This window comes from Streptomyces sp. NPDC058650 (assembly GCF_042717315.1).
Taxonomy (GTDB): domain Bacteria; phylum Actinomycetota; class Actinomycetes; order Streptomycetales; family Streptomycetaceae; genus Streptomyces.
This window is the reverse complement of sequence record NZ_JBHXRL010000001.1, coordinates 503,858-618,165: the sequence shown is the minus strand read 5'-3', so window position 1 is coordinate 618,165 and position 114,308 is coordinate 503,858. Positions and strand designations below refer to the sequence as shown.

Sequence of the window (114,308 nt, the reverse complement as noted above, 5' to 3'; positions counted from 1 at the left end):
AGACCTAGCCCCACCCCAACGCAAGAGGCCCCGGACTCTCGTCCGGGGCCTCTCACTCATGTGCACTCGGCAGGATTCGAACCTGCAACCTTCTGATCCGTTGTACAGCGGCCGGGCCGGAAGCCGGCTCCGCCAGCTTCTTCATTGACCGCGAGTAGCCGCACCTTCTGGCACGTCTGTGGCACGCCGGGCGGTCACCAGGTAGCCCGCAAAGCAATCGTCCGGCCGAGCCTTCGCCCACTCCTCCGCCTTCTTGAAGCGGAAAATCCAGAGCCGCTGAAGAACAGGCATTCAGTCATGGGTCTCGATATCGCAAGGGAAACATGAAGGAAGCGTCGAGCTGTGATTTTAACGGCGGATGGGTCCCGTCCATCGTTTCTGCGGGTGGACAGGACCCATCGAAGTGTCGCTGTCAGGAAGGAATGGAGATGATCTGCCAAGCGACCATCCCTGTGGCTCCAGCCGCCGCGCTGATGTCGATCGACAACTGTGCTGGGGCATTCTCGACGCGCTGCCCTGCCGGCACTCCGTCACACGGCACGGACTGGGGCGGCTTGTCCGCAATGACGACCTTCACGGTCCCTGTGCCGACGCAAGCCACGGAGAGCTTGTAGGCCTTGCCCTTCCTGAGCGGGGAGAGACTGTGCACGCCGTCCCGAACCCGCTCCAGCCCGGATTCCACGAATTCCGGCTCATCCGGCGAGACAACCTCCAGTGCGGCCTTGGCGCGCTTGCCCTGGTCTTCCTCGCTTTCCCCTTGGGGCGACGGCGTCACAGTGGGCTTCCCCGTCGCCGATGCCGACGGGGAACCCGAGGGTGTTGCACCGTCGGTGCAGCCGGCCGCCAGGAGGGTGACGAGAGCGAGGGTCGCCCCCGCGGTTAGTGGCTTGCGCAGTGTCGTCACGAGCTCGTCTCCCAGTAGCGCCACCCGACCTCCGAGGAGGGCAGCTTCGCGGTTCCGCTCTTGATGAGCTTCTTGCCGCATCGATCCGCGCTGGTCTCGTACTTGGCCCACTTTACGGAGTATCCCCAGGAGCCGTACTGAAGATGACCGTACTTGTTGTTGGTCACGTTCCTGCGGTACTCGTGTCCCAGAGTGATCCCAACCTCAGCGCCAATTGTGACCGACACCGAGGTCTTGGCCTTGGCGATGACGGCGCCGACTTCTGCCTCCGCGGCCCCGGTGACCTCCGCCTTGAGCGTCCCCGATTTCTCGACCTTGACCACCATGATGCCTCCGGGCCCGTCCTTGAAGGACGTCCCTGCCCACTTGGTCGGCATGTGGACGGGGGTCTTTGAGGTGATCTCGATCCAGTTGCGACGGGGGTTGTCACACGCCTGCGAGCCGGTCTCCCCATTGGTCGATGTCTCCGGCAACTGCGCCAACGTGCCGTCCGCGGGCGCGGCCTCCTCCACCGCCTCTACCGGAGTTGATATGGGCTCAGGCTCCTCGTTTGCAGCGTTGGCCGGATACGCCAAGCTGTTAAGCAGAGCCAGAGCGAACACCGGGAGGACAGTCCCTCGTGCTGTAAAACGCATGGTTCCCCCACGTTAAGGCTGATCGTGAGACCACCTGTTAGGTCAGTGAGGTGGCCGCGTGGAAGGAACGTAACCGTGTTCACGGGGGATGAGGGAGAAAAGAGCGTTCTTCTGAGCAAGAATTGAGGAAGATGATTTTCGGCCGCCTGCGACCTCAACTGGCCATCCACAAAGTTCCGTTGGTGCGCTGTCGCAGCACGTCAGCGATGTGGAGGTACGGTCACCAAGCCGGACGGCAAGCGGGCCCGGAAGTACGCCTACGGCAAGACCCGGGAGGAAGTCCACGACAAGTGGCTCAAGCTCCACACCGAGGCGAAGAAGGGGCCCGTCGCCACCCGGCACCGCACCCTCTCCGCGTTCCTCGCCTACTGGCTCGACTCGATCGTGAAGCCCAACCTCGCCCCGCTCTCCTACGTCTCGTACGAGGGGTACGTCCGGATTTACATCGCCCCGCGCCTCGGTACGAAGCGGCTCGACAAGCTGACTGTGCGGGACGTCCGGGAGTGGCTGACCAAGCTCGCGACCATCTGCCAGTGCTGCGCGCAGGGGAAGGACGCCAAGCGGGAGTCGGGCCGACGGAAGTGCTGTGCTGCCGGGGAGTGCTGCGAGGCGTACCCGTCTCGCCGAGTCGTCCAGGGTGCCCGGGATGCCCTGCGCGCCGCGCTCACGCACGCCGTGACCGAGGAGGAGATCGGGAAGAACGTCGCCTCCCTCGTGAAGGTCCCCAAGCCGCGCCGGCGCCGGATCAAGCCGTGGTCGGTCGCTGAGGCAGGTCAGTTCCTCGCGGACGGGGTCGCTCGGGACGATCATCTCTTCGCGGCCTGGATGCTCGTGCTGTGCCTCGGGCTCCGCCGGGGTGAGGTGAGGTGCTCGGGCTGACGTGGAAGTCCGTCGACTTCGATGCCGGTGAGCTGTACGTGGATCACCAGATCCAGCGGGCCGGACGGCGGGTCCTCCACCGCGAGAGCAAGACGGAGGAGTCGGACGACTTCCTGCCGCTGCCGGCCGTCTGCCTGAAGGCGCTCCGGATGCGCCGTGCTCAGCAGATCGGGGACCGGAAAGCCGCCGGGGAACTGTGGCAGGACGCCCACGGGCTCGTCTTCACCACGAAGTACGGCACCCCGATCGAGCCGGGGAACCTGACTCGAATGTTCGCCTTGCGGGCCCGCCGCGCCGGTGTGCGCGTGATCCCGCTTCGGAACACCCGGCACACGTGCAGCTCGCTCCTGGTCGCGCTCAAGGTCCACCCGAAGGTGGCACAGCGGATCCTGCGGCACTCTCAGATCGCGATGACGATGGAGGTGTACGCCGAGGCGAGCGAGGAACAGGTGCGCGCCGCGATCGGCAAGCTGGCCGACGCCATGGGCGGTGACGGCTGACGCGGTTGCTGTACTTCGCTGCTGTACGGACCTAACGCTGAGAGGCCCCCGGATCTCTCCGGGGGCCTCTCACCTGTGTGCACTCGGCAGGATTCGAACCTGCAACCTTCTGATCCGTAGTCAGATGCTCTATCCGTTAAGCTACGAGTGCTTGTTTTGTTTTCTGTCTTCGCTCCCCGGTCTTTCGACCCGCTCGCGGCGACAGGAAGAACATTACATGACTGCCGCCGTCATGTGAAATCCATTCACCCCACCCCTTGTGACCTGCGAAAACGCTGCTCGGGGGAGGTTCGGGGAGTCGGTGGCCGGGGGTCGGCTGCGGGGGTACTCGGGGCGGAAACGCGCCGAAAGAGACCGGGGTCACACGGCCGGGGAAAGCCCGAAGCCCCGGCCCCGGGAACGGCCGAAGCCCCGGCCGTGGGGCCGGGGCTTCGGTAAGGGGCGGAGGCGGAGGGATTTGAACCCTCGATGGGCTTTAAGACCCAAACCGCATTAGCAGTGCGGCGCCATAGACCGGACTAGGCGACGCCTCCATGCACCCCGCGCATACGCGAGTGGTGCGTGCAGATGATGACACAGGCGAACCGGCTGTCACCAATCGATTCTCACCGTACTAGGCCTCCGGGGTCCAGGGCAAAGCCCCGCGAGCCCTGCCGCGCCCCGTGCCGCCCACCCGGCGCACCCCGCTTGCGCAACGCCCCGGCGCCCGGAGCGTTAGAGGGGTGGGGCACCACGGGACACCACGGGCACCGTGGACCGCACCCGCACCCCCGTACCCGTACTCGCACCCCGCCCCCCGTACCCGCATCCGCATCCGTCGCCGTATCCCGCCGCTCCTGGAGATCCGTATGTTGCGCCGCCTCCTCCTCGCGACCCTCGCCACCGCCGCCGCCGGGACCGCCGGACTCGGCCCCCTGCCGCCGCTGCCTCTGCTCTCCCCGCCCGACACGCTGACCGTGACGGTCGCCGAGAGCGGCCGTCCCGGCGCCGACGGCACGTTCGAGCTGACCTGCGACGACCCGGCGGGCGGGACGCACCCGGACGCCGAGGACGCCTGCGCGCGACTGGAGGAGCACGCGAAGGCGGGCACGAACCCGTTCAAGGCCGTTCCGCAGGACGCGTTCTGCACCCAGGTGTACGGCGGGGACGCCGTCGCGCACGTCACCGGCACCTGGCAGGGCCGCGAGATCGACGCCCGTTTCTCCCGCGTCAACGGCTGCGAGATCGACCGCTGGACCGACCTCCAGCCGGTCCTTCCGGCCCTCGGACAATGAACGGCGGGCGGCGGCTCCCTTAGACTCCCTCCGTGACAGGCTGCGGCCCGAGGGGCAAGATGGGGCCCGCCTGCCGACAGGCAAGCACGTGCAGTGGGTCAGGGAGGAACCGTCGTCGTGAGCAGCAGGCCATCCCGAGGCGCTGCTCGCCTCGCAGCCATACTCGACGCCCTCCCTGACGGCCTCGTGCTCGTCAACTGCAATGGCACGGTCGTCAACGCCAACACGATCGCCCTCGGCATGTTCGAGACGCCCGGCACCGCGCTCGTCGGCCGTGGCCTGCTCGATCTGCTGCCCGGCTTCGACTCGCGCCTCATCCCCGGCTCCATGCGCCGCCCCGAGGGCACCGACGAGCGCGGCCGCACCAAGCCGACCCGGATGATCGCGCGCCGCACGGACGGCGGCGAGTTCCCCGTCGAGGTGACCAGCGCCAGCCTGGAGGACGGCCGCGAGGCCTACGACTCGTACAGCGGATACACCGGCGACGAACTGCTCATGCTCGTCGTCCGGGACCTCACCGGCACCCTCGACACCGAGGCCGAACTCGCCCGCTCGCAGCGCCAGACCGAGATGATCCTGCGCGCCGCGTCCGAGGGCGTCGTCGGCACGGACACCGACGGCCGGGTCGTCCTCGTCAACCCCGCCGCCGCGCAGATCCTCGGCTACCGCGCCGGTGAACTCGGCGGCCAGGAGCTGCACCCGCTGATCCTCGCCACGCGTGCCGACGGCGAGCCCTTCCCGTACGAGGAGTCGGCGCTCGCCGACACCCTCAAGTCCGGGCGGAAGCACCGGGTCCGCGGTCAGGTGCTGTGGGCGAAGAAGGGCCACCGGGTGCCGGTCGACCTGACGACCGCCCCGGTACGGGACGGGGACCAGCTCGTCGGCGCGGTGATGACCTTCACCGATCGCAGGCCGTACGAGCAGCTCGAGGAGCAGCACGCCGCCGAACTCGCCGACCGCGCCGAACGGCACGCGGTGGAGCGGGAGACGCAGCAGGAGCGGTACGCCTCGCTGGCCGCCCGGCACGAGCAGCTGACCGCCGTCCTCGCCGAGTCGCTGCGCGGTCCCCTGGAGGAGCTGCGCAGCCGGCTGGGCGCGCTCGCCGCCGACGATGCCGGGCAGCTGTGGCCCGAGGCCAACCAGGTGCTGCACCACCTGACCGCCGGCTACGCCCGGATGACCGCGCTCGTGGACAACGTCCTGGGCTACCAGCGCCTGGACGCGGGCGTGGAGGAGCTCGACCGGCGGGTCGCGCTCCTCGACGGGGTCGTGACGGCCGGCATCGACGGGGCCGTCGAGCTGATCGGGCCCGGCCGCGCGCAGTTCGCCGTACACGCGCCGCCGATCGAGGCCGAGGTGGACGCGGACCGGCTCGCGACCGCGCTCGCGCACCTCGTCGCGGACGTCGCCGGCGTCGACGCGACCGGCAAGAACCGGGCGGCCACGCAGGGCGCCGGGCCGACCGACTCCACGATCGTCGTCGCGGCAGCCCAGCGCGGAGACGTCGTACGCATCGAGGTCCGCGGCCCGTACGCGGGCGGCGACCCGGTCCACGGGCCGGTCGTGCGCGGGATCGTGGCGGCGCACGGCGGTGTCGTGCAGACCCACGAGGTGCCCGGGACGAGCGGCGGCGCGTACGTCCTGGAGGTCCCGCTCGGGGCCGGGCGGGGCACGGTCCCCGCGCCTGCGCCCGCGGCCGTGGCCGGCCCCGTCCCCTCTGCTTCTCCCGCGCCTGAGTCGCCGGGCTCCGGCGTACGGGACGTCCCGGCCCTTCCCGCACAGGCCACGGGCGCGGAGGGCGAGACCTCCGGCGGCGGACGTCGCCGGGGCCGGCGCGCCTCCACGGACGCCTTCCTGGAGAGCCCGGTCGCCCCTGCGGGCGCCGAGTCGGGCGGTCGCCGTCGTGCCCGTACGGGAGAGTCGTCCGGCCCCGCCGAGCTGATCCCCGCCCAGCAGAACGCCGCCGCCGACAGCTCCGCCGTGGCCGCGCTCCCGGCTCCCGTGCCCGCCTCCCTTCCGTCGGCCGGGCCCGCCGTCGAGCCCACCGGGCGCCGCCGCGGCCGTCCCGCCGAGGGGTCCGTGGTGACCGCCGCCGAGGGCGCGCAGGGGCGGGCCGCGCTGGGCGCCGCCGTGCCTCCGCAGGGTGTCGCCGTCGCCGAGCACGTGAACGCGCACGCGGTCGCGGCCGCACCCGGTCCTGCCCTGGCCCTGCCCGCCGTCGCCTCCGGTGGTGACGTACCGGCCGGCCAGCCGAGCGGGCGCCGCCGGCGGGCGCTGGCCGCCGCGCAGGAGCGGGCCGCAGCGGCCGAGGCCGGCCCCCGGACGCCGTTCGCGCTCCCGCCGGCCGACGTGGACCGCCCTGAGACCACATCCGCCTCCCTGCCGTCGGCCGGGCTCGCGCCCGCGCCGGTTCCGGTTCAGGGCGCCGGCGCGCTGCCCGTCTCCGACGAGGGGCAGCACGAGGCCGTACGCGGTGTCCCGGGCTCCGACCACACGCCCCCGCAGCCCCATCCGCACCTCGCGCAGCAGCCGCAGCCGCTGCCCGAGCCGAGCGGTCGCCGCCGGGCCATGGCACCGCCGGCGCCCGTGCCGCCGTCGGCGACCCCGCTGCCCGCGCCGCAGAGCGGTACCGGCTCCGGGACGGGCACCGGCTCCGTACCGCTGCCGCCCGAGCTGCCCATGCCGGTGACGACGCCGACGACGGTGCCGAAGGACTCGACCCAGGGGCGGGCGTTCAGCGTGCGCACCCTCGGGCAGGGCGTTCCCTTCGTCCCGCCGACGGCCGCCTCCGCCACCCCGGCTGCTCCCGCCGCTCCGGCCGTCGCGACCCCTGCGGCTGCCCCTGTGACCCCAGCTGGCCCTGTGACCCCAGCTGCCCCTGTGACGCCAGTGGCCCCTCCGGCTGCCCCCGTGGCCCCCGTAGCCCCTGCCGTCCCGGCGGCCCCCGCGGCCTCCAACGGCTCCGGGCGGCGGCGCAAGCTCGCCACCCCGCCGGAGATCGACCCGCCGGCGCCCGCGGCGCTCCCCGTACCGGCCGCCGCCGCCGAGAACGCGGCCAAGCCGCACCCGCAGTCCTCCCCCGAGGCCGCGCGCGGGCTCGCCCCGGCCTCTTCCGAGGGCCGCGCCTACGCCATAGGGGCGCCCGCCGAGGGCTCCGCCGAAGGTCCCGAGCCGCTCGACGGCCCCGGTGGCGCGGTCGAGGTCGCCAACCGTCCCGCGCCGCGGCCCGTCGACGACGAGCTGCCCCCCGAGCCGCTCGACAACCCGCGCCGGCTGCTCGTCTGGCCCGCGCCCGACGTCTCCACCCAGCAGGCGCTCAGCGACCGCGGCTACCGCCCGGTGATCGTGCACTCCCGCGAGGAGGTCGACGCCCAGATCGCCGCCTTCCCGGCCGCGCTCTTCGTCGACCCGCTGACCGGGCCCATCACCCGTACCGCGCTCCAGTCGCTGCGCCAGGCCGCCGTCGCCGCCGAGGTGCCGGTGCTGCTCGCGGCAGGGCTCGGGCAGGCGACCCGGGAGGCCGCGTACGGTGCCGATCCGGCCGTACTCCTCAAGGCGCTCGCGCCCCGCGACAGCGAGCAGCACCCGTCCCGGGTCCTGCTGATCGAGGAGCACGACGACATCGCGGAGGCGCTCGCCGCCACCCTGGAGCGGCGCGGGATGCAGGTCGCCCGGGCGGCCACGGACACCGAAGCGGTCACGCTGGCCACGCAGACCCGGCCGAACCTCGTCGTGATGGACCTGATGCAGGTGCGCCGCCGACGGGCCGGCATCATCGACTGGCTTCGCGCGAACGGGCAGTTGAACCGCACGCCGCTCGTCGTCTACACGTCGGCCGACCTCGACGAGGACGAGCTGCCGAAGCTGTCCTCCGGCGAGACGGTCCTCTTCCTCGCCGAGCGGTCGAACAGCACCGAGGTCCAGGCCCGGATCGTCGACCTGCTCGCGAAGATCGGCACCAACTAGGCGCGAGGCACCCGGCATGAGGCACGCGGCATGAGCGCGGGGGCGGGAAGGGCTTCAGCCCCTCCCGCCCCCGTCGCCGTCACCAGAGCTGGGTCCGATCAGAAGTGGGTCACATCAGAACCGGGTCGCATCAGAGCTGGGTCACGTCCAGCTCGCCCTCCGCGTACTGCTTGCGGATGACCTTCTTGTCGAACTTGCCGACGCTCGTCTTCGGCACCGCCGGCACGATCGCCCAGCGCTCCGGCAGCTGCCACTTGGCGATGCCGCCCTCGGCGGCGAGGAAGGACCGCAGCGTCTCGTAGTCCGCCGTGGCGCCCTCCTTGAGGACGACCGTCGCGAGCGGCCGCTCGCCCCACTTCTCGTCCGGCACGGCGACGACGGCGGCCTCGGCGACCTCCGGGTGCGCCATGAGGGCGTTCTCCAGATCGACGCTCGATATCCACTCGCCACCGGACTTGATGACGTCCTTCGCCCGGTCGGTGAGGGTGAGGTAGCCGTCGGGGCTGATCACGCCGACGTCGCCCGTCTTGAGCCAGCCGTCCTCGCTGAACTTGTCGGCCGGGCGGATCTCCTCGCCGTCGGCACCGCCGAAGTACGAGCCCGCGATCCAGGTGCCGCGGACCTCCAGCTCACCCGCCGACTCGCCGTCCCAGGGCAGGTGGTCGCCGCCGGGGCCGACGAGCCGCGCCTCGACACCGGCGGGGAAGCGTCCCTGCGTGACGCGGTACGGCCACTCCTCCTCGGCGCTCAGCCCGGCCGGCGGGTGGGCCATCGTGCCCAGCGGGGAGGTCTCGGTCATGCCCCACGCGTGGCAGAGGCGGACACCGAGCCGGTCGTACGCCTCCATGAGCGACGGCGGGCAGGCCGCGCCGCCGATGGTGACCTGGGCCATGGAGGAGAGGTCGCGGGGGTTCGCGGTGACCTCGGCGAGCAGGCCCTGCCAGATGGTGGGGACGGCCGCCGCGTGGCTCGGCCGCTCGCGCTCGATCATCTCGGCGAGCGGGGCGGGCTGGAGGAAACGGTCCGGCATCAGCATGTTGATGCCGGTCATGAAGGTGGCGTGCGGGAGGCCCCAGGCGTTGACGTGGAACTGCGGAACGACGACGAGGGTCGTGTCCTTGTCGGTCAGGGCCATCGACTCGGCCATGTTCACCTGCATGGAGTGCAGGTAGATCGAACGGTGGGAGTAGACGACGCCCTTGGGGTCGCCGGTGGTGCCGGAGGTGTAACACATGGCGGCGGCGGAGCGCTCGTCGAGCTCGGGCCAGTCGTACGTGGTCGGGCGGCCGGCGATCAGCTCCTCGTAGTCGTGCACGCGCGGCGCGACGCCCTCAAGGCCGGAACGGTCCCCGGGGCCCGCGACGACCACGTGCTCGACCGTCGGAAGGTGCGGGAGCAGCGGGACGAGGAGCGGCAGCAGGGAGCCGTTGACGAGCACGACCCGGTCGGCGGCGTGGTTGACGATCCACACCAGCTGCTCGGGGGGAAGGCGGAGGTTGAGGGTGTGGAGGACCGCGCCCATGGAAGGGATCGCGAAGTACGCCTCGACATGCTCGGAGTTGTTCCACATCAGGGTCGCGACGCGCTGGTCGCCGGTCACCCCGAGTTCGTCGCGCAGGGCGTTGGCCAGCTGGTGCGCGCGGGCACCGGCCTCCGCGAACGTGCGGCGCTGCGGCTCGGGCTCGCCCGTCCAGGTGGTGATCGTGGACTTCCCGTGAATCGTCATCCCGTGCTTGAGGATGCGGCTCACGGTCAGCTGTACGTCCTGCATGGTGCTGTACACGGGGCGTCCTCCCGGTGGGCGCTACGTGGCAGAAAGGGTGTGGAGATTCTGCGCACGTACCGCGCGGTATGTCACTACCCGGGAGTACGTAAATTGCCAGTGACCACTGGCGGAAGTTGCTCTTCCCTCTGACTTTCCTACCGTACGGGGGTCAGCTCCGGGTCCTCGCGGAGCTTGCCGAGAGCCCGGGACACCGCGCTCTTGACCGTGCCGACCGAGACCCCGAGCACCTCGGCGGTCTGGGCCTCGCTGAGGTCCTCGTAGTACCGCAGGACCACCATCTGGCGCTGGCGCTCCGGCAGCTTCATCACCGCGCGCCACATCGCGTCGTGCAGCACCTGACGGTCGGCCGGGTCGGGCTCCGGGAGGCCGGTCGGCTCCGGCAGCTCCTCGCAGGCGAACTCGTCGACCTTGCGCTTGCGCCACTGCGACGTACGCGTGTTCAGCAGCGCGCGGCGGACGTAGCCGTCCAGGGCGCGGTGGTCCTCGATGCGCTCCCAGGCGACGAAGGTCTTCGTGAGCGCGGTCTGGAGGAGGTCCTCGGCGTCGCAGGGATTGGCGGTCAGGGAGCGCGCCGTACGCAGCAACACGGGACCACGCGCCCGTACGTACGAGGAGAACGACGGGTACGGCACGTGGCCGAGGGCGGCCTTCGAGGCGCCGGTGCAGACGGGGCCAGAGGGTGGCGGAGTCATGACTCCACGCTAGAAGCGGACCGTGCCCGGCGGATCGGCCCCAGGTCCCGAACCGGGGTCCGCCTCAGGTTGGAGGAACGGCGACGCCCGGACCTCCTCTGGGTGGAGTCGCCCCTCCACCGGAGTCAGGGTCGATACCGGGTCGAACCGGGGTCGAGAAGGGGTTGGGGAAGGGTTGGGGAAGGGCCGGGGCGGGAGGGCGACGTGGTGCCGCGGGGTGGTGCCGCGGGGTCAGGTGCCGGTCGCCGTGACACGGGCGACGGGCGCGTCCACCGCGTTGCGGTCGATCAGCATCCGGCGCCCTCCGTACGACTCGGCGACGTTGCCCGCGTACTGATGGATCCGGGCGTGCGGCATCCAGGCCTCCGGGTGCAGCGACGCCTCCGCGTACAGCGCGGGGACACCCCGCCAGCGCGCGAACCACAGAACGGACGGCAGGTCCTCCGTGCCCGCCTTCCGCTCCCCCTCGATGTGCCGGATCCCGGTATCGACGCTGCTGTAGTAGCCGGGCACATAGCCGAGGCGCCGCACCTCGCGGTTCCAGGCGCGGACGAAGGACAGCGTGGTGGCCGCACAGCGCGTGTCCTCCACCCGGTAGGACTCGATGTCCAGGTACAGCGGGCTGCTCGTGCCGATCCCCAGGGCCCGCGCCGCCCGCGCCGCCTCGCCCGCCTCCCGGACGCCCTGGCTCCAGGGGTTCGCGCCGATGGCGTACGGCCGCTTCGCGGCGGAGTGGACGCACGGCGCCTGGGAGCCGACGAAGAGCGGCAGCAGCCGCCAGCCCATGGCGTGGGCGGAGGCGACCCAGGCGGGGTTCAGCTCCTTCTGGGTGGGACAGCCCCGGCCCCGGCCCCCGAAGTAGATCCCGACGGCCCGGTACGGGGACGTGAGCCAAGCCTTCATCACCGCGAGGGACGGCGCCTCACAGGTGTCGAAGGCCTTGCCCGCGAAGCGCGGCGCGGACAGGGACGCACCGGCCGCGGGCGCGGCGGCCGCGGGCACACCGGCCGCGGGTGTGGCAGAGACGGGAGCGGCCGGAGCGGGAGCACCGGCCGCGGGTGCGCCAGACGCGGGAGCGGCCGGGACGGGCGCGGCAGAGGCGGGTGCGGCCTGGACGGGCGCACCGACGGCGGGAGCAGCGGGGACAGGAGCGGCGGAGGCGGGTGCCGAGGCCCGGGCCTCGGTCGAGGGCGGGCCCGTGACGAGTGCCGCGCCGGCCATCGCCGCCACCACGAGGGCGGTGACCACGGCCCGCGCCCCGGGAGGCGGCGCGGACCGTGCGCGCGGCGTACGGACGGGGGTGAGCGGGGCGGGCGGCGGGGGTGGTGCGTTTGTGCTCATGCCGCGAGTGAAGAGCCGCCCGCCCCGCCCGGCCACCGCTGCGGCCGTCGTGTCAGCCGTCCGCGCCCAGGATCAACCCGGACGTGGGAACCCCCGTGCCCGCCGTGACCAGGGTCCGGGCCGCGCCGGGTATCTGGTTCACGGACGTGCCGCGCAGTTGCCGTACCGCTTCCGCGATGCCGTTCATGCCGTGCAGATAGGCCTCGCCGAGCTGACCGCCGTGGGTGTTCAGCGGGAGGGCGTCGGCCGCGACGAAGTCCGCCGCCTCTCCCGGACCGCAGAAGCCGAACTCCTCCAACTGCATCAGCACGAACGGGGTGAAGTGGTCGTAGAGGATGGCCACGTCGATGTCGTCCGGGGTGAGGCCGGCGGTCCGCCAGAGCTGCCGGGCGACCACGCCCATCTCCGGCAGCCCGGTCAGCTCGTCCCGGTAGAAGCTGGTCATGGCTTCCTGCTTCCGTCCGGCGCCCTGCGCCGCTGCCAGGATCACGGCAGGGGGCCGGGGCAGGTCGCGGGCGCGCTCGACGGAGGTGACGACGATCGCCTGGCCGCCGTCCGTCTCCTGGCAGCAGTCGAGGAGCCGCAGCGGCTCGACGATCCAGCGCGAGGCGGCGTGGTCGGCGAGGGTGATCGGCTTCCCGTGGAAGTACGCGGCGGGGTTGCGGGCCGCGTGCCGCCGGTCGGTGACGGCGACGTGCCCGAAGGCGTCCGGGGTCAGCCCGTAGGTGTGGAGGTACCGCTGGGCGGCCATCGCGACCCAGGAGGCCGGGGTGAGGAGCCCGAAGGGCAGCTGCCAGCCGAGCGCGGCGCCCTCGGCGGAGGGCTCGCGCTGCTGGACGCCGGAGCCGAAGCGGCGCCCGGAGCGTTCGTTGAACGCCCGGTAGCAGACGACGACTTCGGCGACGCCGCTCGCGACGGCGAGCGCGGCCTGCTGGACGGTGGCGCAGGCGGCCCCGCCGCCGTAGTGCACGCGGGAGAAGAAGGACAGTTCGCCGATGCCGGCGGCCTGGGCGACGGTGATCTCGGGGTTGGTGTCCATGGTGAAGGTGACCAGGCCGTCGACATCGCCGGGGGCCAGCCCGGCGTCGTCGAGGGCGGCCCGTACCGCCTCGGTGGCGAGGGAGAGTTCGCTGCGGCCCGAGTCCTTGGAGAACTCCGTCGCCCCGATGCCGACGACGGCCGCCCGCCCGCCGAGGCTGTCCCTGGTACGGACGCTCATCGCGCCACCTCCACGGTGACGGTGACCGTCCCGGTGACATGGTGTCCCAGGTCGTTGGCCCCGACGACCCGGACCGTGGCCGTGTCCCCGGCCACCTCGGTGACCGTCCCGGTCAGGGTCATCGTGTCCCCGGGGTGGTTGGGGGCGCCGAGCCGGATGGCGACCCTGCGGAGGACCGCGTGGGGGCCGAAGTGGTCGGTGATGTACCGGCCCACGAGTCCGTTGGTCGTGAGGATGTTCATGAAGATGTCCGGGGAGCCCTTCTCCCGGGCCAGTTCGGCGTCGTGGTGGACGTCCTGGTAGTCGCGGGAGGCCACGGCCCCGGCGACGATCAGGGTGCGGGTGATCGGGATCGTCAGCGGCGGCAGCTCGTCCCCGGGCTTCATGACAGGTCTCCCTTGGCGAGCAGGTCGCCGAGTTCGGCGAGGAGTTCGGTGCCGCAGCCCAGGTAGGCGTCGAGCTGCCGGCCCCACAGGAAGTGCCGGTGGACGGGGTGGTCGAGGTCGGCGCCCATGCCGCCGTGGAGGTGCTGCCCGGTGTGCACGACCCGTTTGCCCGCCTCGGACGCCCACCAGGCGGCGGTCAGGGCGGCCTCGGTGGCGTCCAGGCCCTCGTCGTGGCGCCAGGCCGCCTCGTAGGCCGTGACCCGGATGGCCTCGGTGTCCATGTGGGCGTCCGCGGCGCGCAGCTGGACCGCCTGGTGGGTGGAGAGGGGGCGCCCGAACTGCTCGCGTACGGAGGTGTACTCCACGGCTCTGGCGAGGGAACCCGCGCACACCCCCGCCTGGAGCCCGGCGAAGGCGACCCGGGCGGCGGCCAGCACGTCCGCGTAGGCGCCGGGGCCGGTCCCCAGCCGCTCCCCCGTCGCCCCGTCGAGCACGAGCCGCCCCGCGGACCAGGGCGCGGTGAGCTCGACGGTCTCCATCCGGGTCGCGTCCTCGGTGCGGACGAGCCACAGTCCGCGCTCCGCGTCCGGTACGAGGACGTGGGTCGCGTCCCTGAGCCACGGCACCCACGCGACGGCCCCGCTGAGCCGCCCCTCGCGCGCCGCGACGCCGCCGGTGGCGGGGAACGCCCCCGTCACCACCGTCGTACCGTCGCGGAGGCCCGGCAGGAGCCGGGCGCGCTGCTCCTCGGTGCCGTGCCGGGCGACGGCGAGGATCCCGTACACACCACTGGTGGCCAGCGGTACCTGCGCGGTCGTGCGGCCCTGCTCCTCCAGGAGGAGGACGAGGCCGAGCAGCCCGGTCTCCTCGACGGCGCCGGGAAGGCCTGCCGCGCAGAGGGCCTTCCACAGCTCGGCGTCGCTGCCGGTGCCGGCGGCCGCGAGCCGCTCGTGGGTGGCGAGGTCGCCGAAGATCCGCGCGGCCAGGTCCCGGGCGGCTTCCTGCTCCTCGGTGGGGGTGAAGTCCATGTCAGCCCTCCCCTCCCGCACGGAAGACGGGGAGCTCCAGCTCCTCGTCGACCCGCAGGAACTCCAGCCGCACCGGCATCCCGATCCGGACCTTGTCGTACGGCACTCCCACCACGTTGCTGATCATCCGTACGCCCTCGGCCAGTTCGATCAGCCCGACCGCGTAGGGAGGGTCGAAGGCCGGGAAGGGCGGGTGGTGCATCACCACGTACGAGTAGACGGTCCCCTCGCCGCTCGCCTCGACCGTGTCCCACTCCGGCGAGCCGCACTCGGCGCATCCCGGCAGCCAGGGGAGGCGCAGGCTCGCGCACTCGCCGCAGCGCTGGATGAGCAGCCGGTGCGCGGCCACGCCCTCCCAGAATCCGGCGTTGTCCCGGTTGACGACCGGGCGCGGCCGCCGGGGCGCCGCGGCGGCGGGCTCCGGGACCCGCAGGTCGGGCTTCGGAGGGCGCCCGGCGGGCGCGTACCTGAGGATCCGGAAGCGGTGGGTGCCGGCGAGCTCGCCGGCGGCCCGGACGTCCATCCGGGTCGTGACGAAGTGCCCGGTCCCGAGCTTGGTCGTCTTGCGCGGCGACACGGACTCGATGACGGCGTCGAAGGTGATCGCGTCCCCCGGCCGCAGGGGCCGGAGGTACTCCTGCTCGCAGTCGGTCGCGACGACCGAGGTGTACCCGGCGGCGTCGAGGAGCGCGGACAGCTCGTCGTACGCCCCGGAGCGCTCGCCGTGCCCGGAGAGGCCTCCCATGGTCCACGCCTGGAGCATGGTCGGTGGCGCGACCGCCCCGGGCCCTTCGTACGCCGGGTGGGCATCGCCCATGGCCTCGCACCAGTGCCGGATCATGGGCAGGTTGACGGGGTCCTTGCCGACGCCGGCGGTGACGGCGGACCGCCCCTCGTAGGGGAGGAGCCGCTCGTACAGCGCGTCCGCCGCGCGCTCCCCGTCGCTCGCCGCCGCCCGCTCCGCACCACTCATCGCCGCCCCCTCCCCTTCATGCCGAGCCGCATCCTCGCGACGATCTCGCGCTGCACCTCGCTCACCCCTCCCCCGAAGGTGTTGATCTGCGCGGCCCGGTTCATGCGCTCCAGCTCGCCGCCGTCGAACTCCCCCGGCGATCCCGCTCGCACCGTCCCCGCCCCGCCCGCGATCTCCTGACATATTCGATACACCTCGACCGCCGATTCGGTTCCCGCGAACTTCACGCCGCTCGCGTCCCCCGGGGCCAGTCGGCCGGCCCCCACGTCCCCCACCAAACGCCAGTTGAGCAGGCGCGTCGCCGCCAGTCGGGCATGCGCTTCGGCGGCCCGAATCCGTATCCACGGCTCGTCAATGCGGCGCCTGCCCGTCACCGGATCGGGGGTACGTGCCCGGTCGAGCGCCGCCGCGAAGAAGTCCTCGGCCTGCATCCCGATCGCGGCGAGCGCGACCCGCTCGTGGTTGAGCTGCTCGGTGATCAGTCCCCAGCCGCAGTGCTCCGGCCCGACGAGGTTCCCGGTGGGGACCCGTATCCCGTCGTAGTAGGTGGCGGTCGTCGTCAGCCCGCCGACGGTCGCGATCGGGGTCCAGGAGAAACCGGGCGCGTCGGTGGGGACGAGGACGATGGAGATGCCCCGGTGCGGCGGCGCGGCGGGGTCGGTGCGGCAGGCGAGCCAGATCCAGTCGGCGTTCTGGGCGTTGGACGTGAAGATCTTCTGCCCGTCGATCAGCCAGTCCTCGCCGTCGCCTTCCCCGTCCCGTACCGCCCGGGTCCGCAGGGAGGCGAGGTCCGTACCGGCCTCGGGCTCGCTGTAGCCGATGGCGAAGACGGTCTCGCCGCGCAGGATCCGGGGCAGGAAGTAGGCCTTCTGCTCGTCGGTCCCGTACTTCATGAGGGTGGGTCCGACGGTGTTGAGGGTGACCATGGAGACCGGCGCGCCCGCCCGGTAGGCCTCGTCGAAGAAGACGAACTGCTCGTCGGGGCCGCGGCCCTGCCCGCCGTACTCCTCGGGCCAGCCGAGGCCGAGCAGCCCGTCGGCGCCGATCCGGCGGAGCAGCCGGCGCTGGGCGGCGGCGTCGCCGGGGGGAGGCGGCCCTTCGGGCATCACCTCGCGGAAGTACGCGCGGAGTTCGGCGCGCAGCCGCAGCTGCCGGTCGGTCGGGGCGAGGTGCACGGCGACGGCCTCCCGTGGGACGACTGAGGTTTCTGACTGTCCGTCAGATTCAAGACCTCTGTCAAGGTGTCGGCGACCGCACACAGGCGACCGCAGACCCCCGGCGCGCGGACCCGGAAACGCGGAACGGCCCGCACGCCGGTACCGAAGTACCGGCGCACAGGCCGTTGTTCACACCGCGGTCACGCCCCCCATCGGGCCGGCTCCCGTGCTGCTGCCGACTACCACCACGGGTAGAAGTTCACCACCGCGTTCGACTGGTCGATGTGGGTGAACGCGGAGCCGTTCACGCTCGCCGTGTTGTTCTGGTTGGAGGCACCGGAACCGGTCGCCACCTGCTGCGTGGTGGTCGAGTTTCCGTTGTTGTCCCCGCCCACACCACTGCCGATGATCGTGGCGACGCTCGTGTTCGATCCGTCGTCCGCGAATCCACCGTTGTCGGCCTGGGCCACCCCGGTGAAGAGCGCGGCGGCGAGGGGCAGGGCGGCGGCAGCGGCGAGAACGCGGGCGGTACGGATGCTTGCCATGTCTGTTCCTCCGGGAACTGAAACTGATGCTTTGCACGGAACTGCTTCGAGAACTTCTCTGAACTACGGCCATTACCCAGGCAGTTGGCCGACCGCCTCGGTCGTTGTGCTTGACGTCGCGAATCCAGAGTTGCCCACCGAATCCCCGTCGAACCACCCCGGAGCGACTTATTCCCCCGCAAGCGTGAGGACAGGCTGATAAACCCCGGCGAAGCGAGAACAGCGCAGCTCAGCCGGTCGGCGGGGGTGTGCGGCCGAAAGAATCCGGGCGCGGCAAGAGAGGAAGCGTTCCGGCAGATTTTCCGCCAATCCTTCTCTCGGAAAGACGGCCCGGCGATTCCTGGGCGCGCGGAATGCGAACGCGACAACGACGCCCGGAGAAACGTTCTACGAATTGCCTTACGGAAGGTCCTGGCTGCCGACCGCCGCCTCGAAGGCCGCGTACGCCTCCGCGTCGAACAGCACGAACCGCACTTCCTCCACCTCGGTACGGGCCGCCCGTACGGTCTCCAGCGCGATCCTGGCCCCGTCCTCCATCGGCCAGCCGTAGATCCCGGTGGAGATGGCCGGGAACGCGACCGTGCGGTCCCCCAACTCGTCCGCGACCCGCAGGGATTCGCGATAGCAGGAGGCCAGCAGAGCCGACCGGTCCTCGTCCCGCGACCAGACCGGACCCACGGTGTGGATCACGTGCCAGGCCGGCAACCGCCCCGCGGTCGTCGCCACGGCCCGGCCGGTCGGCAGCCCCTTGCCGTAGTGGGAGCGCCGCAGATCCTGGCAGGCGGCGAGGATCTCCGGCCCGCCCTTCCGGTGGATGGCCCCGTCGACGCCGCCGCCCCCGAGCAGCGACGAGTTCGCGGCATTGACCACCGCGTCCGCCGGCTCGGCCGTGATGTCCCCCTGAACGAGCACGATTCGCACCATGCCGAGAACTGTCCCACTCCGGAACCAACGGGAACAACGGCGCCCGGCAACCACGGACGACAGAACGGCCCCTGACTGTCGTGCCTGGTCAGGGGCCGTTCACGTGCGGTGGGTGTGGGATTTGAACCCACGGTGACATCGCTGCCACGACGGTTTTCAAGACCGTTCCCTTAGGCCGCTCGGGCAACCCACCCTCGCCCCGGACCACCTGGGGTGGAGCGGGCTACAGCGTACCCGGCCGGGGAGCGGGGTGGGGCTGGGTCGGCCGGGGAAGGGGCCGGGCCGGAGTCCCCGATCTCGTACGACACGTCCCTGACGTTCCTCAGCCTCCTCGTGGCCGTGGTCGTCGTGGGCGTCGGCGTCTTCATCGTGGGCTACCTCGGCACCCGGCCGGTCCCGCCGCTCATCGCGGGCCTGCTCACCGGGCTCGGCGTCGCCGGCATGCTTGCCCCCCCCTTCCCTGCGGCCGTTCCGTACGGTCAGCTGTCGCCCGTGCGTTCGCCGAGGGTGACGGTTGCCGTGGACGTCTTGCCGTCGCGCTCGTAGGTGATCTTGACCGAGTCGCCCGGCTTGTGGGTCCAGATCTCGCTGATGAGCGCGGGGCCGCTGTCGATCGCGTGGCCCCCGAAGCCCGTGATCACGTCACCGGCCTTGAGGCCCGCCTTCGCCGCCGGGCCGTTCGGGGTGACCGAGGCGGTGCCGCCGGAGCCCTGGGACGCGATCGTCGCGCCCGCGCCCTGCTCGGTCATGTTCACGGTCGCGCCGATCACCGGGTAGACCGGCTTGCCCGTCTTGATCAGCTGCTGGGCGACGTTCTTCGCCTGGTTGACCGGGATCGCGAAGCCGAGTCCGATCGAGCCCGCCTGGGACTGGCCGAAGCCGTTTCCGGTGGACTGGATGGCCGAGTTGATGCCGATCACCGCGCCGCTCGCGTCGAGCAGCGGGCCGCCGGAGTTGCCCGGGTTGATCGAGGCGTCGGTCTGCAGGGCGCTCATGTACGAGTTGCCGCCGCCCGAGCCGTCGCCCGAGGCGACCGGGCGGTTCTTGGCGCTGATGATGCCCGTCGTCACCGTGTTCGACAGACCGAAGGGCGCGCCGATCGCGATCGTCGCGTCGCCGACCGCCACCTGGTCGGAGTTGCCGAGCGGCAGCGGCTTCAGCCCCTTCGGGGCGTTCGTGAGCTTCAGGACGGCCACGTCGTAGCCCTGGGCCCGGCCGACGACCTCCGCGTCGTACGACTTGCCGTCGGAGAAGGTCACGGAGAGCGTGCCGCCCTCCGCCGCCGACGCCACCACGTGGTTGTTGGTGACGATGTGGCCTTCCTGGTCGTACACGAATCCGGTGCCCGTGCCGCCCTCGCTCTCGCCCTGCGCCTCGCCGGACTTCGCCTGGATCGTGACCACGCTCGGCAGCGCCTTCGCCGCGACCGCTGCGACCGTCCCCGGGTCGCGCTTGAACGAGGCCGGTGCCTCGCCCGAGGAGACCGTCGTCGAGCCGGTGCCCTCGTCGCCGCGCTGGGCCGCCCAGTAGCCGATGCCGCCGCCGACACCGCCCGCGACGAGCGCCGCGACCAGGACGGCCGCCACGATGCCGCCGGTCCGCTTGCGGGGTGCCTGGGGAGCGACGGGTACGGGCGGGACGGGCACGCCCCAGGCCGGTACGGCCGGCGGAGGCGGGGGCCAGCCACCGGCCGCGCCTGCCGCCACGGGGGCGGGGGCAGGGGCTGGGGCGGGGGCAGGGCCCGGCGCCTGGGCAGGGGCTGGCGCCTGGGCGGGTGCCTGTCCCGTCGTCACCGCCTCCGGCGTCACCGGCTCGGCCGCCGCCGCCGGCGGAGCCGACGGTACGGGAGGTGTCGGAGGGGCGGGCGGCGTCGGAGGGGCGGACGGGGCGGTCGGGTCCGCCGGAACCGCCGTGCCCTCGTTCTCGGTGCTCACAGCTCGCTCTCCTCGTTGGCTGCTCGATCACTGCGCGGAATGGTCGTGGGTGGTCATGGGTGGTCGTGCCTGGCGCAGGGTGTCGTCACCAGCTTTTCCCACCGGGCGTCAGGCCACCGTAAGGCGGAGCTGTGCATCCGCGCCCCATCCTTTATATACGGGCAGAACGGACAGCTTCCGGTGTGCTCGTCCCACCCCGCCAATGGCACCATGACGCCGTGACTCACGCACGGCAGCACCCGAACAGCGCACCCGTCCAGGTCGTCGCCCACCGCGGAGCCTCCGAGGACGCCCCGGAACACACCCTGGCCGCCTATGTGAAGGCCATCGAGGACGGCGCCGACGCCCTGGAGTGCGACGTCCGGCTCACCGCCGACGGCCACCTCGTCTGCGTCCACGACCGACGCGTCAACCGTACGTCGAACGGTCGCGGTGCCGTCTCCGCCCTCGAGCTCGCCGACCTCGCCGCGCTCGACTTCGGCGTCTGGAAGGAACGCGAGGAACGCGGCGAGGCCTCCGAGAGCCCCGACTGGGGAGACCCCGAGTACACCTCCGTCCTCACCCTGGAGCGCCTCCTGGAGCTCGTCTCCGACGCCGGGCGCCGGGTCGAGCTGGCCATCGAGACCAAGCACCCCACCCGCTGGGCGGGCCAGGTCGAGGAACGGCTCCTCCAGCTCCTGAAGCGGTTCGGACTCGACGCCCCGGCGTCCAGGGACGACTCTCCCGTACGGGTCATGAGCTTCTCGGCCCGTTCCCTGAACCGGATCGCCGCCGCCTCGCCGACCCTGCCGACCGTCTCCCTCACCCAGTTCGTCACCCCGCGGCTGCGCGACGGACGCCTCCCCGCGGGCGCGCGCGTGGCGGGCCCCTCGATCCGGATCGTCCGCCACCACCCCGCCGTGATCCTGCGGCTCCAGAAGGCCGGGCACCAGGTCCACGTCTGGACGGTGGACGAGCCCGAGGACGTCGAGCTCTGCGTACGCCTGGGCGTGGACGCGATCATCACCAACCGTCCCAAGCAGGTGCTCTCCCAGCTGGGCCGCGACTGAACTCCTGCCCCTTTCGTCACACCTTCCCCAGGGCTTACGGGGAGTGCACCGGCGCGTTCAGCGCGTACTCGATCGTCACGAGTGCGACACACCACGTGCGTTGGCCGGTTTCCGGTCCAGTCCAGTGGGGCATCCACACGGTGGCGTGGGGCAAAGGAGGTCTCGGGGGTGGCGTTGGTGGTGGCACAGGAGGTGCCCACGTCGTCGAGCATGGCCGTACCCCATGGCCCTGCGGGCGTGGGTGAGGCGCGACACCGGATGCGGGACGAGCTGTACCGCAGCGGGGTGTCCGAATCGGTCGTCGACGACGCGGTACTGATCCTTTCGGAGCTGCTCAGCAATGCCTGCCGCTACGGCAGGCCGCTGGGACGGGCGGAGCGGGGCGAGGGCGATGTCCTGGCGGCCTGGCGGGTCGACCCCGCGGGTGGCCTGCGGGTCGAGGTGACGGATGGCGGTGGTCCCACGAGACCCGTGCCGTCCACGCCCTCGGTCACCGCACGCGGCGGACGCGGGCTGAACATCATCAGCGCGCTGGCCCAGGACTGGGGCGTACGGGACAGCGCGACCGGTGAGGTCACGGTCTGGGTCGTGGTCACCGAGGGGCACCGCCGCGAGGACTTCGCGGCGCGCGTCGGCGGCGGCTCGTGCTTCGACTTCCTCGATGCGTACGACGATCTGGACTGACGCCGGGACACCCAGGCCCCGGTCCGACACGACCCGGACCGACGCTCATCGGACCGGCGCGCCTCGGGCGGGGCCGCGCCCCGCCTGAGGAGCGGCGGTGCCCTGTGCGGCTAGGCTCGCGCCCGATACAGCACGCACACAGCACCGCCGCGATCGGGAGAAAGCCACACCATGGCCAAGAAGCGCCCCCAGACGAAGGCCGGCAAGGCCGGCCAGGCACAGGTCACGAGCGGGGAGATCCCGGTCGTCGGCGCGCGCGAGCCCTGCCCGTGCGGCTCGGGCCGCCGTTACAAGGCCTGTCACGGCCGGTCCGCCGCGCACGCCGTGACCGAGCTCGTCCAGCGCCCCTTCGAGGGCCTGCCGGGCGAGTGCGACTGGGTCGCGCTCCGCGAGCTCGTGCCCGCCGCCACCGTGCCGCTCACCCTGAAGGGCGGGCTGCCCGAGGGCGTGCCGTCCGTGACGCTCGCGACCGTGCTGCCGATGGCGTGGCCGGCGCTGCGCCGCGACGACGGCTCCGTCCTCCTCGCCCTGCAGAACGACTCGTCCTCCGGCGACCTCGCGCGCGACCTCGCCGACACCCTCCAGCGCGCCCTGGAGACCGAGCCGGGCACCCCGGTTCCCCCGCGCCGCGTGCCCTCCGAGGGCCCGCGCCTGCAGGAGCTGCTCGACGCGGACGCCCCGTTCGCGCCGGAGGTCCACACGGGCTTCGAGTTCTGGATCCCGGCGTCCGCGGACGGTGCCGACCCCGAGGTCGCCGCCTCCCTGGAGCGGGCCAACGCCGCCGCGATCCCGACGGTCAAGCTGACCGGTGTCGACTCCGCGTACTGGTGCGAGACCCCGGACAAGAACCACCTGCGCTGGGTCATGCCGCACCCGGAGGAGAAGCTCCTCGACGCGCTCGCCCGGCTCCAGGCCGGCGAGGGCACGTCCCTCGGCGCGGACACCCGGCTCGTCGGCTCCTTCCGCGCCCACGGTCTGATGGTGCCGGTGTGGGACCTGCCGACCTCCATGACCGCCGAGGAGTGCGAGAAGCCGGCCGCCGAGTTCGCCGAGCGGCTCGCCGGGGCGCTCGCCTCGGACGCCCCCCTCACGGCCGAGGAGCGCCGGGCGCGCGGCGGCCTCACGAACCGTCAGGTGACTCTCAGCTGATACCCCAGGTGGTATCGGTGACTGACAGACCGACCAGTCGGTGACTTCTGCCACAACCCGGTCTGCGGGCGGGTAAATCCCTGTCCGAATAACCGAGATCGAATTTGCGAACAGCAGATCTCTTGTTACCGTTCTGGAAGCCCGGTCGCTGGTGCATCCCCCGTCGCCAGCGACCGGGCGTTTCCATGCCCGCCCCAGGCCGTGCCGGGGCGTCGGCGCTCAACTTCCTTCGGTGTCCGCCGTGTTGCTGCCCGATCGCAGCAGCAGTGGGGTACTTCCCCCTTCGCCGGTGCCCGCGAATTCCGCGACCGCCGTATAGGCCGTGGCCTTGCCCTGACCGCGTTCCCTGGGCGTTTCACAGGTTCCCGGTTCGTCCTGCGCCGCGACCGGACAACGCACTTGCACGGTCCGCCCGCCGGGCGCCATCAGGGTCAGAAACGCGTCGAGTTCCTGCCCTGTCGCGTTCCGGTAGTACGTACGCGCCCATGTGTCGGGACCCTCGGCGAGGACGCAGGTCTGTGCCTCGATCCCCTCGGGAGAGGCGAGTTCCGGCCCACACTTCGTGATCCGCTCGGGAGCCGCGGCCACGGCGGAAGGGGCGGAGGGGCCGGATGGGGCGGAAGGGGTCGAGAGGGCGTCGGAGGCAGGGGCCGGAGCGGGACCGGTGGCGGGAGATTCCGCCGTACGGGGGCCACGGCCGAGCCCCAGACCCGACAGCAGGTCACCGCCCCCGGCTCCCTCCCCGTGCCCGTGCCCGCCCCCGGCTCCCTCCCCGTGCCCGTCCCCGGACTTCGCGTCACCCGCTCCGGTCGGCCGTACGGGATCACTCGCTCCGGTCGGCCGTACGGGATCACCCGTCGGACCCGTCAGAGCCGTCAGCTGCGTCGGGCCGGCGACCGCGACGATCGGCAGGAGGACGGCGACCGCCACGGCCGCCCCGAGTCCGATCATGCGGAGTTTCGCCGGGCTCATCACGGGACTCATGCGACCCACCTGCTCTTTCGCCCGGGATCTTCGACGGGTGGGGCGAACATATCGGCGGGCGGCCGGTCGGCCGCCGCCCGTTTCCCCTGCAAGTCGGGCCAGGACACACCCGTTCGGGTGAACGGGCGCCTCGCGCCCGTAAGCGGCCGGCCGTCAGTACGTGAGCCGGCTCCCGCCGCCCGGCGTGCTCGTGCTCGCCTCGACCAGGGCGTCCACCACGGCCTCCACGTCCGGCAGCCACGGCCGCGCCGAGCCCGCGAGCGGCGCGCGCTCCCACCGCACCTGCCCGCTCCCGGCGACCGAGGGCGGCAGCAGCAGGTAGCCGCCCTCGCCGTGGAACCGCAGCGAACTGGGCACGCTGTCCTTCGCGTACAGCAGCTCGCCCAGCCGTTCGAGGCCGTACGGGGCGACGAGGATCGACCACCGCGTGGGCGTCGCCACCACCGGGCCGAGCCGCATGCCCATCGCGTCGAGCGCGGTCAGCGCCCGCGCTCCGGCCACCGCGGGCAGGCTCACCGCACAGGGCGCGCCGCCGCCCGTGGCGAGGACCACCGGGGCCTCCGGGCGCCTGGTCCACCACCAGCGGATCATCCGCTCGTCGGTGGTGGCCGCGAGGAGCCCGGGTTCGTACGGGTGCGCGCCGGGCACCGCGCACTCGGGGTCCGGGCAGGCGCAGGCCGGCCCCGCGGCCGTACGGGTCTTCGTCTTCAGGCCCACGCCGGGCAGGACGGGCCAGTCCCACTCGACCGCGAAGGTCACCGCCGCGTCGAGCCGGGCGGTCGGCGCCTCGCGCCGGAGCCGGAGCCTGCGTCGCCTTCCGAGGGTTCCCAGGATTCCGAGGATCTCGCGCATGAGCGCTCGTTCCTTTCCGTTGAACGCCGAATCCACATCACACCATGTGCAGATCTCTTCACCGTGCGTATCAGCGCGTACAAGGTCGGTGGTGCGCCGCCCCGCGCCGAAGCGGGGCCGACGGGCCAGGTATGAACCGGTTGAGCCAGGTCGAGCCGGGGAGGAACCGGTGGAGCAGGTCAGAACCAGGTGAAGCCAGGTCGGAACCAGGTCGAGCCAGGTCGATCCGTATCGGTGCCAGATCCAAGCCGGGTCAGAACACGTTCCCCGCCACTGGGGGACGGGCCGAGGCCTGCGGCACGTAAGACGCCGGGGTTCCACGGCACGTTCCGGGGCAGCTCCAACTGCCCCTGCCTGTCATCGAGTACGTACCCAGCAAGCTCGGAATGACGCGCTTTCAAACGACGCCAGTCGACCGCAAAAGGTGCACGCTGGGGGCTATTTTCGGCCAACTTCCCGTGTACTTCAACCCCTGCGTCCAAGCTCACGGACACCACAAGTCCCATGGGGACAATGCTGGACATCGCTCCTCCAGTGCGTGTACATGTGGATGCATCGAGCGGCGCAGAATGACATGGGGGTTTGCGATGCTATGGCGTCAAACGCACCGGTCGGAAAGCCGACTGACATGAGCGCCCCACACATGCCGAATGTGGCTGGAATCGATTCCACGGTTCCCTCTCCCCCGCACACTACGGCGCCCCTTTCCGGGGTCCCGGCGGCGGCGACGCCCGTCGACGCGGCTCTCCCGCCCGGCGTGCTGATTCAGGACCGGCTGGCCGGCTGGGTCTCCGACCTCACGACCCTCCACGAACTCACCGAGCGCCTCATCAGGACCTCGTCCCTCGACGAGGCCCTCCCCGAGGTGCTCGGCGCCGGCGCGGCCCTCGTCGGCGCTCGCCGGGGCATGGCCGTCCTCGAACCCGCCGACGGCCTCGGCCCCGCCACCACCATCGGCCTCGGACTCGCCCACGCCGAGCTCGGCACGATCGAGACCATCCCGCGCGGCGCGACCAGCTACGGCCGCCTCCTCGACGGCCTCCCCGATCCCGCCGCCCCGGCCCGCGTCCCCGATCCGATCGCCATCCCCGACGTCCGTACGGAGGAGGGGCTCGACCCGCGCCACCGCGAGGTCGCCGCCCGCCTCGGCTACGCCGCCAGCTACGCCCTCCCCCTCGCGACCGAGGAGGCCGGCCGGCTGGGCGCGGCCGTCTGGCTCTACGACGAGCCCGCCGAGCCCTCCGAACGCCAGCGCCACCTCATCGGGCTCTACGGCCGCTTCGCCACCGAACACGTCGCCCGTCTCCTCCAGGTCGAACGGGCCCGCGCCCAGGTCGCCACCGTCGCCGAGGAGCTGCTCCCCAGCCGCCTCCCCCGCGTCCCCGGCGTCCAGCTCGCCGCCCGCCACCGCACCGGACCCCGGGGCGGCGGCGACTGGTACGACGCGCTGCCGCTGCCCGAGGGCGCCCTCGGCCTCGCCGTCGGCTCCGTCTCCGGGACCGGCCCGAGCGCGCTGGCCGCCATGGGCCGGCTGCGCGCCTCCCTCCGGGCGTACGCGGTGATGGAGGGCGAGGACCCTGTCGCCGTCCTCTCCGACCTGGAGCTCCTGCTCCGGCTCACCGAGCCCGCGCGCTCGGCGACCGCGCTCTTCGCGTACGCCGAGCCCGCGCGGCGCCGGATCGTCCTGGCCGGGGCCGGCCACGCGCCGCCGCTGATCATCGGCGACCACCGGACCGAGTTCGTCGAGACCTCGCTCTCGGCTCCGCTCGGGATGCTCTCCTGCTGGGAGGCGCCGAGCGTCGAGCTGTCTCCCGCCCCGGGAGAAACGGTGCTTCTCTACACGGACGGGCTGCTTCGCCGTACCGGCGACGCCATGGACCGGGCCTTCGCGCGGCTCCACGCGGCCGCGTCGAGCGTGCCGAAGGCGGACCGGGGCGACCCGGGCGCGATCGCCGACCACGTCCTGCGGACCCTGCTGCCGGATGGCCTCACCGCGGCGGGCGCCGAGGAGGAGGACGTGGTCCTGCTCGCGGCCCGGTTCGAGTGAGCGCTTCCCGGCTCCGGGCGCCCAGGCATCCGGGCATCGAGGCGTGAGCGGAACGTGACGCTCCGGTAATAGGTCTTCCGGCCCTGGGCCCCCTTCCGTACGACCGTACGATGGTGGGGGTTCAGTGTCGTACCAAGAGGAGGCAGACCCGTGGCCGAGGAGCTCACGCCGGAGACCCCGGAAGAGACGACCGAAGAGCAGGCGATCAAGCAGCGGAAGAACGGCCTGTACCCGGGCGTGTCCGACGAGCTCGCCGAGAACATGAAGTCCGGCTGGGCCGACACCGAGCTGCGCGACCTCGCGCCCATCGCGCAGGCCGACAAGACCGCCGCGCGCCGCGCCGCGCTGTCCGCCCGCTTCCCGGGCGAGCGCCTGGTGATCCCCGCCGGGAACCTGAAGACCCGGTCGAACGACACCGAGTACAGCTTCCGCGCCTCGACCGAGTACGCGTACCTCACCGGCGACCAGACGCAGGACGGCGTCCTCGTCCTGGAGCCGGTGAAGAGCGGCCACGAGGCCACGATCTACCTGCTGCCGCGCTCCGACCGCGAGAACGGCGAGTTCTGGCTCGACGGCCAGGGCGAGCTGTGGGTCGGCCGCCGTCACTCCCTCACCGAGGCCGAGCAGCTCCTCGGCGTCCCCGCGAAGGACGTACGCGAGCTGACCGCCCACCTGAAGGAGGCCACCGGCCCCGTCCGCGCCGTCCGCGGCCACGACGCCGGCATCGAGGCGGCGCTGACCGACAAGGTCACCGCCGAGCGCGACGAGGAGCTGCGCGTCTACCTCTCCGAGGCCCGTCTCATCAAGGACGACTTCGAGGTCGCCGAGCTCAGGAAGGCCTGCGAGGCCACCGCCCGCGGCTTCGAGGACGTCGTCAAGGTGCTCGACAAGGCCGAGGCGACCAGCGAGCGCTACATCGAGGGCACGTTCTTCCTGCGCGCCCGCGTCGAGGGCAACGACATCGGCTACGGCTCCATCTGCGCCGCCGGCCCGCACGCCACCACCCTCCACTGGGTGCGCAACGACGGCGACGTCCGCTCCGGCGACCTGCTGCTGCTCGACGCCGGCGTGGAGACCAACGAGCTCTACACCGCGGACATCACCCGCACCCTGCCCATCAACGGCCGGTACACCGAGCTCCAGCGCAAGATCTACGACGCCGTGTACGAGGCGCAGGAGGCCGGCATCGCCGCGGTGAAGCCCGGCGCCGCCTACCGCGACTTCCACGACGCCGCCCAGCGCGTCCTCACCGAGAAGCTCGTCGAGTGGGGCCTCGTCGAGGGCCCGGTCGAGCGCGTCCTGGAGCTCGGCCTCCAGCGCCGCTGGACCCTGCACGGCACCGGTCACATGCTCGGCATGGACGTCCACGACTGCGCCGCCGCGCGCACCGAGGCCTACGTCGACACGACCCTCGCGCCGGGCATGTGCCTGACCGTCGAGCCGGGTCTGTACTTCCAGGCCGACGACCTGACCGTGCCGGAGGAGTACCGCGGCATCGGCGTCCGGATCGAGGACGACATCCTCGTCACCGAGGACGGCCACGTGAACCTCTCGGACGGGCTGCCGCGCCGCTCCGAAGAGGTCGAGGCGTGGATGGCCGGCCTGAAGGGCTGATCTCCGCGATCACGCGTACGTTGGAAACGAAGGGCCCCCGCCGACCGACCGGCGGGGGCCCTTCCCCGTATCCGTACGCCTCGCTCAGGGGTTCAGGCCATCAGCAGGGACGGGCCGTCCTTCCACTTCAGGATCTTGTCGAAGCTGACCACCGCGCCGCCCCGGCCTGAGCGATTGCCGAACTGCACATGGTCGGCGAGCTCCTCGATCAGGCGCAGCCCCCGGCCGTGCTCGGCGTCGTCCGAGGGGGCCGTCGGCGCCGTCTGAGCACCCGGGAAGCCCGGGCCCGAGTCCGCCACCTCGATACGGCAGGTCTCGCCGTCCAGGTACGCCGTCACCCGGTACGCCGCCCTGGCCGCCCCGCCGGCCTCGCCGTCGCCGCCGTGCTCGACCGCGTTCGCACAGGCCTCGGTCAGCGCCACCGACAGCTCGTACGACACGTCGGGATCGACCCCCGCCGTCTCCATCGTGCCCAGCAGAAGCCGACGGGCCAGGGGCACGCTCGCAGCCTCGCGCCGCAGATGCAATGACCACCAGATGCTCATGCTCCAGCCTCCCGGCAGCGGCTCGACATACCGATACCTATTGCCGGACGGAACCCTTCGTAAGCCCCCGAAGGCGACAAGAGCGCTCGTTCGGCGGATGCACCACGCCGATACGCCGGTGTATGTCACCCCGAAGGCGCCCAAGAACGACCTTCCGGACCTGCCTCATGCCGGGCGTACCGCTGGTGCGATGATGGGCCCGCCATGACTGCCCCCGCGCTCGCTCCACGGCTGCTGAGGGCCGCGGTGTTCACCGCGGTCTGCGTCGTGCTGTCCGCGCTGGGACACGCCCTCGCCGCCTGCGCGGGCATCGCCCTGTGGACCCTCGTCGCCGGCTTCCTCGGCGTCTTCGGGACCACCCTCCTCTTCACCGGACGCGAACGCTCCCTCGCCTTCGTCGTCGGCGCCCTCGCGGCCGGGCAGCTCGGCCTGCACACCCTCTTCAGCCTGGGGCAGCGCCCTCTCGCGCTGAGTCCCACGGCCGACGACGTGCTCGTGCGGATGGCCGCCAAGCTGGTCTGCGGAGCGGGCACCGCGGCCATCAACCCGGCCGACGCCGCCCGGATCGTCGGCGACGCCGGGCTCGACCCGGCCACCGCCCACGCCCACCTGGGGCATGCGACGGCCCCGGCCGCGGGGCTCCTGCCCGGACTGCCCATGCTCCTCGGCCATCTGCTCGCGGCACTGGCCGCGGGCTGGCTGCTGCGCCGCGGCGACCGGGCCCTGGTCCGGCTCGTCCAGCTCTCCGAGCAGGGCGCGACGGAGCTCGCCGAGTGCGCCCTGGTGCGCTCGCTGCGGACCAGCCTCCGCCTCGTACGGAGCCTGCTCGCCGGGCTGCCCGCCGCCCCGCACACGGGATCGCGGCCGCCTGCCCGCACGGCCTTCGACTGCTCGCCGCCGCCCGTGTTCGAGGCGCTCGAGAACACGGTGATCAGGCGCGGCCCTCCGGCCGCCGACTGCGTCCTCGCAGCCTGACGCGGACCGCTCACCAGGAGCGGCGCCGCGTACGCCCGCACGCCTCGACAGGGGTACCGCCCCTCGGCGCGCCGGATCCCGCCGTCCTCCTCCGAGCTGGAGTGTCTTCTGCCATGAACGTTTCCCGTCCTGCCTCCTCGCGTCTCTCCGCCGCCACGCGTGTCGCCGTCGCCGGTGGCATCGCGCTCTCCTCCGTCGTGCTGCTGTCCGGCACGGCCTTCGCGCACGTCAGCGTGCAGCCGCAGGGCGAGGCCGCCCAGGGCGGCTACGCGACCGTCAACGTCAAGGTCCCGAACGAGCGCGACAACGCCTCCACCGTGAAGGTGGAGGTCAACTTCCCGCTCGACCACCCGCTGGCGTCCGTCATGCCGCAGCCCGTCCCCGGCTGGAAGGCCGAGGTGACGAGGAGCAAGCTCAGCAAGCCGCTGGAGCTGCACGGCAAGACGATCAACGAGGCCGTCTCCAAGGTCACCTGGACCGCCGACGGTTCGAAGATCGGCCCCGGCCAGTTCCAGCAGTTCCCGCTCTCCCTCGGCCAGCTGCCCGAGGACACGGACCAGCTCGTGCTCAAGGCCATCCAGACGTACGACAACAAGGAGGTCGTGCGCTGGATCGAGGAGGCGAAGGAGGGCGCGGACGAGCCGCAGAACCCGGCTCCCGTCCTGAAGCTCTCCGCCGCGAGCGGTGACCACCACGGCGCCGGCGCTCCGTCGGCCTCGGCCTCGGCTTCCGCCTCCGCCTCCGCTGACGCGAAGGGCGGGCACGACGACAAGGCCGCCCACGAGGAGAAGACGGCCGCCGCCTCCTCTTCCTCCTCCGACACCACGGCCCGGATCCTCGGCGTCATCGGCATCCTCGTCGGCATCGCCGGCGTCGCCTTCGGCGTCCTCGCCGGCCGCCGCCGCTCGGCCTGACGCTCCTCCCTTCCTCCTCCCTCCACCCGACCCGTTCGGAAAGAACCACCATGTCCGCAGAGAAGACACCCACCTCGCAGCCCGGGGACGGCACCGCCCGCCCCGGGCGGCGCACCCCGCTGATCGTCGCGGCGGTCGCGATCGTCGCCGCGCTCGGCATCACCGCGGCCGTCGGCCTCGGTGGCAACGACGACAAGGCCACCGGCACGGGCTCGAGCTCGGTCGCCGAGGTCTCCGGCGTCGACGACTCCACCAAGGCCGCCACCGTCCTCGACCGGCCGTTCACCAAGCCCGCGCTCGTCCTCACGGACACCAAGGGCCAGAAGTACGACCTGCGGGAGCGGACCAAGGGCAAGGCGACCCTCGTCTACTTCGGCTACACGCACTGCCCCGACGTCTGCCCCATGACGATGAGCAATATCGCCATCGCCAAGAAGCAGCTCCCGAAGGCCGACCAGGACAAGCTGGAGGTCGTCTTCGTCACCACCGACCCGAAGCGGGACACCTCGGCCGAGCTCGCGAAGTGGCTGCCCGCCGCGGGCGACCCCTCCTTCACCGGTCTCACCGGTGACTTCTCCGCCATCCAGGCGGGCGCCCGCTCGATGGGCATCGGCATCGACCCGCCGAAGGAGGAGGGCGGCAAGGTCGTCTCCATGCACGGCGCCCAGGTGATCGCCTTCTCGCCCACCACCGACCAGGGCTACGTCCTGTACGGCGAGGACACGACCGTCGAGGACTACGCCGAGGACCTGCCGAAGCTCATCAAGGGGGAGAACCCGTGAACCGCCGCACCACCGCCCTGTCCGCCGCCGTGGCCCTCGCCGCCGCACTCGCGCTGACCGGGTGTTCGTCCGACGGTGACAAGCCCGAGCTGAAGGTCAGCGGCGCGTTCATGCCGCAGCCGGTGATGGACATGGCCGGCGGCTTCCTCACCATCACCAACGACGGCGGTACGGCGGACAAGCTCACCTCCGTCACCAGCTCCCTCTCGGACGACGTCACGATCCACGAGGCGAAGGACCAGAAGATGGTGGAGGTGAAGTCCTTCGACATCCCCGCGAACGGGGAGCTGAAGCTCGAACGCGGCGGCAACCACATCATGTTCATGGAGCTGAAGAAGAAGCCCAAGCAGGGCGAGAAGGTCAGCCTCGAGCTGCACTTCGAGAAGTCGGACCCCATCAAGGTCGACGTTCCCGTCGAAGCCGCCAACCACAACCCGCAGCAGCACTGAGCTCGTTGACGGAGTGACACAGAGATGACAACCACCGCCCCGCGCCTCGGCACCGCCGTCGCCCGGCTGCTGATCCTCGCGGCCGCGCTGCTCGGCACGCTGCTCGCCGGCGCCGCCCCCGCCTCCGCGCACGCGGCGCTCACCGGAAGCGACCCGAGGGACGGGGCGGTGGTCGCCACCGCTCCCAAGGAGGTCAACCTGACCTTCTCCGAGCAGGTCGCGATGAGCGCCGACTCGATCCGGGTCCTCGACCCGGCGGGCCGGCGCGCCGACACCGGCGAGATACGCGACCTGTGCAGCGGTTCCATCGTCCGGTACGGAGTCGGGCTCCGCGCCGGACTGCCGGACGGTACGTACACCGTGGCCTGGCAGACCGTCTCCGCCGACAGCCACCCGATCGCCGGCGCCTTCACCTTCTCCATCGGTGCCCCCTCCACGACGTCCGTCACCTTGCCCGAGCAGAACGCCGGCGGCGGACTCGTCGGCACCCTCTACGGCATCGCGCGCTACCTCTCGTACGCCGCCTTCGCCGTCCTCGTCGGCGGCGGCGCCTTCGTCCTGGCCTGCTGGCCGCGCGGGGCGGGCGTCCGCCCGGTCCAGCGGACCGTGGTCCGGGGCTGGCTGACCCTCACCGTCGCCACGCTGGCGATGCTCCTCCTCCGCAACCCGTACACCGGCTCCGGCGAGCTCTCCGACGCCTTCGACCTGGCGGGCCTGAAGTCCGTCCTGGAGACCAAGACCGGGGCCGCGCTCACCTCCCGTCTGCTGCTGCTCGGCGCCGCGGCGCTGTTCGTCGCGGTCCTCTTCGGCTCCTACGCCCGCCGTACCGACCCGAAGGAGAGGAAGGACCTCGCCTTCGGCCTCGGCCTCGGCGGCACCGTCGTCGCCGCCGGGATCGCCGGTACCTGGGCGCTGGCGGAGCACGCGTCGACCGGCATCCAGCCCGGCATCGCCATGCCCGTCGACATCCTGCACCTGCTGGCCGTCGCCGCCTGGCTCGGCGGACTCACGGTGCTGCTCGTCGCCCTCTACCGGACGCCCTCCGTCGAGCGCTCGGCGGTGGACCGCTTCTCGAAGGTCGCCTTCGGCTCCGTGGTCGTCCTCGCGGCCACCGGCCTCTACCAATCCTGGCGCCAGGTCGGCTCCTGGTCCGCGCTGACCGGCACCCGCTACGGGCAGCTGCTGCTGGTAAAGATCGGCCTGATGGTCGTCCTCCTCGGCATCGCCTGGATCTCGCGCCGCTGGACCCAGCGCCTCGCCGACCCGACGCCCACCGAGGAGCCTGCCGAGAAGTCGGCTGAGGACCCGGTCGAGAACCCGGCTGCGGACTCGGTCGAGAACTCGGCTGAGGACCCGGCTGCGGACTCGGTCGAGGAACCGCTCGGGGAGGCCGAGGCAGAGGAGGAGGCCGAGGCAGCCGAGGTCCTCGTCGGCACCGCCTCCGCGCCCGAGCCCCAGCCCGGGTCCGGCCCCGAGCCCGACCCCGAGCGGGCCGCCCAGCTCGCCCGGCAGCGCGCCGCCGTGGCCACCGCCCGCCGCAAGCGGGAGCGGGACGCCGACCCCGAGCGGGCCGGTCTGCGCCGCTCGGTGCTGACCGAGGCCGCCGTCGCCGTCGTCCTCCTCGCCGTGACCACCGTCCTCACCTCCACCGAGCCCGGCCGAACCGAGGAGGAGGCCGGCCGGACCGGCTCCGCCGCCGGCTCGGCCGCCGTGCCCGACCGCCCCGTCGACATCCGGCTGCCCTTCGACACCGGCGGCGTCGACGGCAAGGGCGTCGTCCGTCTCAGCCTCGACCCCGGCCGCACCGGCGCCAACGCGCTCCACGTCTTCGTCGAGCGCCCCAACGGCAAGCCTCTGGACGTCCCCGAGATCAAGGTCGCCTTCACCCTGGAGGCCAAGGACGTCGGCCCGCTACCCGTCGCCCCCGACCGCATCCAAACCGGACACTGGAGCGCGAACGGCGTCCAGATCCCGATGCCGGGCGAGTGGAAGATCCAAGTGACCGTCCGCACCTCCGACATCGACCAGACCACCATCGACAAGAACGTGAAGATCGGCTGACCCTCGTGATCGAGAGCGACAACAGCGCCAACAGCGACAGCAGCGGCGACACCCCTGCGGACATCTCCCGGCGGCGCCTGCTCGGCACCGTCGGCGCGGCGGGTGCGGCCGGACTCGTCATCGGCGCGGCCGGCGGCGTCGGGATCTCCTCGGCGGTGTCGGGCGAATCCACCACCGCCGGCGCCGGCGGGCCGCAGGCCCTCACCTCCGTCGGCGCGACCGAGGTGATGTTTCACGGGAAACATCAGGCCGGGATCACCAACCCCCTCCAGTCCCGCGGCCATCTCATCGCCTTCGACCTCGCCCCGGGTGCCGGGCGCAAGGAGGCTGCCGCCCTGCTGCGCCGCTGGTCGGCCACGGCGAAGGCGCTGATGGCGGGGAAGGCCCCGGCCGAGGACACGGGCATCGCGCTCGACGCCGGGCCCTCCTCCCTCACGGTCACCTTCGGCTTCGGCCGCACCTTCTTCGACCGCACCGGACTGGCCGCGCGCCGCCCCACCCAGCTCGACCCGCTGCCCGCCTTCTCCTCCGACGCCCTCGACGCCCGGCGCTCCGAGGGCGACCTGTGGGTGCAGATCGGAGCCGACGACGCCCTCGTCGCCTTCCACGCGCTGCGGGCCGTCCAGAAGGACGCGGGCGACGCGGCCCGGGTGCGCTGGCAGATGAACGGCTTCAACCGCTCGGCCGGTGCCACGGCGCAGCCGATGACCGCGCGCAACCTCATGGGTCAGGTCGACGGCACGGGCAATCCGAAGCCCACCGAGCCCGACTTCGACCAGCGGATCTTCGTCCCGGCCGGTGCCACGGGCGCCCAGGAGTGGATGGCCGGAGGTTCGTACGCGGTCGTGCGGCGGATCCGGATGCTGCTCGACGACTGGGAGAAGCTGCCGCTGGACCGGCAGGAGCAAGTGATCGGCCGCCGGAAGTCCGACGGTGCCCCGCTCACCGGCGGCACCGAGACCACCGAGCTCGATCTGAACAAGCTCGGTACGGACGGGAAGTCGGTGATCCCGGACAACGCTCACTCCCGGATCTCCGCCCCCGAACAGAACGGCGGGGCGGCGATGCTCCGCCGGCCCTTCTCCTTCCACGACGGGATCGGCCCGGACGGGACGCCGGACGCCGGACTCCTCTTCGTCTGCTGGCAGGCCGATCCGCTCCGGGGATTCGTCCCGGTGCAGCGCAAGCTCGACCGGGGCGACGCGCTGTCCGCGTTCATCCGGCACGAGTCGAGCGGCCTCTTCGCGGCCCCGGGCGGCCCCGCCGAAGGCGAGTACGTGGGCCAGCGGCTGCTGGAGGCGTAACCGATCGAGATGTCGTTCAAGCGGGCGGCCCCCGCGCCCGGAGACCATTAGGGTGACGGTATGTCCGCCACCCGGTTCACGTATCTCGGTCCCGAAGGCACCTTCACGGAGGCCGCGCTGCGTACGCTGCCCGAGGCCGCGACCCGGGAGCTCGTCCCGATGGTCTCGGTCCCGGCCGCGCTCGACGCCGTACGGAACGGGGAGGCCGCCGCCGCGCTCGTACCGATCGAGAACTCGGTCGAGGGCGGCGTGACCGCGACGCTGGACGAGCTGGCCTCCGGCGAGCCGCTGATGATCTACCGCGAGGTGCTGCTGCCGATCGCCTTCGCGCTGCTCGTGCGGCCCGGGACCAAGCTCTCGGAGATCAAGACGGTCACCGGCCATCCCGTGGCCCAGCCGCAGGTCAGGAACTGGCTGCGGGCGCACCTTCCCGACGCCCTGTGGGAGTCGGCCGCCTCGAACGCGGACGGGGCCCGGCTGGTCCAAGAGGGCAGGTTCGACGCCGCCTTCGCGGGCGAGTTCGCGGCGGTGACCTACGGTCTGGAGCCGCTGGTCAAGGAGATCCACGACGCGGAGAACGCCGAGACCCGGTTCGTGCTCGTGGGCAGGCCGGCCCGACCGGCCGCTCCGACCGGCGCGGACAAGACCTCGGTGGTGCTGTGGCTGGGTGACGATCATCCGGGTGCCCTCCTCGAACTGCTCCAGGAATTCGCGGTGCGCGGGGTGAACCTGATGCTGATCCAGTCCCGGCCCACGGGAGCGGGGATCGGGAACTACTGCTTCGCCGTGGACGCCGAGGGCCATATCTCGGACCGCCGGGTGGGCGAGGCGCTGATGGGGCTCAAGCGGATCTGTCCCAAGGTGCGCTTCCTCGGCTCGTACCCGCGGGCGGGCGTCGCGGCCGGGGACGTGTCGGCGCTGCGGCGCGGGACTTCGGACGTGGAGTTCATGGCGGCCTCCGACTGGCTGGCGAGGGCCCAGGACGGTCGGGCCTGACCCGATACTGACCGACCGCTCCCGCCGCCGCGGGCGGTCGTCCACAGGTACGAACAACTAGTCCTACCTGCATACTTTTCAGTTACCCACAGAGGTTATCCACAGGGCTCGGCTCGACCTGGGGACAAGTCGACATCGCAATCCGACATGGTCGACAAATCACCCCAGCGCCCCTCGGCTACGCCCGATCCATCCACAGTGCGCCGATGGCTCATCCGTCACCGCGCTTCCGCAGATCAACTCTTTGGAGCGAGTAATTCCCACCCGAATGAGTGGGCAAAGGGCGTTTGATCACGGAATTACCAGGCCCGCAGAGCGGAATCCCCGCGATCTCCCCCGTAGTCCACAGAACTTCCGCACAGCCTGTGGATAAGTGAATGCGGTGGACCTCGATCCACTTTTCCCTGAGCGGCAATTCGGGCAAAACAACACGCGCGACCTTATGCGGTGGGGGCGCGCAAGCGGGCACCGGTAGCCTGGTGGGGTGATTGACCTTCGCCTGCTCCGTGAGGACCCCGACCGTGTTCGCGCCTCCCAGCGCGCCCGTGGAGAGGACGTCGCGCTCGTCGACGCCCTGCTCTCCGCCGATGAGCGGCGCAGGTCGTCCGGCGTCCGCTTCGACGAGCTCCGATCCGAGCAGAAGGCGCTCGGAAAGCTGATCCCCAGGGCCACGCCCGAGGAGCGCGCCGAGCTCCTGCAGAAGGCGGAGCAGCTCAAGACCGACGTCAAGGCCGCCGAGGCCGAACAGAACGAGGCCGACGAGACGGCCAAGCGGCTCCTGCTCCAGCTCGGGAACATCGTCCACACGGACGTCCCGGTCGGCGGCGAGGAGGACTTCGTCGTCCTGGAGACGCACGGCACCATCCGCGACTTCGCGGCCGAGGGCTTCGAGCCCAAGGACCACCTGGAGCTCGGCGAGGCGCTCGGCGCCATCGACGTCGAGCGTGGCGCCAAGGTCTCCGGCTCGCGGTTCTACTACCTGACCGGCGTGGGCGCCCTCCTGGAGCTCGCCCTGGTCAATGCGGCGATCGCCCAGGCCACCGAGGCCGGCTTCATCCCGATGCTGACCCCGGCGCTGGTCCGCCCGCGCGCCATGGAGGGCACCGGCTTCCTCGGCCAGGCCTCGGAGAACGTGTACCACCTGGAGAAGGACGACTACTACCTCGTCGGTACGTCCGAGGTCCCGCTCGCGGCGTACCACATGGACGAGATCATCGACGCCGACAAGCTGCCCCTGCGGTACGCGGGCTTCTCGCCCTGCTTCCGCCGCGAGGCCGGCACGTACGGCAAGGACACCCGCGGCATCTTCCGCGTCCACCAGTTCGACAAGGTCGAGATGTTCTCGTACGTCGCGCCCGAGGACGCGGAGAACGAGCACAAGCGGCTCCTGGACTGGGAGAAGCAGTGGCTGACCGCCCTGGAGCTGCCGTTCCAGGTCATCGACGTCGCCACCGGTGACCTCGGTGCCTCCGCCTCCCGCAAGTTCGACTGCGAGGCGTGGATCCCGACCCAGGGCAAGTACCGCGAGCTGACCTCCGCCTCGAACTGCAACAGCTTCCAGGCCCGCCGCCTCTCCGTCCGCATGCGCGACGAGCAGGGCGGCAAGAAGACCGTGCAGCCGCTGGCCACCCTGAACGGCACGCTGTGCGCCGTACCGCGCACGATCGTGGCGATCCTGGAGAACCACCAGCTGCCCGACGGCTCGGTGCGCGTGCCCGAGATCCTGCGGCCGTACCTGGGCGGGCGCGAGGTCCTGGAGCCGATCGCCAAGTGAGCCCCTTCCCCTACCGCCTGGTGGCGACGGACCTCGACGGCACGCTGCTGCGCGCCGACGAGTCCGTCTCCGGCCGCACGCGGGACGCGCTCGCCGCCGTGACCGAGGCGGGCGCCGCGCACATCGTCGTCACCGGCCGGGCGGTGCCCTGGACGCGGCACATCCTCGACGACCTCGGCTACGAGGGGATCGCGGTGTGCGGGCAGGGCGCGCAGGTCTACCACGCCGGAGAGCACCGGCTGCTGACCTCGCTGACCCTGGACCGGCAGCTCGCCGGGCTCGCCCTCTCCAAGATCGAGGCGGAGATCGGCCCGCTGGCGCTGGCCGCCAGTCGCGACGGCCTGGAGGGCGAGGTCCTGATGGGCCCCGGCTACCGGGTCCAGGAGGGTCCCCTGCCGTACGTCCCGTACGAGGACCCGGCGGAGCTGTGGGCGGCGCCGCTGACCAAGCTCTACATCCAGCACCCGGAACTGAGCGACGACGAGCTGACGCGGATCGCCCGCGAGACGGTCGGCGGGCTCGTGGACGTCGTCATGGCCGGGCCGGGGATCGTGGAGATCCTCCCGCTCGGCCTGAGCAAGGCGACGGGGCTCTCCCTGGCCGCACGCCGACTGGGCGTGAAGGCCGCGGAGACGATCGCCTTCGGCGACATGCCGAACGACATCCCGATGTTCGCCTGGGCGGCACACGGTGTGGCGATGGGCAACGCGCACGAGGAACTGCGAGCGGTGGCGGACGAGGTGACCTCGTCGAACGAGGAGGACGGCATCGCCGTCGTCCTGGAGCGTCTGCTGAGCGCCTGAGCCTCCTGGACACCGAAGAAGGCCCGCTCCCCTCAAGGGAGCGGGCCTTCGACGTTCACGGCCTCGCGCGGACGTACACGTACGCGCGCTCGAAGCGGCCGCTTCCGGGAGATCCCCCGTTCCTCCCGCACGACTAGTGTGCGCCGGACCGCAGTTCGGGAGCGACTGGTTTTCCGCGGGTCAGCGGGTAGCAGGCGAGGCCGATCGCCAGGGAGATCGCGTGCCCGAGGTCGGTGTACGTGCGGCCGGTCACCAGCGGTACGAGGAAGAAGGCGACGGCTCCCACGAGGTAGAACCAGCGCCAGGGGCGGGGCAGCCGGTAGGTCAGGATGCCCACGGAGGCGGCGAGCCCGTAGCTGACCCCGATGTCGACGACGTGCGCCATGCTGCGCGGCACGTCGTGGTCGCGGATGGCGTCCAGGACGACCTGCTGGCTGACGAGGGTCGCCGCGATGTGCGCCGTGGCCACGGTCAAGAGCCACTTCGGTGTGGAGAGCCACCGCTCCACCGGGGCGTGGAAGAGCTCGAAGAGGACCGCGTAGAGCAGCAGGTCCGCCGGGTCCTCGATCCAGAACGCGCTGCCGAGCAGAGCCCGCACCGGGTGGTGCGCGAGCTGGTGGAGGTTGCTGCTGTTGCGGTGGAGGAGATAGCTCTCCAGGCCGTCAGGGGAGAGCGCGATGACGAGGCTCGTGATCGCGATGACCAGCAGCCAGACATGCGTACCGGGTGACGAACGCACCCACGACCTGATCGGTCGGGATGGTTCGCCACCCGGCGAGGTGTCGCTGTCCGGGGATTCCGTGTTCGGCACCTTTCAGTGCCTATCACCCGGAACCATGAGAAACCTCAGAAATTGATCATGTGTCCGGCAATGCCGTGGATCGCTTCCTTCACGGCCTCGCCCAGCGTCGGGTGCGCGTGGACGTTCCGCGCGACCTCGTGGACCGTGAGGTCCCACTGCTGGGCCAGCGTCAGCTCGGGGAGCAGCTCGGTGACGTCGGGGCCGATCAGGTGGGCGCCGATGATCTCGCCGTGCGTACCGTCGGCGATGATCTTGACGAAGCCCGTGGCGTCGCCGAGACCGTGCGCCTTGCCGTTCGCGACGAACGGGAACTTGGCGACCTTGACGTCGAAGCCCTTCTCGCGGGCCTGCGCCTCGGTCCAGCCGAAGCTGGCGATCTGCGGCTGGCAGTAGGTCGCGCGCGGGATCATCGGGTAGTCGAGCTCCATCGTCTCGGCGTCCCCGATGGTCTCGGCCGCGATGACGCCCATGGCCTCGGCGGTGTGCGCGAGCATCAGCTTCGCGGTCACGTCACCGATGGCGTAGATGTGCGGCACGGAGGTGCGGCAGCGGCCGTCGACGTCGATCGCGCCGCGCTCGGTCAGCGCGACACCGGTGGCCTCCAGGCCGTAGCCGGTGATGTTCGGGGCGAAGCCGATGGCCTGGAGGACCTTGTCGGCCTCCAGGACCTTCTGGACCCCGTCCTTGCCGGTGACGGTGACGCGGACCTGCGGGCCGGACTCGTCGATGGTCTCGACACGGGTGGAGGTCAGGACGTCGATGCCGAGCTTGCGGTACTGCTTCGCCAGCTCCTTGGAGACCTCCTCGTCCTCCAGCGGGGCGATGCGGTCGAGGAACTCGACGATCGTGACCTTGGTGCCGTAGTTGTTCAGCACGTACGCGAACTCGATGCCGATCGCGCCTGCGCCGGCGATGACGATCGACTTCGGGGCGTCCTCGGCGAGGATCTGCTCCTCGTACGACACGACGCGCTCGCTGCGGGCGGTGCCCGGCAGCAGGCGCGGGGTGGCGCCGGTGGCAATGATGCAGTTGTCGAAGGTGATCGTCTCCGAGGTGCCGTCGGCCTTGGCCACCTGGAGGGTGTTCGCGTCGAGGAAGGTGCCCCGGCCGTTGAACTCGGTGATCCCGTTCTTCTTCATGAGGAAGTGGACGCCCTTGACCCGGCCGTCCGCGACCGAGCGGCTGCGGCGGAAGGCGTCGCCGTAGTCGAAGGTGACCGAGCCGTCGACCTTGATGCCGAAGGTCTTGGCCTCGTGGTTGAAGATGTGGGCGAGTTCGGCGTTGCGCAGCAGCGCCTTGGTGGGGATGCAGCCGACGTTCAGGCAGACACCGCCCCAGTACTTCTCCTCGACGACCGCGACCCGCTTGCCCAGCTGGGCGGCGCGGATGGCGGCGACGTAGCCGCCGGGGCCAGCTCCGAGTACGACGACGTCGAAGCGGTCTGACATGACTGACTCCCGAGGGTGGTGAGGGTGTTCGGTCCGCGTACGGGCCCACAGTAGTCCGGTGTCCCCCACATGGTCAGTTGTAGGATGACTGGGCAACCGGGCGAATAGAGGGGTCGGAACGGCATGGCACTCAAGGCGGCGGGGCGGACCTCGCTGGTGGACTCCGTCGTGGAACAGCTGCGGGCGCAGCTCACGGACGGGGAGTGGGCGGTGGGCGACCGCATCCCCACCGAGCACGAGCTCGCCCAGCAGCTCGGCGTGGGCCGCAACACCGTCCGCGAGGCGGTCCGGGTCCTCGTCCACGCCGGTCTCCTGGAGTCCCGGCAGGGCAACGGCACCTTCGTCAGGTCGACCGCCGATCCCGCCGCCGTCCTGTCCGGGATGCGCCACGCGGGCGCGGCGGACGTGATCGAGCTGCGGATCGCCCTGGAAGCGGAGGCGGCCCGGCTCGCGGCGGTGCGCCGGGACACCCACGACCTGTTGCGGCTGCGGGCGGCCCTCACCACCCTGCGGGAGGAGGGCGACCGGGACGCGGACGCGGACCTCGCCTTCCACCTGGCGGTCGTGGGCGCGACGCACAACGCGACCTTCGTCGAGGTGTACCGCTTCTTCTCGGCGCAGGTGCACGAGGTGCTGGTGGAGGCGCTCGGCGACCGGGAGATGCCGCCGGTCGACATGGAGGCCCACGAGGCCCTGGCGGCGGCGATCGAGGCGGGCGACCCGGAGGAGGCGGAGCGTCAGGCACGGGAGCTGCTGCGGGTGCCGATGGAGGCGGTCGTGGCGCTGACGGACGAACAGGAGCGGCTGGGGCGCACGAGGAAGGCGGGGAACGCGGGGAAGCCGGGGGACACGAGGAACGCCGGGAAGCCGGGGGACACAGGGAACGCGGGGAGCGCCGGGAAGCCAGGGGACACGGGGAACGCGGGGAACGCGGGGGAGAGCCGGTGAGCGGGGAGATACGGACGCCGGACGAGACCCGCTCCGCGGGAGGCCCGGCGCAGCGGCCGGTGGGCGTGCTGGTCGGCGCCGGGGCCGGGGTAGTCGCCCCGGCCGAGGGAGTGGCGGCCCGGCGCGCACGGCTCGCCCACCCGGCGGTGCTCCTCATCGGCATCGTGCTGGCCTCGCTGAACATGCGGGCCTCGCTGGCGAGCGTGGCGCCCCTGGTGGGCGAGATCTCCACCGCCCTCGGTCTCTCCTCGACGGCGAGCTCGCTCGTCACCTCGGTCCCGGTGCTCTTCCTGGGCTTGGGCGCGCTGGTCGCGCCGTGGCTGGGGCGCCGCTTCGGCGCCGAGCGGGTGCTGTTCGCCGCGCTCCTCCTGCTCGCCGTCGGCATCCTCGCGCGCGTGCTGCCGTCCGTGTACGCGCTGTACGGCGGCGGGATCCTCGTCGGCACCGCGATCGCCCTGCTCAACGTCCTGATGCCCGGCCTGATCAAGCGGGACTTCCCGGACCGGGCCGCGGCGATGACCTCCGTCTACACGGGCGCGATGATCGCCGGCGCGACGGTGGCCGCGGCGGCCGCCGTGCCTCTGGAGGAAGCCCTCGGCGGCGGCTGGAAGGCCTCGCTCGGCGTCTGGTCGCTGCTCGCCATGGTCGCGGCGGCGGCCTGGCTGCCGCAGGTGGTGATCGCCAGGGACCGTACGGGCCACGCTGTACGGGCCGTCCCGGCCGGCGACGCCCGCCCGGTGAGCCTCTGGCGCTCGCCGCTGGCCTGGCAGGTGACCCTGTTCATGGGCATGCAATCGGTCTGGACGTACGTGCTGATCGCCTGGATGCCGACGATCTTCACCGACCACGGGATGAGCCGCTCCACGGCCGGGGTGGTCTTCGCCTTCAACACCCTCACCCAGATCGTGGGCGCCTTCGCGGTGCCGCTGCTCGCCGGCCGGACGCGGAGTCAGCGGCCGCTGATCGTCCTGGTCACGGCGCTGGTCGCGGCCGGTTACGTCGGTCTGCTCGTCGCGCCGGTCGAGGGCGCCTGGCTCTGGTCGGGTGTCCTCGGCGTCGGTCAGGGCGGTGCGCTGGGCCTCGCCCTGACCCTGATCGTGCTGCGCTCGGGGGACGCGGCGACCGCGTCCCGGCTGTCCGGGATGGCTCAGGCGGTCGGCTATCTGCTCGGCGCGGCGGGGCCGCTGGCCGCCGGCGCCCTGCACCAGGCCACCGGCTCATGGACCCTGCCAATCGCCCTGGTCCTGGGCGTCTGCGCGGTGGCCCTCGCCGTGGGTCTCCTCGCGGCCCGGGACCGGGTGGTCTGAGGGGGTGGCGGTACGGCTCCGGGAGGGCCTCCCGGAGCCGTGCGACGACCTTCGGAGCCGTACCGACTCCGCGTGGGCCTGGGCCTACTCCTCGCCCGCCAGGGTCAGCGTCCGCAGCTTGTGGCCGGCGAACCAGGTCGCCACGACCGTGACCGCCACGAGGAGGACGGTCGCCGTGGTGAGACCGACCTCGGAGTCGATCAGACCGTCACCGGTGACCTTCTCCGCGAGGGCGAGCGACCACTGCTGGACGCTCAGGGTCTTGGCACCGGAGATCAGGGAGCCGAAGAGGGTCTCCCAGACCAGCGCGTAGACGAGGCCGATGACCACCGCGTGCCGGCTGACCGTGCCGAGCAGCAGGAACAGCGCGCTGTAGGCGATGGAGGCCACCAGGGCCGCCACCGTGTACGCGACCGCCACCTGCTGGCCGTTGCCGTTGAGGACGAATCCGGCGATGAACGTCGGCACCGCCGAGAAGACCATGGTCACGGCGATCGCCACGATGAGCTTCGTGAAGATGATCGAGGACCGCTTCACCGGCTTGGACAGCAGGTAGACGATCGAGCCGTCGTCGATCTCGGGCCCGATCGCGCCGGTCCCGGCGATCACGCCGATCAGCGGCACCATCGTGGCCAGCGCGAAGCCGCCCAGGACGTCGGCGGCGACCTGGTCGTCCGCGCCGTTGAAGGCGCGGACCGCCGCCGCGATGAGCACCAGCAGGGCGGGCAGCAGGAAGAGGATCATCGCCCGCCGGCGGCCGAGGAGGGCCCGGTAGGTGAGCCGGGCGACTGTGGGGTTGTACATCGGTCAGGCTCCTTTCAGGCCGCGACGAGGTACGAGAAGACCGATTCGAGGGACTCGTCCGAGGGCGAGACCGTCAGGAGGCGGATGCCCTGGTCCTTCGCGACCCTGGGCAGCAGCTCCGTGAACCGCCGGAAGTCCACCGCCTGGACGCGCAGTCCGCCTTCCACCAGGTCGACCTCGATCCCGGCCGTGGACGGGTCGGCGATCAGCGCGGCGGCCAGCGCCCGGTCGTCGCTGGAGCGGACGAGATAGCGGTGCGGCCGGTCCGTCATGAGCCGGCGGATCTTGCGGAAGTCGCCGGAGGCCGCGTGCCGCCCGGCCACGATCACCTCGATGTGGGAGGCGAGCTGCTCGACCTCCTCCAGGATGTGCGAGGAGAAGAGGACCGTGCGGCCCTCCGCGCCCATCCGCCGCAGCAGGTCCATCAACTGCATCCGCTGGCGCGGGTCCATGCCGTTGAACGGCTCGTCCAGGAGGAGCACGGACGGCTCGTGCACGAGGGCCGAGGCCATCTTCACGCGCTGGCGCATGCCCTTGCTGTACGTGGAGATCTTGCGGTCCTGGGCGTACTCCATCTCGACCGTGGCGAGGGCCGCCTGGGCCTCCTTGTCGCCGAGGCCCTGGAGCTCCGCGTTGGCCACGACGAACTCGCGACCGGTCAGGAAGTCGTACATCGCCTCCCGCTCAGGGACGACGCCGATCTGGCGGTAGACGGACTCGTTCCCCCAGATCTTCTGCCCGTCGAGCGTGACGCTGCCGGTGGAGGGGTCGAGGAAGCCGCCCATCATGTTGATCAGGGTGGACTTCCCTGCGCCGTTCGGGCCGAGGAGGCCGGTGACGCCCGGGCCCACCGACATCGTGACGTCGTTCACGGCCACGACGTTTCCGAACCAGCGGGAGACGTGGTCGATGGAGAGGGTGCTCATGGGCGCAGCCCCTTCCTTTGAGCGGTGGCGGCGGGCGACGGGAGGGCGGTCACAGCCCGACCTTTCGGTAGCGGCGCATCAGGATGCCGTACGAGCCGGCGATGAGCGCGAGGACGACCAGCACGTAGACCACACCGGCACCGGTGCTCGGACCCCCGAGCTCGGGGAAGCCCGGAGGGGCGCCCAGGAAGGCGCTCTGCACGCCGTCGATGAGCGTCATCGGCGAGAAGAGGCCGAGCCACTGGATGGCCCCGCCGTTGTCGGTGGCGAAGGCGATGCCCATGAGGGTGGAGACCGCCCCGTACGAGACGGTCAGGACGGCGATCACGGCGGCGACTCCGAAGCCGCGGCGCGGGGTGAGGGCCGCCATGACGAGTCCGATGCCGCCGAAGAGCACCGAGAGCAGCGCCACGGAGACGAGCCCTTGGCCGAACATCTTGGTCTGCTCGGCGAAGTCCATCTTGGCGAGCAGCGAGCCGATCCAGAGGATCAGCAGCGGCGAGGCGGTCAGAATGAAGAGCGCCGAGGCCATCGCGCCGAGCTTGGCGAGGACGTAGTCCGCGCGCTCGATCGGGCGGGAGAAGTACAGCGGCACCGTCCGGAACCGGAGGTCCCGGGAGACGGACTGCGGTGCCTGCGAGGCCAGGTAGATGCTGATGACGACCTGGAGGTAGATCGCGTACTGCGTGTACTCGATCGAGAGCTTGGACTGCTTCCCGACCACGGCGACCGCGACGAGGATCAGCGCGGGGACGCACATCACGGCGAAGAGGAGCATCGGCAGCACCTTCGACTTGGCGCTGCGGCCGAGGCCGTAGGCACCGCGCAGGGACTGCGAGAAGAGCGACCGGCGCGCGTAGGCCCGGCCGAGGCGCGGTCCGTCGTAGGACCGGTAGCCGATGTTGTGGATCTGCGTCGTGTCGGGAGCGGCCTGGGAGGGGTGGGGCAGCTGGGTGCTCATCGGGCCGGCACCTCCTCGTGCCGCGGGGGCGTCTCGGGCCGGAAGACCTCGGCGATGTGGTGGCGGCGCTGTTCCATGCGGACGAGCCCGAGGCCGAGACCGGCGACGGTGTCCCGCACGAGGTCGTACGTCTCCTCGCCGGCCGCCTCCAGGAGCAGGATGTGACCGGCGCCGGGCAGGCCGTCCTCCACACCCGCGTGGAGGGTGACGCCGGCGCCGGCGAGGGCCGCGCGGAGCGCCCCCGTGCCGTCGGGGTGGGCGTCGGAGTCGGTGACCTCGACCGCGAGCGTGGTGGTGGTCCGGGTGAAGTCGCTGGTGGAGCTGGAGCGGAGCAGCTGCCCGCCGTCGATGACGACGACGTGGTCGCAGGTGCGCTCCAGCTCGCCGAGGAGATGCGAGGTCACGAGGACGGAGATGCCGAAGTCGGTCCAGACGCGGCGGATCAGTCCGAGCATCTCGTCGCGGCCGACCGGGTCGAGGCCGTTGGTCGGCTCGTCGAGGAGGACCAGCTTCGGGTCGTGGACGAGGGCCTGCGCGAGCTTCACCCGCTGTTTCATGCCCGTCGAGTAGCCGCCGATGGGGCGGTAGCGCTCCTCGTACAGGCCGACGTGGCGGAGGGTGTCGGCGGTCCGCTCCCGGGCGGCGGTCGCGGGCAGGCCCGACATCCGCGCCATGTGGACGACGAACTCGGTGGCCGAGACGTCCGGGGGCAGGCAGTCGTGCTCCGGCATGTAGCCGACCTGCTCGCGGATCTGCGCGCCGGAGGTGCTGACGTCGAGGCCGAGCACCTCGGCGCGGCCCTCCGTGGCGGGGGAGAGTCCGAGCAGAATCTTGATCATGGTGGACTTGCCGGCTCCGTTGGCACCCACGAGTCCGGTCACACCGGGCCCGATGTCCAGGGAGAGCCGGTCAAGAGCGGTCACCCGGGGGAACCGCTTGCTGAGGCTTTCGGTCGCGATCACAGTCACAGTGACGACGGTAGTGGTGCGCGCCACAGCGGTCGTCAGCCCAACGGCTCGATCCTTCTCCGACCAGAGGAGTACAAGCCCGTAGGGGGCTCGCGACGAAAGTCTTTTTCACGGCCTTTCCCACGACCTTTTCCACAGGCCATGGCCCGACCTTTTCCACAGGCTGGTGTCCGACCTCTTGACTCAGCCGTCGGGCATTGTCACATTCATCGGTGTCAAGTTACGGACGCGTAGTGCGATCGGGCGCTCACACGGGACGGCGGATGGCATGGGCTCAGCAGTGACAGGCGAACTCTCCGCGGAGTTGCGGGGGTTCAGGGAAGTGCAGCGGCTCTCCTACGAGTGCGCGGAAGCCGTCGCGGCGCAGCTCAAGCCGGGCGTGACCGAGCGCGAGGCCGCCCGGATGCAGCGGGAATGGCTGTACGAGCGCGGGGTGCGGGACTGGTTCCACCGGCCGTTCGCCTGGTTCGGGGACCGCACGGCCTTCGTGGACTTCAAGATCCCCCTGCAGTTCTTCCCGACGAACCGCCGCCTGGAGGCGGGGATGCCGTTCATCCTCGACATGGCGCCGGTCTACAAGGGCCACACCGCCGACGTCGGCTACAGCGGCTGCCTGGGCCTCAACCCCCTGCACGACAAGCTGCTCGCCGACCTCCGCGACCACCGCGAGCTGATACTCCGCGAGGTCCGCGAGCGCCGTACGCTGCGCGAGATATACGAGGACGTGGACCGGCTCATGGTCCGCCAGGGGTACGCGAACCGGCACCGGGCCTACCCCTTCGGCGTCATCGCCCACAAGATCGACCGGGTGAAGGAGCGCCGCTGGTCGCCGACGCTCTTCGGCTTCGGCACGCAGGCGATCAAGGGCCTGGCGAGCGACGCGATCCACGGCCACCGGGACGGCTGGTCGCCGCTCTGGTCGCCGTACACGTTCTCCGACCACCCGCCCGTACCCGGGCTGTGGGCGGTCGAGCCGCACCTCGGATTCCGGGGGACGGGCGCGAAGTTCGAGGAGATCCTGGTCGTCACCGACTCGAAGGATCCCGAGCAGAGCGCGTTCTGGCTGGACGACGATCTGCCGCACGTGCGGCGCTGGAACGAGGGGGCGGTCTGATGGCGGGAATCGCTGGGCTCAACGACGCGGGGTCCACGCGGGCAGGGCTCAAGGGCGCGCGGGAGCGCTGGGTCCGTACGGGCGGGGTCGAGCTGTGTGTCGCCGAGCTCGGTGACACGGACCGGCCGACCGTGGTGCTCGTGCACGGCTACCCGGACTCCAAGGAGGTCTGGTCGCAGGTCGCGGCCCGGCTGGCCGAGGAGTTCCACGTGGTGCTGTACGACGTCCGGGGCCACGGCCGGTCGACGGCGCCGGCCCCGCTGCGCGGCGGCTTCACCCTGGAGAAGCTGACGGACGACTTCCTCGCGGTCGCCGACGCCGTCAGCCCGGACCGGCCGGTCCATCTCGTCGGCCACGACTGGGGCTCGGTGCAGTCCTGGGAGTTCGTCACCGTCCCCCGCACCGAGGGACGGATCGCCTCCTTCACCTCGATGTCGGGGCCGAGCCTCGACCACTTCGGGCACTGGATCAAGCAGCGCATGACCCGGCCCACCCCCCGTCGCGTCGGGCAGCTCCTCGGCCAGGGCGCCAAGTCCTGGTACGTGTACCTGCTGCACACGCCGGTGCTGCCGGAGCTCGCCTGGCGCGGGCCGCTCGGCAAGCGCTGGCCGAAGATCCTGGAGCGCGTCGAGAAGGTCCCGACCGGCGACTACCCGACGCCCTCGCTGCCGAGCGACGCGGCGCACGGCGCCTGGCTCTACCGGGACAACGTCCGCGCCCGTCTCGGCAGGCCGCGCCCCGACGCGTACGCGCACGTGCCCGTGCAACTGATCACGCCGACCGGTGACGCCTTCCTCTCCGAGCGGCTCTACGACGACCTGGGCACCTGGGTGCCGGACCTGACCCGGCGCACCCTGCCCGCCAAGCACTGGGTGCCGCGCACCCGGCCGGACCAGCTGTCGGCCTGGATCGCCGAGTTCGTCCGGGCCAACGAGGACCCGGCGACCGGGGCTTCGGGTGCTCGCCGGACCGTCGCGGCGACGGCGGCGAGGAGTGGGTTGAAGCCCGAGTACGCGGAGCGGTTCGGCGGGCAGCTGGTCCTGGTGACCGGGGCCGCCAGCGGCATCGGTCGGGCCACCGCCTTCGCGTTCGCGGAGGCCGGTGCCCGGGTCGTGGCCGTGGACCGGGACGCCGAGGGCGCGGGCCGTACGGCCGAGATGGCCCGGCTCATCGGCGCTCCCGAGGCCTGGAGCGAGACCGTCGACGTCGCCGACGAGCAGGCGATGGAGAAGCTGGCCGCGAAGGTGGCGAGCGAGTACGGGATCGTCGACGTCCTGGTCAACAACGCGGGCATAGGGCTCACCGGCTCCTTCTTCGAGACGACGAGCGAGGAGTGGAAGCGGGTCCTGGACGTCAACCTGTGGGGCGTGATCCACGGGTGCCGGATCTTCGGCGCGCAGATGACCGCGCGCGGCCAGGGCGGTCACATCGTCAACACCGCCTCGGCGGCCGCCTTCCAGCCCTCCCGGGCCCTGCCCGCGTACAGCACCTCGAAGGCGGCCGTGCTGATGCTCAGCGAGTGCCTGCGCGCCGAGCTGGCCGACCAGGGCATCGGGGTGTCCGCGATCTGCCCCGGCATCGTCAACACCAACATCACCGCGACCACGCGGTTCGCGGGGGTCACGGACGAGGCGGAGGAGACACGGCGCCAGAAGAAGGCGTCCCGGCTCTACGGCCTGCGGAACTACCCGCCGGAGAAGGTCGCGGACGCGATCCTGGGGGCGGTCCTGCACGACCGGGCCGTCGTCCCGGTGACCCCCGAGGCGCGGGGCATCCACGCCCTGTCCCGGCTGAGCCCGGGCGTGCTGCGGGCGTTCGCCCGCTGGCAGCCGCCCGCGTAGGCGGATCGGGGAAGGGACGCGCGGTCGTACGATCCCTCCCAGGAGGGGCCCCGCGGCGACGGGGTGCGGAAAGCGGGCGGTGGGGAGCGGGTTTGTCCGAGCAGTCAGCACAGCCGGAGTACCGGATCGAGGACCTCGCGCATCACAGCGGGGCCACGGTCCGGACGATCCGTGCCTACCAGGACCGCGGTCTGCTGCCCCGCCCCGAGCGGCGCGGCAGGTCCAACGTGTACGGGGACGCGCACCTCGCCAGGTTGCGCCAGATCGCCGACCTCCTCGACCGTGGCTACACCCTGGCCTCGATCAAGGAGCTCCTGGAGGCCTGGGACACCGGCCGGGGCCTCGGCGGGGTACTCGGCCTGGTCGCGGAGGTCCACGGGCCGTGGACGGACGAGGAGGCCGCCCGGATATCCCGCGCGGAGCTGGACGCCCGCTTCGGCGGTAAGCCCGACGACGACGCCATCCGGGAGGCCGTCGAGCTCGGCGTACTGGAGCGGCTTCCTGACCGGGAAGCGGAGGAGTACCTCGTACCGAGCCCGCAGGAGCTCGCCGTGGCCGTCGAGTTGTACGCGGCCGGGGTGCCGCTCCCGGCAATCACCGGGCATCTGCGGGAGCTTCGCGACCAGGTCGAGCACATCGCCTCCCGCTTCCTGGAGTTCACGACCGAGCACGTCTTCGCCCGCTACCTGGAGCATCGGCCCCCGACGGACGCGGACGCGGCCGAGGCGGCGACGATGGTGCGACGGCTCCGGCCGCTCGCCCAGCAGACGGTCGATGCCGAACTGGCGCGGGCCATGCGCCTGTTGGCGACCCGGCACCTCCAGCTCCACCTCTCGCCTGACACAGCGCCGCCGAGGGACGATGAACCTCGCTCGGTAGGGTTGCCCGCCGACACGATTCGGGCCGTGCAGAATCTGGTGGGCGCGGAGGGTGTCGCGGCCTTCGTCACGGCCGCCACTGAACGCGAAGTCCATAAAAGGACATTGGATACCCTTGCCTCAACTCGGCAGATATCCAGCTAACTTGCCCAATAGGCCTTAAATAACAGCCGCGTTGTCCACAGAAACGCCAACTAGCCTGTGGATAACCTACTTTGGCTGTGGATCAAACATGTCCGCTTCAATTCATCGGAGAACAATGGACGAACGACGCACGGTGAAGGTGTCGAAGTACCTCTCCAAGCATCTGCGTCACCAGCCCGAGCGCATCGGCCTCGTCCTCGACACGCAGGGCTGGACCGACATCGACACGCTCCTGCGGGCAACGGCCGCGCACGGCTTCCCGATCACCCGCGAGGAACTCGACCACGTCGTCGCGACCAACGACAAGAAGCGCTTCGCGATCGAGGGGACCCGCATCCGCGCCAGCCAGGGCCACACCGTCGAGGTGGACCTGGACCTGCCGGTCGCCGAACCGCCCGCGTACCTCTACCACGGTACGGTCGCGGACCGGATTACCGCGATCCGGGCGGAAGGGCTGCGCCCCATGGCCCGCCACCACGTGCACCTCTCCCCCGACCGGGAGACCGCGACCCGGGTCGGCGCCCGGCGCGGACGGCCGATCGTGCTGAGCGTCGACGCCGGCGCCATGCACCGCGCGGGACACGTCTTCCACGTCAGCGCCAACGGGGTCTGGCTGACCGACGCCGTGCCGCCGGAGTTCCTCCGCCTGCCCTCCTGAGCCCCGACCGCCCCCTGAACCCAACGGTTGAGGCATGATCGCCCCCATGGCACACCCGCACCTGCCCACCACCGAAGCGGCCGTCACCGCGATCCGCGAGATCGCCCAGGAGTTCCACCTGGAGATGACGGTGACCGACGACATCGGCGCGGACCAGACCTCCCGGCGCACCTCCGCCGGCGCGTTCGCCGTCCTCGACCCGGACGGCTCCCTGCCTCACGAGGCCTACGTCGAACTGGGCGGCGCCCCCTCGCTCACCGTCCAGCTCTTCCCCGAGGACGACGCCAGGATCACCGTGGACGGCATCGAGTTCGCCGACGTGCCCCGAGACGCGGTCCCCGCCTTCCTCCGCTCCGTCCTCGGCGGCCTCGCCCACGTGAAGGGCCGGTTCTTCCCGCCCGGCTGGTGGCTCGTCGTCCCGCTCCCCGGCGACACCACGCACAAGGAGCTCATCCCGGACAGCTCGCTCACCCCCTGGATGAACCGCAGCGTCCGCTGATCCTCCGCGGACCGCCGTAGGCTCGGGACCATGAGCCTGCGTCTGAGCACCGTCATCCTGCCCATCGACCGTTGGCACGAGGGAGGCCGCGAGAAGTGGCGGCGCGCCGAGGAGCTGGGGTTCCACACGGCGTACACCTACGACCACCTCTCCTGGCGCACCTTCCGCGACGGCCCGTGGTTCGGCGCGCTGCCCACCCTCACCGCCGCGGCCACGGCGACCGAGCGGCTCCGTCTGGGCACGCTCGTGACCTCCCCCAACTTCCGTCACCCCGTGACCCTCGCCAAGGACCTGATGTCGCTCGACGACATCTCCGGGGGCCGGATCACGCTCGGCATCGGGGCCGGCGGCAACGGCTTCGACGCCACCGCCCTCGGGCAGGAGGCGTGGACGCCGAAGGAGCGGGCCGACCGGTTCGGCGAGTTCGTGCCGCTGCTCGACCGTCTTCTCACCGAGGAATCGGTGACGGACCGGGGCACGTTCTACTCCGCGGAGGAGGCCCGGAACATCCCCGGCTGCGTCCAGCGCCCGCGACTGCCGTTCGCGGTGGCGGCGACCGGGCCGCGCGGGCTGAGGCTGGCCGCCCGGTACGGGCAGGCGTGGGTGACGACCGGCGACCCGAAGATCTTCGAAGAGGGCACCCCTGAGCAGTCGGTGGAAGCGCTGCGCGGCCAGATCGAGAAGCTCGGCAAGGCGTGTGCCGAGACCGGCCGGAACGTGGCCGAGCTCGACAAGGTCCTGCTCACCGGCTTCACCCCGGACCGCGGTCGCCCGCTGGAGTCGCTGAACGCCTTCGTCGACTTCGCCGGCACCCACCGCGACCTCGGCTTCACCGAGATCGTGATCCACTGGCCGATCGCGGACTCCGACTTCGCCGCCGACCAGGCCGTCTTCGAGAAGATCGCCACCGAGGCCCTCTCCCAGCTGGGCTGAGCCGCCCACCTCGGTCGACCCCGCCGGGGCCTGAGGTCAGGTCGCGCGCCGGGCGTGCCCGCGCCACAGGGCGAGCAGCACCGGTGAGCCGGTCGGCGCGGGCCGTCCGGGACAGACGTCGAAGTGGCTGACCCGGCAGGTGTCGGACGGTACGGCGGGGCCGAGGTTGACCGCCGTACCGTCGCCCGCCACGCGCCAGCGCCGGCCCGCCGGAACCACCCGGGCGGGCAGCTCCCCCGGCTCGATCATGACCCAGCGCCCCCGCACCGTCCGGTGCCAGGCGGCGCCGGCTCCGCACGCACCGCAGGTCGCGGGCGACGAGCTCCGCGCGTCCGGCACGGCCTTCCCGGTGCGGGCCGCGTGCGTCACGGCCTCGGTCATCCCCGCCAGGACGTCGCCCACCAGCACCGGCTCACGCGCCGGATGATCCGATCCGGCCTGCTCACAGCTCCCGCAGAGCGCCATCCCGAGACTCGCGATCCATATGCCGTACGGCGCACCGCAGGCCTCGCACTCGTCACACCGCCGGCCCGAGACCATGCCCCACCCCCTGGAGATGCCGTCAGCTCTCCTGGGATCCTCCCCATGCCCGCCAGGAACCGAACGAGCGTTTTACGGCCAGATCAGGACGCTCCGGGACGCGTCGCGGCACCGAATTCGCCTACTCATATGTGCACCTCCTCGCACGCCCGTGCGTCCGGTGCGGAACAATGGTCCGGTGACCTCTCCCCCCTCTCCGCGTTCCTCCGCACCGGCGACCCCGGCGACCCGGCTGATCGCCACCGACCTCGACGGCACGCTCCTGCGCGACGACAAGTCCGTCTCCGAGCGCACGATCGCCGCCCTCGCCTCGGCGGAGCGGGCCGGCATCGAGGTCTTCTTCGTCACCGGCCGGCCGGCCCGCTGGATGGACGTCGTCAGCGACCACGTCCACGGCCACGGCCTGGCCATCTGCGCCAACGGTGCCGCCGTCGTCGACCTCCACGCGGGAGGCACCTTCCTGGAGGTCCGCCCGCTGGAGCGGCCGGTCGCCCTCGACGTCGTGCGGGCCCTGCGCGCCGCCGCGCCCGGGACCTCCTTCGCGGTCGAGCTCACCACCGGCATCCACTACGAGCCGGACTACCCGCCGTTCTTCCTCGACCCCGGCGCCACCGTCGCCACCGCCGAGAAGCTCCTCTTCGAGGAGGCTCCGGGCGCCGCCGCCCCGGTACTCAAGCTGCTCGCCCAACATCCCGAGCTCGACCCCGACGCGTTCCTGGCCCTGGCCAGGGAGTCCGCCGGCGAACTGGCCTCCTTCACCCGGTCCAGCCCCACGGCTCTCCTGGAGGTCAGCGCCCTCGACGTCTCCAAGGCCTCCACCCTGGCCCGGTGCTGCGCCGAGCGCGGCATCACGGCCGAGGAGGTCGCCGCCTTCGGCGACATGCCCAACGACATCGAGATGCTCAGCTGGGCCGGCCGGTCGTACGCGATGGGCAACGCCCACCCCGCTGTGATCGCCGCCGCCTCCGGCCGTACGGTCGGCAACAACGAGGACGGCGTGGCCGTCGTCATCGAGCGGCTCGTGGCGGAGGCACTGGACGCGCGGCGGGACACCCCGTAGTCACCCGCCCGTCGTCAGAGCGGGGCCTCCCACACCACTGTCGTACCGCCGCCGTCCTCTCCGAGGCCCGGCCCGCACCAGCTCGCACCGCCCAGCGACTCGGCCCGCCGTGCCAGGTTGCGCAGACCGCTGCGCCGCCCGCCCTCCGGCATGCCGACGCCGTCGTCCGCGACCGAGAGCCGCACCCCGGCCGAGCCGTCGGGCAGCGTGACCGTGGCGTCGACGACCACCTCGATGCGGCTCGCCTCGGCGTGCCGGAAGGCGTTCGAGAGGGCCTCGCGCAGGGCGGCGATGAGGTTCTTGCCGGTGAGCTCGCCGACCGCCGAATCGATCACGCCGAGGAAGCGGTGCGCGGGCTTGAAGCCGAGCGGCACGGCCGCCATGTTGATCTCCCGCAGAACACGGGTGCGCAGCCCCGACGGGGCTTCGGCGGGACCCTGCTGGAGCGCGAAGATCGCCGTACGGATCTCCTGAATGGTCACGTCCAGCTCGTCCACGGCCTTGCCGACGCCCTCGCGCACGGCCGGCACGATCGACTTGCGCTGGGCGCTCTCCAGCATCATGCCGGTGGCGAAGAGCCGTTGGATGACCAGGTCGTGCAGGTCACGGGCGATCCGGTCACGGTCCTCGAACACGGCGAGACGCTCCCGGTCCCGCTGCGCGTCCGCCATCATCAGCGCGAGCGCCGCCTGTGAGGCGAACTGCGTGGCGAGCGTCCGCTCCGTCTCCGTGAACGGGCGCGCGCCTCGCACCCGGGGGGTGGCGAGCGCGCCGAGGACCCGCCCGCCACTCTGCAGCGGCAGCATCATGCTCGGGCCGTACGCGGAGGTCAGCCGACTGGTCATGCGCGGGTCCGTCGAGACGTCCGCCACGAAGACCGCCTCGCCTTCCAGGAGCCGTTCGACCACGGCGCTCTCGGGCGGGATCACGACGCCCAGCGACTTGGTGGCGCGGGGCGAGGAGACGGCGACGATCTCCAGGCCCCCCTCCTCGGCGGGCAGCAGCACGATGCCGGCGTCCGCGTCGGCAAGCCGGCGCGCCTGTTCGGCGACGACCGCGAGCGCGTCGTCCGCGTCGCCGCCGGAGAGCAGGGCCGTGGTGACGGCGACCGAGCCGTCGATCCACCGTTCGCGCTGCCGGGCGGCCTCGTAGAGGCGGGCGTTGCCGATGGCGATGCCCGCCTCCGTGGCGAGCACCCTGACCATGTGGACGTCGTAGTCGTTGAACTCGCCGCCGTCGTGCTTCTCGGCGAGGTAGAGGTTGCCGAAGATCTCGCCCTGGACCCGGATGGGTACGCCGAGGAAGGTCCGCATCGGCGGATGCCCCGGCGGGAAGCCGGCCGCGCGCGGGTCGCTGGACAGGTCGGCGAGGCGGATGGTCTGCGGGTCGCGGATCAGCGCGCCGAGCAGCCCGGCGTGGCCGTCGGGGAGACGTCCGATCCGGCGGGCCACGTCCTCCCCGACGCCGAAGGTGACGAAGTCGGACAGTCCCTTGCCCTCTTCGTCGACGACCCCGATCGCGGCGTAGCGGGCGGCGGCGAGTTCGGCGGCGGTCTCGCAGATCCGGTCGAGGGTGGAGTGGAGTTCGAGCCCCGTCCCGACCGACCGCATGGCCTCCAGGAGCTGCGGTACGCGGGCGGTGAGCTCCGTGGACAGCCCCTGGAGGCTGCGCGTGGCCCGAGTGGCGGCTTCCAGGGGGTCCGAGGCGTCGGACGCGGCGGCGGTCATGAGCCTGAGCCTAGTTAGTCCTATTTGGCGAGAAAAGTCGGCCGATGGCCTACGGCCCCGCTCATGCCCCGGACGCGGCCCCGCTCGACCCGGCGCCGACGACGAGCAGGTCGGTCTCCCGCTCCTGCTCCAGCATCCGGCGCAGCGGGCCCTCCGTCTCGGCCAGCTCGGCGTACGGGCCGCGCTGCACGGTCCGGCCCTCGGCCAGGACCACCACCTCGTCGACGGCGTCGAGCCCGTGCAGCCGGTGGGTGATGAGGACGGTGGTGCGACCCTCCGTGGCCCGGAGCAGGTCGTCGGTGAGCGCGTCGGCGGTGGCCAGGTCGAGGTGTTCGGCCGGCTCGTCGAGCACGAGGACGGGGAAGTCGGCCAGCAGGGCGCGCGCGAGCGCGAGGCGCTGCCGCTGGCCGCCGGAGAGCCGGGAGCCGTGCTCGCCCACGAGGGTGTCGAGCCCGGCCGGGAGGCCGTTCACCCAGTCGAGCAGCCGGGCCCGGCGCAGCGCGTCGCGCAGTTCCTCGTCGCTCGCCCCGACCTTCGCCAGCCGCAGGTTCTCCCGGACGGAGCTGTCGAAGATGTGGGCGTCCTGGGCGCAGAGCCCGACGAACCGCCGGACCGCGTCGCCGTCGAGCTCCCAGGCGGGCACGCCGCCGATCCGGTACATGCCGCTCTCCACGTCCAGGAACCGCAGCAGCACCTGGGCGAGCGTGGTCTTCCCGGAGCCGGAGGCACCGACGACGGCGACCCGGCGCCCGGCCTCCAGGGTGAGCCCGAAGTCGGCGAGCGCCGCCCGGTCCTGCCCGGCGTGCCGGGCGGAAAGCCCCGTCAGCTCCAGCGGGAACGGGTTCTCCGGGGGAGTCTCGGGCCTGGCGGGCTCGTGTACGGGGACGGGGGCGTCGAGCACCTCGAAGACACGCTCGGCGCTGTGCCGGACGCGCTGCCGGTACTGGACGGCGAGCGGCAGGCCGGTCACGGCCTCGAAGGCGGCGAGCGGTGTCAGGACGACCACGGCGAGAGCCACTCCGTCGAGCCGCCCGTCCCGTACGGCCTGGACGCCGACGAGTGCGGCGGCCGCGACGGTCAGTCCGCAGACCAGCGCGGAGAGACCGGCGCCGAGCGCGGTGGCCGCGGCCTGCCGGGAGGCGATGGAGGTGAGGTGCCGGTCGGCGGTCCGGGTCCGCTCGACCCGGCCGGGCAGCGCGCCCGCGACCGTCAGTTCGGCGCAGCCGCGGAGCAGGTCGGCGACGGCCGTCGCCAGGGCGCCGCGTGCGGGGGCGAGCCGGCGCTCCGCCCGACGGGCGAAGGCCCCGCCGACCGCCGGGACGGCGACGCCCGCGACCAGCAGGCCCACGGCGAGGACGGCCCCGGCCTCGGGAAGCAGCCAGGCGGTGAACCCGCTGGAGGCGACGCCCACGACGAGGGCGGCGCCCACCGGGAGAAGCCAGCGAAGCCAGTAGTCCTGGAGCGCGTCGACGTCCTGGACGAGCCGGGAGAGGAGGTCTCCGCGGCGGGTGCGGCGCAGCCCCGCCGGGGCGATCCGCTCCAGGCGGCGGTAGACGGAGACCCGGAGCTCGGCGAGCATCCGGAGCACGGCGTCGTGCGAGACGAGCCGTTCGGCGTACCGGAAGACGGCCCGGCCGATGCCGAAGGCGCGCGTGGCGGTGACGGCCATCATCAGATAGAGCACGGGCGGCTGTTCGGAGGCCCGGGAGATGAGCCAGCCGGACACGGCCATGAGCCCGACGGCGGAACCGAGGGCCAGGCTCCCGAGCAGCAGGGCGAGCGCCATGCGTCCCTTGAGCTCACCGGCCATGTCCCGGACCCGCCCGAGTCCCGACCGCCCGGAGCCCGCTCCGGCTCCCTCGTCGGCCACGCCGCCCGATCCGGCGTCCGACGCGCCGTCCGCTACGCCTCCGACGACCCCGTCCCCACCGGACCGAGCCCCCGGGTCCGCTCCCGCCGCTTCCACCTGGCCGCGTACGCCGACCGGCTCCGACGCGGCCGCACCCACTTCCCCGGCCGGCGCCGGAACCAGGCTCACCACCCGGTCCGCGACCGCGAGCAGCGCCGGACGGTGGACCACCAGCAGGACCGTCCGGCCGGCGGCGAGACGCCGGACCGCGTCGACGACGCCCGCCTCCGTCTCGCCGTCCAGCGCGGCCGTCGGCTCGTCGAGCAGCAGCAGCGGCCGGTCCGCCAGGAACGCCCGGGCGAGCGCCAGGCGTTGCCGCTGGCCCGCCGACAGTCCGGCACCGTCCTCGCCGAGCGGGGTGTCGAGCCCCTCGGCCAGCCCCGCGACGAACCCGTCCGCCCCGGCGTCCCGCAGGGCTTCCCGCACTGCCTCGTCGGTGGCGTCCGGGCGGGCCAGGCGTACGTTCTCGGCGATCGTCCCCGCGAAGAGGTACGGGCGCTGCGGTACCCAGGCGATCCGCGATCGCCAGCCCTCCAGGTCCAGCGTCGCGAGGTCCTCGCCGCCGACCCGGACGGAACCGCCTTCCTCCGGCGCCACGAAGCCGAGCACCACGTCGAGGAGCGTCGACTTCCCGACACCGCTCGGGCCGACCAGGGCCACCGTCTCGCCGGGCTCGACCGTCAGCGTCGCCGCGGCGAGGGCCGGTTCGGAGCGTCCAGCGTGCCGCACGGTCACCCGGTCGAGCTCCAGCCGTACGGAGGCCGGAACCGCCCCCGTACCGCCCCCGCGTACGGGCTGCTCCAGGACCTCGAAGATCTCCTCCGCCGCCGCGAGCCCTTCGGCCGCCGCGTGGTACTGCGCGCCCACCTGCCGCAACGGGAAGTAGGCCTCGGGCGCCAGGATCAGGATGACGAGCCCGGTGTACAGATCGAGCTCGCCGTGGACGAGCCGCATGCCGATGGTCACGGCGACGAGCGCGACCGACAAGGTCGCGAGGAGCTCCAGGGCGAAGGAGGAGATGAAGGCGATCCGCAGGGTGCGCATCGTCGCCTGCCGGTACTCCGAGGTGATCGCGCGGATCGACTCGGCCTGGGCCTTCGCCCGGCCGAAGATCTTGAGGGTGGGCAGGCCCGCCACGACGTCCAGGAAGTGACCGGAGAGCCGCGAGAGCAGCTTCCACTGCCGGTCCATCCGCGCCTGCGTGTACCAGCCGATGAGGATCATGAAGATCGGAATGAGCGGCAGGGTGACGACGATGATCGCCGCCGAGACCCAGTCCTCGGTGACGATCCGGGCGAGGACCGCCACCGGCACCACCACCGCGAGGCCGAGCTGCGGAAGGTAGCGGGAGAAGTAGTCGTCGAGCGCGTCGACGCCCCGCGTCGCCAGCGCGATCAGCGAACCCGCCTTCTGGCCGCTCAGCCACCCGGGTCCGAGCGCGGCCGCCCGGGCGAGGAGCCGGCCGCGGAGCTCGGACTTGACCGCCGCACTCGCCCGGTGGGCGGCGAGCTCGGTCAGCCAGGAGACAATGCCCCGCGCCACCGCGACTCCCGCGAGCAGCAGCAGAGGAGTGGTCAGATCGGAAACCGACAGGCCCTTCTGGAAGGCCCCCACCACGATCTCGGCGATGAGCATCGCCTGGGCGACGACCAGCGCCGCCCCGGCCAGACCGAGCACGACCACCGCGGCAAGGAAGAAGCGGGTGGCCCGGGCGTACCGGAGCAGACGCGGATCGATCGGTTTCACGTGAAACATGCCCCTCTAGTGAGCTCGTGCGTCGGTCGGCTAGTGCGCGTCGGCGATGTGCTGCGTACCGATGCGCTTACGGAACACCCAGTAGGTCCAGCTCTGGTAGAGCAGCACCAACGGGGTCGCGATCGCCGCGCACCAGGTCATGATCTTGAGCGTGTAGGGGCTCGACGACGCGTTCGTCACGGTAAGGCTCCACTCGGGATTGAGCGAAGACGGCATGACGTTCGGGAAGAGCGCGAGGAAGAGCATCGCCACCGCGGCGGCGATCGTCACGCCCGACAGCGCGAATGACCAGCCCTCGCGCCCCGCCTTGATGGCACCGATGGCGCCGACCAGGGCCACCACGGCGACCAGCATCGCCGCGACGCTCCAGCTGTCCCCCGTGTCGACCTGGGTCCAGATCAGGAAGACGAGCGCGAGCACGGCCGTGACCAGGCCCAGCTTGAGTGCGAGCGCCCGGGCGCGCACCCGGATGTCACCGACCGTCTTGAGCGAGGCGAAGACGGCGCCGTGGAAGGTGAAGAGGGTGAGCGTGACCAGACCGCCGAGGAGCGCGTACGGGTTGAGGAGGTCCCCGAAGGTGCCGACGTACTCCATCTCCGCGTCGATCTTCACGCCCCGGACGATGTTGCCGAAGGCCACGCCCCAGAGGAACGCCGGGATCAGGGAGGTCCAGAAGATGGCCTGCTCCCAGTTGCGCTGCCAGTTCTCCTCGGGCCGCTTCGCCCGGTACTCGAAGGCGACGCCCCGGACGATCAGGCAGACCAGGATGATCAGCAGCGGCAGGTAGAAGCCGGAGAAGAGCGTCGCGTACCACTCGGGGAAGGCGGCGAAGGTCGCGCCGCCGGCCGTGAGCAGCCACACCTCGTTGCCGTCCCAGACGGGACCGATCGTGTTGATGAGGACCCGCTTCTCGGCCCGGTCGCGGGCGAGCAGCTTGGTCAGGACGCCGATCCCGAAGTCGAAGCCTTCGAGAAAGAAGTAGCCGATCCAGAGGACGGCGATGAGTACGAACCAGACGTCGTGGAGTTCCATGCCTCGTTCTCCTGAGCCTCAGTACGAGAAGGCCATGGGGCGGTCGGGGTCACGGGAGTCCCCGCCGATCTTGGTGGGCGGGTTGAGGTCGTCCTCGGTGAGCTCCGGCGGTCCCGCCTTGACGTACTTGACGAGGAGCTTGACCTCGATCACGGCGAGGACGGCGTAGAGGGCGGTGAAGATGATCATCGAGGTGAGCACCTCACCCTGGGAGACACCGGGGGAGACCGCGTCCCGGGTGCGCAGCACGCCGTAGACGACCCAGGGCTGACGGCCCATCTCGGTGAAGATCCAGCCCCAGGAACTGGCGATGAGTGGGAAGCCCATGGTCCAGAGGGCGACGATCCAGTACCACTTGGTGAAGCGGGGGCTGAGCGCCTTCCGCTTGAACAGGACCAGATTCGGCACTTCGTCCTCACCGGTCCGCATCCCCGGTGCCAGCATGAACTTCTTGCGGGTCAGCCAGAGGCCGAGCATGCCGATGCCCAGCGAGGCCATGCCGAAGCCGATCATCCAGCGGAATCCCCAGTACGCGACGGGGATGTTCGGCCGGTAGTCGCCGGGGCCGAACTTCTCCTGCTCGGCCTTGTTGATGTCGTTGATGCCCGGGACGTACGAGGTGAAGTCGTCGTTCGCGAGGAAGGACAGGAGTCCCGGGATCTCGATGGCGACCTTGTTGTGGCCCTTGTCGACATCGCCGTAGGCGAAGATCGAGAAGGGCGCGGGCGCCTCGCCGTCCCAGAGCGCCTCGGCGGCGGCCATCTTCATCGGCTGCTGCTTGAACATGACCTTGCCGAGCAGGTCACCGCTGATGGCGGTGCCGAGGCCGGCGATGATCAGCGTGATCAGGCCGAGCCGCAGCGAGGTCCGCATCACCGGAATGTGCTTCTTGCGCGCCAGGTGGAACGCGGAGATGCCGACCATGAACGCGCCGCCGACCAGGAAGGCCGCCGTCATGGTGTGGAAGAACTGGGTGAGGGCCGTGTTCTGGGTGAGCACCAGCCAGAAATCGGTGAGCTCCGCCCGGCCGCGCTCCTCGTTGATGCGGTACCCGACGGGGTGCTGCATCCAGGAGTTCGCCGCGAGGATGAAGTAGGCGGAGAGGATGGTGCCGATCGACACCATCCACATGCAGGCGAGGTGGATCCGCTTGGGCAGCTTGTCCCAGCCGAAGATCCACAGGCCGATGAACGTGGACTCGAAGAAGAAGGCGATGAGCGCCTCGAAGGCGAGCGGGGCACCGAAGACGTCGCCGACGAAACGGGAGTAGTCGGACCAGTTCATACCGAACTGGAACTCCTGCACGATGCCGGTGACGACGCCCATGGCGATGTTGATCAGGAACAGCTTGCCCCAGAACTTCGTCGCCCTGAGGTACTTCTCCTTCTCGGTCCGCACCCAGGCCGTCTGAAGACCGGCGGTGAGGGCGGCGAGGGAGATCGTCAGGGGGACGAAGAGGAAGTGGTAGACGGTGGTGATGCCGAACTGCCAGCGCGCCAGAGTCTCTGGCGCAAGAGCGAGGTCCACGTCTTCTCCTTACTCGCCGTGATCACATCGGCAGTTTGCCCCGTTAATCCCACCGATTAAGGGATAAACCAGGCGCGCTTGTGAACGCGTTCACATTCACAAGCATTATGGCTCATACGAAATCCGTACCTTCAGTCGGGGTCCCCCCATCGAAGGTCACCCCTTCCCAGGGACTTCAACATATTGTTGAATCCGGGGCATGACCCTTCGGATACGCATCTCCTGGCCGGCCGGACACACCACGGCGACCCTTGAGGAAACCCCCACGAGCGCGGCGCTCGCGGGGGCTCTCCCGATCTCCTCCACCGCCCGGACCTGGGGCCAGGAGGTCTACTTCGACACCCCGGTCTCCGTCCCCGTCGAGGACGGAGCGCGCCAGGTCGTGGAGCCGGGCACGGTGGCCTTCTGGACGGACGGCGACGCGCTCGCCCTCCCCTACGGCCCGACCCCGATCTCACGGGGGGACGAGTGCCGGCTCGCGAGCCCCTGCAATCTGCTGGGCGCCCTGGACGGCGACCCGCGGATCCTGGCCACCGTCAGGGACGGCGACCCGATCCGCGTGGAACTCGTCGCCGGCCGCTGATCAGCCCTGCGCGCGGAAGCCCTCCGCCGTCTTCAGGAACAGGTCGTTCGCCTCGGTCTCGCCGATCGTGACGCGCACGCCCTCGCCCGCGAACGGCCGCACCATCACGCCGTGCCGCTCGCACTCCGCCGCGAAGTCCAGCGTCCGCTCACCGAGCCGCAGCCAGACGAAGTTCGCCTGGGTGTCCGGCACGGTCCAGCCCTGGGCCACAAGCCCCGCGTGGACCCGCTCGCGCTCGGCCACCAACGAGCCGACCCGGCCGAGCAGTTCGTCCTCGGCCCGCAGCGAGGCCACCGCCGCGTCCTGCGCCAGCTGGCTGACCCCGAACGGGACCGCCGTCTTGCGCAGCGCCGCCGCCACCGGCTCGTGGGCGATCGCGAAGCCGACCCGCAGCCCCGCCAGGCCGTACGCCTTGGAGAACGTACGCAGCACGGCGACGTTCGGCCGGTCGCGGTAGAGCTCGATGCCGTCCGGGATGTCGGAGTCGCGGACGAACTCCTTGTACGCCTCGTCGATGACGACCAGGACGTCAGAGGGCACCCGGTCGAGGAAACGCTCCAGCTCGGCCCGGCGGACCGCGGTGCCCGTGGGGTTGTTGGGGTTGCAAACGAAGATCAGCCGGGTCCGGTCGGTGATCGCCGCGGCCATCGCGTCGAGGTCGTGCACCTCGCCGTCGGTCAGCGGCACCTGTACCGAGGTGGCGCCACTGATCTGCGTGATGATCGGGTACGCCTCGAAGGAGCGCCAGGCGTAGATCACCTCGTCACCCGGGCCCGAGGTGGCCTGGAGCAGCGACTGCGCGACCCCTACCGAGCCCGTGCCCGTCGCGATGTGCGAGACCGGCACGCCGAAGCGGTCGGCGAGCTCCTGCATCAGGCCCGTGCAGGCCATGTCCGGGTAGCGGTTGAAGTTCGCGGCGGCGGCCAGCGTGCTCTCCATGACCCCGGGCAGCGGCGGATAGGGGTTCTCGTTGGACGACAGCTTGAAGGCCACGGGTCCGCCCGCGGCGGCCGGCTTACCCGGCTTGTAGGTGGGGACGCCGTCCAGCTCGGCGCGCAGCTTGGGGCTGCCGGTGCTCGTCCCGCTGGTCTCGCTCACAGTGTGGCCTCCTCGACCGTCCGTACCGCCAATACTCCTCACCTTAAGAGGATTCGCCTCCGCTGCGAATGGCCTGTGGACAACAGGAGGGACACGCTGTGGAAACCGCTCCCGATCCCTCCCCTGGCGATCCCGTGGACAGCCCGTGGAGAGGGGGAGCGCGAGCCCGGGTGGCGCGCGCCGGTGGCGGGCGCCGTGGCGCGCATCCCCCGTAGAGGTGAGTTGAGACCTCTTCGAGACCTCGTCCCATCGCCAGGCCTATGCCGTTCGGCAACCCTAGGTCGCATGGATGGACCCTTAACTACCTTGCATTCCTTGGCCATTGGCAGTTTTCGATCATGCAGAAACGTGCCTGTCAATGCCTGCATATGCGACCGTCCCGACCGCCCCTCATCGCCCTACTATCGGCTCGCCATGACAGCAGCAGGGAAGCACCAGGTGAGCCGGGCACAGACCCGGGGAAGCCGGCAGGGCCGGGCAGGCATCCGGGACGTGGCCGCCGCCGCCGGGGTCTCCATCACGACTGTCTCCGACGCGCTCAACGGCAAGGGCCGACTCCCGGACGCCACCCGCCGCCACGTCCGCGAGGTCGCCGACCGGCTGGGCTACCGCCCATCCGCGGCGGCCCGCACGCTCCGTACGGGCAAGTCGGGACTCATCGGCCTGACCGTGACCACGTACGGGGATGAACCTTTCACCTTCACCGAATTCGCATACTTCGCGGAGATGGCCAGAGCAGCCACATCGGCAGCACTCGCCCGGGGCTACGCCCTGGTCATCCTCCCCGCCACCTCCCGCCATGACGTCTGGTCGAACGTCGCCCTCGACGGCACCGTCGTCATCGACCCCTCCGACCACGACCCGGTCGTCACCGAACTGGTCCGGCAAGGCCTCCCCGTCGTCTCCGACGGACGCCCCGCCGGCACCCTTCCGGTCACCGCCTGGGTCGACAACGACCACGAAGCCGCCGTCCTCGATCTGCTCGACCACCTCGCCGACGCCGGCGCCCGCCGCATCGGCCTCCTCACCGGAACCACCACCGACACGTACACCCGCCTGTCCACCACCGCGTACCTCAACTGGTGCGAGCGGGTCGGCCAGGACCCCGTCTACGAGGCCTATCCGGCGCACGATCCGTGCGCGGGCGCCGTCGCGGCCGACCGGCTGCTCGCCCGCCCGGACCGACCCGACGCCGTATACGGCCTCTTCGATCCCAACGGAACCGATCTCCTCGCGGCCGCGCGCCGCTACGGGCTGCGCGTCCCGGAGGACCTGCTGCTGGTCTGCTGCAGCGAGTCCACCGTCTACGCCACCACCGAACCGCCCATCACGACACTCTCGCTCAAGCCACGCAGGATCGGCACGGCCGTCGTCCAGCTCCTCATCGACGCCATCGAGGGGGTCGATACGGACGGTCCGGTCGAGCAGGTGATACCGACCGAACTCATCGTCCGCACGTCCTCGCAGCGGCGCTCGCCGCGCACCACGGTCAGCCCGCCGCGCTCACCCGCGAAGGAGTGACCGAGGCTCACCGAATCCGCCGTCCCCGCCCCTGCCCGTGGGCAGGGGCGGCGAAACCGAGCACCGTACCGGCCTCAACCCTGGACTGGACCTTCTCAATTCGGGCGAAACAACCGGTGAACCCGGAGTGGACCCGGATTCACCACCCCTGGTGCGTCACACAGGAGGACCCTCATTCCTATGATGGGCGGACGACATCGTGGGCCACCCCGACCAGGCCGGTCCACCATGTGCAGGGCATCGCGACGGTGGTGGAGGGGTCCATGACTCAGGGGGCCGGGCAGGAGCCCGTGGTGCGCACGGCGACATTGCGCGACTTCCGCGTACCGCCGTACGCCCGGGTGCCCGTACAGGGCCACGCCGCCGAGCCGACGTCCGCGGATCCGCTGCCGACGCCCGCGCCGTCGGCACAGCATCTTCCGCCGGGTGAGCACCTTCCCTCTGCCGAAGCACCGGCCGAGGGACCGGTCGCGACGCCAGTCGCCCCGCCCATGCCGGCCACCGCGCCCGCACGGACGGTCGAGGCAGCACCGAGCGGGTCGCTCCCCGTCGTCGGCGCGCCCCCGTCCACGCCCGCCGCCGTCGCACCCGCACCCGTGCCCGCGCCGCCCGTACCCGCGGCCGCGCCCGTACCGGCACCCGCACCCGCACCCGCACCCGCACCCGCACCCGCACCCGCACCCGCCGACCCAACCCTGCTCCTGGGCCGCCGCATCGCCCCCGCGTACACCGGCACCACCGGCGCCACCACCAGCACCACCGGCTCCTCCATCGTCTCGGTCGCCACCGGCCACCCCGGCAGCGCCTTCCCCGAGGGGAACGTGCCCGAGGGCTACACCCCGACCGAGCGCGACCTCCCGGTCATCAACCGCGGCGACACCGTCCAGGTCCGGGTCACCCCCGACGCCGCCACCGCGCCCGACCCCGCCGCCACGACCGGCGACGGCCCCGGCCCCCTCTACGTCGTCGGCGACGTCCACGGCTACCTCGACGAACTCGTCGCCGCCCTGCGCGCCCAGGGCCTCGTCGACGAGAACGGCGGCTGGGCCGCGGGCAACGCCCGACTCTGGTTCCTCGGCGACTTCACCGACCGCGGTCCCGACGGCATCGGCGTCATCGACCTCGTCATGCGGCTCTCCGCCGAGGCCGCCGCCGCCGGCGGCTACTGCAAGGCCCTCATGGGCAACCACGAGCTGCTGCTGATCGGCGCCAAGCGCTTCGGCGACACCCCGGTCAACTCCGGTGCGGGCACGGCCACCTTCCAGGCCGCCTGGCTGCTCAACGGTGGCCAGAAGCACGACATGGACCGGCTCCAGGACGTCCACCTCCAGTGGATGTCCCGACTCGACGCCGTGGTCCTGGAGGACGACCACCTCCTCCTGCACTCCGACACCACCGCGTACCTCGAATACGGCGAGACCATCGAGGACGTCAACGAGACGGTCCACGAGATCCTCACCCGGAGCGACGCCGACGAGGTCTGGGACGTGTTCCGGAAGTTCACGAAGCGCTTCGCGTTCCGCGACGAGGGCGGCCCGCAGGCCGTCCAGGAGCTCCTCTCCACCTACGGCGGCAGCCGGATCGTGCACGGCCACAGCCCCATCCCGTACCTCCTCGGCCAGGTCGGCACGGAGGAGAGCGAAGGTGGCGGCGGCCCGATCGTCGACGGGCCGCATGTATACGCGGACGATCTCGCGATCGCCATGGACGGTGGCGTGACCATGGCCGGAAAGCTGCTGGTCGTCCAACTCCCTCTGAACGGCTGACGCATAACCCTGCGCATCCGGGGAAGTCGATTTCCGGAAACACTCTGTCAGCCTGTGGCGTCAGCGCAATACCATCGGACCATCCGTAGCAGGCTCTCCTCCGTTTCCGCCCGACCGGCCGTTCTCCACGGCTGATCCGGGCCTGCGGAGCATCGGGGGATGCACATGAACGTGGCTCCGTACCTGCTGACCGAGGATCGCGCCGAGTACGAGCGGGTCCTCGACGACGCACTGAGCACCGCCCACGCACGTCCGGATCTCGCCGGAGTCGGGACACGGCTCACGGTCGGGCAACTACGCTCCATGGCCCTGAACGCGACAGCGCTGATCACCACCGCGGCGTCCAGCGAGTACGACCACTTCGTCAAGGTCCGCGAGCAGAGCCGCGTCGCGGTCGCCACCCGCGTACCCGCCCCGCAGAACGGCTCCGGAGCGGGGATCGCCGCGATCGTCACGGTCATGGTGCCCGTCCTCGCCGGGTCGGCCGCCTTCATCTTCCTGCTGGTCGGCGCGCTCCTGCACGCGATCGCGCCCACCGTGGTGTTCGGCGCGACGCTGCTGACGGCCGGCCTGGTCTTCGGCGCGATCGCCGCCGCGGGCCTGCTCTGCGCGGCCGCCGGGATCCTCAGGACCGCCCTGCGCAACAGCCCGACCGCGACGGTCAACGCCGGTACGCCCGCCACCGCGGCGGACGACGAACTGTCCCGCGCTCGCGAGGCCTGGCGCCTCGCCCTGCTCGAACGCGGCGTCGTCCCCTTCCTCCGCGACGCCCTCGCCGCCATGGACCGGGACGACGGCACCCCCACCTGACGGCGCCTCCACCCGGCGGGGGCACCCCCGGACAACGGCACCGGCCCGCGACTCCCCCGTGGGTCGCGGGCCGGTACCTGCTCAGAAACCGGCGTGGTGCCGACTCAGAAGCCGGCGTGGTGCCGACTCAGAAGCCGCCGCGGTCAGTCCGCGAGCGGCAGGTACACGCGGTTGCCGGCCTCCGCGAACTCCTTCGACTTCTCCGCCATCCCGGCCTCGATCTCCTGCTGCGTGCCGCCGTGCTCCCGCCGGATGTCCTGGGAGATCTTCATCGAGCAGAACTTCGGACCGCACATCGAGCAGAAGTGCGCGGTCTTCGCGGGCTCCGCCGGCAGCGTCTCGTCGTGGAACTCGCGTGCGGTGACCGGGTCGAGCGCCAGGTTGAACTGGTCCTCCCAGCGGAACTCGAACCGCGCGTCCGAGAGCGCGTCGTCCCACTCCTGCGCGCCCGGGTGCCCCTTCGCGAGGTCCGCCGCATGGGCGGCGATCTTGTACGTGATGACGCCCGTCTTCACGTCGTCCTTGTTGGGCAGGCCCAGGTGCTCCTTGGGCGTGACGTAGCAGAGCATCGCCGTGCCCCACCAGGCGATCATCGCCGCGCCGATGCCGGAGGTGATGTGGTCGTAGGCGGGCGCCACGTCCGTCGTCAGCGGGCCGAGCGTGTAGAACGGCGCCTCCTCGCAGATCTCCTGCTGGAGGTCGATGTTCTCCTTGATCTTGTGCATCGGGACGTGGCCCGGGCCCTCGATCATCGTCTGCACGTTGTGCCGCTTGGCGATCGTGTTCAGCTCACCGAGCGTGCGCAGCTCCGCGAACTGCGCCTCGTCGTTGGCGTCCGCGATCGAGCCGGGGCGCAGACCGTCGCCGAGCGAGTACGTGACGTCGTACGCCGCCAGGATCTCGCAGAGCTCCTCGAAGTTCGTGTAGAGGAAGTTCTCCTTGTGGTGGGCGAGACACCAGGCGGCCATGATCGAGCCGCCGCGCGAGACGATGCCGGTCTTGCGGCGCGCGGTGAGCGGCACGTACGGCAGGAGCACGCCGGCGTGCACCGTCATGTAGTCGACGCCCTGCTCGGCCTGCTCGATGACCGTGTCCTTGTAGATCTCCCAGGTCAGGTCCTCGGCCCGGCCGTCGACCTTCTCCAGGGCCTGGTAGAGCGGCACGGTACCGATCGGCACGGGGGAGTTGCGCAGCACCCACTCGCGGGTGGTGTGGATGTTGCGGCCGGTGGACAGGTCCATGACCGTGTCCGCGCCCCACTTGGTGGCCCAGGTCATCTTCTCCACCTCCTCCTCGATGGAGGAGGTGACGGCGGAGTTGCCGATGTTGGCGTTCACCTTCACCAGGAACCGCTTGCCGATGATCATCGGCTCGATCTCCGGGTGGTTGACGTTCGCCGGGAGCACCGCGCGGCCCGCGGCGATCTCCTCCCGTACGACCTCGGGGGAGACGTTCTCCCGAATCGCGACGTACTCCATCTCCGGGGTGATCTCCCCCCGGCGGGCGTACGCGAGCTGCGTCACCGCCTGGCCGTCGCGGCCGCGGCGCGGCAGGCGCGGACGGCCGGGGAAGACGGCGTCGAGGTTCTTGAGCCCGCCGCCGCGCGGCGACGTGTGCTTGATGCCGTCGTCCTCGGGGCGGACGGGACGGCCCGCGTACTCCTCGGTGTCACCGCGCGCGATGATCCAGTTCTCGCGCAACGGCGCAAGGCCTCGCCGTACGTCGGTGTCGATGGTGGGGTCGGTGTACGGACCGGACGTGTCGTACAGCGTCACGTCCTTGCCGTTGGTGAGGTGCACCTGACGGACCGGGACCTGGAGGTCGGGGCGCGAACCCTCGACGTAGCCCTTGTGCCAGCCCGGCGTGCGGGCGCCGTCGACGGACGTGCCGTCCTGGTCGGAGGCAGGCGTGCGTGCATCCTGAATGGTCATGAGACCGATCTCCCTACGCCGGCATTACCCGGTAACAGGTTCGGCGGTCGGCGCAGCCTCCTCCCGTACGTGCGTACGGTGATCAGCGCCCTCTCAGCCCGGTGCTCCGAGCTCCCGCGTGTGCAAAGTGGTCACCACGCTAGCGCCATCCCGGGCGTGCTGAACAGTGGGCCCCCACCGTTCTTGCGATGATCGGTCGGTGACTTCCCCCCAGCAGCCCCCCGAGCCGCACGGCCACGTCCCCGGTCCCGACCATGGGCACGGGCGCGATTCCGGCCCCTCCCACGGGCACGGGCACAGCCACAGCCACGGCCCCGCCGCCCCCGTCTCCCGGCACCTGCGCAAGGTCATCGCCGCGGTCCTGATCCCCTTCGCCACCGCCGTCCTGGTCGGGCTCGCGGTCCTGTGGCCGGGCGGCGCTCCGGCGCACGAGCGCACCGGGGTCGGCTTCGACCGGCAGACCGAGCAGGGCACGGTCGTCTCCGTCGAACAGGTCGACTGCAAGGACGTGAACGCCGCCCAGGTCCCGCCGACGGGCGACACCTCCACCCCCGAGGGACGCGAGGCGGTCGAAGCCCAGCAGGGTCAGTGCGAGAAGGCGATGATCGAGGTAACCAGCGGCCGGGAGAAGGGCCGTACGTTCACCGAGATCGTGCAGCCCGACGCGCCGCGCCAACTGCACGAGGGGCAGGGCGTGGTGGTGGCGTACGCCCCCGATGCCCCGCGCGACCTCCAGTACTCCGTGACGGACGTGAACCGGAAGCTCCCGATGGCGCTGCTCGCCGGGATCTTCGCCGTCGCGGTCGTGGTCGTCGGCCGGCTGAAGGGCTTGATGGCGCTCGTCGCGCTCGTCGCGAGCTTCCTGGTGCTGACGTTCTTCATCCTGCCGGCGATCCTGGAGGGCTCGAATCCGCTGGTCGTGGCGGTGGTCGGGTCGAGCGCGATCATGCTGATCGCGCTCTACTTGTGCCATGGTCTCTCGGCCCGCACCTCGGTCGCGGTGCTCGGCACGCTGATCTCGCTGCTGCTGATCGGCCTGCTCGGCTCGCTCTTCATCGGCTGGGCCTCGCTCAGCGGCAACACCGACGACAACACCGGGCTGATCCACGGCCTGTATCCGGACATCGACATGTCCGGCCTGCTGCTCGCCAGCGTCATCATCGGGTCGCTCGGTGTCCTCGACGACGTGACCGTCACCCAGACCTCGGCGGTCTGGGAGCTGCACCAGGCCGACCCGCGCATGGGGCCGCGCGCCCTGTACCGGGCCGGGATCCGGATCGGCCGCGACCACATCGCCTCGGTCGTGAACACCCTGGTCCTCGCTTACGCGGGCGCCGCCCTGCCGCTGCTGCTGCTCTTCTCGATCGCGCAGAGCAGCATGGGTACGGTGGCCAACAGCGAGTTGGTCGCAGTGGAGATCGTCCGAACGCTGGTCGGTTCGATCGGTCTGGTCGCCTCCGTGCCGCTCACCACGGTCCTCGCGGCGCTGGTGGTCTCCGCAGACCGGCCGGGAGCCGAGGCCGACGAGAAGCCCCGGGCGGCGGTACGGGGCGGTCGGCGCCGCCGCGCGAAGTAGGGATTCCGGGTGTGGGCCGGTCCGTCCCGCACTCCCGCACCCGTACTCCGCGTCCCGCCCCCGGTGGACCCCGTCGCTGTGTCGACGGGGTCTCAGCCGGCGTTCTCCTCTGCCAGAATCCGGCCGAGTGCCGCCTCCAGGTTGTCCTCGAAGTCACCGAGTGTCCGTTCCTGACCAAGCGGAACCAGCTTGTCCGTGCGGTCGAGGAAGGCGACCAGCGGCGGCGCGCTCGCCCGGAACAGGGCGCGGTCGCCGCCCACTTGAAGCCGGATGGAGACGTCCGAAAGCCCATCGGGGTCCGTCGGGGCGATGTGCACGTCCCCGTCCCCGCTCGGCTTGTTGATCCCGTCGAGCAGCAGTTCCCTACCGAACGCCCAGGTCACGGGCGCGTCTCCGGGGAGGTGGAAGGTCATCCGCACCGCGTAAGGATCCCGGGTCTCGTATCGCAGCTCGACTGGGATCTTGAAGCAGAGCTCCTCGGAGACGAGGAAGCTCATCAGGACCTCGGCCTGAACCGACTCTCGCATCATGTACCCCGCAGTAGATGAAGCAGTTGTGTAAACACAGCTGCTGAAAGCTGTGACCGAAACGGCCAGGAATGATCCCCCGTGGCCCTCTTGACGCAATCGTGCTGTAAGCGCTAGCAGATCACAAGGAGTGATTTTTCAGATACTGATAGAGAACGCGAGCGAACTGAAGAGCCTCCCGATCTCCGTACGTAGCCGCTCGACTGCTGGGAGCAACCGTTCTTCCTGGTGAAGGGGGAGGGAAATGGCCATCGCGGCCGCCGCGGAGCCCGCAGTGATGGGAATGGCGGCACAGACCGTGCCGAGTGCATATTCCTGACGCTCCACCAGGGGCTCCATTCGCCCCAAACCGCCCAAACGATCCAAAAGGACACGTCGGTTACGCACCGTGTACGGAGTGATGGATTCCACCGGATGGCGGTCGAGGTGGTCTTGACGAGCTTTCAGATCGAGTTGGCTCAGCAGGCACTGACCGATGGCGTGCGCGTGCGCGGTCTCGCGGAAGTCGGCCCACTCCTCCACCGCGGGGGCCGAGGGGGTGTCCGCGACAGCGACGAGCTCGATCTCACCCTCGCGATAGAGAGCGAAGTACACCGGCACACCGATCTCGTCCCGCCAGCGGGCAAGGGAGTCTTCGATCTTGATGCGACGATTCTGCACAGCTCCGCCGCCGGCCAGTCGGACGGCGGCGTCGCCCAGGACGAACACACCCTTCTCGCGGCGCAGATAGCCCTCGTGCGTCAGGGTGCGGAGCAGGTGGTACGTGGTGGGAAGCGGAAGGCCCGTCTCGCGGGCGAGCTGTTTGGCCGGGGCGCCATCCGCATGGGAGGACACAGCCTCCAGAAGTCTCAGCGCCCGCTGCACCGAGCCGATCAGAGTAGGTGCAGCTGACTGCGTAGCCGTGGCCAAAGGTCACCCCCAGGCGTGACGACGGATGCAGTGCATCCGCCCGCGGGGGCCGCCCCCGCGCGCCCGCCGGGCCTGGGAAACCGCTGGTCAGTACGGCGGTCTACGCCCGTAGTCCCCAACACGGCGGAGGGATTCCACTCTAGTGGCAGCCTTTGAGGCCCTGCCCCGATTCCACCCCCGCGTTCCCCCGGCCGGGCTAATGCCCGGCATCGGTTCCCTACGGCTCCGCAGCTTGTGCTACCAGTCCTCGCGCGAGCCGGGGGAGTTCTTGAACTTCCGCACGACGTAGACGAGTCCGGCGACGAGGGCCACGAAGAGCAGCACCTTGAAGAGCAGTGCGACCACGAAGGTCAGGACGCTGGTGATCAGTCCGCCGAAGACCAGCAGGACGAGAGCGGGTATGGCGACCCACTTCACCCACCAGGGCATCCCCGCGAGAATCTCCTGTACGGCCATGGTCCTACCTCGCTCTCGAAGATCTGTTCCGCGCACTCCGCGCCGAACACCCTCAAGGCTAGGGGCGGAAAGGGGTCCACGGGGGCCACGGGGCCCCCGCTCTCCCCTGATCCGCCCCCTAGGGGGTCGCCGCCTCCGCCTCGGGGTCGCCGCCTCCGCACCGGGGCACGGCCCGCGCCTCGGGGAGCCGCCTCCGCATCGGGGCTCAGCTCTCCGGCGGGGAGAAGACCACCAGGACCCGCAGGTCCTCGCTGATGTGGTGGAACTTGTGGGGCACCCCGGCCGGCACGTAGACCACGCTGCCGCGCGCCACCTGGGTCGTCTCCTCCCCGACCGTGATCGCCGCACGGCCGCTCACCACGAAGTACACCTCGTCCTGGCCGTGCGGCTGCTGCGGGTCGAGTGCCCCGGCGTCCAGGGCGTACAGGCCCACCGACATGTTCCGCTCCCGCAGGAACTGGAGATAGGCGCCCTGGTTCGCGGCACGCTCCGCCTCCAGTTCGTCCAGCCGGAATGCCTTCATCGCCTGTCCGCCCCTGCCCTTGGCCCGATCATGTCTGCCACGATCAGACACATGAAGAATTTTGTAGTCAAGACGCTCGCCAACGCGGGCGCCCTGGGAGTCGCCATCTGGCTGATCCAGGACATCACCCTGACCGGTGAGAGCACCGGCAAGAAGGCCCTGACCCTCATTCTCGTCGCCCTGGTCTTCGGGCTCGTGAACTTCTTGGTCAAGCCCATCGTCAAACTGCTGACACTGCCGCTCTTCATTCTGACGCTCGGCCTGATCACCCTGGTGGTCAACGCCCTGATGCTGCTCCTCACGTCCTGGCTGGCCGAGCAGTTCGACCTCAGCTTCCACGTGGAGGGCTTCTGGACCGCCGTCCTCGGCGGCCTGATCATCTCCGTCGTCTCGTGGGCCCTGAACGTCGTGCTCCCCGACGGCGACTGAGCCGATGACCGTGACCTATCGCGTGTGCTTCGTCTGCACGGGCAACATCTGCCGCTCGCCGATGGCCGAGCACGTCTTCCGCCGGCGGGTGGAGGAGGCCGGCCTCGGCGGGACGGTGGAGGTCGACAGCGCGGGGACCGGCGGCTGGCACGAGGGCCACGGTGCCGACCCGCGCACGGTCGCCGTCCTGGAGGAGAACGGCTACACCTCCGCGCACACCGCGCGGCGGTTCCGGGCCTCCTGGTTCCCCGCCGTCGACCTGGTGATCGCGCTGGACGAAGGGCATCTGCGAGAGCTCCGGGCACTCGCCCGCACCCCCGAGGAAGCGGCGAGGATACGACTGCTGCGCTCCTACGACCCGGCCGCGGGGGACGCGCTCGACGTCCCCGACCCGTATTACGGGGGCCAGGAGGGCTTCGAGGAGTGCCTGGAGATGGTGGAGGCCGCGAGCGGGGGACTGCTCGCGGCCGTACGTGCGGAAGTGGAGGAACGGACAGCGTGACCGACCAGGCAAGCGACCCCGGCCGGCGGACGGCCGGCGTACTCGGTGACGGCACCCTCGCCGTGCGGGCCGGGCTCCCCGAGCCCGTGAAGTACGAACCGACCCTGCCGGGCCCGGTCTTCGCCGCCCACTTCCATCTGCCGGGCGAACCGACCGGCCCGTACACCTACGGCCGCGACGAGAACCCCACCTGGACCCACCTGGAACGGGCCATCGGCGAGCTGGAGGCACCGGGGGAGCAGGGCGTCGAGACGCTGGTCTTCGCCTCCGGCATGGCCGCGATCTCCGCCGTCCTCCTCTCCCAGCTGAAGGCCGGCGACGCCGTGGTGCTGCCGGCCGACGGCTACCAGGCCCTGCCGCTGCTGCACGAGCAGCTGAGGGCGTACGGCATCGAGGTGCGCACCGCGCCGACCGGCGGTGACGGGCAGCTCGCCGTCCTCGAAGGCGCCCGGCTGCTCTGGATCGAGAGCCCGTCCAACCCCGGGCTCGACGTCTGCGACATCCGGCGCCTGGTGCGCGAGGCGCACGCCGCGGGGGCGCTCGTGGCCGTCGACAACACCCTCGCCACCCCGCTCGGCCAGCGGCCCCTGGAGCTGGGCGCGGACTTCTCCGTCGCCAGCGACACCAAGGGCATGACCGGGCACGGTGACGTCCTGCTCGGGCACGTGAGCTGCCGGGATCCCCTGCGAGCGGCGGAGGTACGGCGCTGGCGCAAGGTCGTCGGCGCGATCCCGGGCCCCATGGAGGCCTGGCTCGCCCACCGTTCGCTGGCCACCCTCCAGCTGCGGATCGACCGGCAGTGCTCCACCGCCCTGTCCCTCGCCCGCGTACTCGCCGAGCGCGATGACGTGACCGGGCTGCGCTACCCGGGGCTGCCGGGCGACCCCTCGCACACTGTGGCGGCCCGGCAGATGCGGCGCTTCGGCCCGGTCGTCTCCTTCGAGCTGGCGGACCGGAAGCGGGCCGAGCGGTTCCTCGAAGAGCTGCGCCTCGTGGACGACGCCACCAGCTTCGGCGGCGTGCGCTCCACGGCGGAGCGGCGCGGGCGCTGGGGCGGGGACGCGGTCGCGGAGGGCTTCATCCGCTTCTCGGTGGGCGCCGAGGATCCGGAGGATCTCATCGCCGACGTCCTGCGGGCCCTCGACGAGGCCGGAGCCACCGGCTGAGTCGTCGTGGTGGCAGCCGGTTCCTGCCACGCCCGGCCGGCGGCAGGAGCGCGGAACGGGGCGCTCCGAGCCTCCCCCCTCGTGGCTCGGAACGCCTCGTTTCCACGCGCGGAGACCGCCTGAACAAGGCTAGTTGACTGAGCGTCAGTGTCCAATCACGGTAGCGACAGAGACCTATCGACTTATTTATAGTTGGACGGTCCTGAGGCGCAGTCAGCCGACCGCCTGAGTCGAACGGCCGCATGGCCGGGAGGGGGCGGACATGGATCTTGCCCTGCTGCGCACGTTCGTCACGGTGCACCGGGCCGGCTCCTTCACCCGCGCCGCCGCGCTCCTGGGACTGTCCCAGCCCGCCGTCACCAGCCAGATCAGGACCCTGGAGCGGCAGCTGGGTCGGCCGCTCTTCCTCAGACAGGCGCGCGGGGTCACGCCGACCACGATCGGCGACGAGCTCGCACACCGCGCCGCGCCGCATCTGGACGCCCTGGTCGAGATCGCCGAGACCGGGCTCGACGAGGAGAGCGGCGTCCGTACCCTCCATGTCGCCGGGCCCCCGGAGTTCACCGCGCTCCGCGCGCTGCCGTCGCTCACCCCGCTGGTCGGCCAGGGGCTGGCGATCCGGGCGACCTTCCTCGGGAACGCGGAGGACATCCTCGACGGGCTCGCGGCCGGCCACCATGACCTTGCCCTCACCACCGCCCGCCCCCGCGGCGGTCTCTTCGTCGCCACCCCGCTCTGCGACGAGGAGCACGTGCTGGTCGCGGCCCCGCGCTGGGCGGCCCGGCTCGCCCCCGAAGTGCTGCTCCGCAAGGGGGCGGTGGTCCTGGAACAGCTTCCGGTGGTCGAGGTGCACGAGTCGCTGCCGTTCGTCTCCCGCTACTGGGCCGCCGTCTTCGAGACCAAGCCGGCGGCGGCCGCGACCGTGATCGCCCCCGACCTGCGAGCCGTCCGGGAGTCCGCGGCCTCCGGTGCCGGGCTCGCCGTCCTGCCGCGCTATCTGTGCGAGGAGGCCTTGGAGCAGGGGCGGCTCGTGGCGCTGCTCGACCCTCCGGTGCCTCCGCTGCGGACGTACTTCCTGGTGGTGCGGACCGGCACGCTCGCGCTCTCGCACATCGCGCGGGCGCACGAGGGTTTGTTACAGGCCGCAGGGGACTGGTGAGTTTCAGGACACCGCGTACGGGCCATTTTCTTCCCATGACCGAACGGCCCGTGATCAAGCGCACCGCACGCGCCATCCTGCTCGACGGGGACGATCTCGTCCTCATCAAACGCACCAAGCCGGGGATGGATCCCTACTGGCTCACGCCCGGTGGTGGCGTGGAGCCTTCCGACACCACTGTCGTCGAGGCCCTGCACCGCGAGGTGCTCGAGGAGCTCGGCGCCAAGATCACCGACGTGGTGCCCTGCTTCGTGGACACCGTCGAGCACATCGTCGACGGTGGGGTCTCCGGGGTGAAGGTCCAGCACTTCTTCGTGTGCCGGCTCGGCTCCATGGACCCCTCCCTGCGACACGGCCCCGAGATCGACGAACCGGTCGGCGAGTACGAGATCGTCCGGGTGCCGTTCAGCCGGGTCGGCATCGCCGCCGTCCACCTCGTCCCGCTTTCCCTGCGTCACTACCTCGACGGCAATATCGAGGGGGTTCGCGCCATGCACGCCCCCGACCTGGGCTGATCGCTGCTCGCCGCGGTGAGCTCGCTGCCCGCGGTGGTGAGCTCGGCCAGGAAGTCGTGCCGGATGCGGTCCGACGGCACCCCTGCTCCGCGCAGGGCGTCGACTCCACGGCGGACCATGCCGAGCGGGCCCGAGAGGTAGGCGTCGCGCTCCTCCCAGGACCCGTAGCGGCAGACGGCGTCCGGGAGCCGCCCCTGCTCCTCGGTGACCGGGTGGACGGAGAGCCAGGGGAAGGTCTTCTGGAGCCGCAGCATCGTGTCAATGTCGTAGAGGTCGTGACCGCTGCGCGCCCCGTAGAAGACGTCGACCGGCCGCCGGTCCCCGTGCTCGGCGACGTCCTCGACCAGGGCCTTGATGGGCGCTATCCCGGTGCCACCGCCCAGGCAGAGCAGTCCGCTGTCGGTGGAGTGGTCGACCGTCATGGAGCCGGCCGGCGCGCCGAGGCGCAGGACGTCTCCGGGGCGCGCCCTGTGGACCAGCGCCTTGGACACCCAGCCCGCCGGGACCGCCTTGACGTGGAGGGAGAGCAGTCCGTCGGGCCGGGGCGCCGAGGCGAAGGAGTAGTGGCGCCAGATCCGCGGCCACCAGGCGGTCTCCAGCGTCGTGTACTGCCCCGCCAGGAAGGGGTACGGCTGGTCGGGCCGGAGGGTGACGACGGCGACGTCGGGTGTGCGGAGATCGTGGGAGACCACCTCCGCCTGCCACCAGGCGGGCGCGTGCTCCTCGTTCTCCGCCGCCGCGTCGATCATGATCTGGGAGATCGTCGTGTACGTACGGACCCAGGCCGCCTCGGTCTCCTCGCCCCAGCTCGCCGAGGCGTACCGGACGAGCGCTCCGATCAGGGCCTCGCCGACGGCCGGGTAGTGGGCGGCCCTGGTGCCGTACTTGCGGTGTCCCTTGCCGAGGTTCTCCAGATACGAGGTGAGGACGGGTACGTCGTCCAGGTGCTCGGCCGCTGTCAGGAGGGCCTTCAGGAGCCGGTCGCGCTGGGTGTCCATGGCTACGGGAAACATCTCGCGCAGCTCGGGGTTCCGGACGAAGAGCAGGGCGTAGAAGTACGAGGTCACCTGGTCGGCGACGGGTGCGATCTCCGCCAGGGTGCGGCGGACCAGAATCGCGTCGGGGGAGGCCTCTCCGGGTATTCGGGCCTCCGTCCCGTCCGTCGTGGTGGTCGGAGCATCCATCATGTGCCTCGCCTCGCGCTGGCCGGCTTCCGTGCCCGCAGCATGACATTTCCGGGCACCACTTCGGACGGAAAGCGGAGTTCTCAGGCTATAGGTCCGGGATTCCGGCTAAGCTGCGCGGTTTCGGACCAAGTCGTAGGCCTCTCGCAGGTCCCCTCCGGTGTAGCTGTGTCGGGAAAGCCCGGCGAGGTGATGGTCCGCGTTCACGGCCACGGTGTCCCGCACGATCGCGAAGAGCGCGGCGTCGGACATCGAATCCCCGTAGGCCACGCAGTCGGCCCATTCCATGCCGTACTCCGCGCAAAGCTCCTGAGCGATCCGTACCTTCGCCGCCGCGTCGAGGATGCCGGGCCGGTGGATCGGCTGGGTGAAGGGGACAGCAGGCCAGCGTGAGCCGTGCACTGTGTCGACGCCCCAGTCGAGGAGGCGTTCGACAAAGAAGTCGGGCGAGAGAGAGATGACCGCACAGCGCTCACCCCGAGCCCTGATGTCGGCCCAGACCTCGCGGATGCCCGTCAGCCAGGGCGCACCCTCGAAGGCCTGCGCGACCTGCGCCGGGGTGAGCGTGGACCAGAGCTCGCGGGCCCGCACGGCGAACTCGTCCGGAGTGAGCCCCCGCAGAAACTCCTCCTCCAGTGTGGCGATCTCCTCCACGAGGTTCAGTTGCCGGGAGATCTCCACAGCGGCCGCCGAACCCCTGATCAGCGTGCCGTCGAGGTCGAAGAGGTGCAGTCTGCGGTGTCGGGATTCCATGGATTCACTCGGTTTCACGTGAAACATCGTCCGTATCCCAGGGGAGGGAATCAACGCTTCCCTGGGTAATCGGCCGGATCTCGTAAACCGCTGGACGGAAGATCACTGCTTCGGTCAGCCTGAACGGCATGCCGACTTCCCCCTCAGCTCTCGCTCAGCTCCCCATCCGGCGCCTCACCACGGACGATCTCCTCGCCTGCGCCGACCTTTCCGAGAACCGGGGATGGCTACGCGAAGAGCACAAGTGGGGCCATCTCCTGACGGCGGGCACCGGCTACGGCATCGACGACCCGTCCGGCACGGGGCTGGCCACCTGCTGCGTGGTCACCTCGTACGGCCCGGGGCTCGCCGCGATCGGCATGGTGCTCGTCGCCGAGTCGTACGCACGCCAAGGGGTGGGCCGCCGGCTCATGCAGCACGTCCTGGCGGAGGCCGGTGACACCCCGCTGACCCTGTACGCCACCACCAACGGACAGCCCCTCTACGAGCAGCTGGGCTTCATCGAGACGAGCCGGTCCGAGATGGTGCGCGGACAGTTCAGCTTCACCACGCCCGCACCGGCGGTCCCCGTCCGCCCGGCGACCGCTGAGGACCTCCAGGCGATCCTGCGCCTGGACCACGAGATCTTCGGCCTCGACCGCACACACATCCTCACGCGGCTGCCCGCGTTCGCGGACCATCTCCGGGTCGCGGAAGAGGACGGCGAGATCACCGGCTTCGCGGCAGCGTGGCCCAACATGGACACGCATGTCGTCGGACCGCTGATCGCCAAGGACCCGGCCACGGCGCAGGCGCTGATCGCCTCTCTGGCCGCCGCCACCGACCGGCCGCTGCGCACGGACATCGACGTGCGCCACACGACGCTGCTGCGCTGGGCGAAGGAAAACGGCATCGCCTCGATCGCCACCACCGCCGTGATGGTCCGCTCCCTCCCTGACCTCCCTGGCGACTGGCGTCGGCGCTTCGCCCCTCTGACCGTCGCGGCGGGCTGACCTCCGCTCCCCTCGGGCCCCAGGCAGATTTACTTGCAGACGCGCATTATTGCAGTGCATCGTCTACCCTGGTTCGTGAGCCGCCCCGGCGCCGAGGAGAGACCGAGGAGAGACCATGACCGCGACGGACCCCGCACTGACCGCGCTCTCCCAGCGCTGGTGCGCCCTCTCCCTGCTGCACGGCAGGATCGAGTCGCACATCGAGCGCGCCCTGGAGTCCCGGCACGGTCTGAGCGTCCGCGAGTACTCGCTCCTCGACGTCCTCAGCCGCCAGCACAGCGGCCCCGGCGGCCACCTCCAGATGAAGCAGGTCGCCGACGCCGTCGTGCTGAGCCAGAGCGCCACCACCCGGCTCGTCACCCGCCTCGAGGACCGCGGCCTGCTCACCCGGTACCTCTGTGCCACCGACCGGCGGGGCATCTACACCGATGTCACCGAGGCCGGCCAGAAGCTCCTCGAAGAGGCCCGCCCCACCAACGACAGCGCGCTGCGCGAGGCCCTCGACGAAGCCGCGAAGATCCCCGAGCTGGCACCGCTGGTCCAGGTCGTGGAGGGCGTGGGCGTCACCGTCTGACGCGGGAGAGAGGGTGGCGGCGGAGGAGCATGCGTACGCTGCGGGGCATGAACGATCTTGACGTACGCCCCGCCGACGCCGCCGATCTCCCGGCCATCGTGGCGATGCTCGCCGACGACCCGCTGGGTGCGCAGCGCGAGTCCCCCGACGACCTCTCCCCGTACCTCGCCGCCTTCGAACGCCTCGCGAACGATCCCCACCAGCACGTCGTCGTGGCGGTCCGCGGGGAGAAGGTCGTCGGGACGCTCCAGCTGACGGTGATCCCCGGACTCTCCCGCCGGGGCACCACCCGCTCGATCATCGAAGGCGTCCGCATCCACGCCGACGAGCGCGGCAGTGGACTCGGAACGCGGCTCATCGAATGGGCCGTCGAGGAGTCCCGCCGCCAGGAGTGCGGACTGGTCCAGCTGACCTCCGATGCCACGCGCACCGACGCCCACCGCTTCTACGAGCGCCTCGGCTTCGAGGCCTCCCACGTGGGCTTCAAGAAAAACCTCTGAGGCCACCCCGCGGACGGACAGTGCGCCGGCCGTGCCCGGCGCGCTGTTTCACGTGAAACACGAGGTGGAGGCGGAGAGGCAACCACCACGCGGACGACTCAGAGGCCGCGCCAGCCCGCCTCGTCCACCCCGCCCGGCACCGCGTCCCCCGGCTCGTACGGCTCCCGTGTGAAGACGAACGACCCAAGATCCAGGTGGCTCACGTTGCCGTCGGGGCGCCGCACCACCCGGAGCGTCTCCCCCGCGTAGTAGCCGTTGAGACCGACCCAGCCGCCCTCGGGCAGCGCACGGAAGCGAGCCCGCCGCCCGGCTCCCCTCAACGGCTCCAGCACCAAGGAACGCTCGGGCCCGAGCCGGAGCCCGTAGGAGTACGTGCCCCAGTACCAAGGCCCCGTCAGGGAAAGCAGTTCCTCGTCGACCTCGGCCTCCGGAAGGGGGCGCCAGGGCTCCGGGAACCTCGGCTCGGCGTCCGCCACGATGCGCACGAGATCGGCCGCCACAGCTGCCGTCAGCGGCCCTGACGTGGCATTGGCGAGGGCGATCCCGGCCAGTCCGTCCTCCACGCTCACCCACAGACAGGCGACGAAGCCCGGCAGCGAGCCGGTGTGCCCGATCAGAGTCCGACCGTCCCTGCGCAGCAGCTGGAGACCGAGCCCATAGCTCCCCTCCCAGTCACCCTCGCCGGCGGGGGAGGCCGGAGCTCGCATCTCCTCCACGGAGGCCGACACGAGCACCCGCTCGTCGCCCGCCGCGAGGAACACGGCGAACCGACCGAGGTCCGCCGCCGTCGACCACAGCTGTCCGGCCGGCGCCATCAGCCCCAGGTCCTCGGCCGGCTCGGGCAGCATCACATCGGCCCAGGGATGCACCGCCCAGCCACCCGCGTGCGGAGCGACCGGGTCGAGCGTCGTACGGCTCATCCCCAGCGGCTCCAGGATCTCGCGCCGCAGCGCCTCCTCCCAGGAGACCCCCCGCAGCTCCTCGATGAGCGCACCGAGCAGGGTGTAGCCGGGGTTGGAGTAGTGAAAGCCGCGCCCCGGGGTTCGGAGGGAGGGCCGCTCCCCCAGGACATCGGAGAGCTCCGGGCGCAGCGTCGCGGCGGACCGTTCCCACCACTGGCCCGGTGTCTCGGCCGCGAGGCCACCACTGTGGCCGAGCAGTTGAGCGATCGTCACCTCACCGACGCTCGTCCCCTTGAGATGGCGCTCCAGTGGATCGTCGAGGTCGATCAGTCCCTCGTCCCGCAGGCGCATCACCAGCACGGCGGTGAACACTTTGGTGAGGGAGCCGATCCTGAACTGCGTGTCAGCATCCGGCGCGTGCCCGTCCACGCAGCTGCGCGAACCACTCCACACCAGAGCTCCGTCACGGACCACCGCCCCGACGAAGGAGGGCGCACGCCCTTCGGATTGGGCGACCGCCACGCGGTGCAGCAGGGCCCGCTCGGTACCGGGCAGCAAAGCGTCGAAAGATGTCGTCATGGAACCCATCCAACGTGATGTCACATCCGAAGCTTCCCGATCCGTCCTGTGAGCATCACCGGATGGGATCGGAAGGGAGCACGGACATGAAGGTTCTGCTGGCAGGAGCGAGCGGCGCACTGGGCCGGAGCGCCACGCGGCAGCTGACCGCCGCCGGTCACGAGGTCGCGGGGCTCGGGCGGGGCGCGACGAACACGCTGCGCGCCGACCTCCTGGACGCCGACGCCGTCCTCAGGGCCGTGGACGGTCTCGCCTTCGACGTCGTCGTCCACGCGGCGACCGCCCTCAAGGGCGAGTCGATGGCACGCCACCAGAGCATGGCGCCGACCAATGCCCTGCGGACCCGGGGCACCGAGAACCTCCTCGCCGCCGCCCGCGCGACCGGCGCCCGCCGGTTCGTGGTCGAGTCGATGATGTTCGGCTACGGCTACGGGGACCACGGCACCGGCCTCCTCACCGAAGAGAACACCCCCTTCGGCCCGCGCGGCACCACCACCTGGCTGGAGCGCCACGTCGGCGCCATGCGCGCCAAGGAGCGCATGGCCTTCACCGCGGAAGGACTGGAGGCGATCAGTCTTCGATTCGGCTTCTTCTACGGCGCCGGGGTCACCGACAACGACATGCTCCCTCTCCTGAGCAAGCGCTCCCTGCCCGTGGTCGCCGACCACGGACGCGCTCTCTCCTGGGTGGACGTCGACGACGCGGCACGGGCCGTCGTCCTGGCCGTCGAGAACGGCACGCCGGGCCAGGCCTACAACATCGCCGACCGCACCCCGCTCCCCTTCGGCACGCACGTCCAGGAGGTCGCCGCGGCTTTCGGGGCTCCCAAGCCCCTGCGGGTCCCGCTCTGGCTGCTCAAGCCGGCTCCCCTGGTGCACACCTGCATGACCTCCCAGCTGCGCCTCGACGCGAGCAAGGCCGAGCGGGAACTCGGCTGGTCGCCCGCCCACGCCGACAGCCTGACGGGCGTACGGTCCCTCGCCTCCGCCCGCCCCGCTGCCGCCTGAGGGGAGCGGCGCGAGAGGAGCACGCGAAGGAAAGGGAGCACGCGGCGTCCGGTCAGGTCTGGGCCATGTCCACGAAGCGCGAGTAGTGGCCCTGGAAGGCCACGGTGATCGTGGCCGTCGGGCCGTTACGGTGCTTGCCCACGATGATGTCCGCCTCGCCGGCCCGCGGAGACTCCTTCTCGTAGGCGTCCTCGCGGTGCAGCAGGATCACCATGTCGGCGTCCTGCTCGATCGAGCCGGATTCACGCAGGTCGGAGACCATCGGCTTCTTGTCGGTGCGCTGCTCGGGACCACGGTTCAGCTGGGAGAGCGCGATCACGGGCAGCTCCAGCTCCTTGGCGAGGAGCTTGAGGTTTCGCGACATGTCGGAGACTTCCTGCTGACGGCTCTCCTGCCGCTTGGAGCCGCCCGACTGCATCAGCTGGAGGTAGTCGATGATCACGAGCTTGAGGCCGTTGCGCTGCTTGAGTCGGCGGCACTTCGCCCGGATCTCCATCATCGACAGGTTCGGGGAGTCGTCGATGTACAGGGGCGCCTGGGAGACGTCCGGCATGCGGCGGGCGAGCCGCGTCCAGTCCTCGTCGGTCATCGTGCCGGAACGCATGTGGTGGAGCGCGACCCGGGCCTCCGCCGAGAGCAGGCGCATCGCGATCTCGTTGCGGCCCATTTCGAGGGAGAAGATGACACTGGGCAGGTTGTGCTTGATGGAGGCCGCCCGGGCGAAGTCCAGGGCGAGGGTCGACTTACCCATGGCGGGACGGGCCGCGATGATGATCATCTGGCCGGGGTGCAGTCCGTTGGTGAGCGAGTCGAGGTCGGTGAAGCCGGTCGGCACACCCGTCATCTCACCGCTGCGGGAGCCGATCGCCTCGATCTCGTCGAGGGCCCCCTCCATGATGTCGCCGAGCGGCAGGTAGTCCTCGGTGGTGCGCTGCTCGGTGACCGCGTAGATCTCGGCCTGCGCCGAGTTCACGATCTCGTCGACGTCTCCGTCGGCCGCGTAGCCCATCTGCGTGATCTTGGTGCCGGCCTCCACGAGGCGGCGCAGGACGGCGCGCTCGTGGACGATCTCGGCGTAGTACGAGGCGTTGGCCGCGGTCGGTACCGACTGGACCAGGGTGTGGAGGTAGGAGGCGCCGCCGACGCGGGTGATCTCACCGCGCTTGGTGAGTTCGGCGCCGACCGTGATGGGGTCGGCCGGCTCGCCCTTGGCGTAGAGGTCGAGGATCGCGGCGTAGACGGTCTCGTGGGCGGGCTTGTAGAAGTCGTTGCCCTTGATGATCTCCACGACGTCCGCGATGGCGTCCTTGGAGAGCAGCATGCCGCCCAGGACGGACTGCTCGGCGTCGAGATCCTGCGGGGGGACTCGCTCGAAACCGGAGAGTCCGCCGTCCCACGGGCCGTCGTTGCCGCGCTCGTGCTGGTCGTCCCGCCCGCGGCCCCGGCCGCGTCCTTCTCCTCGGGTACGGGTGGGCAGCCGGTCGCTTGGTCCGCTGTCGGCCCAGGGGTCGTCCATGGGCTCGGTAACGCTCACCAAGCCACCTCCTCCCGTCCGCTCCGCGGACCTCGCCGTGCCACTCTTTCTTACGCCACGGCCTTGATCAACGAGTGGCTTTGCGACCGCTGCTGGCGCGTCGGGCGCCGGACCACGGTAGGCCCGCGAGCAGCGTCAGCCAATCTGGTTATCCACAGGGCCTGTGGGTGAACGCCCAGATGCTGTGGAGAACTCCCCGGATCCTGTGCACGGAGCGGGGGACAGCCATGTGGACAAACTCATAGCACCCTCATCCCCACCCACCTGACCTGCACCTTTTCCATCCACGGCCTGTGGGGGAGAAAAACTTTTCCCCCGGACCCAAGATCAGAACAAACGGCCCACACCCGAAGCCCCGCGCCATCGCGAAGTAATGGTCTCAAGGGCATTGCATCTCTTACCTGTGGAAGATTAGATTGACCCCATGACCCAGGCCCCCGCGACCTCCAAGGCCGTCCGCCGGCAGCACGACCGCGAGATCGTCTCCCTCGCCCTGCCGGCCTTCGGCGCACTCGTCGCCGAGCCGCTCTTCCTGATGGTCGACAGCGCCATCGTCGGCCACCTCGGCACCCCCCAGCTTGCGGGTCTCGCGATCGCCGGCGTCCTGCTGTCCACCGCCGTCAGCGTCTTCGTCTTCCTCGCCTATGCGACCACGGCGGCCGTCGCCCGGCGCGTCGGCTCGGGCGACCTCCAGGCCGCCATTCGACAAGGCATGGACGGCATCTGGCTCGCCCTCCTCCTCGGCGCCGCCGTCGTCGCCCTGACCCTGCCCACGGCACCATGGCTCGTCGACGTCTTCGGCGCCTCCGACACGGCTGCCCCCTACGCCGTGACCTATCTGCGGATCTCCAGCCTCGGCATCCCCGCCATGCTGGTCGTCCTGGCCGCCACCGGTGTCCTGCGCGGCCTCCAGGACACCCGTACGCCCCTCTACGTGGCCATCGGTGGCTTCGCCGTGAACGGAGCGCTCAACCTCGGACTGGTCTACGGCGCCGGCCTGGGGATCGCCGGCTCGGCCTGGGGCACGGTCATCGCCCAGTGCGGCATGGCCGCCGCCTACCTCGTCGTGGTCGTACGGGGCGCCCGGCGCCACGGCGCCTCCCTCCGCCCCGACGCCGCCGGCATCCGAGCCTCCGCCCAGGCCGGCGTCCCCCTCCTGGTCCGTACGCTCTCGCTCCGCGCCATCCTGATGATCGCCACCGCTGTCGCGGCCCGCATGGGTGACGCCGAGGTCGCCGCCCACCAGATCATCCTGTCCCTGTGGAGCCTGATGGCCTTCGCCCTCGACGCGATCGCCATCGCGGGCCAGGCCATCATCGGCCGCTATCTCGGCGCGAACGACGCCGACGGCGCACGCCAGGTCTGCCGCCGCATGGTCCAGTGGGGCGTGCTCTCCGGAGTGGTGCTCGCCGCGCTGCTCATCGTCGCCCGTCCCCTGTTCATCCCGCTCTTCACCGGCGACACCACCGTCCAGGACACCCTGCTCCCCGCCCTGCTGGTGGTCGCCCTGTCCCAGCCGATCTCCGGGGTCGTGTTCGTCCTCGACGGTGTCCTCATGGGCGCGGGTGACGGCCCCTATCTGGCCTGGGCCATGCTGCTGACCCTCGCGGCCTTCGCCCCGGTCGCCCTGCTCGTTCCGGCCCTCGGTGGCGGCCTGACCGCCCTCTGGTGGGCGATGACTCTGATGATGACGGTCCGGATGATGACGCTCTGGCTGCGCGCACGCTCCGGCCGCTGGATCGTCACGGGCGCCACTCGCTGAACGTTTCACGTGAAACGGCGGAAGGGCCACACCCCGAGGGGTGCGGCCCTTCTTCACTGCTGAGCGCAGACTGCCTAGGGCAGCGTTACGCGGCGACGACCTCGACGCCGAGCTTCGCGGCAACCTCGGGGTGCAGACGCACGAACACCTGGTGCGAGCCCAGGGTCTTGATCGGCGAACCGAGCTCGACGCGACGCTTGTCGACGTCGGGGCCACCCGCGGTCTTGATCGCCGAGGCGATGTCGGCCGGGGTCACGGAGCCGAAGAGACGGCCGGCGTCGCCAGAGCGAACAGCCAGGCGCACCTTCGTGCCCTCGAGCTGGGCCTTGATCTCGTTGGCCTGCTCGATGGTCGCGATCTCGTGGATCTTGCGGGCGCGGCGGATCTGCGCCACGTCCTTCTCGCCACCCTTGGTCCAGCGGATCGCGAAACCACGCGGGACCAGGTAGTTGCGAGCGTAGCCGTCCTTGACGTCGACGACGTCGCCGGCGGCGCCGAGGCCAGAGACCTCGTGGGTCAGGATGATCTTCATTTTTCGGTCACCCTTTCCTTATCGCGCGGTGGACGTGTAGGGCAGCAGCGCCATCTCACGGCTGTTCTTGACGGCCGTGGCGACGTCACGCTGGTGCTGCGTGCAGTTGCCGGTAACGCGGCGGGCACGGATCTTGCCGCGGTCGGAAATGAACTTCCGCAGCATGTTCGTGTCCTTGTAGTCCACGTACTGGGTCTTGTCCTTGCAGAACGCGCAGACCTTCTTCTTAGGCTTGCGCACAGGCGGCTTCGCCATGGTGTTTCTCCTGTGTGATCAAGAAGTGGGGATACGAGCTGCTTCGAGGGCGTGTGCCCTAGAAGGGAGGCTCGTCCGAGTAGCCGCCGCCGGAGTTCCCACCCCAGCCGCCGCTTCCGCCGCCCTGCTGGCCGCCGGAACCGCCGGAACCGCCAGAAGGAGCACCGGTCGCCCACGGGTCGTCGGCGGGAGCACCGCCGCCACCCTGCGGGGCACCGCCGCCGGAGTTTCCACTCCAGCTGCCGCCACCCTGCTGCTGGCCACCGCCGCCGTAGCCGCCCTGACCACCGCGACCAGTGGTCTTGGTGACCTTGGCCGTGGCGTTCTTGAGGCTGGGGCCGACTTCCTCGACGTCCAGCTCGTAGACCGTGCGCTTGACGCCCTCACGGTCCTCATAGGACCGCTGCTTCAGCCGGCCCTGCACGACGACGCGCATGCCTCGCTGAAGCGACTCGGCGACGTTCTCCGCCGCCTGACGCCAGACCGAGCAGGTGAGGAAGAGGCTGTCGCCGTCCTTCCACTCGTTGGTCTGACGGTCGAAGGTGCGGGGGGTGGACGCGATACGGAACTTCGCGACCGCCGCACCGGACGGGGTGAAGCGCAGCTCGGGGTCGTCGACAAGATTGCCGACGACCGTGATGACGGTCTCGCCTGCCATGGGGGAACCTCTCGGCGGGATTGCTTCTGGCTGCTTGTAGCTACTCGAACCCGATGACCTCTGAGCTAGAAGCTCAGTGGGTCTCGGGGCGGAGGACCTTGGTCCGGAGGACCGACTCGTTCAGGTTCATCTGGCGGTCGAGCTCCTTGACGACCGCAGGCTCGGCCTGCAGGTCGATGACCGAGTAGATGCCCTCGGGCTTCTTCTTGATCTCGTACGAGAGACGACGACGGCCCCAGGTGTCGACCTTCTCGACCTTTCCGTTGCCCTCACGGACGACGGAGAGGAAGTTCTCGATCAGGGGGGCGACAGCGCGCTCCTCCAGATCGGGGTCGAGGATGACCATCACCTCGTAGTGACGCATGTGGAACCCACCTCCTTTGGACTCAGCGGCCACGGTCGTTCCGTGGCAGGAGGGTCGTGATGCGTAAACAACGGTATCCGCCACCACTGACAGTCCCCCTCGACGAACGAGGGGCACCGTCGAGATCCAGGACGGACCCAGGGCAGACACCGGTGCAGACCGTACAGAGTACCTGCACATCGGCCTGCGGTTGAAATTCACCGGTGAGGGGACGCAATCTGTACACATCGGATGTCGGCGGCGCTAAGATGCGCCGCCGTCCGACAGGCACGCCAGGAGGTGCCCCATGGCACAGGCAATGCGACCCGACCCCGGCCATTCCCTCTTCGCGACCGACGGCAAGCCACACCCGCTCCAGGACACGCTGGTCGGCGTGACGCTGGTGCTGGGCGTGCTCTCCTTCATCACGGCCCAGTTCCACGACCTCCACCTGCTGAGTTCCTGGGCGGGGCTGATCGGCATCCTGACCGGGGCATACGGACAGTTCATCTCCGTGACGACCCGCGAGCGCTTCGCGCTGGTCGTCGGACTCGGCGCGGCGGCGGTGGGCTTCTACCTCGGCATGGCCCACGGCGGTCTCTTCGGCGGCGTCATCAGCGGCTGAGTCCGGCGGCACGTCAGGGCGGGCCCAGCGGCACGTCAGGACGTACACGCCCATCCGGGGCGCTCCCCGGTCACAGTAGGCTTCGGCGCGAGAGCCGGAGCCCCTGACCGATGGGGACACACCAGCCGAGGAGCGCCCCGCATGAGCCTGACCCTGAGGACCATCAGCCGTGAGCAGCATCTGGGATTCATCCAGAGCCAGCCCGCGGCGAGCCACTGCCAGGTCCCGGCGTGGGCTGATGTGAAGACCGAGTGGCGTTCGGAGAACCTCGGTTGGTTCGACAAGAACGGCGAGCTCGTCGGTGCCGGTCTGGTGCTCTACCGCCAGCTTCCGAAGATCAAGCGCTACCTCGCGTACCTTCCCGAGGGCCCGGTCATCAACTGGCACGCGCCCAACCTCGACGACTGGCTGCAGCCGATGCTGGCGCACCTCAAGCAGCAGGGCGCGTTCTCGGTGAAGATGGGCCCGCCGGTCGTCATCCGACGCTGGGACGCCGCCGCCATCAAGTCCGGTATCCAGGACCCGGACGTGAAGCGCCTCAAGGACGTCGAGGCCACCCACATCGAGCCGCGCGCCTTCGAAGTCGCGGACCGGCTGCGGAAGATGGGCTGGCAGCAGGCCGAGGACGGCGGCGCCGGCTTCGGCGACGTCCAGCCCCGGTACGTCTTCCAGGTCCCGCTCGCGAACCGCTCACTCGACGACGTCCTCAAGGGCTTCAACCAGCTGTGGCGCCGCAACATCAAGAAGGCCGAGAAGGCCGGCGTCGAGGTCGTCCAGGGCGGCTACGAGGACCTGGCCGAGTGGCAGCGCCTCTACGAGATCACCGCCGTCCGCGACCACTTCCGGCCGCGCCCGCTCTCGTACTTCCAGCGCATGTGGACCGTCCTCAACAACGAGGACCCCAACCGGATGCGGCTGTACTTCGCACGCCACAACGGCGTGAACCTGTCCGCCGCGACCATGCTCGTCGTCGGTGGCCACGTCTGGTACTCCTACGGCGCCTCCGACAACATCGGCCGCGAGGTCCGGCCCTCGAACGCGATGCAGTGGCGGATGCTGCGCGACGCCTACGCGATGGGCGCGACCGTCTACGACCTGCGGGGCATCTCGGACTCGCTCGACGAGACCGACCACCTCTTCGGGCTCATCCAGTTCAAGGTGGGCACGGGCGGCGAGGCCGTCGAGTACGTCGGCGAGTGGGACTTCCCGCTGAACAAGCTGCTCCACAAGGCGCTCGACATCTACATGTCCCGCCGCTGAGCGGCGTCGCTTCGGCGACGGTTCCGTAGTCTCGTACATATCTTTGATACACCGCTGCCATCAGAAAGGTTCCGGGCCGGCCATGGCGCTCTCCCTCTACGTCGACACCGCTCGCTGGCGCGCGCACCAGAAGACCGTCATCGACCAATTCCCCGGTCTGATCCCGGTCTGCAAGGGCAACGGCTACGGCTTCGGGCACGAGCGCCTCGCCGACGAGGCCGCCCGCTTCGGCGCCGACATGCTCGCGGTCGGCACCACCTACGAAGCCGCGCGCATCAAGGACTGGTTCAGCGGCGACCTGCTGGTCCTCACCCCCTTCCGACGGGGTGAGGAACCGGTTCCGCTGCCCGACCGGGTCATCCGCTCCGTCTCCTCCGTGGACGGCGTCCACGCCCTGGTGGGCGCCCGGGTCGTGATCGAGTGCATGAGCTCGATGAAGCGGCACGGCGTCCACGAGGAGGAGCTCCAGCAGCTCCACTCCGCCATCGAGGACGTACGGCTCGAAGGCTTCGCCCTCCACCTCCCGCTGGACCGCCCGGACGGCACCGACGCGGTCGAGGAGGTCATCGCCTGGATGGACCGGCTGCGGGCCGCCCGTCTGCCGCTGCACACCATGTTCGTGAGTCACCTGCGGGCCGAGGAACAGGCCCGGCTCCAGCAGCAGTTCCCGCAGACCCGGTTCCGCGCGCGGATCGGTACCCGGCTCTGGCTGGGCGACCACGAGGCCACCGAGTACCGAGGCGCCGTCCTCGACGTCACCCGGGTCGCCAAGGGGGACCGGTTCGGTTACCGCCAGCAGAAGGCCGCGTCGGACGGCTGGCTGGTCGTCGTCGCCGGCGGCACCTCGCACGGTGTCGGTCTGGAGGCCCCGAAGGCGATGCACGGCGTCATGCCGCGCGCCAAGGGCGTCGCACGGGCCGGTCTGGCCACGGTCAACCGGAACCTGTCGCCCTTCGTCTGGGCGGGCAAGCAGCGCTGGTTCGCCGAGCCGCCGCACATGCAGGTGTCGATCCTGTTCGTCCCCTCCGACGCCCAGGAGCCCCGCGTCGGCGACGAGCTCGTCGCGCATCTGCGCCACACCACGACGCAGTTCGACCGGCTCGTGGAGCGCTGAGCCGGTCGAGCACGTTCACCCCCGGGAGCCAGGTTCCGGTTCCGGTTCCGGTTCTTCCCCGGGGGTGTCTTGTTCCACCTCTCCGACCGTTCCCCATCGCACCCGCGGCCCCTCCATCGCCGGTGCGGCGTGCCGGACCGGGTGGGCAGCCCTGCCCGTGACGAAGACGTCCTCCGCGCCGTCCAGGACGCCCCCCGAGGGGTCGTCCGAGCCGTCCTGCCGTACCGGGTCCTTCTCGGGCATGAGGATGTCGCGTACGACCATGACGCACAGGTACAGCGTGCCGAGCAGGTGCAGGACGATCGCGAACTGGTAGCCGTCGACCGGCAGTCCCTGCTTGTTGCCGCTGTTCATGAAGGCCAGGTACATCCAGATGCCCAGGAAGTACATGACCTCGCACGCCTGCCAGATCAGGAAGTCGCGCCAGCGCGGCCTGGCGAGGGCCGCGAGCGGGACGAGCCACAGCACGTACTGCGGCGAGTAGACCTTGTTGGTCAGGACGAACGCGGCGACGACCAGGAAGGCCAGCTGGACGAAGCGGGGCCTGCGGGGAGCGTTGAACGCCAGGAAGCCGAGGGCGACCACCGCGACCACCATGAGCATCAGCGCGTACAGATTGGCCTTGTCCGGCGTGATCGACGTGCCCGTCCGCTGGCTGACCAGCAGCCAGATCGAACCGAAGTCGACGTTCCGGTCACGGCTGAAGAGATAGAACTGCTTCCACCCCTCGGGCGCCATCAGCATCACGGGCAGGTTCACGACCAGCCACGCGCCGGCCGCGCCGAGCACGGCCGTCCCGTACTCCCGCCACTTCCCGGCGCGCCAGCAGAGCAGCAGCAGCGGGACGAGGAGCAGTATCGGGTAGAACTTCGCGGCCGTGGCGAGGCCGAGCAGGATGCCGAAGCCGAGCGGCCGGCCGCGCGACCACAGGAGCACCGCGACGGAGGTCAGCGCGACGGCCAGTATGTCCCAGTTGATCGTGGCGGTGAGCGCGACGGAGGGCGCCAGGGCGACCAGGAGACCGTCCCAGGGGCGGCGCCGGTGCGTCCGGGCCACACAGACCGCGAGGACGGCCGCGCAGACCATCAGCATGCCCGCGTTGACCATCCAGAACGTCTGCTCGCGGTGGTCCATGGTGCCGCTGCCGGGCGTCAGCCAGGCCGCGACCTCCATGAAGAGGCCCGTCAGGACCGGATACTCCAGGAACGGTATGTCGCCGCTCAACCGGTCGAAGTAGGGCACCAGACCGTCGGCGAACCCGCGCCCTGAGAAGAGGTGTGGGATGTCCGAGTAACACGCGTGGGTGTACTGGGAGGTGGTTCCCCGGAACCAGGCCCAGTTGTAGCAGGGCAGTTTCTGCACCATGCCGAGGGCGAACATCCCGATGGCCACGAGGGCGATCACCCGCACCGGTGTGAACTGACCGGCGCCGGTCAGGGCACGGCGGCCGAAGGGACCGCCGATCAGCTCGCTGCCCGCGGCGGCCACCTCGTCCCGGTGGGTGGGGATGACCGCCGGCGGGCCCTGCGGCCGGTCCTGCGGCTCGCGCGTCTTCTGGAGGCTCGGCATGGGGGACATCCTGCCGTACGTCCCTGGGAAAACGGCGAGGGCCGCCGCGCCCGGCCCGTACGGAAGGTACGGACGGACGCGACGGCCCTCGCTGTGTGCCCTGCCCTGGGAAAGGGGCGGCCGGGATCAGGGGGTCCAGGCCCCGTCTCCGTCTCCGCCGCCGGGGCCGTTCCCGCCGTTCCCGTTGCCCGGGTCGTCCGTCGTCGCCGAACCGGTCGGTGTCGGCGCCGTGGTCGTGGTCGGCGGCGTGGTCGTCGGTTCACCCGTGTTGCCGCCCGGGTCGCCACCCGGGTTGTTGCAGTCCCAGTCGAAGACGTCGCAGGTCGTCTTGTCCGGCTTCGGCGACTTCGTCGTGGTCGGGGGATTCGTCGTCGGCGTGGCCGGGGGAGTCGTCGTCGGCGCCGTGGTCGTCGGCGCCGCCGAGGTCTCGGTGGGCGTCGGGGTCGGCGTCGGCGACGGCGTCGGGCTGGTGGCGCCACCGCCGAAGACGGGCTCGGCGTCCTCCAGCTTCTCGGGCTCGGGGAACTCCACGTCCGGCATGCCCGCGACGGCGTCCGTCATGTAGTCGTTCCAGATCTGCGAGGGGAACGACGAACCGTGGATGGTGTCCTTGCCACCCGTGCCGTACATCTCCTCGAACTCGCGGTTCTTCTTCGTCTCGTCGTCGTCGAAGCGGTACATGTCGATGGCGGTCGACAGCTGCGGGGTGTAGCCCACGAACCAGGCCGACTTGTTGCCGTCGGTCGTACCGGTCTTGCCGGCAACGGCACGGCCCGGGATCGCGGCCTTGCGGCCGGTGCCCTCCGAGTCCTCCACGACGGACCGGAGCACGTCGGTGACGTTGCTGGCGATGGCGGACGAGAAGGCCTGCTCGGTCTTGGCCTTGTGCGTGTAGATGGTCTTACCGCCCTTGACCACCTTCGTCACCGAGAACGGCTCGTTCTGCTCGCCGTTGTTGGCGAAGGTGGCGTAGGCGCCGGCCATCCGGATCGCGCTCGGGCTGGAGATACCGAGGGAGAAGGAGGGCACCTCGCCCTTGACGAGGGAGTCCTCGCGCAGACCGGCCCTGACGGCGGCGTCACGGACCTTGTCGATGCCGACGTCCATGCCGAGCTGCACGTACGGCGAGTTGGCCGACTTGATCATGGCCCGGCGAAGGGTCATGGAGCCGTAGCTCTCGTCGCCGTCATTGGTCTGGAGCCACTCCTCGCCCTTCTCGTCCTCCCAGATCTCGCCGTTGTACTCCCGGACCCTCAGCTCGTTCTTGCCGGAGTAGCGGCTCTTGTCCGGGTCCACGATCGTGCGGGAGGACGCGTCCTGGACGGGACCGAGGTCCTTGTCCCGGACGCCGTCCTTCATCGCGGCGGCCAGCACGAAGGGCTTGAACGTCGATCCGACCTGGGCACCGGTCGTGTCGGCGTTGTTGGTGAAGTGCTTGGTGGCGTCCTGGCCGCCGTAGATCGCGACGAGCGCACCGGTCTTCGCGTCGACGGAGGCACCGCCGAACTGGACGTGGGTGTCCTTCGTCGGCCGCTTCTTCGGGTCGATGTACTCGTCGTAGACCTTCTTGACCGAGTCCTCGAGCGCCTTCACCTTCTTCTTCTCGAAGGTGGTGTAGATCTCGAAGCCGCCGCGCTCCAGCTCCTTGGTGCCGATTCCCTCGGTGTTGTTGTTGATGAAGTTCGCCTTGGCCGTGCTGACCAGGTAACCGATCTGACCGGTCAGCGCCGCGTCCTGCTTGCGCTTCTGCACCTTGGGGAACGTCGTGTACTTGGCACGTTCCTCGGCCGTGATCTTGCCGTCCTTGACCATCTCGTCGAGGATCCAGCTCCACCGCTTGGTGGCCCGGTCGAGGTTCTTCTCGGGCGTGGCCTCGGGGTCGATCTCGGGGTAGCCGGCGGGGTCGTAGTACGTCGCGCCCTTCAGTACGGCGGTGAGCAGCGCCGACTCACTGACGTTGAGGTCCTTGGAGTCCTTGTCGAAGTACGCGCGCGAGGCCGCCTGGATGCCGTAGGCACCGCGCCCGTAGTACGCGGTGTTCAGGTAGCCGGCCATGATCTCCGGCTTCTCGTACTCGTTGCCGACCTTCATGGAGATGAAGAGTTCCTTCACCTTCCGGGTGACGGTCTGAGACTGGTCGTTGAGCCGGTTGTTCTTCACGTACTGCTGGGTGATGGTCGAACCACCCTGGGTCTCGCCGCCCTTGGCCATGTTCCACACAGCGCGGCCCATGCCCATCGGATCGATGCCCGAGTCGTCCCAGAAGGTCTTGTTCTCGGCCGAGACCACGGCCTCCTGCATGACCCTCGGGATCTGCTGGATGCCCACGATCTGACGGTTCTGACCACTACCGGTCGCGACCATGCGCGAGCCGTCTTTCCAGTAGTAGATGTTGTTCTGCGAGGTCGCGGTCTCGTCCTGCTCAGGGATGCCCACCTGGGAGTACGCGAAGACCGCGCCACCCATCAGCACGCCCACGAACACCAGGAACGTGCCCGTCACGAGCCTCCACGAGGGCATCCAGCGACGCCAGCCGTACTTGTCGTGGCGCGGGTAGTCGATGATCCGCTTCTTGCCCGGCGGACGACCGCCGGAGCCGCGGCCCGGACCGCTGCCGCGACCGCCACCACCGCCGCCACCACGCCGTCCTCCACCGGGACCGGCGGGACCACCAGGGCCCCCGGGGCCGACTTCGGCCTCCCTTCGGCGGCCACCGCGCTGCGCGGCCCGTCGGGCCTCCGCGCGACCGCCGTAGGGCCGCGGCTCCTCCCCGTGGGAAGAAGGCGGCCCGTACGAGGCCGAAGGGGCCCCCCTACCGACATCCTGGGCCGGGGCCGACCTGCGGCCCACCGGCTGCTGGGCAGCGCGTCGTGCCGCCGCGCGGCCACCTGTCGGCGGCTCCTGCGACGGCATTTTGCGACGATGCTCGCTCATCGAACGACTACTCCTCGGGCAGGCGCGTACGCCTGGAAGCGGCAGTTGAGTTCCGGTCCCCCCGAAATGCGCACGGACGGAACCCATCGGAGGCCCCTCCGTACCGCAGCCGGTCACCCGCAGCACTGACGCCCCGCGGCATCGCTTGGTTCCCGGTGGTCTGCATGCCGCACAGACTACGCACGGCCAAAACCCACGTAGGGCCGGAGTTCACCCCAAATCAGGCAAGTCGATCGCTGTGAATTGACGATGTGACGCCGGTCACGGCGGTCCCACTTGTCGAGACAGGGTGGCCGTTCTATCGTGCTGATGTATCGAGTCGATACATCAGCACGGCATAAGGGTCCCGGGAAGCGGAGGAGGCGACGAATGAGCAGGCGCTCAGGCATCCTCGAGTTCGCCGTTCTCGGCCTGCTCCGCGAGGCTCCTATGCACGGGTACGAGCTGCGAAAGCGCCTCAACACCTCGCTGGGAGTCTTCCGGGCCTTCAGCTACGGGACGCTGTATCCCTGCCTCAAGACGCTGGTCGCCAACGGCTGGTTGATCGAGGAGCCGGGCAGCGCCCCCGAGGAGGCTCTCGCCGCTTCACTCGCAGGTCGCCGGGCCAAGATCGTCTACCGGTTGACACCGGAAGGTAAGGAGCATTTCGAGGAGCTCCTCACCCACACCGGCCCCGACGCCTGGGAAGACGAGCACTTCGCCGCCCGCTTCGCCTTCTTCGGTCAGACCGAGCGCGAAGTACGGATGCGGGTGCTCGAAGGCCGCCGCAGCCGGCTGGAGGAGCGTCTGGAGAAGATGCGCGCCTCCCTGGCCCGGACCCGCGAGCGACTCGACGACTACACGCTTGAGCTGCAGCGCCACGGCATGGAGTCCGTGGAGCGCGAGGTGCGCTGGCTGAACGAGCTCATCGAGAGCGAGAGGGCGGGGCGGGATCAGCGATCCGGCCCCGACGCCCCCGCTCTGCACGACAACGATTCTGGAGAAACGGGCGGCCTGCCCCGGCACGGGGGCAGTACCCGGCCGGATCCGTCCGACGACACCGCCAAGTGAAACCCTGCACACAGCAGGGCTTCCACAATCACAACAGGGAGCAACCGGAATGGGTTCGGTTCGCGTAGCCATCGTCGGCGTGGGCAACTGCGCCGCCTCGCTGGTCCAGGGCGTCGAGTACTACAAGGACGCCGACCCGGCGGCCAAGGTGCCCGGCCTGATGCACGTCCAGTTCGGCGACTACCACGTCGGTGACGTCGAGTTCGTCGCCGCGTTCGACGTCGACGCGAAGAAGGTCGGCCTCGACCTCTCCGACGCCATCGGCGCCAGCGAGAACAACACCATCAAGATCTGCGACGTCCCGAACGCGGGCGTCACGGTTCAGCGTGGTCACACGTTCGACGGTCTCGGTAAGTACTACCGCATGACCATCGAGGAGTCCGCCGAGGAGCCGGTCGACGTCGTCCAGATCCTCAAGGACCGCCAGGTCGACGTTCTCGTCTGCTACCTGCCCGTCGGTTCCGAGGACGCTGCGAAGTTCTACGCGCAGTGCGCCATCGACGCCAAGGTCGCGTTCGTCAACGCCCTCCCGGTCTTCATCGCCGGCACCAAGGAGTGGGCCGACAAGTTCACCGAGGCGGGCGTCCCGATCGTCGGCGACGACATCAAGTCGCAGGTCGGCGCGACCATCACGCACCGCGTGATGGCGAAGCTGTTCGAGGACCGCGGTGTCCGTCTTGAGCGCACCATGCAGCTCAACGTCGGCGGCAACATGGACTTCAAGAACATGCTCGAGCGCGACCGCCTCGAGTCCAAGAAGATCTCCAAGACGCAGGCCGTCACCTCGCAGATCCCGGACCGCGACCTGGGCGAGAAGAACGTCCACATCGGTCCGTCGGACTACGTGGCCTGGCTGGACGACCGCAAGTGGGCGTACGTGCGCCTCGAGGGTCGCGCCTTCGGTGACGTTCCGCTGAACCTGGAGTACAAGCTCGAGGTGTGGGACTCCCCGAACTCCGCGGGTGTCATCATCGACGCCCTGCGCGCCGCGAAGATCGCCAAGGACCGCGGCATCGGCGGCCCCATCCTCTCCGCGTCGAGCTACTTCATGAAGAGCCCGCCGGTGCAGTACTTCGACGACGAGGCCCTGGCCAACGTCGAGAAGTTCATCAAGGGTGAGGTCGAGCGCTAAGCGCCACACGCTTGTCGAAGAGGGTCCCCGCGGCGCTGCCCGGGGGCCCTCTTCGTATGTGAGTCTTGCTGCCATGTCCGCCGTACGTGATCTGCGCGTACTCCTGCGCCTGACGAACTTCCGCCGCCTGCTCGCCGTCCGGCTGCTCTCCCAGTGCGCCGACGGCGTCTACCAGGTGGCCCTGGCCACGTACGTCGTCTTCTCCCCCGAGAAACAGACCTCGCCCACCGCCATCGCCTCCGCCATGGCCGTGCTCCTGCTCCCGTACTCGCTCGTCGGACCCTTCGCCGGAGTCTTCCTCGACCGCTGGCAGCGCCGACAGGTCTTTCTGTACGGGAACCTCCTGCGGGCCCTGCTCGCCTGCGGGACCGCCGTGCTCGTCGTCGCCTCCGTCCCCGAGTGGCTCTTCTACGCCTCCGCGCTCTCCGTCACAGCGGTCAATCGCTTCGTGCTCGCGGGCCTCTCGGCCGCGCTCCCCCGCGTCGTCGACGAGGAACGGCTGGTCGTGGCGAACTCGCTCTCCCCTACGGCCGGCACCCTCGCCGCCACGCTCGGAGGCGGTCTGGCCTTCGGCGTCCGGCTGATCGCGGACGACTCCGACGCGGCCGTGGTGGCCTTCGGCGCTGCTCTCTACCTGCTGTCCGCCCTCGCCTCCCTGCGGATGCCCCGGGGACTCCTCGGACCCGATCCGGAGCTCGTTCCACAGCGGCTCGCCTCCTCGCTGGCCTCCACGGCCCGGGGGCTGGTCGAAGGGCTGCGGCACCTGGCCGAGCGACGGCCCGCCGCCAGGGCGCTGACCGCGGTGGCCCTGATGCGCTTCTGCTACGGCGCCCTGCTCGTCACCGTGCTGATGCTCAGCCGCTACGCCTGGAGCACCACGGAGTCCGAAGGCCTTGGCCTCCTGGGGATCGCCGTCGCCGCTTCGGGGGCCGGGTTCTTCGCGGCAGCCGTCCTCTCCCCCTGGGCGGTGGGACGACTGGGACCCTTCGGCTGGATGACCCTGTGCGCCGGGATCGCCGCCGTCCTGGTGCCGACGCTCGGCCTGTTCTTCGACCCCGGACCCTTCCTCGTCGCCGCCTTCGTTCTCGGGCTGATCACCCAGGGAGCCAAGATCGCGACGGACACGGTGGTGCAGACGACGGTGGACGACGCCTACCGGGGCCGGGTGTTCTCCCTCTACGACGTGCTGTTCAACGTCGCCTTCGTGGGGGCTGCGGGCATCGCGGCGCTGATGCTGCCGCCGGACGGCCGCTCCCCCCTGCTTGTCGTCCTCGTGGCGGCGGTCTACGCGGCGATCGCGCTGGCACTGCGAAAGGAACGCACAGAGGGATGATGTTTCACGTGAAACACCACCCCTCTGCGGCATCGCTGCCTCGGTCACGATCGGGTGGGTGTTTCACGTGAAACACCCACCCCATCTCCCCGACTCGTCTCAGCCGCGCGCCGCCCACCACTCCTTGAGTGCGGCGATCGCCTGGTCGTGCTCCATCGGACCGTTCTCCAGCCGGAGCTCCAGCAGGAACTTGTACGCCTGACCGATGGCCGGACCGGGTCCGATGCCGAGGACCTCCTGGATCTGCTTGCCGTCCAGGTCGGGACGGATCGCGTCCAGCTCCTCCTGCTCCTGGAGCTGGGCGATGCGCTCCTCCAGGCCGTCATAGGTGCGGGAGAGCGCCGTCGCCTTGCGCTTGTTGCGGGTGGTGCAGTCCGAACGGGTCAGCTTGTGCAGCCGCGAAAGCAGCGGTCCCGCGTCGCGGACATAGCGGCGCACCGCCGAGTCGGTCCACTCGCCGTCCCCGTAACCGTGGAAGCGGAGGTGCAGCTCGACCAGCCGCGAGACTTCCTTGATCATCTCGTTGGAGTACTTCAGCGCGGTCATGCGCTTCTTGGTCATCTTCGCGCCCACCACCTCGTGGTGGTGGAACGAGACCCGGCCGTCCTTCTCGAAGCGACGGGTGCGCGGCTTGCCGATGTCGTGGAGCAGGGCAGCGAGGCGCAGCACCAGGTCGGGGCCGTCCTCCTCCAGGTCGATCGCCTGGTCGAGCACGGTCAACGAGTGCTCGTAGACGTCCTTGTGCCGGTGGTGCTCGTCACTCTCCAGACGCAGCGCGGGCAGCTCGGGCATGACGTGGTCGGCGAGACCCGTGTCCACGAGCAGGCCGAGGCCCTTCCGGGGGTGCGCCGAGAGCACCAGCTTGTTGAGTTCTTCCCTGACCCGCTCGGCGGAGACGATCTCGATCCGGCCGGACATCTCCCGCATGGCCGTGACGACCTCGGGTGCCACCTCGAAGTCCAGCTGGGCGGCGAACCGCGCGGCCCGCATCATGCGCAGGGGGTCGTCGGAGAAGGACTCCTCGGGCGTGCCCGGCGTACGCAGGACCCGGGCGGCAAGGTCTTCCAGACCGCCGTACGGATCGATGAACTCCTTCTCGGGGAGGGCCACGGCCATGGCGTTGACGGTGAAGTCACGCCGGACGAGGTCCTGGTCGATGGAGTCGCCGTAGGAGACCTCGGGCTTCCGCGAGGTCCGGTCGTACGCCTCGGAGCGGTACGTCGTGACCTCGATCTCAAAGCGCTGATCAGCGTCTCCGACGCGGGCGTCCTTCTGACAGCCGACCGTCCCGAAGGCGATCCCGACCTCCCAGACGGCGTCGGCCCATGGGCGGACGATCTTCAGGACGTCCTCGGGGCGGGCGTCGGTGGTGAAGTCCAGGTCGTTGCCGAGCCGGCCGAGCAGGGCATCCCGTACCGAGCCGCCGACCAGCGCGAGGCTGAACCCGGCCTCCTGGAAACGGCGGGCAAGGTCGTCGGCGACAGGGGACACACGCAGCAGTTCGCTGACCGCGCGGCGTTGCACCTGGCTCAGTGCGGTCGGGGTGTCTTCGTTGGCGTTCGGCACAACAGAAAAGGGTACGTGCCCCGGTCCACCGCGACGTCCTCGTTTTCCCGCGGGGCGGGCGCGCGGCCCCATCGGCTGGAGCAGTCCCCGGCACTTGCCCCCAGCGTGCCTCGTTACCATGCCTGGACACAGCAACCGGGAACCATCGACACCACTGGCACCACAGACAACGACGAGGATGGGCGAACGCGTGGGCGAGGCGGCAGACATTCAGGGAACCGGTCCCTCACCTGCCCGCCGATGGCTGCGGCGCACCATCACGGTCGCCGTCGGCGCGCCGCTCCTCGCCGGTCTGCTCCAGGCCCCGACCGCCTCACCGGCGGAGGCCGCGGAGGAAGCCGCCGTCTCCAAGACCGTCGATGTGTCCCTCGACACGCTGTCCCCGAGCGCACCGGTGGATGGTGACACGGTCACCGTCTCGGGGACGGTCACCAACCGGGGCAAGAAGGCCATCACCGACGCGACCGTGGATCTGCGGGTCGGCCCGATGATGACGAGCCGCAGCGAGATCGACCAGGCGTCGGATCGCACCGGCTACCGGAGCGACAGCGACCCCGCTCCGCTCGACGAGGCCCCCACTCTCAAGATCCCCCGCCTCGGCGCCGGGCTCAGCGCGGACTTCTCCCTCTCGGTCCCGGTCTCCGAACTCGGTCTCGACGAGTTCGGCGTCTACCAGCTGGGCGTCTCGCTCACCGGCCAGACCTCGGATCTGCGCTACGACCGGGTGCTCGGCATCGAGCGGACCTTCCTGCCGTACCAGCCGGAAGCCACCGAGAAGAAGACGCAGCTCACCTACCTCTGGCCACTGATCTCCTCGGCCCACGTCTCTGCGGAGACGGCCACGGACGATCAGCAGACCCCGGTCTTCGAGGACGACGCCCTGGCCGCCGAGCTGCGTCCGGGCGGCCGGCTGGAGCAGATGGTCTCGCTGGGCAAGGACCTGCCGGTGACCTGGGTGATCGACCCGGATTTGCTGGCCACCGTCGACGCCATGGCCAACGGCTACCGCGTCAAGGACGGCACGGTGCACGTCCCGGGCAAGAACAAGGCCGTGGCCGAGCAGTGGCTGAACGCGCTGGAGACGGCGGTGCAGGGTCGCAAGATCGTCGCCCTGCCGTTCGCCGACCCCGATCTCGCTTCCCTGGCCCATCGCGGCAAGGACGTCCCGGGCTCCCTGGGACACCTCCAGTCGGCGACCTCGCTCGCGGCGATGACCGTCGAGACCGTCCTCCACGTCCAGCCGTCCACCGACTTCTCCTGGCCTGTGGAAGGGGCTGTCGACCCCTCGATCGTGGCCGTCGCCACCTCCGCCGGCGCGAACAAGGTGATCGCCCGCAGCGACAGCGTCCGCGACGATCTCCCCTACACGCCGACGGCGGCCCGCCCCCTCGGCAACGGCAGCACCACGGCCGTGGTGAGCGACGAGCTTCTGTCCACCGCCTTCGAGGGCGACATGGTCCGCGCGGAGAACTCCACCCTCGCGGTCCAGGAGTTCCTCGCGCAGACGCTCGCGATCACCCTGGAACAGCCTGAGCAGCAGCGCAGCGTCGTGGTCGCCCCGCAGCGGGTGCCGACCGTCTCCCAGGCGCAGGCGATGGCGAACGCTCTTCGCGGGCTGTCCGCCCGGCGCTGGAACAATCCGATCGAGCTCCAGGCGGCGGCCGCGGCCAAGCCGGACCCGGACGCGTCCACGACGGTGCCCAGCGGTTCCCGGTACCCGAAGCAGCTGCGCGACCGGGAACTGCCCGTCCAGACCTTCCGTGACATGAAGACCACCCGCGACGAGCTGGACGACTTCAAGATCGTCCTGACTCTCCCGGACCGTGTCGTGACCCCGTTCGGCAACGCGATCAGCCGCGAGATGTCCACCTCCTGGCGCGGTCAGGCCAGAGCGGCCGCTGTCTACCGAAACGACGTCCTGAAGTACCTGCAGGACCTCACCGAGGGCATCCAGCTGGTCGACAAGTCGGACCTCACGCTGTCCGGCCGTAGCGCGACGATCCCCGTGACCGTCCAGAACAAGCTGCTCCAGGGCGTGGACGACCTGGTCCTGCGCCTCACCTCCGGCAACGGGAACCGGCTGGAGCTGAACGGCGGGCGCTACGCCGAACTCCCCGTGAAGATCAACGCCGGGCACAGCCAGTCGGTGAAGTTCAACGCCTCGGCCAACGTCAACGGCCAGGTCCCGATGACAGCCCAGCTCTACACCGTTGACGGCACCCCGTACGGGCAGCCGATGACCTTCAACGTGAAGGTCTCCGAGATCACCGCCACCGTGATGCTCGTCATCGCCGGCGGCGTGCTGCTCCTCGTCCTCGCCGGAGTACGGATGTACAGCCAGCGGAAGCGGGTCGCGGCCAGGAAGGCGGAGACGGAAGCCGAAGGATCCGAGGAATCCGGAACCGAGGCCGAGGAATCCGGGGCAAGCACGGAGTCGGAGCCCGCGCCGGAGACGGAGGACGTCGAGGGCGGTGAACCCGAGCAGCCGAGTGACCCGACACCGGACACCGGGTCCGAAAGCGGCGACCCGTCGGGCCCGGGTGAGAAAGTGGACCGTTGAGCGATGCCGTGGCCGGTCGGCCGGGGACGATGAGGTGGGGTAACCATGAACGCGCCGTACGACGGTGACCGCGGCCAGGGCGCGGGCGGCACCGAGCCGTCCGGTGGAACGCCCGCGGCACCCCCCGGTTCCGGGTATCCACCGGTGCCGCCATCGCCTCAGCAGGGCGTCCCCGACCCGCACGGGCAGAACCCTTACGCGCAGCACAACCCGTATGCGCAGGACCCCTACGTCCAGGACGCCTTCGCTCACGATCCGTACCAGGCCCAGGACCTCTCCGCGCAGGACCCGGTGACCGAGGCGCTCTACGACCGCGCCGCGCACCCGCCGCCCCCGCCCGGTACCTACCAGGAGCCTCAGCCGCTCTACCAGCAGCCCGCCGCGCCCCCGCACGCCCCGGACCCCCGCGTGTGGGCGCAGACTCCGGCGCCCGAGCCCGACGGCCCCTCGCGTCACCTGCCGTACGGCGACGACGCCCGCACGGTGCAGTTCACCGGCGTCGACGACCTGGTGACCCGTGCCGGCGAGGAGCAGCCCGAGCCGGACGCGTTCGCGCACCTCTACCGGGACCAGCAGACGCCCGGGCAGGTGCCCCCGCCCGCCTCGGAGCCGGACCCCATGCCCGTTCCCGCCCCCGCACCGAAGAAGTCCGGCCGCGCCTCCGGGCTGCTCAAGTCGAGCGCCGTGATGGCGGCCGGCACCCTGGTCTCCCGGCTCACCGGCTTCGTCCGCAGCCTGGTGATCACCGGCGCGCTCGGCGCCGCACTACTCGGTGACACCTTCACCATCGCCTACACCCTGCCGACGATGATCTACATCCTCACCGTCGGCGGCGGCCTCAACTCGGTCTTCGTCCCCCAGCTCGTCCGCTCCATGAAGAACGACGAGGACGGCGGCGAGGCCTACGCCAACCGCCTGCTCACGCTCGTGATGGTGGCACTCGGCCTGATCGTGGTGGCGGCCGTCTTCGCCGCGCCGCTGCTGGTCCGGCTGATGTCGAACACGATCGCCGACGACGCCGCGGCCAACAGCGTGGCCGTGACCTTCGCCCGCTACTGCCTGCCCACGATCTTCTTCATGGGCGTGCACGTGGTGATGGGCCAGATCCTCAACGCCCGCGGCAAGTTCGGCGCGATGATGTGGACGCCGGTCCTCAACAACATCGTCATGATCGTCACGTTCGGCCTGTTCATCTGGGTCTACGGCACCTCCGCCGAGTCCCAGATGGGCGTCCAGACCATTCCCGACGAGGGCATCCGCCTGCTCGGCATCGGCACCCTCCTCGGGCTCGTCGTACAGGCCCTGGCGATGATCCCGTACCTGCGCGAGACGGGCTTCCGCTTCCGGCCCCGCTTCGACTGGAAGGGCCACGGGCTCGGCAAGACGGTGAAGCTCGCCAAGTGGACCGTCCTCTTCGTCCTCGCCAACCAGGCGGGCGTCCTGGTCGTCACCCAGCTCGCCACGGCCGCCGGTCAGGAGTCGGGGAAGAACGGCGCCGGCTTCCTCGCCTACTCCAACGCCCAGCTGATCTGGGGCATGCCGCAGGCCATCATCACCGTCTCCGTCATGGCCGCGTTGCTGCCGCGGATCTCCCGCGCCGCCCACGACAACGACCCCGGCGCCGTCCGCGACGACATCTCGCAGGGCCTGCGCAACTCGGCCGTCGCGATCGTCCCGGTCGCCTTCGCCTTCCTGGCCCTCGGCGTCCCGATGTGCACGCTCCTCTACGCCTCCAGCGGCGTCGAGGCCGCCCAGGGCATGGGCTTCATCCTGATGGCCTTCGGCCTCGGCCTGATCCCCTACTCCGTCCAGTACGTCGTGCTCCGCGGCTTCTACGCCTACGAGGACACCCGGACGCCCTTCTACAACACGGTCATTGTCGCCGCCGTGAACGGGGCTGCCTCCGCCCTCTGTTACGTCCTCCTGCCCGCGCAGTGGGCCGTCGTCGGCATGGCCGCCTCGTACGGACTCGCCTACGCCGTCGGCGTCGGCATCGCCTGGCGCCGCCTGCGCAACCGCCTCGGCGGCGACCTGGACGGCACCCATGTGATGCGGACCTACGCGCGGCTCTGCATGGCCTCCGTGCCCGCGGCGATCGTCGCCGGCGCCGTCGGCTTCGGACTGCTGAAGCTCCTGGGCGAAGGCGCCCTGGGCTCCCTCGTCGCCCTGTTCGTCGGCGGAGCAGTCCTCCTGGGTGTCTTCTTCGTCGCGGCCAAACGCATGCGGATCGCGGAGCTGAACACCCTGGTCGGCATGGTGCGAGGACGCCTGGGACGCTGAATCGGTATCCCCGCACAACCATCTGCGGGGACCGCGTGTCGTGCATAGCGTCGGACTGTGGGCACAATTGGCATGGCTGTTGGATGTGGCGCAACGGATGGGGAGGCAGGACGACGGTGGCGGAACGTAGCACGGCTGCCGTCGACGTGGCCGACAACAGCGGCGACGACCCGCTGACCGCCAAGGCGGACAAGGCCGCGACCGACGGAGTGGCGGAAACGCAGAAGACGGCGGCGACGACCGCCGAGGCCACGGAGAACAAGGCGGTCGAACGAAAGAGCGGCGAACAGCCCTCCATCACGGCACCCGAACTGCACAGCGGCCACAAGCTGGCCAGACGGTACCGACTGGAGGAGTGCGTCACCCGACTGGACGGGTTCAGCAGTTGGCGTGCTGTAGACGAGAAGCTGCGGCGTGCCGTCGGCGTCCACCTTCTGCCGGCCGACCACCCCCGGGCCCGCTCCGTCCTGGCCGCGGCCCGTTCCGCGGCTCTGCTCGGCGACCCCCGGTTCGTCCAAGTCCTCGATGCCGTCGAGGAGAACGACCTCGTGTACGTCGTGCACGAGTGGCTGCCCGACTCCACCGAGCTGACCGCGCTGCTCGCGACGGGCCCGATGGAGGCGCACGACGCCTACCAGCTCGTCAGCCAGGTCTCGCAGGCCATGGCCGCCGCTCACCGCGAGGGCCTCGCGCACCTCCGGCTCACCCCGAGCGCCGTCCTGCGCAGCTCCACCGGCCAGTACCGGATCCGCGGTCTCGCCGTGAACGCCGCCCTGCGCGGCATCACCGCCGAACGCCCGCAGCGCACCGACACCGAGGCGATCGGCGCCCTGCTGTACGCGGCGCTCACGCAGCGATGGCCTTACGACAGCGACGCCTACGGGCTCTCGGGCCTCCCCAAGGGCGTGGGGCTCCTCCCGCCCGACCAGGTCCGGGCGGGAGTCCACCGCGGCCTTTCCGAGATCGCCATGCGCGCCCTCGCCAACGACGGGGCCACCGCGTCCCGCCAGGAGCCGCCCTGCACGACGCCGGACGAACTCGCCAAGGCCGTGGCCGCGATGCCCCGCGTCAAGCCGCCTGAGCCGCAGTTCCCCACCCCGCCCGACTACCAGCGCACGACGTACCAGCAGGGCACCTACGGACGCCCCCAGGCACGTCCCGCCGTCACCCAGCCGGTCCTGGTGCCACCGGCCCCGCTCCAGAGCCGTACGGGCACGGCGCTGAAGTGGGCCGTCTCGGCCCTGCTGATCGCGGCCCTGGGCCTGGGCAGCTGGCAGATCGCCGACCGGCTGCTCGACCAGAAGCCGACCACCAAGACGCCGGTCACGTCCCCCACGGTCGACGAGAAGCCCGAGCCGCTCAAACCGATCTCCATCGTGTCCGCCCAGGACTTCGACCCGCTGGGCAACGGTTCGGAGAAGCCCCAGGCCATAGACCTTGCCTACGACGGTGACCTCAGCACTTTCTGGTACACCGAGAACTACCGCGGTGTCGGCTTCGCCAACCTGAAGACGGGGGTGGGTCTGATCCTCGACCTGGGCACGGCCCGGGAGATCAGCTCGGTCGACCTGTCGTTCCTGGGCCACACCTCGGTGGAGCTCCGCACCGCGCCCTCCGATGCCTCGTCGGCGCCGTCCACACCCGACGGGTTCACGACCCAGGCAGCCGGCTCGGGCAGCAACGTGGCACTGAAGCCCACCAAGCCGGTCACGACCCGCTACGTTCTGGTCTGGCTGACGGAACTCCCCGCCAACGACGGGGGCTACCGCGGCAAGCTGGCCGAGATCAAGATCTTGGGCTGACCACCGCCCGGGGAGGGGCTCACCGTTGGACGCTCCGATAGACGAGGCCACAGGCGACCAGGAGCTCTTGGCGCGCCATGTCGCCGGGGATCCCGACGCCTTCGGTGAGCTCGTACGGCGTCACCGCGACCGTCTGTGGGCGGTGGCCCTGCGCACCCTGGGGGACCGCGAGGAGGCCGCTGACGCCCTCCAGGACGCCCTGCTGTCCGCGTTCCGGGCCGCCCATACCTTCCGTGGTCAGTCGGCCGTCACGACCTGGCTCCACCGCATCACGGTGAACGCCTGCCTCGACCGGATCCGCAAGGCCGCCTCCCGCAGAACCTCGCCCGTCGACGACACCGACCGGTTCGAGCAGCTCCTCGACCCGCACGAATCGGCGGAGGCCCCCGTGGAGCGCCAGGATCTACACCGGCAGCTCCTGGCGGCCCTCGCGCAGATCCCCGAGGACCAGCGCGCCGCACTCGTCCTCGTCGACATGCAGGGATACCCGGTCGCGGAGGCGGCACGTATCCTCGGCGTTCCCACCGGAACCGTGAAGAGCCGCTGCGCGCGGGGGCGGTCCCGCCTCCTCCCGATGGTCACTCATCTGCGCGCCGACACAGTGGGTAACGAGGCCGTCGAAGGGGGAAGGAACCGGACGCCGGGGACATCCGTCCCACCGGTGCCGGGGCCGACGGATACCGGACCGACAGATCCAGCTGCTGTGAAGGGCGGAGGTGGGCGCGCGTGACTTCCACGACCGGCAAGGCCGACACGACACAGCACCCGGACGTCTCGGAGATCTCCGATCTGACCGAGGGGCTCCTCTCACCGAGCCGTTCCGCGGCCGTACGCCGCCATCTGGACGGCTGTCCCCTCTGCGCGGACGTCAGGACCTCCCTGGAGGAGATCCGGGGCCTCCTGGGCACGCTGCCCGGACCGCCTCGCATGCCCGCCGAGATCGCCGGCCGGATCGATGCAGCCCTCGCCGCCGAAGCCCTCCTCCAGGCCACCGCACCGGAGAACGGCAGCCCTGTTTCACGTGAAACATCGCTCCCCCGCACCGAGCAGCTCCCCTCCGGCGCACCTTCTCCTGCCACGGAGCGCCCTGCGGGCCGACCGAAGGCGGCCACCGGCCCCGGCCGCTCCGAAAAGCCCCGTCGGCGCCGGATCGCGCTCGTCTCCGCGCTCGGGGGCGCCTTCGCCGCCGCCGTCCTCGGTACGAGCCTCTTCCTGAGCCAGGGCGGTGGACCGACCGCCGGGAGCGCGCAGGGCGCCAAGAAGGCGGACGCCGCCGTTGTGGCCGTGAGCCCCTTCTCCGGGACGCCCGTCGAGGATCGCGTCCACGCGCTCCTGGGCGAGGAAGGCAGCACGGCCAAGACCCCCCAGGGAGTCGGCCCCGAATCGATGTCCGCCGAAGGCGCCACGCCCGCCAGCCCTCACCGGAACCGGGACAGCGCCGTCCCGGCCTGCGTCCTGGCCGGCACCGGCCATGCCGGCACCGTGCTGGCCCACGAGCGGGGCGAGTACCAGGGAGCGCCCGCCTATCTGCTCGTGCTGGCCGACCCCGCGGACGGCACCCGGGTCCAGGCCTTCGTCCTCGACGCCTCCTGTGCGGACCAGCCCACGAGCACCGGAAGCCCTGCGGCCGATCTCCTGCTCAGCGAGACGTACCCGCGCTCCTGATCTCGCTCTGTGCCTCGGCCACGTGCCGCGCGGCAATCTCGGGAATGCATGCCCCGTAGGATCCGTTGGGTGGGGTGAGAGTGACCGAGACAACCGCCCCCGTAGGCAGTGGCAGTCTGCAGAGACGAGGAAGTAACCCGTGAGCGACGTCCGTAACGTGATCATCATCGGCTCCGGGCCCGCGGGCTACACCGCAGCGCTCTACACGGCCCGAGCGTCGCTGAACCCGCTGGTCTTCGAGGGTGCCGTCACCGCCGGTGGCGCGCTGATGAACACGACCGAGGTCGAGAACTTCCCCGGGTTCCGTGACGGCATCATGGGTCCGGACCTGATGGACAACATGCGGGCCCAGGCCGAGCGCTTCGGCGCCGAGCTGATCCCCGACGACGTCATCGCCGTGGACCTGACCGGCGACATCAAGACCGTCACCGACACCGCCGGCACCGTGCACCGCGCGAAGGCCGTCATCGTCACCACGGGCTCCCAGCACCGCAAGCTCGGCCTCCCCAACGAGGACACGCTCTCGGGCCGCGGTGTCTCCTGGTGCGCCACCTGCGACGGGTTCTTCTTCAAGGACCAGGACATCGCCGTCGTCGGCGGCGGCGACACCGCGATCGAGGAAGCCACCTTCCTCTCGCGCTTCGCCAAGTCCGTCACGATCGTCCACCGCCGCGACACCCTGCGCGCCTCCAAGGCCATGCAGGAGCGCGCCTTCGCCGACCCGAAGATCTCGTTCGCCTGGGACAGCGAGGTCACCGAGATCCACGGCGAGCAGAAGCTCAGCGGTCTGACCCTGCGCGACACCAAGACCGGCGCGACCCGCCAGCTGCCCGTCACCGGCCTCTTCATCGCCGTGGGCCACGACCCGCGGACCGAGCTCTTCAAGGGCCAGCTGGAGCTGGACGAGGAGGGTTACCTGAAGGTGGCCGCCCCGTCGACCCGCACCAACCTCACGGGCGTCTTCGGTGCGGGCGACGTCGTCGACCACACCTACCGTCAGGCCATCACGGCCGCCGGTACCGGATGCTCCGCCGCACTCGACGCCGAGCGCTTCCTGGCCGCCCTCGCCGACAGCGAGAAGCTGGCCGAGACCCCTGCGGTCTGACCCTCGTCTTTCCTGACTCCACACCCCGCGAAAACAAGGAGGCCGCCGTGGCCCTGAAGACTGTGACCGACGCTTCCTTCGAAGAGGACGTCCTCAAGAGCGACAAGCCCGTCCTGGTGGACTTCTGGGCGGCGTGGTGCGGCCCGTGCCGCCAGATCGCCCCGTCGCTGGAGGCCATCGCAGCCGAGCACGGCGAGATCGAGGTCGTGAAGCTCAACATCGACGAGAACCCGGGAACGGCCGCCAAGTACGGCGTCATGTCCATCCCGACGCTGAACGTCTACCAGAACGGCGAGGTCGTGAAGACGATCGTCGGCGCCAAGCCGAAGGCCGCCATCCTGCGCGACCTGGCGGACTTCGTCGAGCCCTCGAACGGCTGACACGCCCTCTGTTTCACGTGAAACGTGAAACACGAGAACGGCCCGCCCCGACAAGGGGCGGGCCGTTCTCGTGTCCCTGTCCTAGAGCGGCCGCAGGGCCGGCTCCTTCTGCACGGCGCCGAGCAGCCGGTCCAGAGCCATCTCGACGTCCTCCTTCCAGGAGAGCGTCGTACGGAGCTCCAGCCTCATCCGGGGGAACGCGTGATGTGGCCGGACCGTCTTGAAGCCCACGGCCAGGAGGTGCTCGGCCGGCAGCACACAGGCCGGTTCCTTCCACCGGGCATCGCCGAACGCCTCGATCGCCTTGAAGCCCCGCCTCATCACGTCTTTGGCCACGGTCTGCACGACCATCCGGCCCAACCCCTGGCCCTGATACTGCGGCATGATCCAGGCCGTCATCAGCTGGACGGAGTCAGCCGCCACCGGACTGGTCGGGAAGGCCGTCGACCGCGGCACATAGGCCGGGGGAGCGTAGAGCACATAGCCGACGGGCACCTCGTCCACGTAGACGACCCGCCCGCAGGAACCCCACTCCAGGAGGACCGCCGAGATCCAGGCTTCCTTCTCCACCTCCGGACGCCCCGCCTTCACGGCGGCCTCTCCGCTGACCGGGTCGAGCTCCCAGAAGACACAGGAGCGACATCGCTGGGGAAGATCCGGAAGGTTGTCCAGCGTGAGCGGTACGAGCCGACGCCCCACGGCTTCCCCTCGCTTCCCTCGCCCTTGAGCACGGATACGCTTCTCAGAATCGTATCGACCGGGCGATCAGGGGGACACCGCTCGCAGGCAAAGGGCGGGTCGGGCTCCGATGAAGACCGGAGCCCGACCCGCCCTGGGCAACCTCAGCGCAGCAGGAGCGTCAGCCCTGCTCGCTCCGCTCGGTGTTGTGGTCCATGACCTTCCCCTCGCCGGGGGCGAGGGTCGAGAGGATCCGGTCCAGATCGTCTATCGAGGCGAACTCGACGACGATCTTTCCCTTCTTCTGCCCCAGGTCGACCTTCACCCGGGTCTCGAAGCGGTCCGAGAGCCGTGACGCGAGATCGGTGAGTGCGGGAGAGACGCGCCCCCCGGCCCGCGGGCCCTTCGGCTTGACCGCGGCGGGCTCCTCGGAGCCCATGAGGCTCACGATCTCCTCGACGGTACGCACGGAGAGGCCCTCGGCGACGATCCGGTAGGCCAGCTGGTCCTGGGCCTCCGAGTCCTCCACGCCGAGCAGGGCCCGCGCGTGGCCGGCGGAGAGCACGCCGGCGGCGACCCTCCGCTGCACCGGCGGCGAGAGACGCAGCAGGCGCAGCGTGTTGGAGATCTGCGGCCGGGAACGTCCGATCCGCTCCGCGAGCTGGTCATGGGTGCAGCCGAAGTCCTTGAGCAGCTGCTCGTAGGCGTGGGCCTCTTCGATCGCGTTCAGCTGGGCCCGGTGGAGGTTCTCCAGGAGTGCGTCCAGGAGCATCTTCTCGTCGTCGGTGTCCCGGACGATCGCCGGGATCCGCTCAAGGCCGGCCTGCTTCGATGCCCGCAGACGACGCTCACCCATGACGAGCTCGTAGCGCTCGTCATCGACCTTGCGCACCACCACGGGCTGGAGGAGGCCGACCTCCTTGATGGAGACGACCAGCTCCGCCAGAGCGTCCTCGTCGAAGACCTCACGCGGCTGGTGCCGGTTGGGGACGATGGCGTCGACCGGAAGCTCGGTGAAGTAGGCCCCGCCCTGAATCTCCGGCAGGGCCACCTCCTCGGCCTCGCTCCACGACGCCGCCGCATCGGGGGACGGGCTGCTGTGCGGAAGCGTCGCCAGCTTCGCGGCGGCCACGCCTCGCTCAGCCGACAGCCCGGAGGCAGCGCCGGGGGAGGTCGCGCCCACCCCGATACCGACCGCCGGAACCTTCTGTTCCTGGGGAGCGGCGGGGATCAGCGCACCGAGCCCACGCCCCAATCCCCTAGGTCGCTTGCTCACTGGACACCCTCCGACGTGCTGCGCTGG

Annotated in this window: 101 protein-coding genes, 3 tRNA genes, 1 pseudogene and 1 riboswitch (1 of these 106 cut by a window edge); of the genes and pseudogenes, 55 read left to right on the top strand and 50 right to left on the bottom strand. The window is 70.7% G+C overall.

The window, feature by feature from the left end:
• Positions 1-412 precede the first annotated feature (412 nt).
• Both ACFWWU_RS03000 and ACFWWU_RS02995 read right to left on the bottom strand, forming a co-directional pair.
• A complete protein-coding gene (locus tag ACFWWU_RS03000) occupies positions 413-904 on the bottom strand; it encodes a hypothetical protein (protein ID WP_384138128.1) in 492 nt (163 codons plus the stop codon).
• The gene (locus tag ACFWWU_RS02995) at positions 901-1,506 is read right to left on the bottom strand and encodes a hypothetical protein (protein WP_384138126.1); all 606 of its coding nucleotides are present in this window, start codon (positions 1,504-1,506) and stop codon (positions 901-903) included. The genes ACFWWU_RS03000 and ACFWWU_RS02995 overlap by 4 nt, the downstream gene beginning before the upstream one ends.
• Positions 1,507-1,758: 252 nt before the next feature.
• On the opposite strand from ACFWWU_RS02995, the pseudogene xerC reads away from it, so the two are divergent.
• A pseudogene (gene xerC / locus ACFWWU_RS02990) lies at positions 1,759-2,918 on the top strand (tyrosine recombinase XerC); the annotation flags it as partial.
• Between the two features lie 78 nt (positions 2,919-2,996).
• On the opposite strand, the gene ACFWWU_RS02985 reads toward xerC, so the two are convergent.
• Both ACFWWU_RS02985 and ACFWWU_RS02980 read right to left on the bottom strand, forming a co-directional pair.
• Positions 2,997-3,069: transfer RNA gene (locus ACFWWU_RS02985), tRNA-Arg, on the bottom strand.
• 291 nt (positions 3,070-3,360) lie between these two features.
• Positions 3,361-3,451 (bottom strand) — tRNA-Ser (locus ACFWWU_RS02980).
• Positions 3,452-3,766: 315 nt separating this feature from the next.
• Between ACFWWU_RS02980 and ACFWWU_RS02975 the strand changes: the two genes are divergently transcribed.
• Both ACFWWU_RS02975 and ACFWWU_RS02970 read left to right on the top strand, forming a co-directional pair.
• Complete coding sequence (locus ACFWWU_RS02975; protein WP_384138124.1) at positions 3,767-4,192, top strand: SSI family serine proteinase inhibitor; 426 nt, start codon at positions 3,767-3,769, stop codon at positions 4,190-4,192.
• A gap of 117 nt (positions 4,193-4,309) precedes the next feature.
• Positions 4,310-8,158: a PAS domain-containing protein gene (locus ACFWWU_RS02970; protein WP_384138122.1), complete on the top strand. Its 3,849-nt coding sequence runs from the start codon at positions 4,310-4,312 to the stop codon at positions 8,156-8,158.
• 130 nt (positions 8,159-8,288) lie between these two features.
• Here the strand turns inward: ACFWWU_RS02970 and ACFWWU_RS02965 are convergent, their stop codons facing one another.
• The 11 genes from ACFWWU_RS02965 to ACFWWU_RS02915 all read right to left on the bottom strand — a co-directional run bounded on the left by ACFWWU_RS02965 (position 8,289) and on the right by ACFWWU_RS02915 (position 18,402).
• A complete protein-coding gene (locus tag ACFWWU_RS02965) occupies positions 8,289-9,941 on the bottom strand; it encodes a long-chain fatty acid--CoA ligase (protein ID WP_317597345.1) in 1,653 nt (550 codons plus the stop codon).
• Positions 9,942-10,078: 137 nt separating this feature from the next.
• Positions 10,079-10,636: a SigE family RNA polymerase sigma factor gene (locus ACFWWU_RS02960; RefSeq protein ID WP_317597343.1), complete on the bottom strand. Its 558-nt coding sequence runs from the start codon at positions 10,634-10,636 to the stop codon at positions 10,079-10,081.
• Positions 10,637-10,867: 231 nt separating this feature from the next.
• Positions 10,868-11,977, bottom strand: coding sequence for a DUF1906 domain-containing protein (locus ACFWWU_RS02955; protein ID WP_384138119.1), 1,110 nt, complete (start codon positions 11,975-11,977; stop codon positions 10,868-10,870).
• A 52-nt stretch (positions 11,978-12,029) separates the two neighbouring features.
• On the bottom strand, positions 12,030-13,196 hold the full coding sequence (locus ACFWWU_RS02950) for a lipid-transfer protein (RefSeq protein WP_384138117.1): 1,167 nt from the start codon (positions 13,194-13,196) through the stop codon (positions 12,030-12,032).
• A complete protein-coding gene (locus tag ACFWWU_RS02945) occupies positions 13,193-13,582 on the bottom strand; it encodes a MaoC/PaaZ C-terminal domain-containing protein (RefSeq protein WP_384138115.1) in 390 nt (129 codons plus the stop codon). The genes ACFWWU_RS02950 and ACFWWU_RS02945 overlap by 4 nt, the downstream gene beginning before the upstream one ends.
• Entirely contained in the window at positions 13,579-14,610 is a 1,032-nt protein-coding gene (locus ACFWWU_RS02940) for an acyl-CoA dehydrogenase family protein (RefSeq protein WP_384138113.1), read from the bottom strand. Before ACFWWU_RS02940 ends, ACFWWU_RS02945 begins: the two co-directional genes overlap by 4 nt.
• A 1-nt stretch (position 14,611) precedes the next feature.
• Positions 14,612-15,583 carry a bifunctional MaoC family dehydratase N-terminal/OB-fold nucleic acid binding domain-containing protein gene (locus tag ACFWWU_RS02935; protein ID WP_384138111.1) on the bottom strand — a complete coding sequence of 324 codons (972 nt, stop codon included), beginning with the start codon at positions 15,581-15,583 and terminating at the stop codon, positions 14,612-14,614.
• Entirely contained in the window at positions 15,580-16,758 is a 1,179-nt protein-coding gene (locus ACFWWU_RS02930; protein WP_384138109.1) for an acyl-CoA dehydrogenase family protein, read from the bottom strand. The genes ACFWWU_RS02935 and ACFWWU_RS02930 overlap by 4 nt, the downstream gene beginning before the upstream one ends.
• A gap of 221 nt (positions 16,759-16,979) precedes the next feature.
• Complete coding sequence (locus tag ACFWWU_RS02925; protein ID WP_055642378.1) at positions 16,980-17,285, bottom strand: hypothetical protein; 306 nt, start codon at positions 17,283-17,285, stop codon at positions 16,980-16,982.
• A gap of 399 nt (positions 17,286-17,684) precedes the next feature.
• Positions 17,685-18,209, bottom strand: a complete 525-nt coding sequence (locus ACFWWU_RS02920; protein WP_384138107.1) for an O-acetyl-ADP-ribose deacetylase — start codon at positions 18,207-18,209, stop codon at positions 17,685-17,687.
• 106 nt (positions 18,210-18,315) lie between these two features.
• Positions 18,316-18,402, bottom strand: a tRNA-Ser gene (locus ACFWWU_RS02915).
• Between the two features lie 20 nt (positions 18,403-18,422).
• Here ACFWWU_RS02915 and ACFWWU_RS02910 point away from each other — a divergent pair.
• Complete coding sequence (locus ACFWWU_RS02910; protein ID WP_384138105.1) at positions 18,423-18,755, top strand: MHYT domain-containing protein; 333 nt, start codon at positions 18,423-18,425, stop codon at positions 18,753-18,755.
• Here ACFWWU_RS02910 and ACFWWU_RS02905 read toward each other — a convergent pair.
• Positions 18,689-20,143, bottom strand: a complete 1,455-nt coding sequence (locus ACFWWU_RS02905) for a S1C family serine protease (protein ID WP_384138103.1) — start codon at positions 20,141-20,143, stop codon at positions 18,689-18,691. The genes ACFWWU_RS02910 and ACFWWU_RS02905 overlap by 67 nt on opposite strands.
• Before the next feature lie 218 nt (positions 20,144-20,361).
• Here ACFWWU_RS02905 and ACFWWU_RS02900 point away from each other — a divergent pair, with 218 nt between their 5' ends.
• From ACFWWU_RS02900 to ACFWWU_RS02890, 3 genes are all read left to right on the top strand, one after another.
• Positions 20,362-21,192: a glycerophosphodiester phosphodiesterase gene (locus ACFWWU_RS02900; RefSeq protein WP_384138101.1), complete on the top strand. Its 831-nt coding sequence runs from the start codon at positions 20,362-20,364 to the stop codon at positions 21,190-21,192.
• An 81-nt stretch (positions 21,193-21,273) separates the two neighbouring features.
• Positions 21,274-21,876 (top strand): ATP-binding protein, encoded by a 603-nt coding sequence (locus ACFWWU_RS02895; protein ID WP_384138099.1) that lies wholly within the window; start codon positions 21,274-21,276, stop codon positions 21,874-21,876.
• A 171-nt stretch (positions 21,877-22,047) separates the two neighbouring features.
• On the top strand, positions 22,048-23,025 hold the full coding sequence (locus tag ACFWWU_RS02890; RefSeq protein ID WP_384138097.1) for a DUF5926 family protein: 978 nt from the start codon (positions 22,048-22,050) through the stop codon (positions 23,023-23,025).
• Between the two features lie 219 nt (positions 23,026-23,244).
• Here the strand turns inward: ACFWWU_RS02890 and ACFWWU_RS02885 are convergent, their stop codons facing one another.
• Together ACFWWU_RS02885 and ACFWWU_RS02880 are read right to left on the bottom strand one after the other, a co-directional pair.
• Positions 23,245-23,613 carry a hypothetical protein gene (locus ACFWWU_RS02885; RefSeq protein WP_384138095.1) on the bottom strand — a complete coding sequence of 123 codons (369 nt, stop codon included), beginning with the start codon at positions 23,611-23,613 and terminating at the stop codon, positions 23,245-23,247.
• A 549-nt stretch (positions 23,614-24,162) separates the two neighbouring features.
• The gene (locus ACFWWU_RS02880) at positions 24,163-24,861 is read right to left on the bottom strand and encodes a bifunctional DNA primase/polymerase (RefSeq protein ID WP_384138094.1); all 699 of its coding nucleotides are present in this window, start codon (positions 24,859-24,861) and stop codon (positions 24,163-24,165) included.
• Positions 24,862-25,453: 592 nt separating this feature from the next.
• Here ACFWWU_RS02880 and ACFWWU_RS02875 point away from each other — a divergent pair.
• Positions 25,454-26,908 (top strand): PP2C family protein-serine/threonine phosphatase, encoded by a 1,455-nt coding sequence (locus tag ACFWWU_RS02875; protein ID WP_384138092.1) that lies wholly within the window; start codon positions 25,454-25,456, stop codon positions 26,906-26,908.
• Positions 26,909-27,058: 150 nt separating this feature from the next.
• On the top strand, positions 27,059-28,522 hold the full coding sequence (locus ACFWWU_RS02870; RefSeq protein WP_384138090.1) for an aminopeptidase P family protein: 1,464 nt from the start codon (positions 27,059-27,061) through the stop codon (positions 28,520-28,522).
• A 92-nt stretch (positions 28,523-28,614) separates the two neighbouring features.
• Here the strand turns inward: ACFWWU_RS02870 and ACFWWU_RS02865 are convergent, their stop codons facing one another.
• The gene (locus ACFWWU_RS02865; RefSeq protein WP_384138088.1) at positions 28,615-29,067 is read right to left on the bottom strand and encodes an ATP-binding protein; all 453 of its coding nucleotides are present in this window, start codon (positions 29,065-29,067) and stop codon (positions 28,615-28,617) included.
• A gap of 204 nt (positions 29,068-29,271) precedes the next feature.
• Here ACFWWU_RS02865 and ACFWWU_RS02860 point away from each other — a divergent pair, with 204 nt between their 5' ends.
• From ACFWWU_RS02860 to ACFWWU_RS02820, 9 genes are all read left to right on the top strand, one after another.
• Positions 29,272-30,042 carry a hypothetical protein gene (locus ACFWWU_RS02860; protein WP_384138086.1) on the top strand — a complete coding sequence of 257 codons (771 nt, stop codon included), beginning with the start codon at positions 29,272-29,274 and terminating at the stop codon, positions 30,040-30,042.
• 113 nt (positions 30,043-30,155) lie between these two features.
• Entirely contained in the window at positions 30,156-30,956 is an 801-nt protein-coding gene (locus ACFWWU_RS02855) for a YcnI family protein (protein ID WP_384138085.1), read from the top strand.
• 50 nt (positions 30,957-31,006) lie between these two features.
• Entirely contained in the window at positions 31,007-31,738 is a 732-nt protein-coding gene (locus tag ACFWWU_RS02850) for an SCO family protein (protein ID WP_384138083.1), read from the top strand.
• Entirely contained in the window at positions 31,735-32,187 is a 453-nt protein-coding gene (locus tag ACFWWU_RS02845; RefSeq protein WP_384138081.1) for a copper chaperone PCu(A)C, read from the top strand. Before ACFWWU_RS02850 ends, ACFWWU_RS02845 begins: the two co-directional genes overlap by 4 nt.
• A gap of 24 nt (positions 32,188-32,211) precedes the next feature.
• Positions 32,212-34,248: a copper resistance protein CopC gene (locus tag ACFWWU_RS02840; protein WP_384138079.1), complete on the top strand. Its 2,037-nt coding sequence runs from the start codon at positions 32,212-32,214 to the stop codon at positions 34,246-34,248.
• Positions 34,249-34,253: 5 nt separating this feature from the next.
• Positions 34,254-35,552 carry an iron uptake transporter deferrochelatase/peroxidase subunit gene (gene efeB, locus ACFWWU_RS02835; RefSeq protein WP_384138077.1) on the top strand — a complete coding sequence of 433 codons (1,299 nt, stop codon included), beginning with the start codon at positions 34,254-34,256 and terminating at the stop codon, positions 35,550-35,552.
• A gap of 60 nt (positions 35,553-35,612) precedes the next feature.
• Positions 35,613-36,548 carry a prephenate dehydratase gene (pheA, locus tag ACFWWU_RS02830; RefSeq protein WP_317597304.1) on the top strand — a complete coding sequence of 312 codons (936 nt, stop codon included), beginning with the start codon at positions 35,613-35,615 and terminating at the stop codon, positions 36,546-36,548.
• Positions 36,549-37,032: 484 nt separating this feature from the next.
• Positions 37,033-38,322: a serine--tRNA ligase gene (gene serS, locus ACFWWU_RS02825; RefSeq protein ID WP_384138075.1), complete on the top strand. Its 1,290-nt coding sequence runs from the start codon at positions 37,033-37,035 to the stop codon at positions 38,320-38,322.
• A complete protein-coding gene (locus tag ACFWWU_RS02820; RefSeq protein WP_384138073.1) occupies positions 38,319-39,125 on the top strand; it encodes an HAD family hydrolase in 807 nt (268 codons plus the stop codon). The genes serS and ACFWWU_RS02820 overlap by 4 nt, the downstream gene beginning before the upstream one ends.
• A gap of 133 nt (positions 39,126-39,258) precedes the next feature.
• Here ACFWWU_RS02820 and ACFWWU_RS02815 read toward each other — a convergent pair whose 3' ends face one another.
• Entirely contained in the window at positions 39,259-39,876 is a 618-nt protein-coding gene (locus ACFWWU_RS02815; protein WP_384138446.1) for a rhomboid-like protein, read from the bottom strand.
• 95 nt (positions 39,877-39,971) lie between these two features.
• Positions 39,972-41,375, bottom strand: coding sequence for a dihydrolipoyl dehydrogenase (gene lpdA, locus ACFWWU_RS02810; RefSeq protein WP_384138071.1), 1,404 nt, complete (start codon positions 41,373-41,375; stop codon positions 39,972-39,974).
• Positions 41,376-41,498: 123 nt separating this feature from the next.
• On the opposite strand from lpdA, the gene ACFWWU_RS02805 reads away from it, so the two are divergent.
• Complete coding sequence (locus tag ACFWWU_RS02805) at positions 41,499-42,323, top strand: GntR family transcriptional regulator (protein ID WP_384138069.1); 825 nt, start codon at positions 41,499-41,501, stop codon at positions 42,321-42,323.
• 68 nt (positions 42,324-42,391) lie between these two features.
• Positions 42,392-43,630 carry a CynX/NimT family MFS transporter gene (locus tag ACFWWU_RS02800; protein ID WP_384138443.1) on the top strand — a complete coding sequence of 413 codons (1,239 nt, stop codon included), beginning with the start codon at positions 42,392-42,394 and terminating at the stop codon, positions 43,628-43,630.
• Between the two features lie 84 nt (positions 43,631-43,714).
• On the opposite strand, the gene ACFWWU_RS02795 is transcribed toward ACFWWU_RS02800, so the two are convergent.
• The 4 genes from ACFWWU_RS02795 to ACFWWU_RS02780 are packed head-to-tail and all read right to left on the bottom strand — an operon-like array spanning position 43,715 to position 47,283.
• Complete coding sequence (locus ACFWWU_RS02795) at positions 43,715-44,434, bottom strand: ABC transporter permease (RefSeq protein WP_384138067.1); 720 nt, start codon at positions 44,432-44,434, stop codon at positions 43,715-43,717.
• A 14-nt stretch (positions 44,435-44,448) separates the two neighbouring features.
• Positions 44,449-45,360, bottom strand: a complete 912-nt coding sequence (locus tag ACFWWU_RS02790) for an ABC transporter ATP-binding protein (protein WP_384138065.1) — start codon at positions 45,358-45,360, stop codon at positions 44,449-44,451.
• Positions 45,361-45,409: 49 nt separating this feature from the next.
• Positions 45,410-46,321, bottom strand: a complete 912-nt coding sequence (locus ACFWWU_RS02785; protein WP_384138063.1) for an ABC transporter permease — start codon at positions 46,319-46,321, stop codon at positions 45,410-45,412.
• Positions 46,318-47,283: an ABC transporter ATP-binding protein gene (locus ACFWWU_RS02780; protein ID WP_384138440.1), complete on the bottom strand. Its 966-nt coding sequence runs from the start codon at positions 47,281-47,283 to the stop codon at positions 46,318-46,320. The genes ACFWWU_RS02785 and ACFWWU_RS02780 overlap by 4 nt, the downstream gene beginning before the upstream one ends.
• A gap of 274 nt (positions 47,284-47,557) precedes the next feature.
• Here ACFWWU_RS02780 and ACFWWU_RS02775 point away from each other — a divergent pair, with 274 nt between their 5' ends.
• The 6 genes from ACFWWU_RS02775 (at position 47,558) to ACFWWU_RS02750 (ending at position 53,356) form a co-directional block, all read left to right on the top strand.
• Positions 47,558-48,403: a M24 family metallopeptidase gene (locus ACFWWU_RS02775; protein ID WP_384138061.1), complete on the top strand. Its 846-nt coding sequence runs from the start codon at positions 47,558-47,560 to the stop codon at positions 48,401-48,403.
• Complete coding sequence (locus ACFWWU_RS02770) at positions 48,403-50,244, top strand: SDR family oxidoreductase (protein ID WP_384138059.1); 1,842 nt, start codon at positions 48,403-48,405, stop codon at positions 50,242-50,244. Before ACFWWU_RS02775 ends, ACFWWU_RS02770 begins: the two co-directional genes overlap by 1 nt.
• 92 nt (positions 50,245-50,336) lie before the next feature.
• A complete protein-coding gene (locus ACFWWU_RS02765) occupies positions 50,337-51,266 on the top strand; it encodes a MerR family transcriptional regulator (RefSeq protein ID WP_384138057.1) in 930 nt (309 codons plus the stop codon).
• Between the two features lie 115 nt (positions 51,267-51,381).
• Positions 51,382-51,924 carry an RNA 2'-phosphotransferase gene (locus ACFWWU_RS02760; RefSeq protein ID WP_384138055.1) on the top strand — a complete coding sequence of 181 codons (543 nt, stop codon included), beginning with the start codon at positions 51,382-51,384 and terminating at the stop codon, positions 51,922-51,924.
• Between the two features lie 46 nt (positions 51,925-51,970).
• Positions 51,971-52,423 (top strand): hypothetical protein, encoded by a 453-nt coding sequence (locus ACFWWU_RS02755; protein ID WP_384138053.1) that lies wholly within the window; start codon positions 51,971-51,973, stop codon positions 52,421-52,423.
• 30 nt (positions 52,424-52,453) lie between these two features.
• A complete protein-coding gene (locus tag ACFWWU_RS02750) occupies positions 52,454-53,356 on the top strand; it encodes an LLM class flavin-dependent oxidoreductase (protein ID WP_384138051.1) in 903 nt (300 codons plus the stop codon).
• A gap of 36 nt (positions 53,357-53,392) precedes the next feature.
• Here ACFWWU_RS02750 and ACFWWU_RS02745 read toward each other — a convergent pair whose 3' ends face one another.
• Positions 53,393-53,758 (bottom strand): DUF6083 domain-containing protein, encoded by a 366-nt coding sequence (locus ACFWWU_RS02745; protein WP_384138049.1) that lies wholly within the window; start codon positions 53,756-53,758, stop codon positions 53,393-53,395.
• A gap of 316 nt (positions 53,759-54,074) precedes the next feature.
• Here ACFWWU_RS02745 and ACFWWU_RS02740 point away from each other — a divergent pair, with 316 nt between their 5' ends.
• Positions 54,075-54,956 carry a Cof-type HAD-IIB family hydrolase gene (locus ACFWWU_RS02740; protein WP_384138047.1) on the top strand — a complete coding sequence of 294 codons (882 nt, stop codon included), beginning with the start codon at positions 54,075-54,077 and terminating at the stop codon, positions 54,954-54,956.
• Positions 54,957-54,970: 14 nt separating this feature from the next.
• Here ACFWWU_RS02740 and ACFWWU_RS02735 read toward each other — a convergent pair whose 3' ends face one another.
• The 4 genes from ACFWWU_RS02735 to ACFWWU_RS02720 all read right to left on the bottom strand — a co-directional run bounded on the left by ACFWWU_RS02735 (position 54,971) and on the right by ACFWWU_RS02720 (position 62,906).
• Complete coding sequence (locus tag ACFWWU_RS02735) at positions 54,971-56,683, bottom strand: GAF domain-containing sensor histidine kinase (protein ID WP_384138045.1); 1,713 nt, start codon at positions 56,681-56,683, stop codon at positions 54,971-54,973.
• A gap of 61 nt (positions 56,684-56,744) precedes the next feature.
• Entirely contained in the window at positions 56,745-60,347 is a 3,603-nt protein-coding gene (gene cydD / locus ACFWWU_RS02730) for a thiol reductant ABC exporter subunit CydD (protein WP_384138043.1), read from the bottom strand.
• Between the two features lie 30 nt (positions 60,348-60,377).
• The gene (gene cydB / locus ACFWWU_RS02725) at positions 60,378-61,379 is read right to left on the bottom strand and encodes a cytochrome d ubiquinol oxidase subunit II (protein WP_384138041.1); all 1,002 of its coding nucleotides are present in this window, start codon (positions 61,377-61,379) and stop codon (positions 60,378-60,380) included.
• Positions 61,380-61,397: 18 nt separating this feature from the next.
• Positions 61,398-62,906 carry a cytochrome ubiquinol oxidase subunit I gene (locus ACFWWU_RS02720; protein ID WP_384138039.1) on the bottom strand — a complete coding sequence of 503 codons (1,509 nt, stop codon included), beginning with the start codon at positions 62,904-62,906 and terminating at the stop codon, positions 61,398-61,400.
• A gap of 199 nt (positions 62,907-63,105) precedes the next feature.
• Between ACFWWU_RS02720 and ACFWWU_RS02715 the strand changes: the two genes are divergently transcribed.
• Positions 63,106-63,489: a cyclophilin-like fold protein gene (locus tag ACFWWU_RS02715; protein WP_384138037.1), complete on the top strand. Its 384-nt coding sequence runs from the start codon at positions 63,106-63,108 to the stop codon at positions 63,487-63,489.
• Here the strand turns inward: ACFWWU_RS02715 and hisC are convergent, their stop codons facing one another.
• Complete coding sequence (gene hisC / locus ACFWWU_RS02710) at positions 63,490-64,587, bottom strand: histidinol-phosphate transaminase (protein WP_384138035.1); 1,098 nt, start codon at positions 64,585-64,587, stop codon at positions 63,490-63,492. It abuts the gene before it with no gap.
• Between the two features lie 414 nt (positions 64,588-65,001).
• Between hisC and ACFWWU_RS02705 the strand changes: the two genes are divergently transcribed.
• The 3 genes from ACFWWU_RS02705 (at position 65,002) to ACFWWU_RS02695 (ending at position 68,684) form a co-directional block, all read left to right on the top strand.
• On the top strand, positions 65,002-66,108 hold the full coding sequence (locus tag ACFWWU_RS02705; RefSeq protein WP_384138033.1) for a LacI family DNA-binding transcriptional regulator: 1,107 nt from the start codon (positions 65,002-65,004) through the stop codon (positions 66,106-66,108).
• Between the two features lie 263 nt (positions 66,109-66,371).
• On the top strand, positions 66,372-67,874 hold the full coding sequence (locus tag ACFWWU_RS02700) for a metallophosphoesterase family protein (protein WP_384138031.1): 1,503 nt from the start codon (positions 66,372-66,374) through the stop codon (positions 67,872-67,874).
• Between the two features lie 159 nt (positions 67,875-68,033).
• The gene (locus tag ACFWWU_RS02695; protein ID WP_384138029.1) at positions 68,034-68,684 is read left to right on the top strand and encodes a hypothetical protein; all 651 of its coding nucleotides are present in this window, start codon (positions 68,034-68,036) and stop codon (positions 68,682-68,684) included.
• A 143-nt stretch (positions 68,685-68,827) separates the two neighbouring features.
• Here the strand turns inward: ACFWWU_RS02695 and thiC are convergent, their stop codons facing one another.
• A complete protein-coding gene (gene thiC / locus ACFWWU_RS02690; protein ID WP_384138027.1) occupies positions 68,828-70,615 on the bottom strand; it encodes a phosphomethylpyrimidine synthase ThiC in 1,788 nt (595 codons plus the stop codon).
• Positions 70,609-70,743: riboswitch (TPP riboswitch) on the bottom strand. (Overlaps the previous gene by 7 nt.)
• Before the next feature lie 71 nt (positions 70,744-70,814).
• On the opposite strand from thiC, the gene ACFWWU_RS02685 reads away from it, so the two are divergent.
• Positions 70,815-72,191 (top strand): YibE/F family protein, encoded by a 1,377-nt coding sequence (locus ACFWWU_RS02685; protein ID WP_384138025.1) that lies wholly within the window; start codon positions 70,815-70,817, stop codon positions 72,189-72,191.
• A 92-nt stretch (positions 72,192-72,283) separates the two neighbouring features.
• Here ACFWWU_RS02685 and ACFWWU_RS02680 read toward each other — a convergent pair whose 3' ends face one another.
• The 4 genes from ACFWWU_RS02680 to ACFWWU_RS02665 all read right to left on the bottom strand — a co-directional run bounded on the left by ACFWWU_RS02680 (position 72,284) and on the right by ACFWWU_RS02665 (position 74,606).
• Positions 72,284-72,718 carry an SsgA family sporulation/cell division regulator gene (locus ACFWWU_RS02680; RefSeq protein ID WP_317601948.1) on the bottom strand — a complete coding sequence of 145 codons (435 nt, stop codon included), beginning with the start codon at positions 72,716-72,718 and terminating at the stop codon, positions 72,284-72,286.
• 138 nt (positions 72,719-72,856) lie between these two features.
• On the bottom strand, positions 72,857-73,582 hold the full coding sequence (locus ACFWWU_RS02675; RefSeq protein ID WP_384138023.1) for an IclR family transcriptional regulator: 726 nt from the start codon (positions 73,580-73,582) through the stop codon (positions 72,857-72,859).
• A 282-nt stretch (positions 73,583-73,864) separates the two neighbouring features.
• Entirely contained in the window at positions 73,865-74,083 is a 219-nt protein-coding gene (locus tag ACFWWU_RS02670; protein WP_384138021.1) for a DUF5326 family protein, read from the bottom strand.
• A 205-nt stretch (positions 74,084-74,288) separates the two neighbouring features.
• Positions 74,289-74,606: a cupin domain-containing protein gene (locus ACFWWU_RS02665; protein WP_055642424.1), complete on the bottom strand. Its 318-nt coding sequence runs from the start codon at positions 74,604-74,606 to the stop codon at positions 74,289-74,291.
• 51 nt (positions 74,607-74,657) lie between these two features.
• Here ACFWWU_RS02665 and ACFWWU_RS02660 point away from each other — a divergent pair, with 51 nt between their 5' ends.
• The 5 genes from ACFWWU_RS02660 to ACFWWU_RS02640 all read left to right on the top strand — a co-directional run bounded on the left by ACFWWU_RS02660 (position 74,658) and on the right by ACFWWU_RS02640 (position 78,377).
• Positions 74,658-75,035, top strand: a complete 378-nt coding sequence (locus ACFWWU_RS02660) for a phage holin family protein (RefSeq protein ID WP_384138019.1) — start codon at positions 74,658-74,660, stop codon at positions 75,033-75,035.
• A 10-nt stretch (positions 75,036-75,045) separates the two neighbouring features.
• Complete coding sequence (locus ACFWWU_RS02655; protein ID WP_384138436.1) at positions 75,046-75,537, top strand: low molecular weight protein-tyrosine-phosphatase; 492 nt, start codon at positions 75,046-75,048, stop codon at positions 75,535-75,537.
• Complete coding sequence (locus ACFWWU_RS02650; RefSeq protein WP_384138017.1) at positions 75,534-76,703, top strand: cystathionine gamma-lyase; 1,170 nt, start codon at positions 75,534-75,536, stop codon at positions 76,701-76,703. Before ACFWWU_RS02655 ends, ACFWWU_RS02650 begins: the two co-directional genes overlap by 4 nt.
• 262 nt (positions 76,704-76,965) lie before the next feature.
• Positions 76,966-77,862 carry a LysR family transcriptional regulator gene (locus ACFWWU_RS02645; protein ID WP_384138015.1) on the top strand — a complete coding sequence of 299 codons (897 nt, stop codon included), beginning with the start codon at positions 76,966-76,968 and terminating at the stop codon, positions 77,860-77,862.
• Between the two features lie 35 nt (positions 77,863-77,897).
• Positions 77,898-78,377, top strand: coding sequence for an NUDIX hydrolase (locus ACFWWU_RS02640; RefSeq protein ID WP_317597241.1), 480 nt, complete (start codon positions 77,898-77,900; stop codon positions 78,375-78,377).
• Here the strand turns inward: ACFWWU_RS02640 and ACFWWU_RS02635 are convergent.
• The gene (locus ACFWWU_RS02635) at positions 78,320-79,561 is read right to left on the bottom strand and encodes a globin domain-containing protein (RefSeq protein ID WP_384138433.1); all 1,242 of its coding nucleotides are present in this window, start codon (positions 79,559-79,561) and stop codon (positions 78,320-78,322) included. The two genes, ACFWWU_RS02640 and ACFWWU_RS02635, sit on opposite strands and share 58 nt — an antisense overlap.
• Before the next feature lie 108 nt (positions 79,562-79,669).
• Complete coding sequence (locus ACFWWU_RS02630) at positions 79,670-80,341, bottom strand: HAD family hydrolase (RefSeq protein ID WP_384138013.1); 672 nt, start codon at positions 80,339-80,341, stop codon at positions 79,670-79,672.
• Between the two features lie 101 nt (positions 80,342-80,442).
• On the opposite strand from ACFWWU_RS02630, the gene ACFWWU_RS02625 reads away from it, so the two are divergent.
• The 3 genes from ACFWWU_RS02625 (at position 80,443) to ACFWWU_RS02615 (ending at position 82,380) form a co-directional block, all read left to right on the top strand.
• Positions 80,443-81,306 (top strand): GNAT family N-acetyltransferase, encoded by an 864-nt coding sequence (locus ACFWWU_RS02625; RefSeq protein WP_384138011.1) that lies wholly within the window; start codon positions 80,443-80,445, stop codon positions 81,304-81,306.
• Between the two features lie 115 nt (positions 81,307-81,421).
• A complete protein-coding gene (locus ACFWWU_RS02620) occupies positions 81,422-81,880 on the top strand; it encodes a MarR family winged helix-turn-helix transcriptional regulator (protein ID WP_384138009.1) in 459 nt (152 codons plus the stop codon).
• A 47-nt stretch (positions 81,881-81,927) separates the two neighbouring features.
• Positions 81,928-82,380 carry a GNAT family N-acetyltransferase gene (locus ACFWWU_RS02615; RefSeq protein ID WP_384138007.1) on the top strand — a complete coding sequence of 151 codons (453 nt, stop codon included), beginning with the start codon at positions 81,928-81,930 and terminating at the stop codon, positions 82,378-82,380.
• Between the two features lie 98 nt (positions 82,381-82,478).
• Here ACFWWU_RS02615 and ACFWWU_RS02610 read toward each other — a convergent pair whose 3' ends face one another.
• Positions 82,479-83,861 (bottom strand): serine hydrolase domain-containing protein, encoded by a 1,383-nt coding sequence (locus ACFWWU_RS02610; protein WP_384138005.1) that lies wholly within the window; start codon positions 83,859-83,861, stop codon positions 82,479-82,481.
• 86 nt (positions 83,862-83,947) lie between these two features.
• Here ACFWWU_RS02610 and ACFWWU_RS02605 point away from each other — a divergent pair, with 86 nt between their 5' ends.
• Positions 83,948-84,868 (top strand): NAD-dependent epimerase/dehydratase family protein, encoded by a 921-nt coding sequence (locus ACFWWU_RS02605; RefSeq protein WP_384138003.1) that lies wholly within the window; start codon positions 83,948-83,950, stop codon positions 84,866-84,868.
• A 52-nt stretch (positions 84,869-84,920) separates the two neighbouring features.
• Here ACFWWU_RS02605 and dnaB read toward each other — a convergent pair whose 3' ends face one another.
• Entirely contained in the window at positions 84,921-86,402 is a 1,482-nt protein-coding gene (gene dnaB / locus ACFWWU_RS02600; protein ID WP_079039525.1) for a replicative DNA helicase, read from the bottom strand.
• 424 nt (positions 86,403-86,826) lie between these two features.
• On the opposite strand from dnaB, the gene ACFWWU_RS02595 reads away from it, so the two are divergent.
• Complete coding sequence (locus ACFWWU_RS02595) at positions 86,827-88,164, top strand: MATE family efflux transporter (protein WP_384138001.1); 1,338 nt, start codon at positions 86,827-86,829, stop codon at positions 88,162-88,164.
• An 85-nt stretch (positions 88,165-88,249) separates the two neighbouring features.
• Here the strand turns inward: ACFWWU_RS02595 and rplI are convergent, their stop codons facing one another.
• The 4 genes from rplI to rpsF all read right to left on the bottom strand — a co-directional run bounded on the left by rplI (position 88,250) and on the right by rpsF (position 89,973).
• Entirely contained in the window at positions 88,250-88,696 is a 447-nt protein-coding gene (gene rplI / locus ACFWWU_RS02590) for a 50S ribosomal protein L9 (protein WP_056653714.1), read from the bottom strand.
• Positions 88,697-88,714: 18 nt separating this feature from the next.
• Positions 88,715-88,951, bottom strand: a complete 237-nt coding sequence (rpsR, locus tag ACFWWU_RS02585) for a 30S ribosomal protein S18 (RefSeq protein WP_003967857.1) — start codon at positions 88,949-88,951, stop codon at positions 88,715-88,717.
• A gap of 58 nt (positions 88,952-89,009) precedes the next feature.
• Positions 89,010-89,609: a single-stranded DNA-binding protein gene (locus ACFWWU_RS02580; RefSeq protein ID WP_384137999.1), complete on the bottom strand. Its 600-nt coding sequence runs from the start codon at positions 89,607-89,609 to the stop codon at positions 89,010-89,012.
• Positions 89,610-89,682: 73 nt separating this feature from the next.
• Complete coding sequence (rpsF, locus tag ACFWWU_RS02575) at positions 89,683-89,973, bottom strand: 30S ribosomal protein S6 (protein WP_005482942.1); 291 nt, start codon at positions 89,971-89,973, stop codon at positions 89,683-89,685.
• A gap of 286 nt (positions 89,974-90,259) precedes the next feature.
• Here rpsF and ACFWWU_RS02570 point away from each other — a divergent pair, with 286 nt between their 5' ends.
• The 3 genes from ACFWWU_RS02570 to ACFWWU_RS02560 all read left to right on the top strand — a co-directional run bounded on the left by ACFWWU_RS02570 (position 90,260) and on the right by ACFWWU_RS02560 (position 92,951).
• On the top strand, positions 90,260-90,577 hold the full coding sequence (locus ACFWWU_RS02570) for a hypothetical protein (protein ID WP_384137997.1): 318 nt from the start codon (positions 90,260-90,262) through the stop codon (positions 90,575-90,577).
• Positions 90,578-90,718: 141 nt separating this feature from the next.
• Positions 90,719-91,837 carry a peptidoglycan bridge formation glycyltransferase FemA/FemB family protein gene (locus ACFWWU_RS02565; RefSeq protein ID WP_024760417.1) on the top strand — a complete coding sequence of 373 codons (1,119 nt, stop codon included), beginning with the start codon at positions 90,719-90,721 and terminating at the stop codon, positions 91,835-91,837.
• Between the two features lie 82 nt (positions 91,838-91,919).
• Positions 91,920-92,951 (top strand): alanine racemase, encoded by a 1,032-nt coding sequence (locus ACFWWU_RS02560; protein ID WP_384137995.1) that lies wholly within the window; start codon positions 91,920-91,922, stop codon positions 92,949-92,951.
• Between the two features lie 15 nt (positions 92,952-92,966).
• On the opposite strand, the gene ACFWWU_RS02555 is transcribed toward ACFWWU_RS02560, so the two are convergent.
• Together ACFWWU_RS02555 and ACFWWU_RS02550 are read right to left on the bottom strand one after the other, a co-directional pair.
• Positions 92,967-94,520 (bottom strand): glycosyltransferase family 87 protein, encoded by a 1,554-nt coding sequence (locus ACFWWU_RS02555; protein WP_384137993.1) that lies wholly within the window; start codon positions 94,518-94,520, stop codon positions 92,967-92,969.
• A 126-nt stretch (positions 94,521-94,646) separates the two neighbouring features.
• Complete coding sequence (locus ACFWWU_RS02550; protein ID WP_384137992.1) at positions 94,647-97,454, bottom strand: transglycosylase domain-containing protein; 2,808 nt, start codon at positions 97,452-97,454, stop codon at positions 94,647-94,649.
• 369 nt (positions 97,455-97,823) lie between these two features.
• Between ACFWWU_RS02550 and ACFWWU_RS02545 the strand changes: the two genes are divergently transcribed.
• From ACFWWU_RS02545 to ACFWWU_RS02535, 3 genes are all read left to right on the top strand, one after another.
• Entirely contained in the window at positions 97,824-98,504 is a 681-nt protein-coding gene (locus ACFWWU_RS02545; protein WP_024760413.1) for a PadR family transcriptional regulator, read from the top strand.
• A gap of 49 nt (positions 98,505-98,553) precedes the next feature.
• The gene (locus ACFWWU_RS02540) at positions 98,554-99,636 is read left to right on the top strand and encodes an inositol-3-phosphate synthase (protein ID WP_384137990.1); all 1,083 of its coding nucleotides are present in this window, start codon (positions 98,554-98,556) and stop codon (positions 99,634-99,636) included.
• Between the two features lie 73 nt (positions 99,637-99,709).
• The gene (locus ACFWWU_RS02535) at positions 99,710-100,969 is read left to right on the top strand and encodes an MFS transporter (RefSeq protein WP_384137988.1); all 1,260 of its coding nucleotides are present in this window, start codon (positions 99,710-99,712) and stop codon (positions 100,967-100,969) included.
• A gap of 99 nt (positions 100,970-101,068) precedes the next feature.
• On the opposite strand, the gene ACFWWU_RS02530 is transcribed toward ACFWWU_RS02535, so the two are convergent.
• Entirely contained in the window at positions 101,069-102,535 is a 1,467-nt protein-coding gene (locus ACFWWU_RS02530; RefSeq protein WP_384137986.1) for a CCA tRNA nucleotidyltransferase, read from the bottom strand.
• A gap of 190 nt (positions 102,536-102,725) precedes the next feature.
• Between ACFWWU_RS02530 and ACFWWU_RS02525 the strand changes: the two genes are divergently transcribed.
• The 7 genes from ACFWWU_RS02525 (at position 102,726) to trxA (ending at position 112,327) form a co-directional block, all read left to right on the top strand.
• A complete protein-coding gene (locus tag ACFWWU_RS02525) occupies positions 102,726-105,095 on the top strand; it encodes a DUF6049 family protein (RefSeq protein WP_384137984.1) in 2,370 nt (789 codons plus the stop codon).
• A 45-nt stretch (positions 105,096-105,140) separates the two neighbouring features.
• The gene (murJ, locus tag ACFWWU_RS02520) at positions 105,141-107,375 is read left to right on the top strand and encodes a murein biosynthesis integral membrane protein MurJ (RefSeq protein WP_384137982.1); all 2,235 of its coding nucleotides are present in this window, start codon (positions 105,141-105,143) and stop codon (positions 107,373-107,375) included.
• 116 nt (positions 107,376-107,491) lie between these two features.
• Complete coding sequence (locus ACFWWU_RS02515; protein WP_384137980.1) at positions 107,492-109,177, top strand: protein kinase family protein; 1,686 nt, start codon at positions 107,492-107,494, stop codon at positions 109,175-109,177.
• A gap of 25 nt (positions 109,178-109,202) precedes the next feature.
• Positions 109,203-109,907, top strand: coding sequence for an RNA polymerase sigma factor SigM (gene sigM / locus ACFWWU_RS02510; RefSeq protein ID WP_384137978.1), 705 nt, complete (start codon positions 109,203-109,205; stop codon positions 109,905-109,907).
• Entirely contained in the window at positions 109,904-110,842 is a 939-nt protein-coding gene (locus tag ACFWWU_RS02505) for a zf-HC2 domain-containing protein (RefSeq protein ID WP_384137977.1), read from the top strand. Before sigM ends, ACFWWU_RS02505 begins: the two co-directional genes overlap by 4 nt.
• A gap of 139 nt (positions 110,843-110,981) precedes the next feature.
• On the top strand, positions 110,982-111,947 hold the full coding sequence (gene trxB / locus ACFWWU_RS02500; protein WP_384137975.1) for a thioredoxin-disulfide reductase: 966 nt from the start codon (positions 110,982-110,984) through the stop codon (positions 111,945-111,947).
• A gap of 47 nt (positions 111,948-111,994) precedes the next feature.
• Positions 111,995-112,327, top strand: coding sequence for a thioredoxin (gene trxA, locus ACFWWU_RS02495; RefSeq protein WP_384137973.1), 333 nt, complete (start codon positions 111,995-111,997; stop codon positions 112,325-112,327).
• Between the two features lie 81 nt (positions 112,328-112,408).
• Here the strand turns inward: trxA and ACFWWU_RS02490 are convergent, their stop codons facing one another.
• The 3 genes from ACFWWU_RS02490 to ACFWWU_RS02480 all read right to left on the bottom strand — a co-directional run.
• Positions 112,409-113,026 (bottom strand): GNAT family N-acetyltransferase, encoded by a 618-nt coding sequence (locus ACFWWU_RS02490; protein ID WP_384137971.1) that lies wholly within the window; start codon positions 113,024-113,026, stop codon positions 112,409-112,411.
• A gap of 160 nt (positions 113,027-113,186) precedes the next feature.
• Entirely contained in the window at positions 113,187-114,281 is a 1,095-nt protein-coding gene (locus tag ACFWWU_RS02485; RefSeq protein WP_384137970.1) for a ParB/RepB/Spo0J family partition protein, read from the bottom strand.
• Positions 114,278-114,308 carry the 3' end of a ParA family protein gene (locus tag ACFWWU_RS02480; RefSeq protein WP_384138430.1) on the bottom strand. The gene runs 1,046 nt beyond the window's last position, so the window shows 31 of its 1,077 coding nt (coding positions 1,047-1,077); its start codon lies off the right edge, out of view; its stop codon occupies positions 114,278-114,280. The genes ACFWWU_RS02485 and ACFWWU_RS02480 overlap by 4 nt, the downstream gene beginning before the upstream one ends.

Bases quoted from the DNA above. Each gene is read 5' to 3' on its own strand.
- ACFWWU_RS02975 (WP_384138124.1), top strand. From the start codon at position 3,767: ATGTTGCGCCGCCTCCTCCTCGCGACCCTCGCCACCGCCGCCGCCGGG.
- ACFWWU_RS02960 (WP_317597343.1), bottom strand. From the start codon at position 10,636: ATGACTCCGCCACCCTCTGGCCCCGTCTGCACCGGCGCCTCGAAGGCC.
- ACFWWU_RS02955 (WP_384138119.1), bottom strand. From the start codon at position 11,977: ATGAGCACAAACGCACCACCCCCGCCGCCCGCCCCGCTCACCCCCGTC.
- ACFWWU_RS02950 (WP_384138117.1), bottom strand. From the start codon at position 13,196: ATGAGCGTCCGTACCAGGGACAGCCTCGGCGGGCGGGCGGCCGTCGTC.
- ACFWWU_RS02945 (WP_384138115.1), bottom strand. From the start codon at position 13,582: ATGAAGCCCGGGGACGAGCTGCCGCCGCTGACGATCCCGATCACCCGC.
- ACFWWU_RS02940 (WP_384138113.1), bottom strand. From the start codon at position 14,610: ATGGACTTCACCCCCACCGAGGAGCAGGAAGCCGCCCGGGACCTGGCC.
- ACFWWU_RS02935 (WP_384138111.1), bottom strand. From the start codon at position 15,583: ATGAGTGGTGCGGAGCGGGCGGCGGCGAGCGACGGGGAGCGCGCGGCG.
- ACFWWU_RS02925 (WP_055642378.1), bottom strand. From the start codon at position 17,285: ATGGCAAGCATCCGTACCGCCCGCGTTCTCGCCGCTGCCGCCGCCCTG.
- ACFWWU_RS02920 (WP_384138107.1), bottom strand. From the start codon at position 18,209: ATGGTGCGAATCGTGCTCGTTCAGGGGGACATCACGGCCGAGCCGGCG.
- ACFWWU_RS02890 (WP_384138097.1), top strand. From the start codon at position 22,048: ATGGCCAAGAAGCGCCCCCAGACGAAGGCCGGCAAGGCCGGCCAGGCA.
- ACFWWU_RS02880 (WP_384138094.1), bottom strand. From the start codon at position 24,861: ATGCGCGAGATCCTCGGAATCCTGGGAACCCTCGGAAGGCGACGCAGG.
- ACFWWU_RS02875 (WP_384138092.1), top strand. From the start codon at position 25,454: ATGGCGTCAAACGCACCGGTCGGAAAGCCGACTGACATGAGCGCCCCA.
- ACFWWU_RS02865 (WP_384138088.1), bottom strand. From the start codon at position 29,067: ATGAGCATCTGGTGGTCATTGCATCTGCGGCGCGAGGCTGCGAGCGTG.
- ACFWWU_RS02860 (WP_384138086.1), top strand. From the start codon at position 29,272: ATGACTGCCCCCGCGCTCGCTCCACGGCTGCTGAGGGCCGCGGTGTTC.
- ACFWWU_RS02855 (WP_384138085.1), top strand. From the start codon at position 30,156: ATGAACGTTTCCCGTCCTGCCTCCTCGCGTCTCTCCGCCGCCACGCGT.
- ACFWWU_RS02850 (WP_384138083.1), top strand. From the start codon at position 31,007: ATGTCCGCAGAGAAGACACCCACCTCGCAGCCCGGGGACGGCACCGCC.
- ACFWWU_RS02840 (WP_384138079.1), top strand. From the start codon at position 32,212: ATGACAACCACCGCCCCGCGCCTCGGCACCGCCGTCGCCCGGCTGCTG.
- pheA (WP_317597304.1), top strand. From the start codon at position 35,613: ATGTCCGCCACCCGGTTCACGTATCTCGGTCCCGAAGGCACCTTCACG.
- lpdA (WP_384138071.1), bottom strand. From the start codon at position 41,375: ATGTCAGACCGCTTCGACGTCGTCGTACTCGGAGCTGGCCCCGGCGGC.
- ACFWWU_RS02805 (WP_384138069.1), top strand. From the start codon at position 41,499: ATGGCACTCAAGGCGGCGGGGCGGACCTCGCTGGTGGACTCCGTCGTG.
- ACFWWU_RS02795 (WP_384138067.1), bottom strand. From the start codon at position 44,434: ATGTACAACCCCACAGTCGCCCGGCTCACCTACCGGGCCCTCCTCGGC.
- ACFWWU_RS02790 (WP_384138065.1), bottom strand. From the start codon at position 45,360: ATGAGCACCCTCTCCATCGACCACGTCTCCCGCTGGTTCGGAAACGTC.
- ACFWWU_RS02785 (WP_384138063.1), bottom strand. From the start codon at position 46,321: ATGAGCACCCAGCTGCCCCACCCCTCCCAGGCCGCTCCCGACACGACG.
- ACFWWU_RS02775 (WP_384138061.1), top strand. From the start codon at position 47,558: ATGGGCTCAGCAGTGACAGGCGAACTCTCCGCGGAGTTGCGGGGGTTC.
- ACFWWU_RS02770 (WP_384138059.1), top strand. From the start codon at position 48,403: ATGGCGGGAATCGCTGGGCTCAACGACGCGGGGTCCACGCGGGCAGGG.
- ACFWWU_RS02760 (WP_384138055.1), top strand. From the start codon at position 51,382: ATGGACGAACGACGCACGGTGAAGGTGTCGAAGTACCTCTCCAAGCAT.
- ACFWWU_RS02755 (WP_384138053.1), top strand. From the start codon at position 51,971: ATGGCACACCCGCACCTGCCCACCACCGAAGCGGCCGTCACCGCGATC.
- ACFWWU_RS02750 (WP_384138051.1), top strand. From the start codon at position 52,454: ATGAGCCTGCGTCTGAGCACCGTCATCCTGCCCATCGACCGTTGGCAC.
- ACFWWU_RS02735 (WP_384138045.1), bottom strand. From the start codon at position 56,683: ATGACCGCCGCCGCGTCCGACGCCTCGGACCCCCTGGAAGCCGCCACT.
- cydD (WP_384138043.1), bottom strand. From the start codon at position 60,347: ATGTTTCACGTGAAACCGATCGATCCGCGTCTGCTCCGGTACGCCCGG.
- cydB (WP_384138041.1), bottom strand. From the start codon at position 61,379: ATGGAACTCCACGACGTCTGGTTCGTACTCATCGCCGTCCTCTGGATC.
- ACFWWU_RS02715 (WP_384138037.1), top strand. From the start codon at position 63,106: ATGACCCTTCGGATACGCATCTCCTGGCCGGCCGGACACACCACGGCG.
- ACFWWU_RS02705 (WP_384138033.1), top strand. From the start codon at position 65,002: ATGACAGCAGCAGGGAAGCACCAGGTGAGCCGGGCACAGACCCGGGGA.
- ACFWWU_RS02700 (WP_384138031.1), top strand. From the start codon at position 66,372: ATGACTCAGGGGGCCGGGCAGGAGCCCGTGGTGCGCACGGCGACATTG.
- ACFWWU_RS02695 (WP_384138029.1), top strand. From the start codon at position 68,034: ATGCACATGAACGTGGCTCCGTACCTGCTGACCGAGGATCGCGCCGAG.
- thiC (WP_384138027.1), bottom strand. From the start codon at position 70,615: ATGACCATTCAGGATGCACGCACGCCTGCCTCCGACCAGGACGGCACG.
- ACFWWU_RS02680 (WP_317601948.1), bottom strand. From the start codon at position 72,718: ATGCGAGAGTCGGTTCAGGCCGAGGTCCTGATGAGCTTCCTCGTCTCC.
- ACFWWU_RS02670 (WP_384138021.1), bottom strand. From the start codon at position 74,083: ATGGCCGTACAGGAGATTCTCGCGGGGATGCCCTGGTGGGTGAAGTGG.
- ACFWWU_RS02665 (WP_055642424.1), bottom strand. From the start codon at position 74,606: ATGAAGGCATTCCGGCTGGACGAACTGGAGGCGGAGCGTGCCGCGAAC.
- ACFWWU_RS02660 (WP_384138019.1), top strand. From the start codon at position 74,658: ATGAAGAATTTTGTAGTCAAGACGCTCGCCAACGCGGGCGCCCTGGGA.
- ACFWWU_RS02645 (WP_384138015.1), top strand. From the start codon at position 76,966: ATGGATCTTGCCCTGCTGCGCACGTTCGTCACGGTGCACCGGGCCGGC.
- ACFWWU_RS02640 (WP_317597241.1), top strand. From the start codon at position 77,898: ATGACCGAACGGCCCGTGATCAAGCGCACCGCACGCGCCATCCTGCTC.
- ACFWWU_RS02635 (WP_384138433.1), bottom strand. From the start codon at position 79,561: ATGGATGCTCCGACCACCACGACGGACGGGACGGAGGCCCGAATACCC.
- ACFWWU_RS02630 (WP_384138013.1), bottom strand. From the start codon at position 80,341: ATGTTTCACGTGAAACCGAGTGAATCCATGGAATCCCGACACCGCAGA.
- ACFWWU_RS02625 (WP_384138011.1), top strand. From the start codon at position 80,443: ATGCCGACTTCCCCCTCAGCTCTCGCTCAGCTCCCCATCCGGCGCCTC.
- ACFWWU_RS02620 (WP_384138009.1), top strand. From the start codon at position 81,422: ATGACCGCGACGGACCCCGCACTGACCGCGCTCTCCCAGCGCTGGTGC.
- ACFWWU_RS02615 (WP_384138007.1), top strand. From the start codon at position 81,928: ATGAACGATCTTGACGTACGCCCCGCCGACGCCGCCGATCTCCCGGCC.
- ACFWWU_RS02610 (WP_384138005.1), bottom strand. From the start codon at position 83,861: ATGACGACATCTTTCGACGCTTTGCTGCCCGGTACCGAGCGGGCCCTG.
- ACFWWU_RS02605 (WP_384138003.1), top strand. From the start codon at position 83,948: ATGAAGGTTCTGCTGGCAGGAGCGAGCGGCGCACTGGGCCGGAGCGCC.
- ACFWWU_RS02595 (WP_384138001.1), top strand. From the start codon at position 86,827: ATGACCCAGGCCCCCGCGACCTCCAAGGCCGTCCGCCGGCAGCACGAC.
- rplI (WP_056653714.1), bottom strand. From the start codon at position 88,696: ATGAAGATCATCCTGACCCACGAGGTCTCTGGCCTCGGCGCCGCCGGC.
- rpsR (WP_003967857.1), bottom strand. From the start codon at position 88,951: ATGGCGAAGCCGCCTGTGCGCAAGCCTAAGAAGAAGGTCTGCGCGTTC.
- ACFWWU_RS02580 (WP_384137999.1), bottom strand. From the start codon at position 89,609: ATGGCAGGCGAGACCGTCATCACGGTCGTCGGCAATCTTGTCGACGAC.
- rpsF (WP_005482942.1), bottom strand. From the start codon at position 89,973: ATGCGTCACTACGAGGTGATGGTCATCCTCGACCCCGATCTGGAGGAG.
- ACFWWU_RS02570 (WP_384137997.1), top strand. From the start codon at position 90,260: ATGGCACAGGCAATGCGACCCGACCCCGGCCATTCCCTCTTCGCGACC.
- ACFWWU_RS02565 (WP_024760417.1), top strand. From the start codon at position 90,719: ATGAGCCTGACCCTGAGGACCATCAGCCGTGAGCAGCATCTGGGATTC.
- ACFWWU_RS02560 (WP_384137995.1), top strand. From the start codon at position 91,920: ATGGCGCTCTCCCTCTACGTCGACACCGCTCGCTGGCGCGCGCACCAG.
- ACFWWU_RS02555 (WP_384137993.1), bottom strand. From the start codon at position 94,520: ATGCCGAGCCTCCAGAAGACGCGCGAGCCGCAGGACCGGCCGCAGGGC.
- ACFWWU_RS02550 (WP_384137992.1), bottom strand. From the start codon at position 97,454: ATGAGCGAGCATCGTCGCAAAATGCCGTCGCAGGAGCCGCCGACAGGT.
- ACFWWU_RS02545 (WP_024760413.1), top strand. From the start codon at position 97,824: ATGAGCAGGCGCTCAGGCATCCTCGAGTTCGCCGTTCTCGGCCTGCTC.
- ACFWWU_RS02540 (WP_384137990.1), top strand. From the start codon at position 98,554: ATGGGTTCGGTTCGCGTAGCCATCGTCGGCGTGGGCAACTGCGCCGCC.
- ACFWWU_RS02535 (WP_384137988.1), top strand. From the start codon at position 99,710: ATGTCCGCCGTACGTGATCTGCGCGTACTCCTGCGCCTGACGAACTTC.
- murJ (WP_384137982.1), top strand. From the start codon at position 105,141: ATGAACGCGCCGTACGACGGTGACCGCGGCCAGGGCGCGGGCGGCACC.